This is a genomic window from Marinilabilia salmonicolor (genome assembly GCF_003003035.1).
Taxonomy (GTDB): domain Bacteria; phylum Bacteroidota; class Bacteroidia; order Bacteroidales; family Marinilabiliaceae; genus Marinilabilia; species Marinilabilia salmonicolor_A.
The window spans coordinates 173014-288356 of the sequence record NZ_PVTS01000005.1 but is presented as its reverse complement, the minus strand read 5'-3'; the positions used below and the strand labels follow the sequence as shown (position 1 = coordinate 288356).

Annotated in this window: 73 protein-coding genes (1 of these 73 running past the window's edge); 34 read left to right on the top strand and 39 right to left on the bottom strand. The window is 43.1% G+C overall.

Translation table 11 applies throughout. The annotated features are described in order from the left end of the window. Positions 1-3: 3 nt before the first annotated feature. The 3 genes from BY457_RS07290 to BY457_RS07280 form a co-directional block, all read right to left on the bottom strand. Entirely contained in the window at positions 4-396 is a 393-nt protein-coding gene (locus tag BY457_RS07290) for an ExbD/TolR family protein (protein ID WP_106152671.1), read from the bottom strand. Between the two features lie 57 nt (positions 397-453). Next, complete coding sequence (locus BY457_RS07285) at positions 454-1155, bottom strand: MotA/TolQ/ExbB proton channel family protein (protein ID WP_106152670.1); 702 nt, start codon at positions 1153-1155, stop codon at positions 454-456. A gap of 97 nt (positions 1156-1252) precedes the next feature. Next, a complete protein-coding gene (locus tag BY457_RS07280; RefSeq protein ID WP_106152669.1) occupies positions 1253-1510 on the bottom strand; it encodes a hypothetical protein in 258 nt (85 codons plus the stop codon). Between the two features lie 714 nt (positions 1511-2224). On the opposite strand from BY457_RS07280, the gene BY457_RS07275 reads away from it, so the two are divergent. Together BY457_RS07275 and BY457_RS07270 are read left to right on the top strand one after the other, a co-directional pair. Continuing rightward, the gene (locus BY457_RS07275) at positions 2225-2809 is read left to right on the top strand and encodes a Crp/Fnr family transcriptional regulator (RefSeq protein ID WP_181256414.1); all 585 of its coding nucleotides are present in this window, start codon (positions 2225-2227) and stop codon (positions 2807-2809) included. A gap of 69 nt (positions 2810-2878) precedes the next feature. Beyond that, the gene (locus BY457_RS07270; RefSeq protein ID WP_106152667.1) at positions 2879-6169 is read left to right on the top strand and encodes a glycoside hydrolase family 3 N-terminal domain-containing protein; all 3291 of its coding nucleotides are present in this window, start codon (positions 2879-2881) and stop codon (positions 6167-6169) included. Positions 6170-6309: 140 nt separating this feature from the next. Here the strand turns inward: BY457_RS07270 and BY457_RS07265 are convergent, their stop codons facing one another. The 7 genes from BY457_RS07265 to BY457_RS07235 form a co-directional block, all read right to left on the bottom strand. Next, positions 6310-7029: a pentapeptide repeat-containing protein gene (locus BY457_RS07265; protein WP_106152666.1), complete on the bottom strand. Its 720-nt coding sequence runs from the start codon at positions 7027-7029 to the stop codon at positions 6310-6312. Positions 7030-7145: 116 nt separating this feature from the next. Next, positions 7146-9503, bottom strand: coding sequence for an ABC transporter permease (locus BY457_RS07260; protein WP_106152665.1), 2358 nt, complete (start codon positions 9501-9503; stop codon positions 7146-7148). A gap of 164 nt (positions 9504-9667) precedes the next feature. Beyond that, on the bottom strand, positions 9668-12058 hold the full coding sequence (locus BY457_RS07255; protein WP_106152664.1) for an ABC transporter permease: 2391 nt from the start codon (positions 12056-12058) through the stop codon (positions 9668-9670). Positions 12059-12072: 14 nt separating this feature from the next. Next, the gene (locus BY457_RS07250) at positions 12073-14403 is read right to left on the bottom strand and encodes an ABC transporter permease (protein ID WP_106152663.1); all 2331 of its coding nucleotides are present in this window, start codon (positions 14401-14403) and stop codon (positions 12073-12075) included. Positions 14404-14485: 82 nt separating this feature from the next. Beyond that, positions 14486-15184: an ABC transporter ATP-binding protein gene (locus BY457_RS07245; protein ID WP_106152693.1), complete on the bottom strand. Its 699-nt coding sequence runs from the start codon at positions 15182-15184 to the stop codon at positions 14486-14488. Positions 15185-15357: 173 nt separating this feature from the next. Next, positions 15358-15717: a four helix bundle protein gene (locus BY457_RS07240; RefSeq protein ID WP_258176649.1), complete on the bottom strand. Its 360-nt coding sequence runs from the start codon at positions 15715-15717 to the stop codon at positions 15358-15360. A gap of 130 nt (positions 15718-15847) precedes the next feature. After that, the gene (locus BY457_RS07235; RefSeq protein WP_258176648.1) at positions 15848-17104 is read right to left on the bottom strand and encodes an efflux RND transporter periplasmic adaptor subunit; all 1257 of its coding nucleotides are present in this window, start codon (positions 17102-17104) and stop codon (positions 15848-15850) included. Between the two features lie 971 nt (positions 17105-18075). On the opposite strand from BY457_RS07235, the gene BY457_RS07230 reads away from it, so the two are divergent. The 3 genes from BY457_RS07230 to BY457_RS07220 all read left to right on the top strand — a co-directional run bounded on the left by BY457_RS07230 (position 18076) and on the right by BY457_RS07220 (position 22165). Then, positions 18076-19449 (top strand): sigma-54-dependent transcriptional regulator, encoded by a 1374-nt coding sequence (locus tag BY457_RS07230; protein WP_106152661.1) that lies wholly within the window; start codon positions 18076-18078, stop codon positions 19447-19449. Further along, positions 19446-20804, top strand: a complete 1359-nt coding sequence (locus tag BY457_RS07225) for a sensor histidine kinase (protein WP_106152660.1) — start codon at positions 19446-19448, stop codon at positions 20802-20804. Before BY457_RS07230 ends, BY457_RS07225 begins: the two co-directional genes overlap by 4 nt. A gap of 467 nt (positions 20805-21271) precedes the next feature. Then, positions 21272-22165 (top strand): lysophospholipid acyltransferase family protein, encoded by an 894-nt coding sequence (locus BY457_RS07220; RefSeq protein WP_106152659.1) that lies wholly within the window; start codon positions 21272-21274, stop codon positions 22163-22165. Positions 22166-22818: 653 nt separating this feature from the next. On the opposite strand, the gene BY457_RS07210 is transcribed toward BY457_RS07220, so the two are convergent. Next, complete coding sequence (locus BY457_RS07210) at positions 22819-24591, bottom strand: AMP-dependent synthetase/ligase (RefSeq protein ID WP_106152657.1); 1773 nt, start codon at positions 24589-24591, stop codon at positions 22819-22821. 489 nt (positions 24592-25080) lie between these two features. Here BY457_RS07210 and BY457_RS07200 point away from each other — a divergent pair, with 489 nt between their 5' ends. From BY457_RS07200 to BY457_RS07175, 5 genes are all read left to right on the top strand, one after another. Next, positions 25081-25839: a ThuA domain-containing protein gene (locus tag BY457_RS07200; RefSeq protein WP_258176647.1), complete on the top strand. Its 759-nt coding sequence runs from the start codon at positions 25081-25083 to the stop codon at positions 25837-25839. A 710-nt stretch (positions 25840-26549) separates the two neighbouring features. Next, positions 26550-28994: a TonB-dependent receptor gene (locus tag BY457_RS07190; protein WP_106152654.1), complete on the top strand. Its 2445-nt coding sequence runs from the start codon at positions 26550-26552 to the stop codon at positions 28992-28994. 18 nt (positions 28995-29012) lie between these two features. After that, a complete protein-coding gene (locus BY457_RS07185; RefSeq protein ID WP_106152653.1) occupies positions 29013-30065 on the top strand; it encodes a DUF4249 domain-containing protein in 1053 nt (350 codons plus the stop codon). Positions 30066-30109: 44 nt separating this feature from the next. After that, positions 30110-30778, top strand: a complete 669-nt coding sequence (locus tag BY457_RS07180) for an NAD(P)H-binding protein (protein WP_106152652.1) — start codon at positions 30110-30112, stop codon at positions 30776-30778. 674 nt (positions 30779-31452) lie between these two features. Continuing rightward, entirely contained in the window at positions 31453-33435 is a 1983-nt protein-coding gene (locus BY457_RS07175) for a sialate O-acetylesterase (protein WP_106152651.1), read from the top strand. A 3-nt stretch (positions 33436-33438) separates the two neighbouring features. Here BY457_RS07175 and BY457_RS07170 read toward each other — a convergent pair whose 3' ends face one another. The 3 genes from BY457_RS07170 to BY457_RS07160 all read right to left on the bottom strand — a co-directional run bounded on the left by BY457_RS07170 (position 33439) and on the right by BY457_RS07160 (position 37880). After that, positions 33439-34575 (bottom strand): TonB family protein, encoded by a 1137-nt coding sequence (locus tag BY457_RS07170; RefSeq protein WP_106152650.1) that lies wholly within the window; start codon positions 34573-34575, stop codon positions 33439-33441. A 127-nt stretch (positions 34576-34702) separates the two neighbouring features. Next, positions 34703-35785: a formylglycine-generating enzyme family protein gene (locus BY457_RS07165; RefSeq protein ID WP_106152649.1), complete on the bottom strand. Its 1083-nt coding sequence runs from the start codon at positions 35783-35785 to the stop codon at positions 34703-34705. A 397-nt stretch (positions 35786-36182) separates the two neighbouring features. Further along, a complete protein-coding gene (locus BY457_RS07160; protein WP_106152648.1) occupies positions 36183-37880 on the bottom strand; it encodes a carboxylesterase family protein in 1698 nt (565 codons plus the stop codon). Between the two features lie 241 nt (positions 37881-38121). On the opposite strand from BY457_RS07160, the gene BY457_RS07155 reads away from it, so the two are divergent. Next, the gene (locus BY457_RS07155; protein ID WP_106152647.1) at positions 38122-39009 is read left to right on the top strand and encodes an RluA family pseudouridine synthase; all 888 of its coding nucleotides are present in this window, start codon (positions 38122-38124) and stop codon (positions 39007-39009) included. A gap of 379 nt (positions 39010-39388) precedes the next feature. On the opposite strand, the gene BY457_RS07150 is transcribed toward BY457_RS07155, so the two are convergent. The 3 genes from BY457_RS07150 to tsaD form a co-directional block, all read right to left on the bottom strand. Further along, on the bottom strand, positions 39389-40300 hold the full coding sequence (locus BY457_RS07150; RefSeq protein ID WP_106152646.1) for a hypothetical protein: 912 nt from the start codon (positions 40298-40300) through the stop codon (positions 39389-39391). Next, a complete protein-coding gene (locus BY457_RS07145) occupies positions 40300-40605 on the bottom strand; it encodes a PqqD family protein (protein ID WP_106152645.1) in 306 nt (101 codons plus the stop codon). The genes BY457_RS07150 and BY457_RS07145 overlap by 1 nt, the downstream gene beginning before the upstream one ends. A 99-nt stretch (positions 40606-40704) precedes the next feature. Then, positions 40705-41724, bottom strand: a complete 1020-nt coding sequence (gene tsaD, locus BY457_RS07140; protein WP_106152644.1) for a tRNA (adenosine(37)-N6)-threonylcarbamoyltransferase complex transferase subunit TsaD — start codon at positions 41722-41724, stop codon at positions 40705-40707. Positions 41725-42210: 486 nt separating this feature from the next. Between tsaD and BY457_RS07130 the strand changes: the two genes are divergently transcribed. After that, positions 42211-42705, top strand: coding sequence for a GNAT family N-acetyltransferase (locus BY457_RS07130; RefSeq protein WP_106152642.1), 495 nt, complete (start codon positions 42211-42213; stop codon positions 42703-42705). A 24-nt stretch (positions 42706-42729) separates the two neighbouring features. Here BY457_RS07130 and BY457_RS07125 read toward each other — a convergent pair whose 3' ends face one another. From BY457_RS07125 to BY457_RS07085, 9 genes are all read right to left on the bottom strand, one after another. After that, the gene (locus BY457_RS07125) at positions 42730-44841 is read right to left on the bottom strand and encodes an amino acid permease (protein ID WP_106152641.1); all 2112 of its coding nucleotides are present in this window, start codon (positions 44839-44841) and stop codon (positions 42730-42732) included. A gap of 123 nt (positions 44842-44964) precedes the next feature. Beyond that, entirely contained in the window at positions 44965-45336 is a 372-nt protein-coding gene (locus tag BY457_RS07120; RefSeq protein WP_106152640.1) for a hypothetical protein, read from the bottom strand. Between the two features lie 337 nt (positions 45337-45673). After that, a complete protein-coding gene (locus BY457_RS07115) occupies positions 45674-46231 on the bottom strand; it encodes a 2-oxoacid:acceptor oxidoreductase family protein (protein ID WP_106152639.1) in 558 nt (185 codons plus the stop codon). Positions 46232-46345: 114 nt separating this feature from the next. Then, positions 46346-47113, bottom strand: coding sequence for a thiamine pyrophosphate-dependent enzyme (locus BY457_RS07110; protein ID WP_010662738.1), 768 nt, complete (start codon positions 47111-47113; stop codon positions 46346-46348). A 4-nt stretch (positions 47114-47117) separates the two neighbouring features. Further along, positions 47118-48200 (bottom strand): 3-methyl-2-oxobutanoate dehydrogenase subunit VorB, encoded by a 1083-nt coding sequence (locus tag BY457_RS07105; RefSeq protein ID WP_106152638.1) that lies wholly within the window; start codon positions 48198-48200, stop codon positions 47118-47120. A 41-nt stretch (positions 48201-48241) separates the two neighbouring features. Then, the gene (locus tag BY457_RS07100) at positions 48242-48475 is read right to left on the bottom strand and encodes a 4Fe-4S dicluster domain-containing protein (protein WP_010662740.1); all 234 of its coding nucleotides are present in this window, start codon (positions 48473-48475) and stop codon (positions 48242-48244) included. Between the two features lie 182 nt (positions 48476-48657). Continuing rightward, on the bottom strand, positions 48658-49980 hold the full coding sequence (locus tag BY457_RS07095; RefSeq protein WP_106152637.1) for an aminotransferase class I/II-fold pyridoxal phosphate-dependent enzyme: 1323 nt from the start codon (positions 49978-49980) through the stop codon (positions 48658-48660). Further along, the gene (locus BY457_RS07090; RefSeq protein WP_106152636.1) at positions 49977-51287 is read right to left on the bottom strand and encodes a phenylacetate--CoA ligase family protein; all 1311 of its coding nucleotides are present in this window, start codon (positions 51285-51287) and stop codon (positions 49977-49979) included. Before BY457_RS07090 ends, BY457_RS07095 begins: the two co-directional genes overlap by 4 nt. Before the next feature lie 7 nt (positions 51288-51294). Beyond that, positions 51295-51720, bottom strand: a complete 426-nt coding sequence (locus BY457_RS07085; protein WP_106152635.1) for an acetolactate synthase — start codon at positions 51718-51720, stop codon at positions 51295-51297. A 1255-nt stretch (positions 51721-52975) separates the two neighbouring features. On the opposite strand from BY457_RS07085, the gene BY457_RS07075 reads away from it, so the two are divergent. Next, complete coding sequence (locus BY457_RS07075) at positions 52976-57313, top strand: translocation/assembly module TamB domain-containing protein (protein ID WP_106152634.1); 4338 nt, start codon at positions 52976-52978, stop codon at positions 57311-57313. Between the two features lie 34 nt (positions 57314-57347). Here BY457_RS07075 and pgl read toward each other — a convergent pair whose 3' ends face one another. From pgl to hydE, 3 genes are all read right to left on the bottom strand, one after another. Continuing rightward, a complete protein-coding gene (gene pgl, locus BY457_RS07070; protein WP_106152633.1) occupies positions 57348-58049 on the bottom strand; it encodes a 6-phosphogluconolactonase in 702 nt (233 codons plus the stop codon). Between the two features lie 373 nt (positions 58050-58422). Next, positions 58423-59937: a glucose-6-phosphate dehydrogenase gene (zwf, locus tag BY457_RS07065; RefSeq protein ID WP_106152632.1), complete on the bottom strand. Its 1515-nt coding sequence runs from the start codon at positions 59935-59937 to the stop codon at positions 58423-58425. A 731-nt stretch (positions 59938-60668) separates the two neighbouring features. Next, positions 60669-61757 (bottom strand): [FeFe] hydrogenase H-cluster radical SAM maturase HydE, encoded by a 1089-nt coding sequence (hydE, locus tag BY457_RS07055; RefSeq protein WP_106152630.1) that lies wholly within the window; start codon positions 61755-61757, stop codon positions 60669-60671. A gap of 430 nt (positions 61758-62187) precedes the next feature. Between hydE and BY457_RS07050 the strand changes: the two genes are divergently transcribed. The 3 genes from BY457_RS07050 to BY457_RS19340 all read left to right on the top strand — a co-directional run bounded on the left by BY457_RS07050 (position 62188) and on the right by BY457_RS19340 (position 65454). Further along, positions 62188-64248, top strand: coding sequence for an acetate--CoA ligase family protein (locus BY457_RS07050; RefSeq protein ID WP_106152629.1), 2061 nt, complete (start codon positions 62188-62190; stop codon positions 64246-64248). Positions 64249-64735: 487 nt separating this feature from the next. After that, positions 64736-65056, top strand: a complete 321-nt coding sequence (locus BY457_RS07040) for a nucleotidyltransferase domain-containing protein (protein ID WP_106152627.1) — start codon at positions 64736-64738, stop codon at positions 65054-65056. 257 nt (positions 65057-65313) lie between these two features. Continuing rightward, positions 65314-65454: a hypothetical protein gene (locus BY457_RS19340; protein WP_374956695.1), complete on the top strand. Its 141-nt coding sequence runs from the start codon at positions 65314-65316 to the stop codon at positions 65452-65454. 30 nt (positions 65455-65484) lie between these two features. Here the strand turns inward: BY457_RS19340 and BY457_RS07030 are convergent, their stop codons facing one another. The 5 genes from BY457_RS07030 to BY457_RS07005 form a co-directional block, all read right to left on the bottom strand. Further along, positions 65485-65745: a type II toxin-antitoxin system PemK/MazF family toxin gene (locus tag BY457_RS07030; RefSeq protein WP_258176652.1), complete on the bottom strand. Its 261-nt coding sequence runs from the start codon at positions 65743-65745 to the stop codon at positions 65485-65487. A gap of 68 nt (positions 65746-65813) precedes the next feature. After that, complete coding sequence (locus BY457_RS07025) at positions 65814-66041, bottom strand: DUF2281 domain-containing protein (RefSeq protein WP_106152625.1); 228 nt, start codon at positions 66039-66041, stop codon at positions 65814-65816. A 1403-nt stretch (positions 66042-67444) separates the two neighbouring features. Then, positions 67445-78109: a glycine-rich domain-containing protein gene (locus BY457_RS07015; protein WP_106152623.1), complete on the bottom strand. Its 10665-nt coding sequence runs from the start codon at positions 78107-78109 to the stop codon at positions 67445-67447. A gap of 455 nt (positions 78110-78564) precedes the next feature. Beyond that, the gene (locus tag BY457_RS07010) at positions 78565-80892 is read right to left on the bottom strand and encodes a T9SS type A sorting domain-containing protein (RefSeq protein ID WP_106152622.1); all 2328 of its coding nucleotides are present in this window, start codon (positions 80890-80892) and stop codon (positions 78565-78567) included. A 697-nt stretch (positions 80893-81589) separates the two neighbouring features. Further along, a complete protein-coding gene (locus BY457_RS07005; protein ID WP_181256412.1) occupies positions 81590-87481 on the bottom strand; it encodes a T9SS type A sorting domain-containing protein in 5892 nt (1963 codons plus the stop codon). 1298 nt (positions 87482-88779) lie between these two features. On the opposite strand from BY457_RS07005, the gene BY457_RS07000 reads away from it, so the two are divergent. The 5 genes from BY457_RS07000 (at position 88780) to BY457_RS06985 (ending at position 92213) form a co-directional block, all read left to right on the top strand. Continuing rightward, complete coding sequence (locus tag BY457_RS07000; RefSeq protein ID WP_106152620.1) at positions 88780-89232, top strand: S24 family peptidase; 453 nt, start codon at positions 88780-88782, stop codon at positions 89230-89232. Positions 89233-89394: 162 nt separating this feature from the next. Further along, positions 89395-89628, top strand: a complete 234-nt coding sequence (locus tag BY457_RS06995) for a hypothetical protein (RefSeq protein WP_106152619.1) — start codon at positions 89395-89397, stop codon at positions 89626-89628. Beyond that, entirely contained in the window at positions 89612-89914 is a 303-nt protein-coding gene (locus tag BY457_RS06990) for a type II toxin-antitoxin system RelE/ParE family toxin (RefSeq protein WP_106152618.1), read from the top strand. The genes BY457_RS06995 and BY457_RS06990 overlap by 17 nt, the downstream gene beginning before the upstream one ends. A 441-nt stretch (positions 89915-90355) precedes the next feature. Continuing rightward, on the top strand, positions 90356-90574 hold the full coding sequence (locus tag BY457_RS19225) for a hypothetical protein (RefSeq protein WP_258176653.1): 219 nt from the start codon (positions 90356-90358) through the stop codon (positions 90572-90574). Beyond that, complete coding sequence (locus tag BY457_RS06985) at positions 90519-92213, top strand: ABC transporter ATP-binding protein (RefSeq protein WP_258176646.1); 1695 nt, start codon at positions 90519-90521, stop codon at positions 92211-92213. The genes BY457_RS19225 and BY457_RS06985 overlap by 56 nt, the downstream gene beginning before the upstream one ends. Before the next feature lie 72 nt (positions 92214-92285). On the opposite strand, the gene BY457_RS06980 is transcribed toward BY457_RS06985, so the two are convergent. The 4 genes from BY457_RS06980 to BY457_RS06960 form a co-directional block, all read right to left on the bottom strand. After that, on the bottom strand, positions 92286-93674 hold the full coding sequence (locus BY457_RS06980) for a hypothetical protein (protein ID WP_114437560.1): 1389 nt from the start codon (positions 93672-93674) through the stop codon (positions 92286-92288). A gap of 2 nt (positions 93675-93676) precedes the next feature. Then, a complete protein-coding gene (locus tag BY457_RS06975; RefSeq protein WP_106152615.1) occupies positions 93677-94240 on the bottom strand; it encodes an RNA polymerase sigma factor in 564 nt (187 codons plus the stop codon). 750 nt (positions 94241-94990) lie between these two features. Beyond that, positions 94991-95446, bottom strand: coding sequence for an SsrA-binding protein SmpB (smpB, locus tag BY457_RS06965; RefSeq protein ID WP_106152613.1), 456 nt, complete (start codon positions 95444-95446; stop codon positions 94991-94993). Positions 95447-95448: 2 nt separating this feature from the next. Further along, positions 95449-96036, bottom strand: coding sequence for a Yip1 family protein (locus BY457_RS06960; RefSeq protein WP_106152612.1), 588 nt, complete (start codon positions 96034-96036; stop codon positions 95449-95451). A gap of 250 nt (positions 96037-96286) precedes the next feature. On the opposite strand from BY457_RS06960, the gene miaA reads away from it, so the two are divergent. The 13 genes from miaA (at position 96287) to BY457_RS06895 (ending at position 114213) form a co-directional block, all read left to right on the top strand. Beyond that, positions 96287-97210 (top strand): tRNA (adenosine(37)-N6)-dimethylallyltransferase MiaA, encoded by a 924-nt coding sequence (miaA, locus tag BY457_RS06955; RefSeq protein ID WP_106152611.1) that lies wholly within the window; start codon positions 96287-96289, stop codon positions 97208-97210. 428 nt (positions 97211-97638) lie between these two features. Beyond that, the gene (locus tag BY457_RS06950) at positions 97639-99069 is read left to right on the top strand and encodes an adenylate/guanylate cyclase domain-containing protein (protein ID WP_106152610.1); all 1431 of its coding nucleotides are present in this window, start codon (positions 97639-97641) and stop codon (positions 99067-99069) included. An 81-nt stretch (positions 99070-99150) separates the two neighbouring features. Continuing rightward, on the top strand, positions 99151-100782 hold the full coding sequence (locus tag BY457_RS06945) for a dipeptidyl-peptidase 3 family protein (protein WP_106152609.1): 1632 nt from the start codon (positions 99151-99153) through the stop codon (positions 100780-100782). Between the two features lie 536 nt (positions 100783-101318). Then, the gene (locus BY457_RS06940) at positions 101319-102272 is read left to right on the top strand and encodes an NAD(P)H-dependent flavin oxidoreductase (protein WP_106152608.1); all 954 of its coding nucleotides are present in this window, start codon (positions 101319-101321) and stop codon (positions 102270-102272) included. Further along, the gene (locus BY457_RS06935; protein WP_106152607.1) at positions 102269-103507 is read left to right on the top strand and encodes a M16 family metallopeptidase; all 1239 of its coding nucleotides are present in this window, start codon (positions 102269-102271) and stop codon (positions 103505-103507) included. The genes BY457_RS06940 and BY457_RS06935 overlap by 4 nt, the downstream gene beginning before the upstream one ends. A gap of 143 nt (positions 103508-103650) precedes the next feature. Beyond that, positions 103651-104928: a M16 family metallopeptidase gene (locus tag BY457_RS06930; protein WP_106152606.1), complete on the top strand. Its 1278-nt coding sequence runs from the start codon at positions 103651-103653 to the stop codon at positions 104926-104928. An 84-nt stretch (positions 104929-105012) separates the two neighbouring features. Next, the gene (locus BY457_RS06925; protein WP_106152605.1) at positions 105013-107238 is read left to right on the top strand and encodes a RelA/SpoT family protein; all 2226 of its coding nucleotides are present in this window, start codon (positions 105013-105015) and stop codon (positions 107236-107238) included. Positions 107239-107453: 215 nt separating this feature from the next. Beyond that, positions 107454-107930 carry a Fur family transcriptional regulator gene (locus BY457_RS06920; protein WP_106152604.1) on the top strand — a complete coding sequence of 159 codons (477 nt, stop codon included), beginning with the start codon at positions 107454-107456 and terminating at the stop codon, positions 107928-107930. A gap of 138 nt (positions 107931-108068) precedes the next feature. Next, entirely contained in the window at positions 108069-109331 is a 1263-nt protein-coding gene (locus BY457_RS06915) for an adenylosuccinate synthase (RefSeq protein WP_106152603.1), read from the top strand. 337 nt (positions 109332-109668) lie between these two features. Then, positions 109669-110907 (top strand): imidazolonepropionase, encoded by a 1239-nt coding sequence (gene hutI, locus BY457_RS06910; protein WP_106152602.1) that lies wholly within the window; start codon positions 109669-109671, stop codon positions 110905-110907. Between the two features lie 61 nt (positions 110908-110968). Then, a complete protein-coding gene (ftcD, locus tag BY457_RS06905) occupies positions 110969-112663 on the top strand; it encodes a glutamate formimidoyltransferase (RefSeq protein WP_106152601.1) in 1695 nt (564 codons plus the stop codon). A gap of 92 nt (positions 112664-112755) precedes the next feature. Next, a complete protein-coding gene (locus BY457_RS06900; RefSeq protein ID WP_106152600.1) occupies positions 112756-113196 on the top strand; it encodes a threonyl-tRNA synthetase editing domain-containing protein in 441 nt (146 codons plus the stop codon). A gap of 120 nt (positions 113197-113316) precedes the next feature. Beyond that, a complete protein-coding gene (locus BY457_RS06895) occupies positions 113317-114213 on the top strand; it encodes a nucleotidyltransferase family protein (RefSeq protein WP_106152599.1) in 897 nt (298 codons plus the stop codon). 78 nt (positions 114214-114291) lie between these two features. On the opposite strand, the gene BY457_RS06890 is transcribed toward BY457_RS06895, so the two are convergent. Then, positions 114292-115343, bottom strand: the final stretch of a protein-coding gene (locus tag BY457_RS06890) for an efflux RND transporter permease subunit (RefSeq protein ID WP_106152598.1). Its footprint extends 2053 nt past the window's final position; 1052 of the gene's 3105 nt are visible here — the last part of the coding sequence; the start codon falls outside the window, past its right edge — the gene reads right to left on this strand; the stop codon is at positions 114292-114294.

Below are 115343 nucleotides of genomic sequence, written 5' to 3'. Positions count from 1 at the left end.
CTGCTATTTTGCCCGCGTAGCCAAAATCAGCTTATACTTATTGCGTTTGGCGATGTTCATCACCCTTACCACCTCTTTCATGGGCACATTTTCATCCACATGCAGAGAGATATAGGTCTCGGGATTCTGGCCCACTTTTTCTCTCAGCAAAGGTTCAATCTGACTGAAACTCACCCTCCGTTCTTCCACATAAAACTCAAGGTTTCGGGTAATGGAAACCGTCGTCAGGGGCTTGGCTGCTGTCTGATTTTTACTCTGTGGCAACAGCAATTTTAATGCCGTAGGGTGCACTAATGTGGAGGTGATCATAAAAAAGATCAGCAAAAGAAAGACCACATCGGTCATTGACGACATGCTAAAGGTTGCATTTATTTTACTTCTCGACTTTAAAGCCATGGTGTTTGTTTTCTTTCCATTAATCAATAAGGCCTATTGAGGCCTGTTCGTCCTTCACTACCGCACGGGCTCATTGAGCAAATCCATAAACTCCATGGTGCGGGCTTCCATTTTAAAAACCACCTTCTCCACTCTTGCTACCAGCCAGTTGTAGGCAAAATAAGCAATAATTCCAACGATCAGACCCGTAACAGTGGTCACCAGTGCAGTATAAATACCTCCGGCAAGCATATCCACTTCAATATTGCTTCCGGCATTGGACATTTCCCAGAACGATTTAATCATACCAATAACCGTACCGGTAAACCCGATCATAGGAGCACCGCCAGCCACAGTAGCCAACACAGGCAAACCTTTCTCAAGACGGCTCACCTCCAGATTGCCCACATTCTCGATAGCAATATTCACATCATTGAGTGGTCGTCCGATGCGGGTAATACCTTTGGCAATCATACGGGACACCGGGTTGTCGTTGGACTCACACAGGGCCAGTGCCGATTCAATCTTACCTTCATGAATGTAATCCTTGATGCGATTCATAAAGCTCTTATCCTCACGGGAAGCCCTTTTAATGGCAAGATAACGTTCAATAAAAATGTAAATGGCAATAAACGAGAGTAGGAAAAGCGGAATCATAATCCACCCTCCCTGCATTACCAATTCTATAAGGTCAATGGTTACTTTTTCTTCACCTTCGGCAAGTTCAGCCCCATCGGCAACAGCCTGACCTGCCGCCTGCATCATCATGAAAATATTCATATCCTTCAGTATCTTTGTTAATCTGTTTACACTATTTTGCAGGCCAAATTAGTGATTTTTTTGCCAACACTGAAAAACAAGTGTGAAGAGTTTTGTACTAAAACACCATTTCTTTCACTTCCACACCTTCAAGCTTCTTCATGGCATTAATCAGAAGCTGTGCCTTTTCATTATCCGGAATCAGCTGAAGAATAATAATTCCTCCCTGGGAACAATTGTTTCCGTTGGTATTATGTAAACCCAGTCTGGTTTTAATGGAACAGCCATAGCGGGTAAGGATTTCCTGAACCTGTTGGGCTTCGTCAAAACGGTCTTCCACATGAATTCCGATAATGTGTTCGTTGATTTTTGCCATGATGAGTGGTTTTTTAATTTGGACAATGATTCCTTTAATCCGTAATTCTAAATTTAACAATCCTCCTTTACATTGTCAAAAACTCTTTTCCTCCAAAAAATTACACGTAGTTACCAATATTATAAAAATTCGATATATTTCATTTTTCCATATCTAATCTACCTTATACATAAGACAGGCAAGGAATAAACAGGCTGAAAGCCTGATAGCAATAGCCTGAGGCAGCGCCCCAGGAAAATTGTAACAACTCCCCCCTCTCATTATTGGTCGCATCGCGACCAATAATGAGAGGGGGGGGGGGGGATGAGGGAAACCTCAAAACCCAGGGCGTTGCCCTGGGCTATTGCTTTCAGGCTGTTGGCCTGTTCAAGAATAGTTTTGAAAGGAAAAAAGTTGCTCCCAGGGGAATCCAGACCAATTAAAAACGCAATTAGTAACAATAAAATTAGTCCTTTTCCTTCTTGTATGCTTTCCCCAAATGAAGGCTCTGTTTTGCCCACCTATATTTGTCATAGGGCTTTGCCCCAGTCCATTGCTTAAAGATCTTTGGCCTTAAAAAAACGCAACACCATTATGTATTCCCCTAAAAGGGAAAAACCTCGCTCTGGGGAGAAGTAGATTATTCATAACTTCACGGTTACCTTCTTTTTCCGGGGTTTGTTTATTACTTTTGCTAAAAGGAGCATGGAAATGATTATCAACCAAAACGCACACATGTCCTTTTTAAATCAAGCAATAACCGACGTTACACCCCTTTCTCACGAAGCTTTCGCTGAACTTAAAGGAATGACCACCACCAGGAGCCTGAAGAAAAATGAGTTTATCCTGAGGCAGGATGCCATCTGTAAACACATCTACTTCGTAAAAACCGGCATGGTACGAATCTACTATCTCAAGGACGGGCGGGATGTCACCGAATGGTTTGCCTACGACCGGCAATTTTGCTTCTCCATCATGAGCTATTTCCATGAGAAACCCAGCAAACTTATAATTCAATGTCTTGAAGATTGTGAAATCACTTTTTTCCCAAAGGCAGGACTGGAGAAATCATCTGATGAAAACCTGGAAATCAGCCGTTTTTATCGATCATTATTGGCCGGCTCACTTATTGGATCCCAATTGAGAATGGAGTCCATACAATTTGAAACAGCTCTTCAGCGTTACCAGTCTTTAATGAATAATAATCCTGAAATTATACAACGCGCCCCGCTAAAGTATATCGCCTCATTTCTGGGCATTACCGTTGAAACATTAAGCCGTATTCGCCATCAACTTCATCAATTGACATTTATCAATTGAATCATTCCTCTTTTCTGATTCTTTTGTAAAAAACCTTTTGTATAAGTATCTTGAAAAAATCAGGTTATCATGAAAAAAATTTTTACTATCGCGGCAGTTTTGTTCCTGGCCGGAAACATGCTGGCCCAAAAAACCAAAGAAAACAATATCGATAAGATGATTGAAAAATTAACGCTGGAAGAAAAAATAAACATCGTTGTGGGTGTCGGCTTCAATATGCCGGGCATCACTCCCGAATCAGAAATGATTGAAGAAAAAGTTCCGGGAGCTGCAGGTCACTCTTTTGCCATTAACCGCATCAACCTGCCTACCACCGTATTGGCCGATGGCCCCGCAGGAGTACGCATCACTCCCGAGCGCCCTAACGACGACAAGACCTATTATGCTACAGCTTTCCCGATTGCTTCGTTGATGGCTTCCACCTGGGATACAGCGCTAATGCAGGAGGTTGGCCAGGCTTTCGGAAATGAATCCAAAGAGTACGGAGTGGATATCCTGCTGGCTCCTGCCCTGAACATTCATCGCCATCCGCTTACCGGAAGAAACTTTGAGTACTATTCCGAAGACCCGGTAGTTTCCGGAAAAATGGCTGCCGCATTTGTCAGAGGCGTTCAGAGTGAAGGCGTGGGAACCAGCATCAAGCATTTTGTGGCCAACAATCAGGAAACCAACCGGACAACCGTGAATGCCATCATCAGTGAAAGAGCATTGCGCGAAATTTACCTGAAAGGGTTTGAAATTGCAGTAAAGGAAGCACAACCATGGACTGTAATGTCGTCTTACAACAAGATTAACGGCGTATATGCGTCACAACGTCACGATTTGCTTACCTCCATTTTGCGGGGCGAATGGGGTTTTGAAGGATTTGTCATGACCGACTGGTTTGCCGGAGATGATGCCGTGGCACAGATGAAAGCCGGAAATGACCTGCTCATGCCGGGAATAGAAAAACAAAGAGAAGCCATCAAATCTGCCATCGAAGACGGATCGTTATCAATGGAAATCCTCGATCAAAATATTGGACGCATCCTTAATATTTACACACAAACCCTTTCGTACAAAGGATACAAACCAACCGGCAATCCAGATCTGGAAAATCATAAAGAACTTGCCAGAAAAGCGGCAGCCCAGGGAATAATTCTGCTTGACAATAAAGACAATACCCTGCCGTTGAACAAAAACAATAAAACAGCGCTTTTTGGTGTTGCATCTTATGAAACTCTTATCGGTGGTACAGGAAGCGGCGATGTGAATAATGCCAGCGAAGTTTCCCTTTTCGAAGGTTCTCAAAACAACGAAATGAATATTGACGAGAACCTGGCCAATACTTATCTGGAATACATTAAAATCGGTAAAGAAAATCTCCCTCCGAAAACGTTCTTTATGGCTCCCGACCAACAGGTAAGCGAAAAAGACTGGACACCGGAAGAGGTAAACCAAATTGCTGAAAGAACAGAACTTGCTGTTTATACTATCGGAAGAACATCCGGGGAGTTTCAGGACAGAAAAGTGGAGAACGACTTCCTGTTGAACGACAAAGAACTGAATACCATAAAATTACTTTCAAAAGCTTATCACTCCCGGGGAAAAAAGCTGGTGGTAATACTCAACATTGGAGGAGTCATTGAAACGGCTTCGTGGAAGGAGTTGGCGGATGCCATTTTACTGGCCTGGCAGCCCGGTCAGGAAGCCGGAAATGCCATAACAGATGTACTTACCGGCAAAGTGAATCCATCAGGAAAACTCACTATGACCTTTCCGGTAAACTACGAAGATCATAAATCCTCAGAGAATTTCCCGGGCAGAGAATTCGATCTTCCTCCGGTTGGTAACATCAGCTTTATGGAAGCAAAGCCTGCCGAAGTGAAATATGAAGAAGGTATTTTTGTGGGTTACCGGCATTTTGAAACCAACAAAGTTAAGACATCTTATCCATTTGGCTACGGACTTTCTTATACCACATTTGATTACAGCAAACTGAAAGTTAAAGAAAAATCAGGTGGATACGAGGTAAGTTGTACCATAAAAAACACCGGATCGACTCCCGGCAAAGAGGTGGTTCAGCTCTATATCTCTGCTCCTCAGGGAGATTTACAAAAACCGGTCAGAGAACTAAAAGCTTTCCATAAAACAGGATTGCTCCAGCCAGGTGAAAAAGAAACCATTACTTTCAGTTTATCCAAATATGATTTGGCATCCTATCACACCAAAAAATCTGCATGGATTGCTGAAACAGGGACTTACAAGATACAGATTGGTGCTTCAGTTGAAGAAATAAACCTGGAAGAATCAATTGCTTTAGAAAAACAGGTGGTGGTTTCGGATGTTGAAAACCAATTTGAGGAGGTAAAACTGAATTTGGAGGAGAAAGAAAAAGAATTTCAAAAAGCTAAAGCACCATTGCACGAAACAAAAGTCTATCGTGAAATTGAGTGGAGTAGTCCTGAAGGTTTCCCGCTAACAATGGATATTCACGTACCGCAAACAGGCAAAGAGAGCTATCCGGTGCTTGTAATTTACCACGGCGGAGGCTGGCTTGTAAACGACCAAAGCATCATGGAAGAGCCCTCTGCCTATATCTCAGGGCATGGAGAGTATATCGTCTGCAACGTGAATTACCGGTTGTTGGGTGACAACAACAACACAACCCGAATGGATGATATTATCGAGGATGTGTTTGGAGCGCTTTTGTGGATAAAGGAGAATATAGCTGATTACGGCGGAAACCCAAATAAAGTGGCTGTAACCGGAGACAGTGCCGGCGGACATCTCGCCTCGAGCATATTAAATATGGGGCGCAACCTGGGAACAGGCCAATTCAGTCCGGAAAACCTGAAATTCAACCCTACCTACATCCCTGAAGGATTAACCATAGAAGAGATCATCAAAAAAGACATGTTAAAGGTGCAGGCAGCCATCATCAGTTATGGGGCCTTCGACATCTATGAATCAGCAAAAAACGGCAATTTTGAATCGAAGGAAAATGCCTTTTGGTCTTTTGCCAATGCCGAAGCACGTGGACTTTTTGGGCCGGACTACTCTATTGAACAAAATCCTGAACTTTACAAGGCAGTCTCTCCGATATACAACATCCCTGAAGCCGGTGAATATAAATTACCTCCGCAACTATTCACTGTGGGGAGTGAAGATAATCTGACCACCCCAAAAACGGTGAAAGCTTATGTGAAAAAACTAAAAGCCGCGGACCAGCAGGCTGAATTATGGGTGTATGAAGGAAGACCACATGCTTTTCTCGATTCCGGGTCGAATGAATTTCTGGGAACCAGCTTTGAAAAAGATGCCATTCAAGCGATTAAAAAGATGATAGAGTTCCTGGATGGTGTGTTTTACAGCGAATAGTTATCAATAAGTTAACTAAACAAGAGAATATAAGGTTTTCGAACCATATCAGGCATATCAGAACATTTAAGTTTTAAAAAGTCAAAAGTGGGGGTTTCACTCGAAGTGAAGCCCTCACTTTTGTAATATCTCAATCCCATTCACTTACGTTTACTTAAAATGTGTGAATATTTCTGATCCACCTCCCCATCAAACTGAGCACCTTCAAAAATCACATCTCCTGAGTATTCCGTATATTTAAAATCTACCTCTTCGTAGAAATGGGCATTACTGAACATTGCTCCATCAGGAAATTTGGCATATTTAAAACTTGCCTCCTCTTCAAAAGCTGCTTCATGAAAGTTGACAAAACCGGAGAAGTCAGCATATTTAAAATTGGCTTCATCCTGAAACCGGCTTCCAATAAAACTTGTTTCTTTGCGGAACTTTGAATACTTAAAATTGGCTTCATGAGAGAAAATATTGTTATTAAACACCACCTCTTCCGGAAATAACGAGTACTTAAATGACGTCTCACCATTGAAAGTACAATCAATAAAAGTGACCGCCTTCCCGAAATCTGCCCGGTAGCACCTATCCCGGTGGTCTTCACAATAAAAAGCCAAAACATCGTCGGTAAAAGTGCAATTCACAAAAGCCAGTTCCACCTCCACATTGCTAAAAAATGAATCTTTGTTACCCCGTTCCTGCTGGCGGTTTTCCAGATTGGTTAAATCAAGTTCCCCCACCACTTTTACGCCTTTGAGATTTACGGCATCGCCCCGGTTAATCATACCTATAATCTCGTCTGCATCCATGGTTTCCTGTGCAGAAAGATTAAGGGTTAAGAATATTCCAAAAAGAAAAATCAGTGTCTTCATGATATTGAGTTTTGAGTATTGAATAGTAATGCGACGTTGTTACAACTTGAATTGTTACAGGTTCTGGAGAAGAAAAAATTCCTGTCAAAATACAACATAGCCATTGAGGTTGGCTATTATTCATACCTCAAGGCCTCCACGGGATTCCTGATTGCAGCCCGCCAGCAATTCCAGCTTACGGTAATAGCGGCCACTGCAAAAACTATCAGCCCGGTAGCAGCAAAAATCCACCAACTCACAGCCGTGTGATATGCAAAACTCTTCAACCACTCATGCATGCCCCACAAGGCAAATGGAATAGCCAGGAGAAACGACACAGCCACCCATTTCAGCAAACCTTTGTTCAGCAAAACAATCACCTCAGAAACCAGAGCTCCATTCACCTTCCGAATCCCTATTTCTTTGGTGCGGCGCCGTACCAAATAACTTGAGTAAGCAAAAAGTCCGGTAACAGCTATAAGCACGGCTATGATAGCAAACCAACCGGTTACGGACAACAACCGTTCTTCAGACTCATATTGGGACCTCAATTGCTCATCAAGAAAAACGGGTTCAAAAGCAGGTCCGGGATAGATTATGGAGAAAGTTTTATCAATGCCCTCCATGACTTCCAAAGCCCGACCTTCTTCGTATTTTACCAATAAAAAACGATAATGATGGTCTTTGGGACTTTGCACAAAAAAGGCAAAGTTACCAACCTCATCGTAAAGAGAATTATAGTGAAAATCATCCACGACCCCACTAACGAAAAAATCTATCTTCTCAGGAGAATCGTCTTCTGAACCAGGAAAGTTTCCCGCCACGATGTCTTCTTGAGCAAACGATTTTAGAAGTGCAATATAAAATGATTCATTAATAAAAATAGAAAACTCCTGATTTTCACTAAAAACCTCTTCAACTTTAATATCCAACGTATTTATAGCATCAGGATCAACCATTGCAAACTTGAAAGGATAGTTCTGATTGCCCAGTTCAAGATTCAGATCCTGAAGCCGAAAACCGGGATAATGCTGAGCCGTTGCTGCACTCTTAACACCAGGCAGTTTAAGTACTTCCTCTTTGAGCACATTTATTTTCTCGTTACGCGGCCCCGATACTCTTACCACAGCGATGTTTTCAGGATTGAAGCCAAGATCCTTCTCACGAATAAAATTTAGTTGTTTGTTCAACAATAATCCAAATGCAATCAGCCCGGCGACTATGGAAAACTGAAACAACAACAAAGGTACTGAGCTGTTCAATCTGCTCCCCGATAGTACTGACTTCTTAAACACATTTCTCAAATCGCTAAGTCCCGACACCAATACAATGCATGCAGACAAACCTATAACAACCAACCAAAAACCGGAATCACCAAAATCAATCGACCATCCGGTAAACAGACCACTTATTAATTCACGCAATAATTTTACAACCATCACTGCAAGAGTTCCTCCAATAAGAACAAGAAGAACGACTCTCCAAAGATGATACAACCAGATACGGGTACGGGAACTACCCATAATTTGCATAATGTGCGACTGTTTCAGATTGGTATCCCGGATAGTGACATCCATAACCAAAAAATTAAACAAGGCTGTCAGAAACAAAAGAACACCCACTATCAACAAAATATCCAAATGCGACTGCCTTACGCCCAATGAAATATCTCTGATAAGTCCCGGAGTGAAATGAACTTCACTGAGTGGCTGCAACTTAGACTCAAAAGCCTCAAGAGGTGGTCCATGAGCATCTCCAATGAAAGGTTCGAGAAGTGAATTAAATTTATCCGATAAAACAACAGGATCAGCATTTTCATAAAGTCTCAGATATACGTAAGCACCATAAACCTTCATCCCATCGATATGATTCAGAGTTTGTTCATAATGCCCATACTTCGATAAGATCATATCGTATTTCAGGTGAGAGTTCTCCTGATCCTTGCTGATGACACCTACCACCCGGCAACTTCTGTTCTGCGCCTGATCCTGCGCATTGTATTTCAGCTCCACCATTTTACCCAATGGATCAGTATCCCCAAACAAATTCGCGGCAGCCTGTTGGCTCAACAATACCGTATTGGGCTCTTCTAAAAAAGAAACATCACCGGATTTCAGTTCAATTCCAAAGAACTCCATAAAACGACGATCCCCATAAACCGGCTCTTTGATCCTTACCACACGGTCTCCATTCAGCAAATCAAATTGCTCATCGTTTTTATAGAAGGTGGTATAAGACTCAATTTCAGGTTGATCTTCCAACGCTTTGTCAAAAGCAGAAAAAGTAGAAGCCCAGAATGTTCCGTTGTTAATTCTGCTTATAATACGATAGACTTTATCGTAACCCACTACATCCCTATCATACGAATAATGATATCCTACAAAAGAAATAATCACCAAGGCCACTGCCAGGGCCACTGTCAAACCAATAAGATTGACCGTTACAAAGAACTTTTCTTTCAGCAAGTGTCGGATGGCTAGTTTTAAGTTTAACATGGCGCTCGTTTAGATGATGATTAAAAATTCATATAACTTTTAATTTCAATTTTTCAGAACCATCATACTACATATCAATGAAGGAATGAGTTATTGAGAAAATAATTACAGGGCTCACCATTTAACCCTTCCACCATTCACTCCACTCACTACCCTCTGCGTTTTTACTCATACCTCAAAGCCTCCACCGGATTCTTTATAGCCGCTTTATAGCTTTGCCACCACACCGACACAATTGTTACCAGCAAGGCAATAAGACCTGTAAGCAGAAAAATCCACCAACTAATGGTAATATGATAGGCAAACCCTTGCAACCAACCATTCATAGCCCACCAAGCCATGGGGACAGCCAATAAAAAGGCGACAATCTCATATCTGATAAAAAAACCGAATACCAGCTTAATGATATCGATAACCGTAGCTCCGTTCACTTTTCGAATGCCAATCTCTCTGGTACGTTGCTGTGCAAAAAAACTAACCAGACCAAACAACCCGAGGGAAGCTACAATTATGGTAAAAAGTGTAAAGGCCGCCAGAATCATACTCAGACGTTTCTCGTCGTTGTATTGCCTGTTAAAATTGTCACTACTAAAAAAGTAATCCATAGGATCGTTGGGGTAATGCCGATTCCAGAGATGCTCCAACCGGGATAGTAAATCATGCACATCACCACTTAACCGGAAGGAATAAAACCCAAATTCCCAGGGGTGTACATGAGTAAACACTATGGGATAAGCAGGCTTTTTTAATCCTTCATGGTGAAAATCATTAACAACTCCCTTGATAGTGTATAATTGGCCAGCCAATCTGACCTGTCTGTTCACCGCCTCTTCAGGAGAGTTATAATCCAACAAATGAATGATGCTCTCACTTACAATTACATTATTTGAATCGTTGCGAAAAGGTTGTTCAAAATTGCGGCCTGCCAACAAATTCAGCCCATAAGTATCAATAAACCCATCATCGATCTGACTTACGGCGACCTGGCTTTTCAAATCACTTTGTGCTTCTGGCCTGGAAAGGTCATTGCTACTGAATCGAACAGGTTGTCCCGGCACATTCCAACTTGCAGTTCCGCTGGTGATACCCGGTATTTGAACAGCCTCATCGCGGAACATGATAAAGTTCTCTCTGCGAAGGGGATCTCCATGCGTAGAAGCAGTCCCGTTGATAACAACAACCTGATCCAAATTAACTCCCAGTTCAGAATTTTGCATAAAATGTATTTGTCTGGAAACCGTAATCGAACTGATTACCAGAAAAACGGACATAAAAAACTGCAGCGCAACCAGCCATTGTGAACCACTGTTTTTCATGATTTTCCGTTGTTGCTGAAGTGCAGGGTTGACTTTTAACATGGGGATGGCACTGATAACAGCCGTAACGACAATACCAACCGCAATTAATCCTGTAATCGACAGAGTAATTGCACCATAGTCAATAACACTGTTTTTGAAAGGAACGCCCAGCATCCGATCAAAGACTCCACGGGTAATAAAAAAGAGTACTCCGCCCAAAGCAATAGCACCCAGGTTGATAATAACACTTTCGGTAAGGGCGATAACAAACAACTCTTTTTTCCCGGCTCCCAACTTTCTGAAAATTGCAAAAACGTTCAATCGCTTTCGCGACAAAGCGGTCGATAGATTTATATAGTTCATCCATACAACAATCAAAATGAGAGCCGCAATCAGCATCAAAGCATCTATGGTTATTTTTCGGGTACTCACTCCCAGTTCACCCCCACGTTTGGTGCTGTAATGAATATCAGAAAGCGACTGAAGTGTAAGCTTTCCTACCCGGTTTTGACGTGGCAGATGATTGAAATACTTTTCTACAATTGCATCAAGTGATGTTTCGATCTGTTTTGCGGGCACTCCCTCTTTTACCTTCAGGTAAGTCCACCAGTGGGCACCATCAAAACCTCCTCTTTCATCAAGCTCACCCATACTCACCCAGGTTCGTATCGGCATAAAGTAATCAAAGTGGATGTGAGAATTGGCAGGCAAATCCTCGAAAATTCCTGTAATCTCATGACGCATCCCCTGATTCACAAACAATACCTTACCGATGGGCTCTTCATTTCCAAATATTTCTTTTGCTTTTGATTCAGAAATCACACAGGTATTGGGACGATTGAGTATGGCCCTGCCCCGCATCATTTCCAATCCAAAAACATCTACAAAATCGCCCTCCACCCACAAATCGGGCTGATCACTGTAATATCTATCCTCATATCTGACCAACACCTGCTCTATATAACCAATTCCTGCATATTCCACCTCCGGAATATCCTCCTGAATAACTCTGAAAAGACCTCGTGGTGTTTTAGTGGAATGAAGGACCTCTTCGCCCGCCTGGGTAATATCGTAATTTACACGATAGATGCGCTCATGATCGGGCCAAAAGGTATCAAAACCCTTCTCATAACCAAGGTAAACGACTATATGTGAAAAGAATAACAACCCTACGGCAAGACCGAAAATATTCAGCAGTGCATGAAATCTATTCTTTCTTAAATGATTAATCGTAGATCGGATATTAATTAAATTCATAGACTAAAAATTTTCTACTCGTATCGCAATGCCTCCACCGGGTTGCGATTCGCTGCATTCACACTTTGAAATATCACAGTTACTATAGCAACAAAAAGAATAAGCAAACCTGCCAGCATAAATATCCAGATACTCACATCAATTCGATAAGCAAATCCCTGAAGCCACCTGTTCATTAAAACCCATGACAGAGGAATGGCGACCGCAAACCCGGCAAGTCCGGTTATCAGAAAAGGCTTAATCAAACGGCCAACAATACTTGTAACAGGCTCTCCCATACTCTTGCGGATACCAATTTCTTTAGTCCTCTGCTCGGCCATAAACATGATAACCCCAAGAAGTCCCAACACAAGTACTATGACAGAAAAAACGGAAAAGGTCCATACCAAAACTTTCAGGTTTCTTTCAGGTGCCAAAATGCTGTTCATCTCCTCATCAAAAAATCCATAGTCCATGGGAATGTCCGGTTCAATTTTTCTTCCAACATCGCGGATCTGACTTAATGTGTTCTGAATATCACCTCCCCCGGCTCTAATCACCAGATAATTAATGGACCATTCATCGCTGAGTGTTTTAAGCGCAAGCGGTTGAATTTCTTCAGAGAACGAGTTGAAGTGGATATTTTTCATTACCCCTAAGACCCGGAAGGTTGCCCCGTAAGCTTCCAGAGATTTTCCTTCAAAACTATCCCAGCCAATAAGATTGGCAAAGGCTTCATTGATTATCACTCCCTCCTGATCTGGTGTCCTGAAGAAAGTTCCTTCTTTCATTTCAACACCAATGGTTGCCATCATATCTTCATCCACGCGCCAATCAGTAACCAAAGGTTTAAATTCCGGATCTTTTCCTGCCCAGTTCCAGCCTTCCCCGTTGTTACCTATCCTAAACGGCAGATAGGACATTACAGCTGCTTCTTCAACATTTGTTATTCTCTTCACTTCTTTCTTAAAAACCTGATATCGGTCTTTGAGTTTTCCTTCCAATGGGATGTAAAAAACCTGCTCCTTATCAAACCCCAAATCCATCTTTTGCAGGTAGGCAGTTTGTCTCGATATAATTAGTGTTGAACTAAGCAACATTAGCGAAACGAGAAAAATGACAGTGATTAATACGTTTCGAAAAAGTCCTTTACTCCTGGCCGATTCTTTTCCAGATTGAAGTGTGCGTGCAGGAGAGAAAGATGTCAGGAAAAACGAGGGATAACTACCTGCTAAAAAAACAGTTGCAACATAAATCAATCCCAAAACCAGAAGTGGTTCCCATGAAAAAATAACAAACGGGTCGATGTTCTTTCCAATAAAACTATTAAATACCGGCAATGCAGCTGCAACAATGATTATGGCTATTAAAAAAGCAGCCAGACAGATGATTGCGATATCAGCATATATCATCCGGATAAGACTCTGACGTGTAGCGCCGAGCGTCTTTCTCAGGCCGGTTTCCTTAATCTGCTTAAGTGACCGGGCGGTATTCAGATTAATAAAGTTGAGCGTGGCAGCCAGTAGCACCATCAGAGCAATAAGCGAAAATATATGGATGTTTCGGATATGGTCTTTTTCATAAAGATAGTCATTCGCAAACTGATATGCTCTCAGGTAATTGGTTGACTCAGGCATCTCTTCCTGAATCCTGTTGGTTATGGAAGATGCCACTTTTTCGAAATCCTCCGGCTCTCTAAGAAGTCCAAAAGTAATAAAGCTGTTATTGTACCACGTATTCAGATAGTTTTCGCTGTTAAACAGGTTGGATAAGTTACTCATAGGCATGAGTGCAGAAAACTGAATGGATGAGTTCTCCGGAATGTCTTCAATAACCCCCACCACGATTAAATCGATGCTGTTGTTGTATTCGATCATCCTGCCCACAGGATTCTCACTCCCAAAAAACTTTTCAGCAGTACTACGGGTCAATACTACTTTGTTTTTAACACCATCTTCGCCGCGTCCACCTGTCACAAAAGGAAAAGACATAATATCAAACAAGGAGTAATCGGCAAATGCCACCTTCTCCATATACTTGGAATTTCCAAACTCCAGAAGGTATTCATTAAATGGAGGCCGGTAGCGGCTGATGGTCTTAATTTCCGGGTATTCGTCCCTGATTGCAGGTCCTACTGCCGGAGGACATCCATCGAAGGTTACTTTTTCCTGACCTCCTTCCAGAAAGGCATGAACCACAAAAATCCGATCAATTTTGTCATGAAAACGATCATAACTTACCTCATCGACAATCCAGAAAAAGATAAACATCACACATATCAGTCCCACGATAAGTCCGGAAATCCCCAAAAGAGATGCCGTTTTATTCTTCTTCAGTCGCCTGATTGTTAACAATATATTTTTCATCTTGGATCGTTTTTTAATAATTCATGAACTAATAAACTGATGAGTCATCTTTCGCCATGCCCTTTGCACCATGCTCCCGGCTCTAAAGCAACATCTCCCCCAACTCCTTTTTCACTTCTTCGGTAATAATCTGACCATCGAAGAGATTGACTACCCGGTGAGCAAACTCCGAATCGTGTAGTGAGTGGGTTACCATCACAATAGTAGTTCCTTCACGGTTGAGTTCTGTGAGCAGATTCATCACTTCCAGACCGTTTTTGGAGTCCAGGTTACCGGTGGGCTCATCGGCAAGAATCAATTTGGGGTTGGCAACCACGGCACGTGCTATGGCTACGCGCTGCTGCTGACCACCTGAAAGCTGTTGAGGAAAGTGCTTTTTGCGGTGGCCAATTTTCATGCGTTCCAGTACTTCTTCCACACGCTGCTTCCTTTCTTTGGCTTTCATCTTCAGATAAATGAGCGGTAACTCCACATTCTCGAACACATTGAGTTCGTCAATGAGATTAAAGCTCTGAAACACGAAGCCAATGTTTCCTTTTCGCATGCTGGTTCGCTGGCGCTCTTTCAGACCTCCCACTTCGCTGCCGTCGAAATAATACTCCCCTCCTGAAGGATTATCCAGCAATCCCAGTATGTTGAGCAAGGTAGATTTGCCACATCCCGACGGGCCCATAATGGCCAGGAATTCTCCTTTCTGAACATGCAGGTTTACATTGTTCAGCGCACTGGTCTCTATTTCTTCAGTGCGGAATACTTTGGATAGATTTCTTGTTTTTAGCATAATTAAAAATTTGCATGGAGCAAAGAACATGGGGCATGGGCAGACTCCCATGTTTTCACTTCCCTTTGTTTATTGCTCCTTATTTATTATTCAGGTGGTTTCATTTACAAGGCATAGAGCTTAGAGCTTGGTGCATAGGGCATTTTCAATGCTGGTTGACTTTAACTTTTTGCTCAACGTTTATTATTCATAGTTTCTAAAATCCTCTTTCTAAAACAGGATATCTTCCTGCTAAGGATATCCAATTCATTTAGCATTTTATTCAGACAATCATCATCAATATGTTTTCGTTGTTTGGCGACAAAAGCGAGATTGGCGGTTTCAAAAACAGATCTTCTGGCGATATTTAAAAAATTTGCAAAGTCCTTATCCGAAAAAGAACCGGATCCCTCTGCGATATTATTAGATATACTCAGGGATGCTGCTCTCAATTGTTCGGCAAACCGATAACTTCTTGCATTACCTATTTCTTCGGCTAAATCAAAGAACTTATCATTAAGAGCAATAGAGTCTTTCCATATCTCCAGATTCATAAACCTGAATTGTGACATAATAATTGGTTTGAGGTTAAACAATATGTACAAGTTTATGAATTTATCTCTATAATCACTGAATATTGCCCTTGGCTCTTCGCTCCATGCTCTCTGCTGCATGCACTCTGCTCTACCTCAGCTCCAACCGCTCATTCTCCCCAAAAATTTCATATCCCGAAGTGATGACCTGCTCCCCGGGCTCCAGCCCCTCAATCACTTCATAATAACGGGGATTTTGCTTTCCAATTTTAATATTGCGGCGCACGGCTTCCGTACCCGATTCGTTGAGCACAAACACCCACTGCCCGCCGGTACTTTGGAAAAATCCGCCTCTTGGAATCATGACCGCTTCGGTGGCTTGTCCCAGCTGAAGTTTCAAATGATAGGTCTGACCGGTACGGATATTTTCAGGTTTTGAACCATCAAAAACCAGATCAATCTCAAACTGTCCGTCACGAACTTCGGGATAAACCTTTTTCACATGCAGGTTATAATCCTGCCCATTGCGCTCAATGGAAGCCGGCAATTCCCTCCTTACCTTATCGATGTAATGCTCATCCACGTTCGCTTCCACCTTGTAGTCGGACAATACATGCACCATCCCGATGCGTTGCCCCTGAGAAACGGACTGGCCAATCTCGGCATCCAGCATTCCCAACTGACCGTCAACAGGGGATTTTACTTCCAAATTATCCAGTCTTTCGCGCACCAGCCCGAGCATCTGACGCATCTTCTGCAGATCTGTATCCAGCGTTTTCATATTGGTCATAAGCATGATAGAGTCATTCCGGGCTTTCAGATGGTTAATTTCCAGCAGGCCCTCTTCATATTCATAATCCTCTTTAGCCTGCAGAAACTCCTCACGAGGAATCAGCTTTTCTTCGTACAACATTTGTGATTGTTCATAATTCCTTTTTTTCCGCTGCAAACGAAAACGATTATCCAGCAGACTCTTTTTCGATTGGATCATCTCAGCCTCAAAGCTGATGCGGGTATTTCGCAGGTAATTCTCTTTTTCTGCCAATGATGCTTCACTGTTGAGAATGGTCTGGTAAAGCTGCCGGTTCTCCAGCTTTAAAATTACATCCCCTTTCTTCACCATAGCTCCTTCTTCGATTATCTTCTCAACCACCCTTCCTCCTTCAATGGCATCCAGATAGATGGTAGAAATAGGTTCCACCTGACCGATAATTGTGATGTAATCATTAAACATTCCTTTTTCTACTGTCCCAAAGGAGATTTTTTCTCTATCCACACGCATTACCGAACTGTGATCGGCCCATATAATCTGATACAACAAAAACAGAAAAACCATTGATCCCAAAACAATGTAGATATGCTTTTTTTTAATTCCTTTTTTCTTTTCCAGTACCCGATCCATTGACATATTTCTTCAATTAAGTATTACACAATAGTTAGCTGATGAGCTAATGTGTTGTTGAACTGATGAGCAAGTGCAGGTTTACCTATGCTATTTTCTCTAAGCACCATGCACCATACTCTCTGCTCCATGCTCTATACACCATGCTCCATGCTCTCTGCCCACAACCATTCCACAACCATACCAAAACAAACAACAACCTAACAAACAATAAGATAACTTCCTATCCCCCCTCGATGGTGTAAAAAAAACATACGTACACCTGTAAAATATTTTGACACAATTTTGCATTCAGTTAATTTACCCCATACATTTGATCTATCAGAATAGTTTTTAATTAAAAGGCAGAAGTTTGACAGGCTGAAGGCAGAAGAGATGAGTTTTAATCTGACACAGTGACTTTTTGGAAATTCTAATTTTGTAAGTTTGTTTTTAGCCTTATCATCCAAGGTCAAGCTCCAACAAACCCGACAACGCTATTAGAATATTCTTTTTAGCCTGTTATATATATATAAGACAAGTAAGATGCAAACAGCAAACAGGCTGAAAGCCTGATAGCAATAGCCCAGGGCAACGCCCTGGGTTTTGAAGTATCCCTCCACTCCCTCTCATTATTGGTCGCGACGCGACCAATAATGAGAGGGGGGAATTGTTACAATATCCCAGGGGCGTTGCCCCAGGCTATTGCTTAAAGACCTTCGGCCTTTTAAGAAACGCAACAACATTATGTATTCCCTCAAAAAGGGAAAAGCCCCGCTTTTGGGAGGACTGATTTATTCATAAATAATAGTCATGAGATGGTCAAATACCAATAAATGCAGGCAATCGCCAAGAAAATTGGAGTAGGGAATAAAAAAATTATTTTCAAGTCAATTTTATTGAGGACGTCTGCATTTAGCCGATAGTTAAACATCGCAATAGATCATTTGTGAAATAATCAGGTCAGGACAGATTGCAATTTCATTCAAAAAAATAATATGGCTAAAGGAAATATTCTGATCGTTGATGATAACAAAAGTGTGCTAACGGCTCTGGAATTTCTTCTTTCATCGGAGTTCGACAAAGTTGTGTGCATCTCTAACCCCAACCAGATCAACTCCGAATTGGGCAAAACCCCTTTTCAGCTGGTATTACTGGACATGAATTTTAAAACCGGAGTAAATACCGGCAATGAAGGGATTTATTGGCTCCACCAAATTAAGACCCAAAAACCAGATACATCAGTAGTAATGATTACTGCTTATGGCGATGTGGAACTGGCCGTAAATGCGCTAAAAGCAGGGGCAACAGATTTTGTTCTGAAACCCTGGGACAACACCAAACTGTTGGCGACAGTCAAAGCGGCCGTTCAACTCAGCCAGTCACGCGGAGAGGTCAACACCCTGAAACAAAGAGAAAAAGACCTGAAAAGCAGTTTCCAAAATAACCGAAAACACATCATCGGCACTTCCCCGCAATTGATGAAGGTACTCAACCTTGTACGCAAAGTGGCAAAGACCGATACCAATGTATTGGTTACCGGAGAGAACGGAACCGGCAAAGAACTGATTGCCCGCGAAATACACCATCTCTCCTCACGGAACGATGAAATACTTGTAAGTGTGGACATGGGAGCCATCAGCGAATCTCTTTTCGAAAGCGAATTGTTTGGACATATCAAAGGAGCCTTTACCGATGCTAAAGAAAACAGGGCCGGGAAATTCGAAATAGCCCATCGGGGAACCCTATTCCTTGATGAAATCGGCAATCTCCCCCTTCATCTTCAGTCAAAGCTTCTGGCTGTACTCCAAAACAGAGAAGTCACCCGCCTTGGCTCTAATCAGCCTGAACCTGTTGACATACGACTGGTTTGTGCCACCAACCGAAATCTGCCGGCATTGGTAAAAGAAGGACTTTTTAGAGAAGATCTCCTCTACCGCATCAACACCATACACATCGAACTCCCACCTTTGCGCGATCGAGGGGAAGATGTGCTGGTACTGGCAGAATTTTTCCTGAAAAAGTATGCCTCCAAATACAACAAATCACAACTAAAAATCAATAACCAGGCACAGGAAAAACTCTTAAAATACAACTGGCCGGGAAACATCCGGGAACTGGAACATGCCATTGAGAAAGCAGTAATTCTGAGTGATAGCAACATCCTGAAACCCGACGATTTTTTCCTGAGACCTGTTACCGGAACCAATACCGGAAGCCTTGATACCTCAATGAGTCTTGAAGAGATGGAAAAACAACTGATCTCAGCAGCCCTCGACAATCACCCCGGAAACATCACCGCTGCAGCCGCTCAACTGGGCATTACACGTCAGACATTGTACAATAAGATGAAAAAATTTAATCTGGAATGAGGATTTCATTTCTTACACGTTCGGTCATCCTGATACTCCTGATTGCTGTTTCAGCCATCACGGCGACATTAGGCTTTTTCTACCTCAACATCCAGGTCATCGGAATAGCAGCATCCCTGCTTTTTATTGTTTTTACCTGGAACTTGATTTCCTATCAAAACCGGTTCTTTAACAAAATCAGCTATTTTTTCGATGCCGTCCGAAATGAAGATTCTGCGCTTTCCTTCCCAAAAATACAACATGATCCTTTTCTTAACGAACTCAGCTCTAACCTGAACAGAATCAACGAACAACTAAAAGAAATCAAGACCGAAAACCGTCAACAGGAACAGTACTTCCAGACCCTGACAGACCATGTAGCAACAGGTATCCTTTCGTTTGATGATACAGGATTCATCTTCAATGCCAACAAAAACCTGAAGCAGATGCTTGGTCTGGAGCAACTGACCCACCTTCGCCAACTTCAAAAAGTGGACAGTCAGCTGGCACACGTTCTGATGAACCTGCTACCAGACAATCAGCGAATGCACACCATCAAGTCACCATCAGGGAAAAGCATTAATCTGCTACTGAAATCCACCTCTTTCAAAAACAAGGACCGGACACTAAGACTGATCTCTCTTCAGGATATCAATGACCAGCTCAGCGAAAAAGAAATGGAATCATGGATGAAACTCATCCGTGTACTCACCCATGAGATCATGAATTCCATTGCCCCGGTAACTTCTCTTTCCGAGAACCTTAAAAATCTATTCATCCGCAACGGGGAAGTAATCAGCCCTGAAATGGTATCGGAAACAACCATCGCAAAAACAGCCAAAGGACTTGAGGTAATTGAACAACAAGGCATAGGCCTCATCAACTTCGTAGAATCATACCGCAAACTTACCCGCCTCCCAAAACCGGAGCTGAAACCGGTGAATGTCAGAAATCTTATAGAAAACACCGTTCTTTTGAATAAATCACTTTGGCCTGACATTCAAATATCGTTACAAATAAATGATCCTGATTTACAAATTGCTGCAGACGAAAAGCTCTTTCCGCAGGTACTGATAAACCTGTTAAAAAACGCCACCGAAGCCCTGGATGAGCAGGCAAACGGAAACATACAGATTCAAACACGTCGTAATCAGGAGGGAAAAATCGAAATATGCATCAAAGACAACGGGCCCGGAATACCTCCGGAATTGCTGGAAGAGATATTTGTACCATTTTTTACTACCCGTGAATCCGGCAGTGGCATTGGCCTGAGTCTTTCCCGACAAATCATCCGTTTACACGGAGGAAAACTTACCGCCAACTCCCAACCGGGAAAAGAAACCGCTTTTTGTATTGAAGTTCGCCCGGCAGACTAATGCTTTAGGAAACTTTTCCGGCAACAATCCGTAAGTACGCCTTAACCGGAATTGTAATATAAAAATGGTGAACAAATCTTATAAGGACTTGCTAAAAAAACTAATAATAAAATATTACAGCATATAATTTCTTTTCAAGTGCTGTTTTTTTTTAAGCAATCCTTTAAAAAAGTTTGCACTTGCGATGTTAACACCCAACTGTTCAATAGAACGTTTTTATTCAGAAAGAGTTTTTCTGTATAAATGGCGCGGTGGCCCGTCCGTTTTCCGGGCCGGCGGCTAGCAGGAGTCCAAAATGGGCGAATTTAAAGGCCTTGCGCAATGGCCGGAAATTTTGGCCTTCGCGGGTGGATAGGTTAAAACAGACAATACTTTTTCGTCGTTTTTGGGCAATGCCAAAAAGGACAATAAAATATAAACTTAAAAAAGGGTACTGACTTTTTCAGCAGCTTCTAATTATATAACGTATGTTCCGGACAATTATCAGATATTCAGGAGCCTTCCTTTTCCTTTTGCTCTTAGGCTTCATCGCCATACTTCCTTTCCCAGTTCTCTACGGTATTTCCAACTTCTTTTCATGGTTATTAGGCAGCGTTTTCAAATACCGCAGGAAAATTATTGAAGACAATCTCATTAAATCAGATTTACCTCTGTCTGACGATGAAAGAGCGCAAACAATCAATGCTTATTACCGTAACTTATCCGACATAATTCTGGAGGGATTAAAAAGCTTTTCCATGTCGCGTAAAACTTTAATAAAGCGCCATAATGTGCTGAATCCGGAGGTGCTCAATCAGTTTTATGAACAAGGTAAAAGCGTTATTGTGGTTACAGGACATATAGGCAACTGGGAATGGGGAAGCCTGTCGGCCGGTATTTTTACCAACTACAACGTGGTGGCCTTTTACAGTCCCATGCGCAACAAACCCATCGACAAAATGATGCGGTGGTCACGCTCTCGTTTCGGCACCATTCTCTCGCCCACCAAAGGCACCACCAATACTTTTGCGGAAAACAAAAGCAAACCCACGCTTTACCTGATGGCTGCCGATCAGAGTCCCTCAAAAGTCACCTCTGCTCACTGGTTTAATTTTCTGGGACGAACAACCGGTTTCCTTCACGGGCCCGAGAAACATGCGCGTAACAACAACTACCCTGTGGTTTTTGCAGATATTGAGAGAATAAAAAGAGGATATTATGAACTAAAACTCTCTGTACTAACAGAGACGCCACAGAAAACCGAGCATGGTGAAATCACCAAACAGTATGCTACTGTTTTGGAGGACTACATCCGCAGGCATCCTGATAACTGGCTGTGGTCGCACAGACGGTGGAAGCGGAAACCACCGGAGGGATATTAATCAGAAAAGTCGTTGAAAGCTACAAACCAGAGGTTAGAAAAGTTGTTTTCTTTGCAAGCAAAGCGGAGGAACCAGGCAATAGCTTTTTAAATGCTTGCCTCCGGTAATGCCAGGTTTGTGCCTTACCTCCAATTTCCGTGTTATTTTTGGCAAAATATTTTCCAACGTTTTATTGAAAATGGCTGCGCCATCTATTGTTTTGGATCCACGAATTATTCAAATTAAACGAATTTAAAAGCTGTTTTACAGCTTTTTTAAAACGGCTTCGCCGTTTAATGTCGCACAAAGTGCGACTCAAATTCGTGTAATTCGTACAATTCGTGGACAAAAAATAATTGCGCAGCAATTCGCTAATTAGGATAATGCTTATTTGAAATAGTCCGTTAAAAAAAGCTTAAAGACAGAGACGCAAGGTTTTTATTATGAGTGAGACATGCTCTGTTCGCGAGGCTTTTCAATGGATTGACTACCAACTGTTTTTAGTTCCAAAACCTCGGAATAAAGAAGTATTAATTTGAATATTTTATTTGGTTCTGGCTTGTCCAGTTTAGGTAATAGATAACTAGGCATTAGATGATTCCATAACGGCTGAACTAATGACGGGAGATTGACAGCCCCCTCCTCCGCGATCACATAAACTGGGGCTTTGGTCATCACCGATACAGTCCATCAATCACCTCCCGGTACTTCTCCTCAATCTTCCGCCTTTTCAGCTTAAGCGTATTGGTCATCGTACCATTTTCCATAGTGAAAGGTTCCTCCAGCAAAGCCACTTTCTTCACTTTTTCGTAAGAAGCAAGATTTTGCTGAACTTCATGAATATGGTCTTCAAAAGCCTCCAAAACATGGGGATGAGAAAGTAAATCATTCTCTTCCTGAACCTCAATATTTTTTTCCACTGCCAGCTCCTTTAGCTTACTCAGTATCGGAACAATAAGAGCAGTCACATAAGGGCGGTTATCCCCCACTACCACAATCTGTTCTACCAGTTCCTGCTGCTGAAGCAGTGTTTCAATTTTCTGAGGCGAAACATATTTTCCTACGGAGGTTTTCATGAGATCCTTGATTCGATCAGTCATAATCAGGTCGCCGTTCTCATCCAGCATCCCTTCATCGCCTGTATGAAACCAGCCATCGGTCATCACCTCTGCAGTTTCCTGCTCTTTTTTGTAGTAGCCACTGAACACACTGGTTCCCCTTACCAATATTTCACTGTTGTCACCAATTTTGACCTCTACTCCCGGCATCACGGAACCACATGTCCCGAAAGAATAGACATCGTCCCGAAAACAGGAAACGGTAGCGGAAGTTTCAGTCAAACCGTAACCATAGGTCACAAACAACCCAAAAGCGTGAAAAAACTTAAGAATTTCGGTACTCAGAGCAGCTCCTGCACATGGCATAAATCTTATATTTCCACCAAAAACACCACGTATTTTTTTGAAAACCACCTTCTCAGCCAAAGCCAATTTCAACTTCAATGCAAGAGGCAGTCTGGCATTGCAACTTCTATACTTATTGGCCTCAAGTCCTGACGAAATCGCCCAGTTAAAAATCTTCCGTTTAACAGGGGACCACAGCAGCATCTCCTCCTGAATACCCTGATAAGTTTTGTCAAAGAAACGGGGAACAACACACATCATAGTAGGTTTCACCTGACGCAGGGCATTCACCACATCGCGAGGGTCATCAAGAAAAACATTGACCACTCTGCTAAAAAGCATAAAATGGGTCCATAATCGCTCGAAAACATGACTTAAAGGGAGAAAGCTCAGAGAAACATCTTCAGATGAGACTTCCAGACGCTCCTGATGTATTTTCCAGGTATTTACGAAATGAGCATGTTTCAGCATCACCCCCTTGGGCTCCCCTGTTGTACCTGATGAATAAATAATGGTAGCCAGATCATCAGAATGATAATCAGAGATATTATCTGATATACGAATATGAACATTTTCCTTTTGAGATAACTCAAGAAATGTAGAAAAGGAAAAAATCCTGTCATCCACTGTATTACAATCATCAAATACCACGATTCGCTCCAGCATGTTGCCTTCATCCAAAAGGCATTTCAGCATTTCCTTTTGTTCACAGGTGCCAACAAACAGTATCCTAATCTCTGTCTCGTTCAGAATATAGCGAATCTGATCCATGGACGAGGTAGCATACAACGGTACTGTAACTCCCCGATTGGCCATAATGCCCAAATCGGTCAAAAGCCATTCCGCCCTGTTCTGACTGATAATTCCCATATTTTCACCTGCTCTGCTCCCCAGTATATGAAGCCCGGACAATACCTGCTCCACCTTTTCACCCAGCTGGTTCCAACTCCACGATTTTTTTGTTTTTTCTCTGAAACGAATAATCTCTTCATCCCCAAACTCCTCAATTCGATTGAGAAGCATCCTGATCACATGGTTCTCCATAAGTATGTAAATACCGCTAATTTAAGTCCTCCTACAACCTGATTTGCATCCCTTAAATGCCAGCACCTTTATCCCGGAACCACTTTCTCTAAGGACAGATCAGATTACAATTCATTTTTTAAACGAAGAAAACTCTTTTGGGTTACATAGGTTCCCGAGGCTAAGTAGAGTATAAAGCAACCATTTTTGTAAAAAAGCCCTGTGGTCCGGCAAAATCTATTGTTTTGAAAGAAGATTGCTTCGCTCTGCTCGCAATGACTCTTCCTTTAAGGTTTAGGAGAGTTGGCAGGGGTTGATTTTCGGCTCTGCCGAAAATCAACCCCTGCCAACTCTCAACATCCTGCAAAGGCCCGTCATTGCGAACGTAGTGAAGCAATCTCAATTTATTACCCAGATACCAATGAAAAAAAATCATTATCTTTCAAAAAACAAATGATTCCCTGAATCACCCAAGACTCTTCCCTTTCCATCCGAAAAAATTTTAAAACCATGAAACAAACATTATATCTCATACTTTTCTTATTTATGATAGCAACAACTCAATCACAAAATCAAACTCCTGATCTTAAAATTCTGGCTTTCTCCAAAACCGCCGGATACCGACACGGAGCAATTCCACAAAGTCTGATAGCTTTAGGCCAACTGGCAGAACAAAACAACTGGAAAATAATTGCAACAGAAGAAGGAGAAATCTTTACTCCCGAAAACTTATCATCCTTCGATCTGGTGATATTTGTGCATACCACCAAAGACATTTTAGAAGCAGACCAACAGGAAGCATTAAAAGATTATGTGGAAAACGGAGGCGGACTGTTGGCCCTGCATACCGGAGCAGACACCGAATATGATTGGCCGTGGTATGTTGAAGCCATCGGAGCCTCTTTTGTCGGACACCCACCATCACAGCAAGGTAAACTTATCATTGAAGACCGCTCCCATCCTGCCACAGCACATTTCCCCGATTCCACCTGGGTAGTCACCGATGAATGGTACAGTTTCGACCGCAATCCGCGGGAAGACGTACATGTGCTCATTTCTATTGATGAAGATTCTTACGAAGTGGACGACAACCGATGGTTCGAAGGAGCCCAACAACGAATTGGGGATCATCCGCTGGTATGGTACAGATTGGTTGGCAAAGGGAAAGTATTTCAGACCGCCCTTGGCCATGAACCGGAGCTATACCACAATCCTTTGTTTTTACAACACCTGAAAGGAGCTATTCTGTGGACGGCAACGGAGGAATAGTCTCATACATGCTGCAGACCTTGCAAGTCCTCGTCATCGCGAGTGCCTACCTCAATGAAATTTTGGACCATAATACGAATATAACAATTGTTGCGTCCCCGCAGGGAGCAAATTTGAATCCGAGATCCATGCCAGTCAATAAGAGGCTGTCTCAAAAGTCCAAATTCGATGTCATTCTGAATGCCTACCCAAAAAAAAGTTTGGGGAATAATGTGTAAATGACAGAATTGGCTCGTCCCTGAAAGGGGCCAATTTGAATAACCCCGGGTCGATAACCCGGGGTAAGGCTGAACGATTGGAATCAGGTCCCCGAATGGGGGCCAACAATTACAACCTTGACTTCCGATTGTTGAAAAAATCTGTCATTGACAGCTTGTCGAAGAATCTTTTCATTTGAAAGACAGACATTTCGACTTTGCTCAACATGACAAACCTTTGGAGTATTACGCTTTTGAGACAACCTCGTTAAGCTTAACATGAAAGAGGTTCCCGAATGGGAGCAACCATCAATCCATTAACCCATTGATGTAATGAGTTTTACAAAATTACATTTTTGGAAACGCGGTAAAAAGATCTCAAGCTTTTAGCCTTTCAGAAATTAATTTTTTCACTTTTATTATCATTCACTATATAACATAATCCAGGTTTTGGCATTATATTTGGATCGAAATTCTCAAGTTTAATTCACTAACATAAACCCTAACCAGGAGATGAGAACCCTACTTCTTAGTCTGTTGTTCGCAACAGCTTTGACTGCCGGCACTTACGGACAGTCAGTTACTATTAGTGGTACTATTACCGATGCCGATACCGGAGAACCACTATTATCTGCCAATATCTACAACGCAGAAACCCTGAAAGGAACCACCAGCAATGTTTACGGTTTTTACAGCCTCACACAACCCGGTGGATCTGTCCCATTTACCGTTTCCTTTACGGGATATAAAACTTTCCGGACAGAACTCAACCTTAGCAAAGACACCACTCTTAATGTAGAACTGCAACCAGTTATTGAGCTGGAGGAGGTGGTTGTTTCAGCTCAGTCCCCCCTTCAGAATATCAAAAGCAGTGAGATGAGTACCATTCATCTTAGTCCTTCGAAAACAGAGATGGTTCCTGCCCTGCTCGGTGAAACCGATATCATCAAAACCCTGCAGCTTATGCCGGGAACACAGGCCGGAACAGAGGGAACCAGCGGCTTTTATGTCAGAGGTGGTAGTCCCGACCAAAACCTGATATTGCTGGATGGGGTACCGGTTTACAATGTCAATCACCTGTTTGGCTTCATGTCAGTTTTTAATTCCGACGCCATCAGAAACGTCACGCTAACAAAGGGAGGTTTCCCGGCCCGCTACGGAGGGAGACTCTCGTCCGTCCTCGACATCAGAATGAAAGAAGGGAACAACAAAGAATTTAAGGGAGAAGCCTCCATTGGACTGATATCCTCAAAGCTAACACTGGAAGGACCTATTGTGAAGGACAAAACATCCTTTATGGTTTCCGGAAGACGTTCGTACATAGACATTCTGTCGTATCCAATTCAAATGAAAGTCAACAGTGAGTCGGACGATGAAAATTACTGGCTTGGTTATTTCCTGCAGGATTTTAACGCAAAAGTAAACCACATATTCAATGACAAACACCGCATCTACCTCAGTCTCTACACCGGAAAGGACAAGTTTTTCATGAATGACAAATATGAATACAAAGAAGAGGATGTATGGGATCAGGGATATGAAACATTCACATACAAAAACAAAGATAAAGCCGGCCTTCAATGGGGCAACACCACCGGGGCTTTGCGCTGGAACTACATCATCAACAACCGGCTGTTTGCCAACTTCACGGGAACCATCAGCAATTACAAGTTCAGTATTTTTGAAGATTACGAGGAGGAACAGATTTCCAATCAAACCAACGAGAAAGAACGCTCCGACTTTTACTATGAATACTACAGTCAGATAAAGGATTACAGTATAAAAGCAGACTTTGACTTCTTTCCATCGCCAGCCCACCACATACGCTTTGGCGCTCAAAACACACTGCATTACTTCTCTCCCGGTGTAACAGTAAATCAGGAAAGTTACCTAAATAGCGAGGCTGTTACAGACACCACCTATGGCAATAAAAATCTGGAATCCAACGAATTTTTACTCTACGCGGAAGATGACATCACCGTCAATGACATTCTGAAGTTTAACATTGGTCTTCATTACTCCGCTTTCAACGTTCAGGGACAAACGTATCAATCCCTTGAACCCCGGTTATCAGCAAGAGTGATGCTTACCGACCGAATGTCCGTGAAAGCCTCCTATTCACAAATGCAACAGTACCTCCATCTGTTGGCCAACTCATCCATGGGACTACCAACCGATTTGTGGGTTCCGGCCACAAAAAAGATAAAACCTCAGGATTCATGGCAGGGTGCGCTCGGATTATCATATTCGCCTCATCCTGATTATGAGATTTCCCTGGAAGGTTACTATAAAAAGATGAACGGCCTCATCGATTATAAAGAAGGAGCCAGTTTCTTTGAACTGAACCAGGGCAACTGGGAAGACCTGGTGACCAGCGGCACCGGAAAAAGCTATGGGGTGGAATTACTGACACAGAAACACGGAGGTACGCTCTCCGGATGGGTAGGCTACACCCTCTCGTGGGCCAACCGCCAATTTGAGGATATCAGTTTCGGCAAAGAGTTTCCGTTTAAATATGATGCACGGCATAACCTGTCAGTGGTTTCAACAATTCGCTTCTCAGAAAAAACAGATATGGGGGTAACCTGGGTTTATCGAACAGGATATCCGCTGACCATTGAAGATGAAAGTTACAGGTCAGTATTTGGTTTTTTTCGCGAGGATAATACTCAGCATTATTATTCCGACTATGCAGAAATCGACCACTTCGAAAACAGAAACAATTACCGGATGCCCGATTATCATCGATTAGATATTGGAATCAATTTCCATAAAAAGAAAAAGCGCGTAGATCGAACATGGAGTTTTGGCCTCTACAACGCCTATGGGCGCAACAATCCATTTATGATCTACCGCGATCAGGAGTGGGACGAAACCAAACAGCAGGAGGTAACCCGACTCAAACAATTAAGCATTTTCAACATCATTCCCTATGTACGCTGGAGTATAAAGTTTTAACCCTAAAGACCACACCCAATGAACAAAATATTTAATTTTTCAGCAATAATTCTCAGCCTGGCAGCAGTAATTCTGGGCTGTGAAAAGTATGTAAACGACTTTGAATTTGATAAAAAAAGTCCCCGACTTGTCGTCAATGCAATTTTGCATCCCGACAGTATCATCAAAGTCAATATTACCAGCAGCAAAACATATAATCCGCAGCGCGAAATCACTTATGTCAACGAGGCGGAAGTTCTGATTTATGAAGATGACAATCCGCTTCCTTCTCCCGAATCCATTGGGAATGGTTATTACATCATTGAAAACGAACACCCCACCCCCGGAATCACCTATAAAATCGAGGTAAGGGCCGACGGATTTGAAACAGCAAAAGCGACAACAAAATTGCCAATGCCTGTTGACTTTTCGGTAACCAACAGGGGGATAATCAACAAACCGGTTGAAGACTGCCCCACTTGTCCACCTGAAAAAAATGCACATTACACTCTGGATCTTAATTTGGACAACCACACCCAATGGTTCGGAATATCCGTAAGTTTTGGAGCTCCGGTATTGGATTACCTCAACGCAACAATGGATTGCATTGAAGTTATCAGCACCCATGACGACGGCTCTGAATTTATTTATGACAGTTGTTTTCAGATCTATGACACACTGGGCATTGAGCAGGAAAATCTTAATTTTCACTCCAACAACAGAACCATTAAGTTCATTAAAGACTGGGGCGATTATGTTATCGATGATTATGACTATGACAACTATGCCGACAGAGCCTATTGTTCCACAGAAAATGAGAGCAGTTCCACACTGCAATTCAACATGGATATTTCGCGAAATTACAGACTTGAAGAAAATCAGAACAGAGAAGTTGAGTTTGTAGTAAACAGCTATGACGAATCCCTCTTCCGGTTTATGTATTCTCTGGCTCAGCAGGAGGCCGTTGACGGAGATCCCTTTGCAGAAAAAATACAAATTTATTCCAATGTTGAAAACGGTCTTGGTATTTTTGGTTCCATGACTCCGTCTTCAGTTACGGAAGAGCTGGATCCGGATTTTTTAAGGCAATAACAGCAAACAATTAATCAGCCCTCCTGTTTTATTTAAAAAAACACATGGCACAAAAAACCGCAACCATTATAGGAGCGACCGGACTCATAGGCAGTCACCTTTTGCAACAACTCCAGGTATCGGATGCTTTCAACACGATAAAAGTAATCGGTCGCCGTACTGCAGGTTACAAAAACCCCAAAACAGAAGAGCTGATTATCGATTTTGAAGATAAAGCAGCTTTCAAAGAAGCGATCAGGGGGAGCCATGTGGTTTTCTGTGCGGTAGGAACAACCAACAAAAAGGTCAGCGGCAACAAAACTGCCTACCGCAAAGTGGACTTCGACATCCCTGTCAATGCCGCCCGCTTTGCTGCAGAGACAGGATGTAATACCTTCGCCGTAGTCTCGGCTGTAGGGGCCGACAGCAACAGTAAGAACTTCTACACCCGACTAAAAGGGGAGATGGAAGATGCCATTCAGCAACAAAACATCCCCACACTGCTGATTTTCCGTCCTTCATTGCTGCTGGGCAAAAGAAACGAAACCAGAATTGGAGAATCCCTCGGAAAATGGATTATGAAACCCCTCTCATTTCTGATTCCTGCCCGTATGAAACCAATTGAAGCAGAAGATGTAGCAAAAGCAATGGTACATGCAACCAACTCGGATTTAATAGGAGTACATTTTTTTCATTATCCGGAGATTAAAAACTATGCAAAACTTCAGACATAACATAAACCCCATAAACCTGATAATTATCGAATAAAAAACAACTCAGATTACTAACAATATTCCGTAAAATAAAGTATAACCGCAGAGACGCAATGGCACAAAGGTCTTGTTACGAGAGATTTACGCATCGCACCACGCATGACACAAACAACTAACTACCAGACACTTGTAAAAGCTTAGCGAAGTATTGTAAAGAAAAACTCTCAGAAACTGTTTAAATTTTACACAGGGAGACACAGAGGTCGATACGCAACGTTTGAGAATCCGCAGATGGCGCAGATGGCCGCGGATGAATTTTTAGTGAAAAATGTAAAATTGGGCTGAAGGCCCAACTAAATACAGCCCGGGGCATCGTCCCGGGAAAAGAATCGGGTTAGGATTTTACGCCCTGCAAGGGCCGATAAATAAGAGGAGGGTATGGGGTCGTAAGGTTGAAGAAATTGTAGATTTAAACGATAAAGCCCCTGTGGGGCGGCACTATTGTATGAAGACTTACTAAAATAAAATCATTGAGACCGATTCAGATAATACTCTTCAATTTATCACTGAATAAAACATTATTCTCCCGTTAGATCACAAGAATTTTCTTCATTTCCCTTATCTTTGCCCCACCACAGACCACTTATTGATCTCCCCTGAGCAAACTTTTACATTAATTTTAAGCTCAAACAGAGATGATAACACATCAGCATCCCCTTTTCCTGAAAAGTCAAACTACATGGATTTTCAGGCTCACAGTTATAGCTGCATTATTCCTGATAGCTACAACTACTTTTGCACAGGTTTCACTCCCGAAAGTATTCAGCGATCATATGGTTTTGCAACGAAATACGCTCATCCCTGTTTGGGGAAAAGGCAAACCGGGAACACAAGTCACCGTTATGCTCGCAGGAAATAAAGCCTCGGCATTTGCAGGAAAGGACGAAAGGTGGATGATTCGCCTTCCTCAACTAAAAGCCGGCGGCCCTTACCGCCTTGAAATTTTTGAAAGTAACAATAGCAAACCTGTTATCAAATTCGAGGACGTACTGATTGGTGATGTATATCTGGCATCAGGACAATCGAATATGGAGTTGCAGGTACAACAAGCCATGAATGCTGATGAAGAAATATCAAATGCTCAATTTCCTAACATCAGACTCTTTAAGGTGGAACACAACAAAACCATCACTCCACAGGAAGAAATCAAAGGCGGGCAATGGCAACGGTGCGATTCAACAAGTATCAAGGATTTTTCTGCGATAGGATACTATTTTGCCAGAGAACTTCACAAGGAGCTTGGCATACCTATCGGAATACTTCAGTCAACCTGGGGCGGCACGCCTGTGGAAGCATGGACCAGCCGTGAAATTCTGCTTTCATCACACATCTCCCGAACCAAAGTTCTTAGCAATGACACCATCACTCCTCAACATTTTGTGAAAGACAGTCTGGACCTCATCCGGTTCTGGGAAATTGTTTACAACCCACAAAACCAAAGCGATCAGATCTACCCTGATCCTGATTTTGATGATTCTCAATGGACTGAGATACAAATGCCCCAAACTCTGAAAAACATGAGCATCCCAGATTATGAAGGGATGGTTTGGCTACGCAAAGAAGTGAATATTCCAAAAGATATGAAGGGACGTGATCTGACCCTCAACCTGGGACATCCGGAATTGAATTACACGCTCTACTTTAACGGTAAAGAAATCTGCAAAACCATCTGGAATGCAGAACCCGAACATATCTACTCCATCCCGGACTCAATTATAAAGGCCGGACCCAACAACCTGACGTTACGCATGGCTTTTCTTTGGGGTGGTGGCGGATTCAATCCTCCTGCCAAAGAGATGTACATTTCTGATGGAGAGAAAAAAATCAGCGTCACAGGTACCTGGAAATATCAAAAAGACCTGGAACCCGAAATACCTTTCATCAACAACTACCATCAATACCACTCATTCCTTTACAACGCTATGATTGCCCCTGTCGTTCCTTATGGCATTAATGGTTTTATCTGGTATCAGGGCGAAAACAATGTGGACAACGCTTATAATTACCGGAAACTTTTCCCCCTGCTTATTAATGACTGGCGCATCCGGTGGCAACAGGGATATCTGCCTTTTATGTACGTTCAACTGGCCAATTATATGAAACGGGATTCTGTACCCATGGAAAGCAACTGGGCATTACTTAGAGAATCTCAAACAGAAACTTTAAAACTCCCTAACACCGGGATGGCCTGCATTATTGACATTGGTGATGCCAACAATATTCACCCCCTCAACAAACAGGAGGTTGGCAGGCGACTTTCCCTAATTGCAAAAAAAATGATCTATCAGGAAAAAATTCAGGCGTCAGGGCCCATATTTAAAAACTTTGAGGTGGAAAACAATCAAATTAAAATATGGTTTTCAGAGGTGGGTCCAGGGTTATCAGTACAAAATGGAGAGGTACTAAAAGGTTTTTCCATTGCAGGAAAAGACAAGAAGTTCCATTGGGCAAAAGCCTCCATAAAGGGAAATCAAGTCGTTGTCACTGCTAAAGAAGTTCCGGAACCGGTAGCCGTCCGTTATGGCTGGGCCAATAACCCTGAATGCAACCTGATCAATAAAGAAGGTTTGCCCGCTGTTCCTTTCCGAACTGATAACTGGAACGCTGCTGAAAAGTAATCCCTATTTCACAAAAACCAAAGGAAGATAGACTGTTGATTTTTCAGGCCTCCCGCTTCCCGATTTGGCAGGAATCCATGCAGGCATTTTCTTTACAATTTTTAAAGCCATATCGTTCAGTAAAGGTGTCAAGCCTTTTTGCACCTTTGCTTTTCTAACTTTTCCTGACGGTTTGACCACAAAGCTGACCATAACCACCCCCTGCTGGGAGACGGTATCCGGTAAATTTACCCGTGACCGTAAAAATGAATCCAAAGCCGATTTTCCATTAGGAAACGATGCACGTGCCTTGAAACCATAGGAGCCGGAATCGAAAGGTTCGTCAACTGAGACCTCGTCCATTAGGAGTTGCTCATCATTCAAGCGTTGTCTAAAATTCCCCTTGCAATAATTCCGGACATGGACAGTTTTCAAATCCCCCATCTGAAAAACACGCTTCTCATCCCACAGATGGTTTCTGTCGTAAATGTACTCTTCACGAAGCACAGGCCCCTTTGATCCTGCAGATACAACACGTTCAGCAGGTAACAAACTGTTTTGATAACGAAGAATCGTATTGCTCATGGTAAATCCCCTGGCCTGCTTAAGAATTATTCTTTCCGGTAATTTGTTCTCCGAATAATAAAAAACCTGAAAAAAAGAGAGCTTCCCTGCATAATCAAACTGGCGCGTTTTAAAAAGAAGTCCCTCTTTATCGTAAATATAAACAGTTCTTCCATCAATCGAACCATCATCAGCCAACTCAACCCGTTCAGTCAGTTTACCTGTAACATCATAATAAAACACTTCACGCCACAACAACTTTCCTTTAGCATTGAAATGGCTTCGCTGCGTCAACCGATCTGATTCGTCAAAAGCATTTACAGAACATTTCTCAGGGTTCCGGAATTGATTGAACTCAATCGACTTAGTGATTCGCCCCCGGGCATCAATGAATACAACAATAAAATGATTTGCCTCTCCCTTTTTTTTACTTGCTTCTCCGGAATACTGATACTCAATAAATCCCGAGACTCCTGTACGCTCTACTCCCTTGATCTTTCCATCCGGCAAAAAGTCCGGAAATTTGTCCAATAATTGTGCATTCAGGTTTGCGAGAAAAAAAAGAAAAAGGAAGCAAAAGGTAAAAAATGGTTTCATGGCAAAAATTATGGGTTTTCCTTGATGATTCCAATTTACAGAAAATCAATCCGGAAAATCCACTCTTTTTACACCAACAGTTCTTCTGCTTTGGCTAAAAACAAAGAATGACTTTATGAATACCCCCTTACAAATCCTTCACACATCTGAATCCCAGATGCATCATTCCACTGTCCGGAGTGGACTTCATTCTGGCGGAAGCTCTGTAGCCTGCGCAATAGGAGTCATTACATAAAAAAGAACCGCCCCGGATGCTTTTTTTCGGAACTCCCGGGTCAGCGGGGTCTGAAGAAACCAATGGTCCCTTTGGATTATCAGCAATTCCCTTTCGGGCCAGAGCATCATAATATTTTGCATGATACCAGTCTGAAGTCCATTCCCACACATTTCCAGCCATATCATACAAGCCATAGCCATTGGGCGAAAACGAACCAACCGGTGAAGCAGATAAAAATCCGTCATCTCCGTTATTGGAATAAGGGAATGTCCCCTGCCAGAAATTTGCTTTCTCAGCAGATACCAACTCATTCCCCCAGGGATAAACAAAAGTGTTATGACCTCCCCGCGCAGCGTATTCCCATTCGGCTTCCGTTGGCAGACGCTTTCCGGCCCATTTTACATAAGCCTGAGCGTCATACCACGAAACATGAACCACAGGATAATCGTCCTTTCCCTCAATGGAACTACCGGGCCCCTGTGGATGCTTCCAGTCAGCTCCCGGAACCCAACCCCACCAACTTTGATGATTATTCAATGACACTCTCGTATCCGGAGAATGGAAAACAAGAGATGCAGGTACCAATACAGAATCCGGGGGTTTTGGTGTCCCCGGTGGAAGTTGTTTCTTCAATTCTTCCCATTCAGGAGCCTGTTCTGCCGTTGTCACATAACCTGTTGACGCAACAAATTCACTAAATTGAGCATTGGTTACGGGATGTTTGTCCATCAAAAAACTATCAATTTTCACTTTATGAACAGGAAATTCATCCAACTTTGAGAATTGTTTTTCCCGGGCGCCCATATCAAAAACCCCTCCGGGAATCAGAACCATCTCTTCTCTATTAGAAGAATCTCTAATTCCCCCATCATCGCTCTGCTCATTGACCTGTCCGGAAAACCTGTCTTCAGCAGTTTGCTTCCCCGGTTTGGAAGTACAGGAAAACAACAATAAAAACATAACAGGCAGAAAGAAAAAAGAAGCTTTTCTCATCACAGATGTAGTTTATTTCAAATCGTAAAAAAACATAACACCCGGCAATCCGAATTAGTTGAACAATTAACCTGCTTTTTACATAAAACAACATAGCCGGCCGTACGGAAACAGGCTGAAAGCCTGAGAGCAATAGCCCAGGGCAGCGCCCTGGGTTTTGAGGTATCCCTCATGTCTCCTCTCTCTCATTATTGGTCGCGTCGCGACCAATAATGAGAGAGAGGGGGTGGGTGTTTCAATTTTCCTGGGGCGTTGCCCCAGGCTATTGCTTAAAGACCTTCGGCCTTAAAAACACAACATTATTATATATTCCTTTAAAAGGAAAAAACCTCGCTTTTGGGAGGACTGCTTTATGCATGAATATTCACCTTTGCAAAAATCTTTTCAAAATCTGTTTTTATCGTTCTTCCACCAAAACTCCGTAAGATTCCAACTCATCTTTATCTTCCGGTGTCAACTCCCAGTTTTCATCAAAAACGCCTTCCACCAGCACCTTATGATTGCTCTTTTCGAACAGTATAAAATCCTTCATTCCCTTTAACGCCTGGGCACCTTTAGCTCCGCCAAAGCGGCTTCCGGTTTTCGGCATCTCCCCCTCCTCTTCTGCAATAAATGTCCAGAAGGGCAATCCCGAACTTACAACCACCAGGTTGCCATTGTGCGGGAAACAATAAGCAAGCCCCAGACTGTCTGACGAACTATCCAGATGCATTGGCAACTCATCTTCCAAATCAGCAATTACACTATTGGTTTTTCGAGTTCCGAATAAAACCAAATTGGAATTGAGCAAATCGTCACGCGTTATCTGCCGATCAGCAATCACCCGGGGATTCACAGTACTGTTCTGCTCAAAATACCCGCCAAATGAAACAGAGAAGTCAGCAGCCTGTTTGGCTGTTTCTTTTCGCTCAGTTACTTCTTCCATCCCTGATGCTCCTTCGGTACCATATACATAAACATGACGATCGGTCACCACTTCATACATGGGACCCTCAAGACCTTTTTTCTTGGCAACCACCGGAGCATGGTAACGCCCGGTCTGCCACTCTCCATCTTTTTTGGTAAAGGAGTGATTGTACTTCGGCAAACTGGAAATGGATTGCCCATCAATTTTCACAGAGAGTTTTTCGGATGCTTCAAACTGTGGGTGCCCCTTCAGTTGAAGAGAAAAAGCCTCAAGATTATCCGTTTTTATACTGACCACATTTTTCGCGGTAAACTGAGCATCAATTCGGGCAAGCATCCCGGGTGTAAGCTTATCCATATTCACCCAGTAAGCCCCCGGTCGTTTATACCAACGAGTAGCATAGCGAACCCTTGCAGGAAACGGATTTCGCTCAATCCCATCAAACCAGTTAAAAAGCCGGCCACCGGCATACGCATTGGCCCACGAATCATGCTGAACACCCGGATATTCATGATATTCAACCATTGTTCCCATATTCTGCAACTCGTCCACAATTTGTCTGGTTCCCTCTGGTCTCACCACCGGATCGGCACCGCCCTGATGAATGGCAACAGGAATGTTCAGTCCATTCTCAGTGAGGTCAAAATACTCCTGAGGTGGAGCCGGACAAACAGGAGCAATGGCGGCAAACAAGTCGGGATAGGCCATCCCGATAAAAAGAGTTCCACCCCCACCCATGGACAATCCTGTCAGATAAATACGGTTGCGATCGATGTTGAAATCCTGTCGGCACTTTTCGATGATTTGCAATACATCATCTTCAGGAATCCCCACATATCCCATGGTTCCACGGGCATAAGGAGCCACAACAATGTATTCCACATCTTCCCATTCGGGAAAGTACCGCGATGCTTCAGCATCATTTTCTCCCGGAAGATTTGTTTTACCAAATACACGCTTCAACGCCAGCCGGTGATTCGACATGGCGCCGTGCAACATCACCACCAGTGGATATTCTTTCTTTGCATCAAAGTTATCAGGAAGATACAGCGCATAAGGTTGCTCCGAATCGTCAATCTCGGAGTAAAATGTTTCAACCTGCGGACCCGGCTGGTAATACTGGGCAGATAAGAAAAGTGTTGTTCCCAACACCATTAGCAGAAAAAGGAATGGTTTTTTAAAATTCATTTTGTTTTAATTTTAGTTGTGTGTGATAACATGACTGTCTGTCTCCCAAAAATAACGAAAGTATTTCATCCGTATAAAAATTGTTTAAATTATTGGTCGGATGGAACTCGCATGCAGGAATTTATACATATTCTCTTGTGGCAATCGTTGCCATGCTCGTTTCATTAAAAAGGAGTGTTATCCAGTATTTTCAGGCATTCCCTTTCTTTTTCGTAAATTTGAGTTTTAATAAAACAGACTAATGCAAAGCGAGAAACATATTGTTACCTCAGATACCAGGTCCATTCGATTAAGCGATTACGGCCCCGGAATTTTCCCCGGTCTCTCCACCAAATCAGCCTTCAAAAAAGCCATCAAAAAGGGAGAAATCATGGTGGACAAACAGCCGGGAACCACAGGACACATCGTGAAGCCGGGAGAGGTAATTACCTGGAATACTCCGGATGACAAACCCGTCAAAATTTATCACATTGACCTCGAAGTAGTGTATGAAGATGAAACGCTGGGTGTGGTAAATAAACCGGCGGGTGTGGTCGTTAGCGGAAATCAATTCAGGACACTTGAAAATGCACTTCCCCTGCACCTAGAACCATCTTCACATACGGATGCACTGGCTTCTCCAAAAGCCATCCACCGGCTCGACGCCCCCACCAGTGGTCTCATCATTATTGCCAAAACTGCCGCAGCCCGTGTGAAACTCTCCCGTCTGATGGAGCAAAAAGAGATTCATAAAACCTACCAGGCTTTGGTTATTGGAGAAACACAAGAATCATGGAGTTCGGAAACACCGGTGGATGAAAAACCGTCAACCACCCTTTTCAGAAAAATCAGGACAGTTCCTTCGCTGCGAAGTGAGACACTTACCATGGTCGAAGCGAAGCCATTAACTGGTCGGACACATCAAATCAGAAAACATCTTTCGGAAGCCGGAACCCCCATTCTCGGTGATAAAATGTATGGCAAAGAAGGGTTAATCCTGAAAGGCAAAGGATTGTTTCTTTGTGCAACGCAAGTGGCATTTCCCCACCCCTTTTCCGGTGAACCAATAAGTATTAAAATTGATCCTCCTCATAAATTTGAGCAGTTCATGCAGGGAGAAAAACGAAGATGGGAGAAGTACAGGATGTGAGTTTTGGGTTATGAGTTTTGTCGGGTTAATAGTCGTCAGGAGACGACGGGATACAAGCACCTCGTGCGGAAGCGAAGGGGCAGAGGGGAAAGAGGAAACGAAGGAGGAAGAATCATTGCTACCTGGTCAGGAAAAGGTGTCACCCCTGCCGGGGCTTTTCTCTTGCATTTCAATTCCATTGCTACCAAACTGTCGCCCCGCCGGGGCTGGTCCACCATAAAAAGGAAAAATCAAACAATAATTAGTACCACCTATAAATTGAAAAAAACACAATCATGCCAGAAATCCAGCTTCAGAGAAAAGTCCCCCTCAACTCTCATCCCTCATCCCTTCTGCCTTCCAAACCTCCTTCTATTCTCTACTAACTACTGGCTATTCACTAATCCCTTAACCCTTTTATTTCCCTCACAATATCATTAGAAAGTTTAAACCCACAGTCATAAATGGGGACCTGAGAGGCAATATCCAGGATGCGATCGAGATGACGGCCGGTCATCTCTTTATCGTAAAAATGCTGAATACCGTTGGCCATAAAGCGCATGGCAGCATTGATCCCGGCAAGTTTGGTTACTTCATTGTCCGGCGACTGCCGGATAAGAAATATTTCATTTAGCGGGGCCATCAAAGGTTTCTGTGCATAATAAGGCATCGGAGTATTGAACATATACCACCTGTCACCAATCTTTCGCAACCACAACCGGTCGTCATTAATAACGGTGGCCCCTTCGCTTTTCCAGATACCCGCCATGGTACTTTTTCCGGTCCCCGAGACAGCCGTGAAGAGTCGCCCTTTCACGTTCTCCAGCACCCCGGATGCATGAACCAGGACATCATCCTGATAATGGGCCAGCACCACCATCAATACAGAGCCAAAAGGTTGAAAGAGCGGATCAATGGAAATTTCCTGAACGCCATCCCCGGGCACAAGTGCGGCTGAAATCGTATTTTGGGAAAAATCAATAACACCAAATACCTCCTCTAATTGTAAATCGTCATCGAAATCAATATGAATCCCCACCTGATGATCCTTTCGCAAAATTGTCCATGTATAGGGAATTTCAGCGCCGGGAAAGGATTCACCGGAAAGGGCTCTGGAAAATCCGGAAGTATCAACCGATTCTGTTGTTGAATAGGAAACATGAAATAATTGATTTCCTTCTGTTAGTGAATCATTAAACAAAGAACTTCCCAGAGGCACCAGTTTTACATCAGCTGAAGTACAGGAGAAATCCAGCTTCAAACCCGGTAGAAATATTACAATTCCTTCAGTATTTTTTGATTCTTCTCTCATCAGGGTTGAATAATCTCAATTACATTTTTTTGAGTAGCTTCAGCTATAAACGCTTCTACATCTTCTATCAGGGTGGACTCATCAACATCATAAAGGTCCAACATCTGACGAATCAATTCTTCTTTAGTCTGGGGTGTTTCAAGAAGCCTCAAAATATCTGCACCAACTTCATTAAGTGTAAGCACACTGGTCATATCTGCCACCTTATCGGTAAGCGGCACCATAACCATCTCATTGCCCATCTGTCGGGTTACAAAATCAGCTCCGTTTACCCGATACCGTATTTCTTGTTGCTCCTCACTCATTGGGTTCCGTTTTGTGATAAAAAAGTTACGTAGAATCAACACACTCTCTCACTCTTAACCTTAGCATTAACCTCAATCTTAGTCTCATCCTCAACCTTTTCAAATCCCCATCCTGGCATACGGGGCCACCTCCTGCCCCACAAACTCCTGCTTTCGAAATTTAAAAAGTCCGGTAATGGCAATCATAGCAGCATTGTCGGTGGTATATGAAAACTCAGGAATATAGATGTTCCAGCCATACTTCTCACGGCCATCCACAAAAGCCTGACGCAATCCTGAATTGGCAGAAACTCCTCCTGCAAGCGCTATTTCTTTAATCCCTGTCTTTTTGGACGCCGCAATAAGCTTATCCATCAGAATATCCACTATGGTTTTCTGAAGGGAAGCGCACAGGTCATTTTTGTTATTTTCAATAAAGTCGGGCTCTTTCTTAATGTGATCCTTTAAAAAATAGAGGAAAGAGGTCTTCAAGCCGCTAAAGCTGTAATCAAAATCAGCAATACGGGGTTTGGAAAACTGAAAGGCATCCGGATTGCCATCTTTGGAAAACTGATCTATCAGTGGCCCCCCGGGATAGGGAAGCCCCATCACCTTGGCACACTTATCAAAGGCCTCTCCGGCAGCATCATCTATGGTCTGACCGATAATTTCCATCTCCAGGTGGTCTTTCACCAGAACTATCTGACTGTTTCCTCCGGAAACGAGCAAACACAGAAAGGGAAATTCCGGCACCTCATGTTTGCTGTCCGACTCCTGAATAAAATGAGCGAGCACATGTGCCTGCAAATGGTTAACCTCGATCAAGGGGATCTTCCGGGCCAGTGCAAACCCTTTTGCAAAACTGGTACCCACCAATAACGATCCCATCAGTCCGGGCCCCCTGGTAAAAGCGACTGCAGATATTTCCTCCGGAGTCACTTTGGCATCCTTCATAGCCTTATGCACCACCGGAATGATATTCTGCTGATGCGCCCTGGATGCCAGTTCGGGGACAACACCACCATACTCCTCATGCACCTTCTGTCCGGCTATAACATTCGAAAGAATGGTATCGCCTTTTATGATTGCTGCGGAGGTATCATCGCAGGAAGATTCAATACCTAGTATGATGGGATTCATGATGTCCTTGATTTTTTTGTTTGGGGCGATAAAGATAATGAAAATAAGCCGGTGGAAAGAATGGTGACGATTTGCATTGACCGGAATAAACCTCCCCGTCAAAAAAGCTCCCGTTGAATTCGGGTAGATTGAAAAAGTGAACAAAAAAATTGACACAAAAAATAACCATTCACATTACAAATTCATTATCTTTAAACTGTTTTAACCATGAATTATTGCAATGAGGACTTCAAAAATCAAGAAATAATCACTGGCATGCGATTTAAAAAGAAACCGCACTACAAAAATATTATACCCGGAATAATAATTGTTTTGCTGGCATTGTGTTCAGCCCACCTAACCGACATCTCCTTTTTATGGTCAGGTTGTTTTATGGGTTTTGGAACAGTGCTCTTTTTAAACGGGTTTCTGGAAAGCAAAAAAGAATCCAAAAGAGTAGGTCTTTTTAACAAAAGAATTAACCACAAATAGACAACGATATCAACTATGGAAATTAAATTCGAGAAAGCCACCCTCAATGACCTGGTGGCCATAAAAGAGATATACGACTATTATATTACTGAGACTACTGCTACCTTTCATACTCATCCGGTGAGTTTTGAGGAACTCAGAGAAATAATCCCTTTCCATAACAAGAAATATCCTTCTTTCATTGTAAAAGCCGATGGAAAAACAGCCGGATACTGCTATCTGTGCCAGTTTAAAAAGCGTCAGGCATATGACAGAACAGCTGAGGCAACAGTTTATCTGAAGCCGGAATATTGCGGTCAGGGCATTGGTTTTCAAACAGTGAATTTTTTGGAAAAAGAAGCCCTAAAACGTGACATAAAAGTTTTACTGGGCACCATTACCGGAACCAATGAAAACAGCATCCGCCTCTTTGCCAAGTGCGGATTCGAAAAATGCGCCCACTTCAGGCAGGTTGGACAAAAGTTCAACGAGTTACTGGATGTGGTGATCTATGAGAAAATTCTGGAATAATTTATGAGTCCGGGCTAACCTGGATTATTGTTTCAGATACTTATCGAACAGTTGCGCTATTGACTTTGGTTCTCCTATCAAAGTCAATGCATCATGTTCTTCCAGTACCGTATCTCCATGCGGAGCAAATGTTTCCGAATCACGTTCTATCAAAGCAACAAGCACATCAGGCGGAAGAGATATCTCTTTTAGCTTTTTTCCCACCAGTTCAAACTGAGCGGACTGAGGCAACAACCTCACGGTAAAGAAACGCTCGTTGTGCAACAAATATTCCTTAATTTTTCTATGACTCTTATGATCGAACATCTCTTCCACAAATTCTTCCCGTTCGATAATGTCCACAAGCCTCGAAAGCATCCTCAGTTGCTGACGTGAGTCACTGGGCGGATTAACCAGGAAAAAGAATATGCGGATATAATCCTCCGAAGAGATTCCTCCTTTGCCAACAGGCTTCCGAATTCCTCTGCTCGACAAAACAATATGCAGAGAGGGATGATCAACCCCTTCACTTTTGGCATATAAGATAGAGACTTCCGGAATAATCAGTGCCGGCTCTATGGCGGAGGTGGTCATAAACTCATTGATCAATGTCTCTTTGCTGGCGTGCATCTCGGTAGAGAACACCTCTGCCACATGTGCTACCAAATCATCAAATTCCACATCTTTCTCCAAAGAAGTAATTCTGGCTCTCGTGATGGTCTCATCAAAGGGATCCCCCTGCCGGAGTCCTTTCTCCTTTAGGATGGTCATAAACTCATTTTCCAGCTCGGAATACTGATACTTACCCAGTAGTGCAAACCAGTGAAAAATAGCCCCCTCACGTTTAACCTTTTCACGGGCGTAATAATAGTACCATAAAAAAGATAAAAGTGTTACAATACCACTGAAGATAACTGCCATCCACCCCATATAAACAATCAACACCAGGGACACAAAAATGCCTGCAATCTGCATCCCCGGGTACCAGGGCGATTTATATCCGGGATCGTATGATTCTATGTTGCTCTTTCGGAATACAATTACAGAAAAATTGATCAGCATAAAAATAAAAAGCTGAAAAGCACTGGCAAGTTTGGCAATGCCCTCTTCCGATACCACAAGTATGAGAAAAAGCACCAACCCCGAAGTGAACAATATGGAAAGTATCGGAGTACCGGATTTTCCAACCCTGGCAAACCGGGGAGGGAAAAGTTTATCTCTGGCCATGGCAAAGGGGTATCGCGATGACGAGAGCAACCCGGCATTTCCGGTGGAGGCAAAGGCAGCCATGGCCGCCCCGACCATCAGGTAAGCACCTGTCTGACCAGGCATCCATTTAAAAAGCTGTTTGGCCGCAGTTGCCGCCGGTGCCAACTCATTGGCAAAATCTTTCGGATCAATCAGGGCAACCATCACAAACACACCCAGGAAATAAATGACGCTGGTAATAACCAGTGACAACAACATACCCAATGGAATATTCCGTTCAGGGTTTTTGATCTCCTCAGCCACACTGGCCACTTTGGTCAATCCAAGATATGAAACGAAGACAAAACCGGCAGTGGTAATTATCCCTTCGATGCCATTGGTGAAAAACGGAGTGAAATGTTCATTTGCCGACGGTCCTTCGATCCTCTCGGTAAAGAATACAGTATATAACCCTTCAAAAACAAAGCCTCCCAAAACCACCAGGAGGAAAATAATGAAGAAGTTCTGAAGGCCGGATGTTTTTTTGGCTCCAATAAGATTGAGCCCTGTAAAGACCATCGTGGCCGCCACCGCCACCAACTGAACCGGAACATCCCAGAAAATGGCCGCATATGCCCCGATACCAATAATCGCAAAAGCAGTCTTAAAAACCAACGAAAGATAAGTTCCCAGTCCCCCGATGGTTCCCATTAGCGGTCCAAGACTCCGATCCAGGAAGAAATAGGCCCCTCCGGCTCGGGGCAGTGCTGTAGCAATCTCGGCCATGCTAAACATGGCGGGTAAAATAAGCAAACCCGAGACCAGGTAGGCAACAAATACAGAAGGTCCGGTATATTGCGAAGCAAGGCCGGGCAAAAGAAAAAAACCGGAACTAAACATAGCACCGGTGCTGATGGCAAAAACATCAAACAATCCCAACTCTTTTGTCAGCTTCTTTTTCCCTTCCATATAAATTGTTTATTCAGTTAAACCGCTGAAAGAACGTTATTGTTCTCCGTTCAAATGAAAAATATATTTGGTTCATCACAATAATTAAATGAACGGGATTCGTCCGATTAACACAAATCCGCATTATACACTCAACTCTTTTATTAAATCTGAAATCTTGGCAATCACATTATTCGACAGCTTTTCCATCCTTTGTCTTAGTCCCAAATGCTCATCGAAGTATTGATGGTCCGCAGTAATCGGAAAATCCTTATTGTAGTATTGAAGCTCCTGTTCCTGAGTTTTAATACGGCCCATCATCTTTTTTATCTGATCTTCCCACTCGTCCAGAATCATCTCTTCCACAGCATTAAGCTCTTTTTTGCCCTGCCCGCCGGCTATTTCATTGTTGCGATCTCTGATGATTTTCAAATCACGAAGAAACCACTCCAGGTGATTCTTCCACATTTTATACTCAAAATCGAGATCGATAAGATGTATTTTTCCTTCCTTCATAACGTTTGTTTTACCTGATTAATTCATGAATCATTGTGATGAGATGGTCAAACAGATAGAAATATGGACAACCGCAGATGAAATTGATGAGGGAAATAGTAAACTATTTTCAAATCTATTTTATCGAGGACGTTCATATTTCGCAGGTGGTTGATCATCGTATTAAATTATTTATGAATTAATCAGTTTTAGTGGATAGCGCTGTTTCAAGATACTATTTTTTTCAAAAAAAAACACGAAAAACACGGTCTCTCCAACCCAACACTTAAAAAATCAGTGTAAAGTTGTAATTACCGCACTTTTCGTGTCTTTGAAAAATCTTATCAGGCTAAAAATCTCAGGCCTTAACCAGAGTTACTTCCTTAACAATTTCTCCGCCTCGTTGAATGGCTTTTTCATTCATCGGAATCAGATGATGATGGCGTTCGGGAAGTGATTTCTTCAATCCTTTAAGAACGTTCTCCATCTCAACCACAGGCTTAACCTTAAGGAAAGCTCCCAAAACAATCATATTAAAAGTTTTGGCTGATTTCAACTGAGCAGCCTCTTCAGCAGCTTCAATTTTATAGATATTGATGTCATCTCTTTCCGGATGACGGGTAATTCCATTGGGATCGTACAACAACAGACCACCAGGTTTCACCAGTGGTTCAAACTTATCCATTGATTGCTGATTCAGGATGATGGCAGTATCGAAAGCATGCAAAATCGGCGAACTGATGCGGTTATCGCTCAAAACAACCGTAACATTGGCTGTTCCGCCCCGCATTTCAGGTCCGTAAGAAGGCATCCATGTTACCTCCTGCCCCTGCATCACGCCTGAATAGGCAAGGATTTTTCCCATAGACAAAACGCCCTGGCCACCAAATCCTGCTATTATTATTTCTTCCTTCATAACAAACTGTTTTTTATGAATCTCCACAACCATCCGTCAATCAAACACCTCAGACAAGTCGCGGAGAACCACAAATGTTCTGTTAAACATTGTGTCGGTTAATTATCCCGTCTCTTAAACGTCTTTAATATCACCAAGTGGATAAAACGGGAACATATTCTCTTCCATCCAGTTGTTGGAATCCACAGGATTCATCTTCCAGCCTGAGTTGCAGGTGGAAACCACTTCAACAAATGAAGTTCCGGTCTTGTCCTTTTGTTTCTCAAAAGCTTTCCGGATGGCCTTTTTTGTCCGTCTTACAGCAGCAGCAGTATGCACTGCCTGCCGGGTAACAAAGTTGGTTCCGGGAAGCTGAGCAACAATCTCGGTGATTTTGAGAGGATTACCATCCGTTTTGGGGTCACGCCCAAACGGACAGGTGGAAGCTTTCATTCCTTCCAGAGTGGTCGGAGCCATCTGACCACCGGTCATCCCGTAGATACCGTTATTGATAAATATCATTACCATATTCTCACCACGGTTACAGGCGTGAATGGTTTCAGCCGTACCAATGGCTGCAAGGTCTCCATCTCCCTGGTAGGTCACCACATAACGATCGGGACGCAACCTTGAGATGGCTGTTCCCAAAGCGGGTGCCCGCCCGTGGGCAGCCTCCTGCCAGTCGATGGCCAGGTAGTTGTAGATAAACACGGAGCAACCCACCGGAGCAACTCCAATGGTTTTGTCCTGAATACCCATCTCCTCAATGACTTCAGCCAGAAGTTTATGAACAACACCATGGCTACAGCCCGGACAATAGTGCATTACTTTATCGGTCAGAACACTGCTTTTTTTATGAACGATGTTCTCCGCTACTTTGATATCTTCAGTTATTTCAGCCATTGTCTTATCCTCCAATCAGTTTTTGTTCCAGAGCCTCGGCAACCTCATCGGGCGAATGAACAACTCCGCCGTAACGTCCAAAGTGCTCTACTTTTACTTTTCCTTCTACTGCCAGCCTTACATCTTCCACCATTTGTCCGCTACTCATCTCCACAGACAAAATACCTTTCATCTTTGCACCCAGTCGCTGAATCTCCTTTGTGGGGAATGGATAAAGTGTTATGGGACGCAAAAGCCCAACTTTGATACCCTTTTCCCGGAGTATTTCGATGGCTGCAGCAGAAATACGGGCGCTGCTTCCATAGGCAACAATCAGATAATCTGCGTCATCCACATCTGTTGTTTCAAAACGCACCTCTTTTTCCTCCAGTTCACGGTATTTTACCTGAAGTCGGTGATTAAACTTCTCGTGAGCCTCAGAATCGAGCTCAACAGAAGTAATAATATTGTAATCGCGCGATTCGGGTTTTCCGGTGGTAGCCCAGGGATGCATTTGTGCAACCTCTTCATCGGTCCAGCGTTTTTGCTGAGGTTTCAGCTCCACTTTTTCCATCATCTGACCAATCATTCCGTCAGACAAAATCATCGCAGGATTGCGGTATTTGAATGCCAGGTCAAAACCAAGTTCCACAAAATCTGCCATTTCCTGAACTGATGCCGGTGCCAGCACTATAAGCTTGTAGTCACCATGACCACCTCCTTTGACCGATTGGAAATAATCGGACTGAGAAGGCTGTATGGTGCCCAGTCCCGGTCCTCCGCGTACAACGTTGACCACCAGACAGGGAAGTTCTGCACCGGCCATGTATGATAATCCTTCCTGCATGAGACTGATACCCGGACTGGAAGAAGAGGTCATCACCCTTTTTCCGCAACCTGCCCCCCCATACAACATATTAATTGAGGCAGTTTCACTTTCAGCCTGGAGAACGACCATTCCGGTGGAATTCCATGGTTGCAATTCCATCAATTTCTCCATCACCTCCGATTGCGGGGTAATGGGATATCCGAAATACCCATCGGCTCCACAGCGAATTGCTGCCTCGGCAATGGCTTCATTGCCTTTCATTAACCTTAGTTCACTCATTTGCTTAATATTTCTTTGATTCTGACCGGATTGTTAACAAATCAGGCCATTTCAACTTTTTTACGATAAACTGTAATACAACTATCCGGACAAACCAACGCACAATTGGTACACCCGTTGCAAGCATCCGGATTTGCCATATATGCATAATTATACCCCTTCCCGTTCACCTCGTCTGCCAGGGCGATTACATCTGTCGGGCAGGCTTCGACGCAAAGCGAACAACCTTTACAGGTCTCGATGTCCACCTCTATTGCTCCAATCATTTTTGCCATAACAAAATTTGTTTTTCTTAAAACTATATTACGAATTTAGAGAAAAATTGTAATTAAGCTTCATGATTCTCGTCATTATTTCCTATAAACAAAGCGAATATAATGCATTACAATTTGTAAGTTTATCGAAAATCAGAGAGTTAAGATTCTTGTTTATATACATTCTATATTGCCTGCCCCACCTATGTCCGGACAGATGAAAACTGTTGCAAACGTTTGGCAAGATCTCCCAATCTTTCTTTAGAGGTATGTGACACGCAAATACGCAGTCCCTCCTTACGCGAACTTCCTGTTGTATCGAGCGTTATAGCGCTTATCCCATAGCGAAGCAACTCTCCTAAAAGCTCCTCCCCCGTCATGCCGGGATAACTGATGGTAAAATAGAAACCATCGGCCACATCCTGCTCCTCATCTTTATCGTAAACCAATTGAAAACCATTGTCCAGGAAGTGCTTTTTCATTATCGCAGCCCGCTCGCCATATTCCTTCACATAACTGCGAAAATCAAAATCACCATCATTGACAGCCTTCAATAGTGCAGCAAAACCAAGTTGCGGAGAATGAGCAGTTCCGGCAGTGGTACAGTAAAGTGCATCCTGCAGAATGGCTGTACCAAAACGATCCGAATTAAAGACTTTTCCAAGATGAGGAAAAGTTTTTCCAAACAAAGCATCTGAAATCAACAAGCCGCCGATCCGCTGTCCGGCATAACTAAATATCTTTGAGCTGGAAAAAAGCAATACATAATTATCTGTGTATCGGGCAACAGTGGGCTGATGCGGTGGCTTACCCGGAACACCGTAATTGTGGCGAAAATCCATACCAAAATAAGCCAGATCCTCCATCACAATCACATCATACTCATTAGCCAGATCCCCAATGATCTTCAATTCCCTTTCGGTAAAACAGATCCAGGCCGGATTGTTGGGATTGGAATAAAGAAAAGTACTGATATTCCCCTTTTTAAGGTAGCTTTCCAGTTTCTCACGAAGCTTTTCTCCCCTGTAATTATAGATATCAAAACTCTCATATTTCATCCCCTGAACGACAATCTGCCGCTTATGAACCGGAAACCCCGGGTCGATAAACAAAGTGGTGTCTTTCTGCGGATCCCGCTTATTGGCCACCATAAAAGTCACAAACGACGATTGCATAGAACCTACGGTAGGAATACAGGATGCGGCATGTATCCCGACATCCAGAAAGAGCCGGGCAAAACGGGAAAGTTCCTTTTTTAATTCCGGCCGGCCTTCAATGGGCGGATAGACCGATGTTACCCCCTCTTCCATAGCCGCAATTTCAGCAAGCACCCCAACCTGAGGTGTTTTAAGTCCCGGCACGCCCATCTCTGTTCTGATGTAGGACTCTCCGCTTATCTCCTGCAAGCGGTTCACCAGTTGCACAATCTGCCTGATGGTACAATAAGCAAGACTTTCAATGCCCAGTTCCTGACGCAATTCCTGCATTGTCTCTTCAGAAACCGGAAAAGGAGTGTTTTGTGTCATTTCAGTGTTCTTTTATCAATTACTCGTTTGGCTTTTCCTTCACTGCGTTCTATGGTTTTTGGCTCCACCAGCTTCACATTCACACTCAAACCAATGGTACTCTCAATCTGGTGTTTAATCTTTTTACCAAGATTCTGAAGTTCACTGATTTTATCCTGATAGAAGCGATCTTCCACTTCCACATGAAGTTCCAGTGTATCCAGATTGTTTATCCTGTCAACCACCAGTAAATAGTGAGGTGTGGTTTCGTCCATTTCCAACAGCACACTTTCAATCTGTGAGGGAAAAAGATTCACTCCCCGAATAATAAGCATATCGTCGCTTCTGCCGGTGCATTTCTCCATTCTCACAAGGGTTCTGCCGCATTTGCAAGTCTCATAATGCAAGCGTGTAAGGTCACGGGTGCGGTAACGAATAATGGGCAATCCCTCTTTGGTTACGGTCGTAAAAACCAGTTCACCCAACTCACCTTCCTGAAGCGGCTCCAGTGTTTCGGGATCAATAATTTCAGGAATAAAGTGATCCTCATTGATGTGCAAACCATTCTGATATTCACAATCGAAAGATACTCCGGGTCCGATAATTTCACTTAACCCATAGATATCAAAAGCTTTAATTTTCAACTTTTTTTCTATCTCCTTTCGCATATTATCCGTCCAGGGCTCGGCACCAAAAATCCCCACCCGCAACTTCAGATCTTCCCGTCTGATATCACTTTCATCAATAGCCTCTGCCAGATACGATGCATAAGAAGGGGTGCAAGCCAGCACCGTAGATCCGAAATCATTCATCAACTGAAGTTGTTTTCTGGTATTCCCTCCGGAAATAGGAATAACCGATGCGCCCACCTTTTCACCTCCGTAATGAAGCCCCAATCCACCGGTAAACAACCCGTAACCATAAGCAATCTGGATAAAATCCTTATTGCTTACACCGGCTGCAGTAAGTGTACGCGCCATTACCTCAGACCAAACGGCAATATCACGTCGTGAATACCCAACAACTGTGGGGCGACCGGTAGTTCCGGAGCTGGCATGCAGGCGAATAATTTCGCTCATGGGCAGCGCAAACAGACCAAAAGGGTAATTGTCGCGTAAATCCTGCTTGGTTGTAAAAGGAAGTTTTTGCAAATCATCCAGCGACTGAATATGTTCAGGACCTATTCCCTGTTCCTGCATCTTAGCTCTATAATAGGGCACATTATAATAGACCCGCTCCACCACTTCTCTTAAACGCTCACTCTGAACGGCTTTCATCTGCTCTCTCGGCATGGTTTCAAAATGCCGGTTCCATATCGATATTTTCATAAGAATCTTAAAATTTATAGAGGTCACTTGCCGATATCAACTCCATTTCATGTTTCTGAAATTCTTCCACAGCTTTTTGAGCATCATCAGGACGCAAAACAATAAATGATTTGTCGCCGGGAGAAAACCCGTACAGATATTCAATTCCGATATTGGCATCAGCCAAAATCTTCAGAGCTTTGGAAAGTGCTCCGGGAGAGTTGGGAGCTGCAAATGAAATGACCTCACTCACATTCACTGAGAACAGATTATTTTTAAGGATTTCCCTTGCCCCGGCAGGGTCAGAAGGGATCAACCGAAGAATACCGAATTCGGAAGTGTCAGCCATGCTGCAGGCAGATACATTAATATTAGCTTTTCCGAGTATTTCAAATACTTCATGCAATCTCCCTGAGCGATTTTCCAGAAAAACCGACAGTTGTTCAATGATCATAATTTTGTTTTTTTAGGCCTGATTCTTTCATAGTTGCCCATCTCGGTGGAATCAAAAAGATACCGAAATAAGAGATTTTTTACTTTTGCACTCCCAATTCAACAACCAACTGTTTTGGCACCACGGAAAGCATTGACAGCGAACATTAAATCTCCGAACCACCCAAATACTTCGGTTTTACTTTCCGGATTGCAGAACAGTTACCGGACAAAATTGAAATGACCAGGTAGGTTAAAAATGTTGGGGAAATTACAAATTTTTAACAACTTTTATTGAACAAAAGAGGTTTTTCTTTATCCTGGTTTATAAGTTAGTCTATCTATGATACATGAGCTCGCGTCATAAAATGGTCAAGAAATATGGGTACTCGAAAAAATAATTTTGGAGGAAACGAGTACCGCATGTTCGGGTCGTGTTCCATGCTGGCTTCATCAGTATATAATTAAACTATGTTATTGGTATGATGGAACTCGCATGCAAGAATTTTTACATATTCTCCCGGGGCAATCGTTGCCATGCTCGTTTCATTTCTTATTGTTCTTTTTGGCATCGCCCAAAAAGGAACAAAAAAAGTCTAGTCCGTTTAAACCTATCCGCCCGCGTCAGGCTTAATTTCCGCCATTGCGCAAGGCCTTGAAACGAGAGCATAGCTGTGATTTCTCAACCCAGCATAAAGGCTTTCTATTGGAAATATTTGCGAGTTCAATACGACCTTAAAAAGAAATATTTATCCGTATTAATGTCGCCCATTAAGCCTTCCCGCCAACCGCCGGTCCGGAAAACGGACAGGCCACCGCGCCTTTCAAATAGTAACAGTCATTCACTATAATAACATTCCTTTGAACAGTGATATGTTGACAATTCACCTTTGCTGGTGCAGGCTTTTTAAAGGATTTGCCTAAAAATCCTTGCAAAGGAAATAAAGACACAAGCTTTAAATAACTAATTACTAATTTTTTAAGTCCATTTCAGCCAATCCTAAAATAGATTAACATTTCCCGGGATACAGGCAATTCTAAACTTAATCATATCTTCACAGGATCCATTTTTTTTCAAATCTATCTTCCTTTTTATTAGAAAACTTTATGTGTTTGCACTATTTTTGTATATATAACACAGAATTCAAGAATCCTGCCCCAAACCATTCAAAAAACATCAATATTAAAGCCCGAAAGACATCAAAAGTTACAACAAAATAATTTACATCATTCTCCTTGTAATCATCGGATTACCCATTCTCGGCTCCCTCATATTCATGTTGCCCGGAGTGCAAACCCGTGTTGTAACAAGTGTGACCAACCGCCTTAGTCACGATTTGAATACAGAAATCTCCATCGGACGGATCCAGGCTCTCCCGTTTTCAGGCATCCGTCTGAATGATTTTTTGATTCGCGACCTTCACAACGACACCCTGATGTTTGCCCCGCACGTTCATTCTGAGATTGATTACTTTTCCTTTTTTAAAAAACACATCTTCCTTGGACGGGTCAAAATCACCTCTCCCATCCTCAATCTCAAGCAGGAAGGCGACGCCATGAACTTCACCTTTTTACTCGACTCACTGAAAAAAAATCGCCCGGATACCATTACCTGGCACTATTCAGTTCGCGGTGTGGACATAGAAGATGGAAAAGTTTCCCTGGCCAACAACATCTTTAAGAATGAATCCTTTAAAGTGGACAAACTCACCTTTTCCGAATTAAACCTCAGTGCCACAAGAACTTCAACGGTGAATGACTCACTCAATTTTGATCTTGAAAATCTGAGCCTCACAGAACAAAACGGACTAAAAATTACAGGAGCAGGTGCTGAAGGAAAAATTCGGGAAGACCGAATAAGCATAAAGGATTTCTTTCTGACCACGGACAGGTCAGACCTGAGCATCAAAGAGCTGGAGTTTACACGAAACCCATCGGAAACAGGCCCTTCGGCAGAGCAACGTTTTCACACCAAACTGGATAAGCTGCTCATCTCACCAAAAGAAATTGCCCTTTATCTCAATGGGATCCCGGTTACCAATCATCCATTGATACTCTCCGGGGATATTTCCGGATCACTACGCAACATCAAAGGCAGAAACATCCAGGTCTCAGCCGGGCGACGCACACGACTTAAAACATCATTTGACCTGACAGACCTGAGCGATTTTCGGGAAACCTTTATTTTCATGAAGATTGATCAACTTCAGACCACTTCAGAAGACATACTCCGTTTCACCCGGAAAACGGACAATCCACCTGCAGTCCTTGAGAATCTGGGTATGATTCATTATTCAGGCAATCTGACGGGTTTCTTCAGCGATATGGTGGCCTTTGGAACATTTGATACGGAATTTGGCTCCCTGAGCACCGATATCGGAGTCAAGTTCAATACGGAAGATGGCATTTCCTTTAGTGGAGCGCTCTCAACCAACAATCTCCGGGCAGGAACGGCGCTCGGCAATAAAAACAACCCCGGAAACCTGAATATGGACTTGGAGATCAACGGTTTCTGGAAAAACAAGAAAAGTTATTTTGCCTACCTGATGGGCGACATCAACTCTCTTGAATGGAACAAATACATCTATCAGGATATCAACATCAACGGACTGTTTACCTACCAGCGATTCGACGGATCAGTAGAGATGCAGGACCCCAACGGATTCTTCCGTTTTGATGGAGAAATTGATGCATCCGGAGAGATTCCGGCATTCCTTTTTAATGCCGAGTTGAAAAATGTAATGCCCGACAGGCTCAAACTGGTCCCTTCCATGAAAGATGCCGTAGTGACCCTCTCCGCTGCTGCAAACTTTCGGGGCGATAACATTGACAACCTGGCTGGAAAGATTAACATTACAGAAGGTCTGATTTACACTCCCGAAACATCGCTTTCGCTGGATTCATTTTCTCTTCATGCCTTCCGTGAAGACACCATCAAAAAAATTGAACTTCAGTCAGACTTTATAGACGGCAAAATTTCCGGCCTTTACAACTTCTCGAGGTTCCGCCAGTCATTTCTTGATATGGCTTCTCATTTTGTTCCTTCACTTACCAACCGGGAACCGGGAAGGGATTTACCGAAAAACATTTTTGATTTTGAATTTAACCTAAACGGCTTCGACAGGGCGGCAGCCATCATCCTACCCGGGCTAAATGCCGCGGCCTCAGGCACCTTAAAAGGAAATGTTGATTCCGAAAATAAAATCCTAAACATAGATGCCGGTTTTGAAAAGATCGGATACAAGGGTATCTCTGCATCAGACATTGAACTGCATGCCAACAGTCACAACAGCAAAGAGATGGAGGTTATCCTGAGAACCTCAAGAATTGAAAGAGACAACACGGTAGCGCTGTACAACTTTTCTGTTCACAACAAAGCTTCCCGGGATACGCTGGATGTGAATATTTTCTGGAACAACTGGGACAAAGTAACCAACAGCGGCGCCATCTACACAAGCACTTCATTCAGAAGAGATAAAAACAAAAAATTTTATTCCGACATCCGTCTGGCTCCCTCAACCATCATTTTGCAGGATTCGGTGTGGAATATCAGTGAAGCCCGGGCGATGCTTACCCCAGCCTCCATGAGCATTCAGGGATTGGAGATCACCCATGGCAGCCAGCGGTTAGGTCTCAACGGGTTTTTGCACAAAAAATCGATGGACGGAATGCGCCTGGAGATGGACAATATTGATCTGGCCCAGTTCATAGGCGAATCAAGCACTTTTAAGCATCGGTTTGGTGGAACGGCTGATGGCAGCATTGAACTCAAAAACTTTTACCGGACACCACTCTGGACTGCCAATTTCTCCATTGATCAGTTTAGTTTCAACAACGACACCATCGGCTTTTTTACACTTGGTTCCAGGTGGGATGCCGATAAAAGTGAACTGGAGGTGAACACTTCCGTGCTGAAAGACGACCACAGACCATTGGTGGGATCAGGATACATCAACCCCACAGAAAACAAGATGGACATTGATTTGCAACTGGACCATCTTGAAATAAATTTTCTCAGCACCTTCATAGGCAATATTCTTCAGGATCTGGACGGGACTGCATCAGGCAACCTCTATCTTGCAGGACAACTCACAAAGCCAATGCTTTCGGGAAAAATCAATGTGGATGAGGGCACATTTAATGTGGATCTGCTGCAGACAAGCTATGAGATCAAGGACTCAGTATGGTTTTACCCCAACGAAATCAGGTTTCGGGACCTGACTGTAAAAGACAGACATGGCAAAGAGGGAAATTTCAGAGGATCCATTTATCACGAAAGCTTTTCCAACATGGTTTACAACCTGCAAATGGATGTAAATGATATGTTGGTACTGGACACCAGACTTAAAGACAACCCCTACTATTACGGAACGGTTTATGCCGATGGTCAGATGATGGTTACCGGAACCACACAGAATGTTGAACTGACCATTGAAGGTGAAACACTGGAAAACACGCGGTTTTTCATACCCATGGCCAATAAAGAGGAAGCGGTACAGAGTAAGTTTATACAATTCACGGGCGATCAGGAAACCGAAGAACAAATAACCATCAATACCGCCATTGACGAATATAAAGTGGATCTTACCGGCTTGTCCCTGAATATGGAAATCAATGTTACCCCTCAGGCACGCATCGAAATAATTTTCGATTCCACCCTGGGTGACCTGCTGAGTGCTTCCGGAGACGGAAACATCCAGATTCAGATCGACAGACAGGGGAACATCAGCTTTTTCGGAGATTACATCATCGACAGGGGAGAATATCTTTTTTCTCTGCAAAATCTGGTCAACAAAAAATTTGATATCAACAAAGGAGGTATCGTCTCCTGGCAGGGAGATCCTTACGATGCAAGAATCGATCTCACTGCAGTTTACAAAGTTAAAGCTTCACTCTCAGACCTGATAGGTCCCATGGCAGGCAATTCGGGGAGTGAAGAATCCGGAGATCTTCAGCGACGCATCCCCATCAACTGTAACCTCATGCTCAACGGTCCTCTGGAAAAACCCGGAATCAGATTCGGATTAGAAGCACCAACCCTCACTGAGAGCCGGGAAAGCTATATTCTTGACTTTATTTCGACGGAAGATGAGATGAACAGGCAGGTACTCTCCCTGCTGGTTTTGAACAGATTCTACACCCCCGAATACATGCGTATGGGAAGTGATCCCGGACTGCAGACTAACAATGCAGCATTAGTTACCACCACTGAAATGTTGTCCAATCAGCTTAGCCGATGGCTCTCCAACATCAGTAATGATGTGGATATAGGTGTCAGTTACCGCCCCGAAGACAATATCTCAAGTGAAGAGATTGAGGTTGCATTATCCACGCAGATGTTTAACAATCGCGTAAGCATCAACGGCAATGTGGGCTATGGAAAATATCAGACCAACACCAGTAAAATGGTGGGTGATTTCGACATGGATGTAAAACTCAATCCCAGCGGCACCATCAGGGCAAAGGCTTACACGCGATCCAACGATGACATCATCTACGAAACATCGCCCACTACGCAGGGAATCGGACTCACATTCAAAGAGGAGTTTGACAAATTTACGGACCTGTTGCTCAAATACTGGAAAGCTCTTACCGGGAAAAACAATGATCAATGATCATTGGTAATTGATCATTGATCATTGGCCACTGTCAACTCCCTACAGCCTCCTGATCCAACAGCCAGAGACTTTTATCCCGATTGACCCGTGCCGCAGGATATTTCATGTAATCATCTTTCTCATTAAGGATTTCGTCCACTTTCTCTGCTTTATTCTTTCCGGTGACCAGAAAAATAACTTCACGGGCATTGTTGATGACCTTTCCGGTAAGTGTAACTCTTTTCCGTCCAGATGTTGGATGGGTACCTAACTCGCAAAGTTCTGACGAATCCCACAATTCTATTTCGTGGGGAAATATTGAAGCAGTATGACCATCATCACCCATTCCCAACAAAACAATATCAAAAAAGGGCAATCCATCTTTTTTGGGCAATTCTTTGTCAATAACCTCCCGATAATCCCTGAGGGCCTCTTCGGGGGCCAATTCTCCCTTTATCCTGAAAATATTGGTTTCAGGGACGGGCAACAGAGAAAAGAGATGCTGATGCGTCATATTAAAGTTACTTTCCGCATCATCAGGGGGGACACATCGTTCATCGCCCCAGAAAAACCGTAGCTTTTCCCAGTTAACAGAATTGCTGTATTCCTGCGACAAAACATCAAAAATGGTCTCCGGAGTACTGCCTCCCGAGAGTGCTATGTTGATCTGCTCATTCTCCTGTGTCAGCGTGGAAAGATAATCGCCGAAGAAACGAGCCAATTGTTGTTTTGAGTAAAAAATTTTTGTTTCCATGATTTGTTATCATTAGTTTCCAAAACATTTCACAATAGGGATTTCATCCCTTAAACCCTGAATTACTTTTTTGTCTTGATACAAAAAAGTAATCAAAAAAATTATTACATGATTATTGCTCCGCTCGACAATATTCAAGCAAGCTTGATATTGTTCTCACTAAACGCAATAAGTCAAGACTTAGCCAGCTTACGCTCTAAAAACTACGGTTCTTTTATCGAAATCGTCAAAACTCATCTCGTTTGCTGTGCGCACGAGATTCAAACAGAGACGATTTTACGATAAAACAACCTTGTTTTTAGGCTTACCTGCCAAGGTCAGTCCCAGCCATGTCATTTAGTTTCAAAACTCAACACCCGGAACTCAAAACTCACTACAGCTCACAGTAAAGCCCGTCTGATAAATTCTTACACGGATATCTCCAGGTCATATTTCCTTCGATCAGATCATCGCTCACATCGGGTCCCCATGTCCCACCGGGATAACCATGTACTTTGATGCAGGGGTTTTCTTTCCAGGCCTTTAAAATGGGATCAATAAACTTCCAGGCTGCCTCCACGGCATCGCCGCGGGAATAAAGAGTAGGATCACCCAGCATACAATCCAGCAACAAACGCTCGTAGGCAGAAGGCAAATAAGTATCACCCAGCTCTGAGTAATGGAAATCCATATTCACATCCTGCACCCTGAAACCGGCCCCCGGCACTTTCATGCCAAATTTCATCAACAAACCTTCATCTGGTTGTATCCTGATAACCATCTGATTTTGTTGTCGAAGAATCTCTTTATCCTCAGAAAACAGGTGATGCGGAGTGGGCTGAAAATGAATCACAATCTCAGTCACACGTGTTGGTAACATCTTGCCGGTTCGAATATAAAACGGGACACCTGCCCAACGCCAGTTGTCGATAAAGAACTTCATGGCCACAAAAGTCTCCGTGCGCGATTTGGGATCTACACCCTCCTCCTGACGATAGCCTTTTACATCTTCCCCCCGAACTTTTGATTCCGTATATTGACCACGAATCACAAAGTCCTCCACTTTATCTTTCGGAATGGGCCTCAGTGACTGCAACACTTTCACAATTTCATTACGAATGCTTTCCGCATTAACCAAAGTAGGTGGTTCCATCGCTACCAGACTGGTCAGCAGCAACAAATGATTCTGAACCATGTCACGCATGGCACCTGAATCATCATAATAGCCACCGCGTCCGCCAACACCAATATCCTCGGAGGACGTGACCTCCACATGATGGATGAAGTTTCGGTTCCACAACGGCTCAAATATCCCGTTGGAAAAACGGGTGACCAAAAGATTTTGAACGGTCTCTTTTCCCAGATAGTGATCAATCCGGTAAATTTGTTCTTCATGGAAGTACTTCAACAGATCACAGTTCAATTGCTGAGCACTCTCCAGATCATACCCGAAAGGCTTCTCCACAATCAGACGGCGAAAACCGGAATCGCTTTTGTTCAGTCCCTGCTCTGCCAAAAACTTAGGTACCAGGGGATACATACTAGGTGGTGTGGCCAGATAAAATATAAAGTTACCTTCCGAACCAACTTCCTTATCTAACTCTTCCAGCCGGTTACGGAATCCTTCGTATTCGCTTCCTTCTTTTGTATTGAAAGAGTAATAATAGAGTTGATCCAGAAAATCATTGTGTTCCCGCTCCTTCTTGGAGGCAAACTCTTTTACCCCGTCACTCATTTTATCTCTGAACTGCTCATCGGACAACTCTGTGCGGCCCAATCCCAGCACAGCAAAATTTTCGGGCAACAGTTCCTGATGGTAAAGATCGGCCAAGGCCGGTATTAATTTTCGTTTGGTCAAATCGCCTGAAGCTCCGAATATGACCAGTATGTGGTTTTGTGGTTTTCTCATTATTTTATTTAGTTTTCCTGATGGAATTAGATTTTTAATTATTTAATATTGCTTCTCCCAGCCACCGACTATGCAAAACTCCGGGAATCACTGGTAAATACCTCAAAGAACCTGAGGAACAATGCATCTATACCAGACCGGATATGGCCCCGGAGGGGGCTAACTTGAATAACCCCGGGTGGACAACCCTGGGTAGCCAAGGTAAATAAAATAAACCTGGTCCCCGAAGGGGGCCAACTATTAGTTGTCCGAGATTTTATTTTTTCACATAAATCTGCCATTAGTAACTCAGTGAAGCAATTTCTGTTTGTTTTATCCGCACAGAAGTGAGTTTACGTTCACCCTGGCTGCTTTACTCGCCCAAAAACAGAGTTGGCCCCCATTCGGGGACCGGCCCTTTCGCGCCGACTGCCCCGAGTTGCACTCGGGGTTACTCAAATTGGCCCCTCTCAGGGACCTGCCAATACAATTATTAACACATTGCTTTCCATACTCCCTTGGATCAGGCATCTGTATTATTCAGTTCATCCACCGGAGACGAAAATTCAATCACTTACCCTGATTAATTCATGAATTTTTGTGATGAGATGGTCAAACAGCAAGAAATATGGACAACCGCAGATGAAATTGATGAAGGAAATAGTGAACTATTTTCAAATCAATTTTATCGAGGACGTTCATACTTCGCAGTTGGTTGATCATCGTAATAAATTATTTATGAATTATTCAGGTTAACTCTTCGTCCTCCGGAAAAAATGTTCCGAATCCCCCCATTGATCATATCCGGGAACCCTTCCAATCATTTCGAGCCGAATAGAGAGGCAGTTGCTGCAATCATCAGCTCCTTCATCGGTGCAGGGTTTGTTTTGATACAACAAATAATTGCGCCGCTGGTTCGATGGAGTAATATTTGGCATAATAACATTGGCTCCTGCCTGCATGGCCTTTTCCCTGCCCACGGGATCAATTGTCTGCATCGCTGTAGTTGCAGCAATATTGATGTCCGGCATCATCAACCGCAAGAGCGCCACCATATTAAGAGATGTCAGAAAACGCTCCTGAAGAGGCCACAGCTGATTTTTTTTCACATACAACGGGGTTTCCTCATGTTCAATATAAGGTCCCATTCCCACCATATCGATGTCAAAATTTTTCATAAAAAGGAGATCAGCCGCCAGATGTTTCAACGTTTGGCCAGGCACTCCAATCATTACACCTGTACCGGTTTGATAGCCGGCTTTTTGTAAATCCCTCAGACATTGCAGCCTCTTTTTAAAATCATGCTTCTCATCGTTCGGATGTAACTGATGATAAAGGCTTTCATCAGAAGTTTCAATTCTTAAGAGATAACGATGGGCCCCACTTTCAAACCAACGCCGATAGGTCTCCGCTGACTGCTCCCCCAACGAAAGTGTGATTCCCAATTCTCCGTTGGTTTCAGACTTAATTTTCTTCAGCAACTGATCGATTCGCTCCACAAATGCAGGGTCGTCACGTTCTCCGGACTGCAAAACCAATGAACCATACTTGTGCTCATGAGCAAAACGGGCTGCCTCCAGAATGGCGTCATCCGACAGGTCATAACGCTCGGTGTTACGATTGCTCTTACGGATACCACAATAATAACAATCTTTGGTACAGACATTGGAAAACTCCACCAATCCGCGGTAATAAACTTCATTGCCACGTTTGTTGAGAAGTGTCTCTCCCCCCATGCCCAACAACTCCTTTTGTTCTTCTCCCCTCAAGGCCAGGAGTTTCTCAAGATTTTCCGCCGTCCAGTCAGCAGTTGATATTATATTTCGAATCGTACTTTTCAATGAGGATTGTTTTAACTTTTATTTCCTCGAAAATAATAAGAAAAAAGGAGAAATGTTGTATCCGGGCTATTTGTAAATCTTAAAACTCTCATAACATTAGAGAGTTGCCCCCATTCGGGAACTCGATTCATTTGCACCAGCTGCCCCGAGTTGCACTCGGGATTACTCAAATTGGCCCCTTTCAGGGACTGCTTTCAAATACCCGAAAGTCGCCACGCTAAAACGCCAATTGGTCGCCGCCCGCAAATACCCTACGCTGACTCAATCGGGTTTACACTCCCTCAAAGCGGTCCTCTTCCTAAGAGCCAAGAGCTAACAGCTACTTTGCCCCATGCCCCTTGCTCCATGCTCTTTGCCAAATTTCCCTGACAAAACTCAAAGAAAATCTGTTCAGGAAAACTTAACTTTGAAATATAAAACAGAGACAACCATGATGAATGAGAGCCTGCTGAATCCCCAAAGCATTGTTGTTGTTGGCGGATCGGACGACATTAGCAAACCGGGAGGTAAACTACTGAAAAATATCTTAGATGGCGGTTTTCAGGGAGAATTATCGGTCATCAATCCTAAAAAGGAGACGGTACAGGGCATTCGATGCTTTAAAACCGTGGCTGACCTTCCTGAAAAGATTGATCTGGCCATTTTGGCCATCGCTGCACAACATTGTGTGCCTGCGGTGAAGGAACTGGCAAAAACCAAAAGCACCCGGGCTTTTATCGTCATATCAGCAGGGTTTAGTGAAGACGGTCCGGAAGGAGCTCAACTTGAAGAAGAACTTAAAAAAGCAGTTGAAGATGTTGACGGGGCACTCATAGGGCCCAACTGCATCGGAATGCTCACTCCCACCTATAGCGGAATTTTCACCAGTCCCGTGCCTAAACTGGATCCAAAGGGATGCGATTTTGTCTCCGGATCAGGATCCACTGCCGTATTCATTCTGGAATCAGCCCTGCCAAAAGGATTGACTTTCTCATCGCTTGTTACAGTTGGCAACAGTGCCCAGACAGGAATTGAAGAGGTGCTGGAATACTGGGATGAGTCATACATTCCCGGCAAAAGTTCCAATATCAAACTGATCTACGTCGAAAACATCAAAAATCCGGACAAGCTGCTAAAGCATGCCTCTTCTCTCATTCGCAAAGGATGCCGCATTGCAGCCATTAAATCTGGAATTACCGATGCCGGACAACGAGCCACCGCCTCGCATACGGGGGCTTTGGCCAGCTCAGATTCTGCTGTTGAGGCACTTTTCAGGAAAGCAGGGATTGTGCGCTGCTTTGGTCGGGAAGAGCTCACTACGGTTGCCTCCGTTTTTAATTACCCAAAACTGGAAGGTAAAAATCTGGCTATCATTACCCATGCCGGAGGCGCAGGGGTGATGCTTACCGATGCGCTCTCGGGCGGAGGCCTGAACATTCCCGCCATTGAAGGCAAAGCTCATGATGACATTCTGAATATCCTGAATCCCGGCTCATCAGCCTCCAACCCCATTGACATACTGGCCACCGGCACCGCCGAACAACTGGGACAGGTCATTGAATATTGTGACACACAAATGGACAATATTCACGGGATGATTGTGATTTTTGGCAGCACCGGACTCTCACGGGTATTTGATGCCTACGAGATGATAGACCAAAAGATGAAGCAGTGCCGAAAGCCGGTATTCCCCATTCTTCCCTCTATCAGCAGTGCCCGTGAAGAGGTGGAATTTTTCCTTTCGCACGGTCACATCAACTTCCCCGACGAAGTAGTGCTGGCCAGAGCCCTAACAAGCATCAACCAGACACCCGCTCCGGCGGAGGAAGAGATTTTCACAGAAGGAATTGATATTCAAGCCATCCGAACCGTCATAAAACATGCCCCTGAAGGCTTCCTGGATCCCGCCACCAACAACGAACTACTGGAAGCAGCGGGTATCCCCATTGTGGAAGAAGGAATCGCTACTTCCAAAAAAGAGCTGACCGCTCTGGCCCAAAGACTTGGCTTTCCCCTGGCACTTAAAGTCATCGGGCCTGTGCATAAATCAGACGTGGGCGGCGTTACCCTCAACATCAAATCAGAAACACACCTCCTCTCCGAATACCGCCGGATGCGCAAAATCAAAGGGGTGAAATCCGTGCTTGTTCAAAAGATGCAAACCGGCACCGAACTTTTCATCGGCGCCAAGTATGAACCCACTTTTGGCCACGTAATCCTCTGTGGCCTGGGCGGCATATTCGTTGAATCCCTGGGCGATACCTCCTACGGTCTGGCGCCCCTTACTTTTGAGGAAGCCCGTTCCATGGTTCGTAGCCTCAAAGCCTATCCGGTAATCAAAGGAGCACGCGGTAAAGAGGGCATCAATGAGGACAAATATGTGGAAATCATCGTTCGCCTCTCCACACTACTTCGGTATGCCACCGAAATCAAAGAGATCGACCTGAATCCGCTGATCGGGAATAAAGATGAAATAATAGCGGTGGACGGGAGAATACGGGTTGAGAAATAGGTCTGGCCCCCTAAATCCCCCAAGGGGGACTTTGGGAAGTGTGTAGGGGATGTGGGAGTTGAGGTTTGGTAGAATGAAAGAGGCTAAGGCTGAGAGAATGCTCGTAAAATGGGATATTCCACTATATGATAAGCTTTTCTCCCCCTCGTTTCCGCACGAGGGGAACTTAGACCGTCGTCTCCCTACGATAAAGCAAAAACAAAAAATCTTCACAAAGACCTATTCTTTTCTTCTTTAAACAACCCGACATGCGCTTTTCTCGTCGGAGACGAGTGACCCCCCCTTGTTCGGAAACAAGGGGTAGGTACGATTTTATGATACCAAGGTGGCAAAACCGAGCGATAAATCTGCACTAAAGGGGCCAACCAAAGTCTGAAAATATCGTTATATTTGTTAGAAATTACAAATCCGCACGGATGAGGATATTAACAAAAGTTACATCTCCTTTTCAGACTATTCTTGTAAATTGAAAACAAAATAGAAATCAATGATTAACAATCAGCAAATATTAACTCAATTAAAAAAGCACCTTCAGAAAAGTTACGGGGATTCTATAAGAGATGTGGTATTATTTGGATCCAGGGTAAAGGGTAATTCAAATGAATATTCTGATTATGATATTCTCATTATTTTAAATACAGACTACACAGGTAAAGACGAAAACAAAATTCTCGACTTGTGTTACGATATTGATTTAAAATATAATATTTTACTGGATGTTCATTTGTTGTCAATTAAAGAACTCAATTCCGGACGCGGAAAGCAACCAATTTATACCAAAGCCTTAAATACAGGATTATACGCATGAATAAAAACAGTGACGAAATAGATAACCTGATACGCCATCGAATTCAAGAAGCAGAAGAAACAATTGAAGATGTAAAACTTCTGATTGACAACGCAAGATTGCGAGCAGCCGTCAACAGGATTTATTACGGAATGTTTTATTAATTATTAGCACTTGGATTGGTTTATGAGTTTGAAACCTCTAAACATGCTCAACTAATTGGCTGGTTCAATAAGAATTTTATCCATCCTGAAAAAATTGAGCCGGAATATGGAAAAATGATTAATAAAGCATTTAATCGTCGCACCAAAGGTGATTACGATGTATATGTAGATTTTGATAAAGATGTGGTTTCGGAAATGTTTGACGAGATGAAGTCATTTATTGCCAGGATAAAAAAACATCTTGAAATAAGCTGAGATAAACAGAAATAATTGGGTGAACAGGGCTCATGCTCCCCAATCTTGTAATTGAAAAATCCTTATCAGATTTTTGTCAAGTTTAGAAAAATTCTCTTCATCAAGACATCCCAACAATCCTATGATTAAATTTTTATCTATGGTTGCAATTTTATTTAATCTTACCAAAGAGGTCTTTTTTAATCCATTTGCAAATGATGGATCAATGGATATATCATATTCTGATTGCCATTTTAACTGAGTGGTAATAAAACATATAGTCACATCGTCCTCTGAATCAATCAAGACTATTGCAGGTCTTTTTTACTGCCGGACAAATCAGTAAAAGGAAAAAGGAATTAATATCACATCTCCTTTCTTCATTTGTATCTTTCTTTTAAATCATTCACATCGTACAAATCCTCTTCGTCTTTTAAAAAATCAAACGCTTTTGAATCGGATGTCAACTTTTGAATGTTCTCTGACATAATCCTATCATCAATCTTACTCAATAAAAATTCAGCAAAGTCATTAATTTCCTGAATTTTTGTATCAGGTAATTGTCTGATTTTATTTACTGTATTGTCTATTAACACCTGCCTGTTCATATATCTAAAATTTACAGAGTTGGTAACACAAATATACAAAATCATTATCAGCAAATCATTAATTAGGGCCTGCTGAAAAGGTCAGCAGGCCAATTTTTGATTTCTTTATCAATTTTCTTTTTGGCATTGCCCCAAAAAGGAAACAAAAAAGTCTAGTCCGTTTAAACCTATCCGCCCGCATCAGGCTTAATTTCCGGCTGACACGCAAGGCCTTGAAGTCGCCCATTAAGCCTTCTCGCCAACCGCCGGCCCGGAAAACGAACGGGCCTCCCCGCCTTTTAAACAGTAAAACTCATTCAAAGATAAAACATGCTCTTTACCAGTAAGTTGTTGATAATTTACCTTCTCAAGTTCAGACTTATTTAATAATTTACTTGAAAAACTCTCAACCAACACATAACTCAACACCCAACTCAAAACACGATATAACCCGAAACCAACGCTCAACGCAGAACCCGCAACTCAAACACGGAACACTGAACCCAAAACCCTAATATCCCCCAGCCGCACTACCCCCTAACCCCCTGAAGGGGGAACCGCCAACCCACAAAACCTAAAACCCAGAACCTAAAACCCCGAACCCTCCTCCCCCCCCACACAGCGCAACTCAAAGTCCCCCTTGGGGGGATTTAGGGGGCTACTCTCTCCTTTCATCAAAGAAATTCCCCTATTTATCCAATCCTGTAGGCTGTTTCCTCATTTTTTGCAATCTTTGCGCATTGAAAATTAGTATAAAGGGAGAAGGGGAAACAGGTCTTATGCGTGATAGATAAATACCACCCCGCGAAACCTTTAGCACCCACAACCCGTAAGGAGAGAGATATATTACTATAAATTACACCAAACAGCGATTTGACCTGAATGAAAATCGGGAATAACATACATACTACAAGTAATAAAAAGGCCTACCGGAAACCGGTGTTGGAGGTGGTGGAGATTGATCGGGTGGTTCTGCTACAGGATCCATCACCTGGAGACCCTGGCCCGCCGGGAGGACCTGGAGGAGAAAACTATGAAACGACGAATGCCTCAAACTTCCCAAGCACAGAGCTCCCAACGCAACCCGACTACCCAAAGGAGAATCCTTTTGGTGGAGGATCTCCCACGTATCAGAGGTAATAATTCTCTCAAAAACGACATCCACAAATTAAAAAAGAAGCTTAATAATCTTCAAAGGCTGAGACTCCTGAAAAGGGAATTTCAGCCTTTTTATTTATTTTAACCTTGAGAAATAACGTGCTATAAGCCTAAAAAAGAAGCCCCGTTCCGACATTTCAGAACAGGGCTTCTTAACTTCACAGGGTTAATTGTGATATTACAGCCCCCTAAATCCCCCCAAGGGGGACTTTGTGAGAACCTTTCTTTCTAATATTGATTAAAGTTAATAGCGTAAGATGTCCTGTTTATCTTACCACTTTTCCTGTTTTCATGGTTCCTCCGGCATTAACACGAACCACATAAACACCGCTATTATCAGGCAAATCAACTTCGGTGCTGGATCCAATTGTTCGCATGCGACTAATCAAACGACCATTCACATCCAACACTTCAATAAGAGCACCTGAAGGCTGCAGCAAGTCCGAACTAATTCTCACAAGTGCATATTCAGTCCTTCCAATAATCGAAATATCTCCAGGCACATACTCATTAGAATTGTTAAGATTGGTTGGTATTTCCTGAGTTTTCTCCAGGTGGAGCACAAACCTGTTATGCTCATGCCCCTGATGAACAGGAACAAACACATATTCCGGATTTTCCTTCATATTCACCCACGCTCCTGTTTCCTTATCCTCCAGAAATACATCATAATTGGCTTGAAAGCGGGACAAATTAACCGAAATCTGTGTCTCCTCAATAATACGGGTTCTAACGCTTACAGGCAAAGAATATGCAGCCTCAGTCAACAAGGATTTCCCGTTAATACTATAAGCATTTCCTCCAATGCGGGTATAGATTTCAGGAATATTTTTGGAATCATTAAACCGCTTTTCAGAATCCTCTCTCCCCTTTTCATCCATGAAATTACCCGAAAAATAGATGACTGTTCCATCCAGGGCTTTTGAATTACTAATTTGCAGACGTATGATATTAACTTTCTGCGATTCATCAGTCCCTGCACTCTTCAATCCAACACTATTATCCTTAACCCTTGTTTCCGGTGAAACCGTCAATGTAGAATTTTCTTTTTCAGCCTTAATCCAAACAGTCTGATAAGGCGGAATATAACTTACATTTTCTGCAGTTTGACCAAACGCTTCGGGAGGCAAAGCATACACTCCCGGATCATCATCACCACCGTTGTTGTAAGTTTGCCAGGTACGCTCTCCACCAAAAGTCACCCGGTTCCACATGGTATTACCAAAATCACTTCTTCCCCAACCAGCAGGATCTTCCCAGTCTATAGCCGTTGGATATGGATTGGCAAACAAATGATGGTCAATTTCTGCAAAAGTTCTTGAAAACTCACCAACATTAATCTCTCCTTCATAATCCAATACTTTATTCTGATAATACCAGGTACTAACACCTTCCATCTCGGTTAAGTCAATATCTCCAACTACTCTCAACCACTGGTTTCGTCCATTCTTGTAGCGAAGAACAAATACCCAATCAATCGAATTCGGGTCATTATTCAAATCCCCAAACCATGAAGCTTTTGCTTTTCCATCAACTTCAGAACGCAAAGGAGAACCGATATACCAGTAATAGTTCTTTGGCATATTCATAACTACATTCCCGATTCCTGCTTTAGTTGGTGATTCCGGCAAATACAAAGCAGCCAATGCATCTGCGTCACTTTCAAGGGTTATCTTTCCATCATTTACCACATCTCCTGTAACTTCAAGCATCACCCCGGGCTTCACAACAAGGTTGGCATTCTCCTCAATGGTAAGCCAGGTAAGATCCATATCGGCGGTAACCTCCGGCGCATGAACACTATTACCGGAAATAGTAATATCACCTGTCGAAGGAACAACATTCGCGCACCAGTTGGCAACATTGTTCCAGTCGGCATCCTCTGTTCCCATCCACAAACCATCAGTGGCAACAACAGAAACTGTTATATCATTCGAAGTCGTGCTGCAACCATCTGCTGAAGTGGCAACCACATTCACAACGTCTGCATCCATAAGATTAACGGGTTCAAATGTTTCAGAAGCTCCATTTTGCCCGGAGACTCCGTTAACAAAGAATTCATAGCTCAAACCGGTTATTGTTTTGGCAGGAATGGCTGTAAATACGGGACTATTGTTCACACACAGGGAACCTTCAATATTTGACTCCAATGTGACGCCGGATATGGCTTCATTTACTGTAATTGCAATTTCTCTCGGATCACTCTCTCCGCAATTATTTTCAGCTGTAACGGAAAGAGTGCCACTTGTAGCTGAAATACCAAAGGAAAGCGAAACAGAATTTCCGGTGCCATTTATGGTTACATCCTCACCGGAATAACTCCAGTTATAATTCGATATGGTTACATCCAACGGAACGGTGAAAACCACATTGTTCGCTCCCTGACAAACTTCAGTGTCGTACTCGGAAAACTCACCGGGTTGATCTGCCAGAACCGGGAAAGTAATGGTAACCTCATCAGCTGAAATACACTCACCATTGCTAATTGACCATCGAAGCGTATAAGCAGAACCGTTTGTTCCTGAAAAATTACTGGTTGGTGAAGTAGGTGCATCAAAACTTCCTCCGTCACCTGAAACAATAGTCCATAAACCAACGCCTACATCGGCAGTATTTCCTTCTAATTCAACTGAAGAACCACCGCAATTTGACTGATTAGCACCAGCATCAGCTGTTGTTGGTGAAGCATAAACCGTGACGATCTCTTCATCAACCACACCTGTTCCGGTTCCATTATTATAGGTAAAACCTGTCAACTGGTACTCACCTGCCTGAGGCGTGGGAAGCGTGAAAGGCACTGAAGTAACTGTTACAGGTGTTTGCTCAACACCATCAATGGTATAAACCAACTCGTAATTAAATGGAATGGGTGTCGATGATGTAAAAGTAACAGGGATACCAGCTTCGGTTCCACACAATACACCGGCAGGTGTCAGTTTTGCTTTTGCTTTCACTGCATTTTGCGTAGCTGTGGTAAAGTCCTTTTGTCCTTCGGCAGAAATGGTGATCCGGTCATCGGTAACAACAGTACCGTAATTATTATCACCACTTGCTGAGGATTCAATATCAATCCATTCACCCACGTTATCATCATAGTTGGCAACCAACAAGTCAATAAGTCCGTTCATGGTCATCAGGGGAGTAACATCACTTGAACCATCCCAGTTGATGCCAATTCGGGATTTACTTCCATCCGGTGCACTGACTCTCCAATATTCTTTGGAATTCACATAAGTCACCGGATCGCTATACTGCGCATAAGTACTGTTAGGGGTAAAATACTCCACGGACCAGTCGATGGTTCCCCCCTGAGTTGCTGCAACTGTGAGCTTATTACCAAGTACCCCATCTTTTCCTACCGGGAAAGTAAATGATCCTCCCTGTAGAATTCGCTTAACCAGCGGGCCGTTCACGAAAGAACCGGAATGACCACCAGCAGGCGTTACACTATTGTAAGAGGTATTCGTAATGGTAAGAGATTTAGTCTCCGAGGTATTTATGATCCCGTCCGTCAACATCAACGTACCAGTAACTTCCGTTGCACCTTGAATGGACAGACCACTGGCATTATCAATCTCCAGATTATTGAAAGCATTGACTCCGCTAAAACCTCCGTTAGTCCCCCCTAGCATTTGCTCTGCATCACCGGCAAAACTAACGGTTGCATTAGCACCTGACCCGGCGATAAAGCGACCACTGTTATATCGCTCCATGGTTCCCTCAATAATTAGAGTTTCATTGTTCACACTATTATCAAGGGTAGCTCCATCAATCACCAGACTATTACAAATGCTTAATGTCTTAGCAGGCAAAAATCTACTTCCACTTCCTGAAACTTTTAAATTTGATATGGAAGTAAACAAATCAGCTACAATATTATAGTCACCATTTCCACCAAATTCAAGCGTAGAATTGTTGCCACAACCAAGGAAATCATCGTATTTACCGGCAGGCATTAATGCGTCTTCTACATATAAAGTACCTTCTCCGTCGATTTTTCCGAGATTATGCCCATAAGTTATTTGATCTACTTTGAGTTTATCATTAATGGTCGTTTTATAGGAGAATCGATAATTTTCATCGATTGTTACTTCGCTGTCTATAATAACGACAGCACCCTGTGGACCTTCATCCGAACAAGCCGGTGCATCGCCTACCGGCTGCCAGATAGCCGGATTGGACCAACTACCATTTGAGATCGATCTGTAAACCGGCACATCGTTAGGAATATCATCATCAACGCCGGCCATATATTCACCACTAATATTGGTAGCGCTTCCAATGTTAATGTGAATGATATTCTCATCTTCAACAACCTCATCTGCTGAATACTTAAACCAGTTGTAATCAACGGGATTAAGCCTTGCTGCAATATAATTTGCTTCATCGCTTACGACCTGCAATACATCATCATCGCTATAATAAAAATCTACATCGCCCTGAAAACCATCCAGTCCTGAATGCTCAACTTCCCAATAACAATCAAGAACACGATATGGATCTTTAGATGATGGATGTTTTGCATTAATAGCATTGACTCTGATAGCCCCGGCCTGGTTATTGCCGGTAAATTTCACTTGCACCGGTGTATATTTATCACCAATACCCATCGGATAAGTAAACTCAGTTCCGGCACTGTTTGCAGAGAAATACTTTTTCATTCCCTGGTTGCTAAAAACGCCGTCTGAAGAAATCATTTTACCGGAACCAAAATCATCTCCCAAAATATATGCATCCGAATTAAGGGTAAAGAGATACTGATTAATGTTCAAAACACCGTTGGTCAGAACGAAGTCATTCTTCAGAGTTACATCGTTAAGCAATCGGGCACCATGCCCATCGTTGAGTTCCAAACGACCATAAGCCCCTGTTCCGGAAATCTGATGCTCCTCTTCTCCTCCTGAAAGCACAACACCACCGGATACTGCACCATTAATATAAGTAGCATTGTTGATAAGATCACCATTTACCGTTACAGTAAAGTCATCAACCAATAACTGTCCTGAAGCCAGCTCCAGATTATCCCGAACTGTAACATCACGAATAAGAGAAACTGATGTAACAGGATTAATTTTCAGGTCATAGAAATCAGTTGCCGTTGATCCTTCAATGGTTTGTTCTCCACCATTGAAAGTAGTAAGGTTTTCATAATGATTATAGGTACCATTATTGATAAAGTCGCCATTAACGGTCAGGTTGATATTATTTTCATTATTGGCATCAAAAATGCTGTTTTCATTGTCAATATTAAGATTACCGTTCAGTGTTAGCGGACTCACCAGCAATTTAACCGTAGCATTATAGCCGGAATGACCTGTTATAGTAAGATTATTCAAAGGCACATTGGCATCTAATTGGTACTGTTCATCATTACCACTCTCTTCATTATCAAAAACAATATCTCCGTCTGTTACATTGGAAGATTCGGGACGCAGGTAAAGGTCTCCATAGCTGTTTCCGCCTCCACCACGAACAATGGTTAGCGTACCTCCCGACATATTAAATTCACTGCCCTGATTGAGGACTTCCAGTTTGGCATTGGTAGCGTTGGCATTGCGGCCATTTATAACTACCTCACCACCACTCTGTGAATAGCTGAGGATCCCACTTGTAGTAGCAGGATTGCGACGAACCTGGCCGTTCACCACCAGTTGACCGCCCTGAACCTCGATGGCAGAAGCGCCACCACCGGCATACTCAATGTCGTTATTATTATCGGGACTGTATGGTGCACCTACGAAAACATCCCCATTTACAATAGTGAGTTTACCATTCAGGAATAAGTCGTTGTTGTTGGTATTGTCATTCCCCATAAGCACACGAGCTCCGTTGGAGTTATCATAATCAACGAGCAATCCGGCCGTTGAAGGAATGGTAAACGAACTTTGGGTGGTAATAGTGAAATCCTGATTGGTATTGTCTCTTTTAAACTCCAGGGTTCCGTTTTGTAAGGTAAGCCAGTTGTCGTCAGGTGTTTCCAGATTACCGGTAATATCGATGGTGAGTTTGGTTTCCTGGGAATTGCCTTTATTAATGGTCACTTCATCAAAACGTGTATCGGGTGTACCTGATGTATTGGTAATTTTTGCATCATTATCACCAAAGAAAGTAACCGGAATATCGGTGAAATCGCAACCAGCGTATTCATCAACTCCATTTCCAAATGAAGCATTATTAATTAAACTTCCTCCAATACTGATGCTTTGGTTGTTGGCTCGACTATAAACCTGAATTCCTGCACCGTAGCTAACAACTAAATTCCCTTCTACTACAATATCCTGAGCTAAATCCCTGTTCCCATAATAAATCAATGCTCCCCCCACAATATTAAAATCGCCTTTAATCGTAATCGTCTTAGCTCTTCTTTGCGTGGGAGCTGTAGGATAATTCGAATCCCAGGTAGGCAAAAACCATGACTCGGAGTTCTGCCCCTTAGTGGTTAAATCTCCATAAATGGTAAGATCGGTGTTCCCGAAAATAATATTAGAACCCCCAACCGGAGAGATGATGAGATTACCATAGCTGGTTACATCATTGGCCAACCAATAAGTGGTTCCTGCCTCTGGGTTGGTCGTATATAACTCTGTAGTTCCCATTTCGGTATTAAACTCAGAGAAATCTCCATTTGGAAATTCAAAGGTACTACCTGAATTTTCCGATGGCCTTACTCTTAGGAGTCCATTGCCATTTGGATGCGAACGAACAATGCTGAATGTACTACCGGGATTGTATCCAACATCCAGGACAGATCCCTCTTCAATCTGTAAACTGGCACAATTCTGAACATCCCTATCAGGTGAAGTCGCATTTGACTCCAATGTCACTTCATGCCCGTTTCCTATCACCACTATATCACCTGCACCGGGAGCCTGAGACGGTCTGTCATCTTTGGCATGCCCACTTAATGACCAGGTGTGATTGTTGTTCCACTTACCATTTTGTCGACTGTAAAATATTTCTGATTCGCCAAAAGGATTGGTGGGTGTGTTATCCCCCGCCGTATAGTCACCCTCTATGAAATCCACATTAGTCAAAAAGCTTCCCCCAATGATATTATTATCTTCATCCACATCAATTGCATCTCCTGTTGACCAACTAAATGAATCGGATAAATAACGAGCAGGAACATATTCATCTTCATTAACGCTACCCTGACTTGCCACATAGGAGTCGTGGTATAAATATTCATGAGTTACAGTTGCTCCTCCCAAATTAAGGCCATTGGATTTAACCCGCCAGTGATAGGCCAATGACCTGTCTTCCTCTGTAGAATTAGGGTGTTCAGCATCAACAGGCACGACTGAAATGCTTCCATACGAGGCAGGAACACCATTAAGGGTAATTGTAGCCGGAGTATAATAATCTACTCCAACGGGAAAAACAAATTCTCCGGGAGCTGCGCAGTTTTTAGTTATCCCCTTATCACCTGATTGACCGGTTATTTGCACAAACCGATTGTCACCTGAATTGACAAAAGTCGCATCAGGGCCCAGCTCTAGGTTATTCGAACCGATATTAAAAAGTTTATCTCGCAAAAACGTAATGGTACCATTCACTCGGATGTCGGAATTCAACACAATTGGTGCAAGAGAACCATTATTGTTGTTTAGATGCAGATTGCCCAGCACTCCTCCTCCTTCAATTGTTTGTACGTTTGCTCCATTGAGTTCAATGTGTCCTTCACCCGCATGAATTCCTCCACAGGCAAGATTACCCTGAACATATACAACTTTGCCACCATCGTCAAAAATACCATTTTGTAATCGCATATCTCCGGCAACATTCAAGCTGGTGACAGCTCCGTCCAAGTCAATAATACCGCTGGATTTGTTAATTGAAAAAACATTCAATCCACCCGAACCATTATCTACTATTCCATCAATTGTAAACGTCTGGTCATCTTTGCCATTAAATAAGGTGGTATTGGAACCGGAATTGTACGAACCATCTGCTGCAACCGTAAAATCCCCACCAACTGTAACATCCATATCATTGGCATCGAACTCTCCATTGGTTAAACTCAGGTTTTTGAGTACCGTAAGCGGAAAATTATTGCCCAACACCACGTCGGAACCTCCACCTGAGCGGTTGACTACAAAATTCCCCAATGGCGCATTTGTTCTGACAATTAAGTCATTATTGCCATCCATCGGGAGAATCTCAAATGCACCGCCCGTTACATTTATGTTATTGGCACCTGCAAAAATATCAACGGCATACCCGTTGTTACCGCAAGCATCGAAGATCTGTACTTTACCACCGGCCATCATAAATACGTTGGACGCATCGTTGATGTTGAAAGTTCCCATACTCCCGTCAAGCCCACCTGTTTCTCGGTCGGTGTCAATAGTTGCCAAACCTTCAGCTCTCAAATCTACCGGCGAGTTATATTGGTTCGGTTGCCGCTGAAACCGTCCGCGTAAAGCCACAACTCCACCTGTTTGCTGATAAGAGGCTAACCCGTTATTACCACCCGCAGCCCTAATTTGCTTAGCATCTAAATAACCACCACCAATTTCCAACTGACCTGAAGCCACATCCCAGGTAATGATACCGCCCGATTCACGGGTAGAGAAATAGCCATCGTTTATGCTTAGTTTACCGTAAACAGAGAAAGATTGAGTTCCGCCGGAAGCACGAACACCGGCTTCATCATCACTGCCCAAAGAAGTCCCATATGCAGCATTAATTTCCTGATACGAATCGGCGGTAGTCAATACTATTACTTCTGGCCCTTTCAGTTCAAGTGCTGCATTAGCAGGAATGTAAAAATCACCATTGGGGGAACCACCTGTACTGGCTTCTGTTAAAGTTGGAATAACTGCCAACCCATCAAGCACCATGGTTCCGGTGCGCAACCACAGGGCTTTTCGCAAGTTGGGATTGGCACCGCCACCTTCACCACCTAAATCATTCCGGCCAAACAACCGGAAGTTGCTATAGGCAGTCGATTGAACAGTGAGTTTGTAAGTCTGGTCACTTCCTTTGTCCAACACCAGGTTATAGAAGTCGGTTTGTCCATTAGCGTACAACACATTATCGGAAGCCCCCTTAAAATAGACAGTCGCAATTCCGTTATTGGGAAAACTGTTGAAGTCGGGTGCATCCTGGTTGGTAAAACGCACGGTACCGTTATTGGTGAAATCACCTTTCACAACAACGATATGGGAATTGTTATTGTAATAGTCAATAAAGGGAGCCGTCCCTCCATTGGTGTCATTTGTCACAGTATTTCCTTCACCTACAGAAATAAAACCATTTTCCTCAACAATAACATCTCCATTAATTTCGAGAGAAAGTCTGTTGGTTGCACTGTTATTGTTTATCCTGTAAATCCCGGATTTAACATGTAAATCGCCATTGAGGATAATGTTGTTTCTTTGAGTTGCCCTTGCCCCGGAAGTATTAATCAACAGATTATTGTAAACACTTTGACTTTGAGGCAGCTGAAAATTAGACGCATTATAATACTCGGTTGTACCGCCATTGACTTCCACAAAAGTGTTTATATCACTCACCGACGGGAAATAGGCAGAGGCGATTTTGAGGGTTCCCTGACCTTTCAAAGAAAAAAGCCCCGATGCAAATTGGTTACCTGAAAGATCTAATACACCACCTTCATTAATGGCAACTCTCAGATTATCAACATCAATATCATTGGATAAACTAACTTTACGCCCAGAAAGGATATAAACCTCATCGTAACTTTCGGGAACACTGTTGCCCACCTGGGTTGTTCCACTGGGGTCGTGTGTCCAAATGGTGGGTTCGTTCCAGTCGCCCGAACGGTAGGAGTAGTATTTGTTAACATCGGGAACGATGGATATTTCTTCAGAAACAATTGCTGTGCTATGGTCAGTATCGCCAAACCAAAAATTCCCTTCATTTACCACATCGAAAGTAAGGTTATTGGCGCCCATTGTTGCTGGCGCTGTAATCTCCAAATTATAAGTCCTTTCAGCGCCCGGGGCCAGATCATTGGCGTCAACACGTACCATGTAGTCAGGCTCCTCATTCCACTTAACACCTATATTGATATCGGGATTGCTGTCTGTCCAGGTTGCCTGACCGGTATTTTTTACTGTAACAGAAACTGTACGGGTTTCTCCGATACCCCAGACCGGGTCGCCTATATTCGCTGAGCTAAACTCGGAACGGTAGGGAGGTGTATAAGTTATACGAATAAAACCACTTGCACCTAAGCCTCCATCATTATTCCCAAACCATCCTCTTTTTGCACCACTTCCTCCACCACCATATTGCAATCCATCACCACCATCAGAATTATTTGTCACACCATCTGCTCCAGCACCTCCATGCTCTTCTTTTTCAGCACCGCCTGTTTGACCAGATGCAGAGTTCCCGTTTCCAGTACTACCAGCAGCGCCACCGCCACCGCCTGAATAATACGTTGGCCTCCAACCTCCGGTATCTCCAGCTTTTCCACCATTTCCACCTGAATAAACAACATCACCAATGGAATTTGCAACAGAACCACCAGCACCTCCATTTTCATTGTTAACAGGAACACTTTTCCCTCCGTCAGCAACTACCATATTCACTGCAAATGAAGAATTCCCTCCATTTGTTCCAGAATTCCCTCCTTCTCCAACAACAATATCGTAGGAGACTTCAGGCTCCACAGTTAAATCACTTTTGGCATAAGCACCACCGCCACCGCCACCGGCTTCTCCTCTACTGGTTCTGTTACCACCTCCACCGCCGGCGCCCCAGGCTTCAACCGTAATTTCTGTTACACCCGCGGGTACAACAAAAGTACCATTTGATGTGTAGGTTTCGGTTATATCCTGGGCTTTAGCACCAAAGGTGAAAGCCAGCAACAAAAGCATTAAGGCGATAATTCGCAAAAAGAAATTATTAACTTCTTTCTTTTTTAAACCAACAAAAAATGCGGGGTAAAGCTGTATCATAACTTTATTATCTAAATAATCAGAATTCTGTTTTTACTTATTTTAGCAGGCAAAATTAGGGCACATCTGGACTTTTATACCCAACATAAATCAACCAAGTTGGAACTATTACACTAACCTGTTCAAAACATTGACTAATGACATTAAATCATAGATTTTCATTGGTGTCCGGTTAATAAATTGAGATTGCTTCACTACGTTCGCAATGACGGATCTTTGCAGGGTGTTGAGGGGTGGTAGATCAAAAAAAAAAGAATTTTTATCGAAACCAGCCTTCCTAACTAAAAAGCCCCGTTCCAAAAATATGGAACAGGGCTTTATCTTCACAGGGTAATGAAGTGATACTGATTGGAGCCCCCTAAATCCCCCCCAAGGGGGACTTCTGGGAATACACATGGTTAATTTACAAGTTCTCTTTACACATTTGGCCCATGCCTTAAGAACAGGAATAATATCTATCTGGCAACCTTTTCAGTTTTAATGGTACCGCCGGCAATAACACGAACCACATAAACACCATGGACAACAGGCAGTGAAACTTCAGTTTCTGAACTTATGGTATTAACAGTATTCAGCAAACGTCCACTCATGTCCAGCACTTCAATGGTTGCTGGTTCAATGCGAAGCAACTCAGAACTAATGCGTACCAATACATCTTCCTTTTGTCCCAAAATAGATATCTGCTCATCAGTTTGGGTTTCCTCCTCGATGGATGTTGCTACCGACTGCACTTTTGAAAGGTGCAACACAAAGCGGTCATGATCATCTCCCATCTGACGGGGAGTATAAGAATACACAGCAACATCTCCCATATTTGTATAGGAGCCTGTTTCTCTATCTTCCAGAACGACCTCATAATTATTAGTGAACTCCTCAAGGTCAATCGAAAGTTTTACTTCTCCTTCAGTTCGGTTGCGAACGCTGAAAGGGATCGAATAATTGGAAGCTGAAAGCGATGGAAGACTATTAATGGCAAGTGGCTTATCATCTACTCTTGTATATAATTCAGGAAAAGCCTTTGAGTCATTGAACCTCTTATCTCCATCAAAACTATCATAGCCACTTGCCCCATTATTATTAAAGAATATCACCGTTCCGTCATCTATTTTATCATTGGCAGCCTTTATTCTTAAAACATTCATTTCGGAATGATTCTGCGAACTGGCATTCTTAAGAGGTAAAGATCCTTTGGCTTTCACTTTTGAATTTTCGGAAACAGTAAAGGTTGCATTACTTTTTTCTGCTTTAATCCAGACTGTCTGATATGGAGCAATAAAACTTTCATTTTCTTTTGAATACCCCAACACTTCAGGATCAATGGCAGAAAAGAAAGTATTGTAAGTTTGCCAGGTTCTGTATGTTTTTCCATCAAAGCCCTTGCGGGTAACCCGAAACCACATAGTTTGCGAGAATTCCGTTCCGTCACGATTCTCTTCTTCCAGCACATCCCAATCGATAGAAGTTGCATAAGGGTTTCCTAGCAAATAATAGTCAGGCTGACCATAAGTCGCAGAGATATCTCCTGCATTCAATTCTCCTGTATAATCTAGCTGCTTTTCTTCATCATAGTACCAGGTACTCACACCCTCAAGGGGATTTAAAGCAATATCTCCAACAACCCTTAACCACTTATTCTTACCATTACTTTCTCTGAGAACAAAAACCCAGTCTTTCGCTTTTGTGTCATTATTAAGACTGCCAAACCAGTCTGCCCTTGCGTTAGCCAATGGCGTACTCAGATACCAATAGTTATTCTCAGGAACTTTAAGTTTCACATTGGCCTCTCCTACTTTGGTTGCATTTTCAGGGAGCATTAAAGAAGCCAGTTGATCTGCTTCTGACTCTAAAACAAACTGACCGTTATTAGATACATCTTCTGTAACCTCAAGCGAAGCACCGGGATTTATTACCAACTTAGCACCCTCTGCAATCGTAAGATTTGAAAGTGTAATATCACTATTAATTTGAGGAACATTTCCTGATATTTCAATTTTCACTGAAGAATCAAACTTTGGCAGTTTATTTCCTTTCCAGTTATCCGGATTAGACCAATCAGCATTTTCTGAACCAATCCATGAGATTACCGGATTTAACATTCCAATACTTTCAATAAGATCTTTAAGATCGCCATCTTCACCGCTATTCAAGAGATCATCCATATCCCCGTAAGAATTGTCATTTTCTAAAATACTTCCTTCAGGATAAGAAATTTCGGCATCGGGATTGATAATGTATAAATCATCAGGTTTGGCTTTGAGCCCTCCTCCTGAATGCGAGAAGTCTCCACCAACAATAAGGTTACCTTTATTCTGTACATGGGTATTAGAAGAGGTTGAAAAGTCACCTTTCACGATGATATCTCCATTTGATTTCAGGTTACTTCCGGTAGATGAAAGATTACCATGTACAATTAAAATACCCCCTTTATCAACCTGAATTCCGGCAGAACCTTCCAGATTACCAAAAATCTCAACATACCCGTCTTTGGTAACTGTCAGTCCGCTCCAATTATTATTGTAATAGTTTTCTGTAACAATAAAAGTTCCGTTGACGACAACATCTACCGGATTGAGTTCTCCGTTTCTTGTTATACTGCCATTGATGGTCATTCTTTTATCCACAATACCATCAGCAGAGGGTGCGTTACCCTTTTTCCATACATCAGTTTGCTCAAAATCACCATCAGCATTACGCTCAGTTTCGTAATCGCCACCTGGTTTGGCATTGATGTTCAAAGCTCCAACAAAAATTAACCCAATTAATGTGTAGTAAAAACGTTTCATAATATCACTAAATTTAACCCTGTTCAAAAATTTCACCTCGTTATTGAGGTTTCTGTGTAGTTATACAGGGATCATTAGTGTTTGTTGAGAAGCTTTGACGAACTGCTGTGACACTCTTGATGAATGGAAATCTTTTTTGGATAAAAGTAAAGAGAACTTTTAATAACTTAAAGTTGTGGGATTAAGAAAAGTGGATCATCATAATAGTGTATACCTAAAAAAGTTTATCACATAATTCATGAAAATAAAAATGGCTTAAGCCATTTCTTTTTCTTTTGTCCACGAATTTTACGAATTAAACGAATTTTGTCACACCTTTGGTGCAACTAAAAACGGCAACACCATATAATAAAAGCTTTAACAGGTTTTAAATTTGTGGACTAAAAAATAATTGCAAAGCAATTATACTTAGAAATTTTTCAAGTAAATCCTTACTTAAATAATCTGTTAGGTACGCATTCTTATAATAAGATAAATAAGCAGAAGAAGCCGTAAAATTAGAGTTTAGGTTTCACCCTTTTGTTTTTGACAAAGAAATCACAAATCCTAAAAAAGCCCCGCTTCCAACGTTTTGGAGCGGGGCTTCTTAACTTCACAGGGTTAATTGTGATGAGGTGGCCCCCTAAATCCCCCCAAGGGGAACTTTTCCGGAAGCTTTTATTGTATTGATCAATTTAACAACATCAAAATGTCGTGATTACCTAACAACCTTTTGGGTCTTAACAGTACCTCCGGCATTTACACGAACCACATAAACGCCATTCTCTGAAGGCAACGCTATTTCCGTTTCTGTATCTCGGGTATTCTTATTGGTAATCTGCCGGCCGTTAACATCCAATACATGAATGACTGCTTCTGAAGATTGAAGCAATTCAGGACTGATCCTTACCGCAGCATAGTCCTTTTTCCCAATTATTTGAATATTTGATGCATCGTCAACGGACTCTTCAATATCAGTAGGAACTTTTTGAACTTTGGATAAATGCAATACAAACCGGTCATGATCATCCCCCATGATACGAGGATTATAAGCATACTCGCTCACATCTCTCATATTAATCCATGAGCTTAACTCTTTATCTTCAAGCACCACATCATAAGCATCTGTAAATTCCCTTACATCAACAGACAACTTAACTTCTCCTTCTATCCGGTTACGAACACTTAATGGAATGGAATAAGCGGTTCCTGAGAGCTGTGGCAAACTGTTAATTGCAAGAGGAGTGCTATTTAGCATGGTATATAACTCCGGAATCGCTTTTGAATCATTAAACCGTTTATCACTATCAAAACTATCTCTACCTGAATCTCCAGCATTGTTAAAGAAAATTACCGCTCCATCTACTGTTTTATCGTTTACCGCCTTAATTCTTAATACATCCATTTCTGAATTATTAGAGGATCCTGCACTCTTTAACGGTAATGCTCCGGTATGCTTTACTTTGGAATTCTCCGATACAGTAAAAGTAGCATTGCTTACATCCGCCTTAATCCAAACAGTTTGATAAGGGGCAATATAACTTTCGTTCTCTATTGAATAGCCGAGTTCCTCTGGATCTATTGCTGAAAAAAATGTATTATAGGTCTGCCAAGTTCTGTAAGTCTCTCCATCAAATCCTGTTCGACTAACCCTAAACCACATTGTTTGTGCGAAGTCCAAACCATCACGGTTCTCAGCCTCTAAAACATCCCAGTCAATTGAAGTTGCATAGGGGTTACCAAGCAGGTAATAATCCGGTTGCCCATAAGTAAAAGATATATCTCCCTGGTTTAAAGTACCAGAATAATCCAATTGTTTATCCTGATTGTAATACCACGTACTTACTCCTTCAAGTGGATTCAATGGAATATCTCCAACAACTCTCAACCATTTATTCTTTCCTCCGCTTTCTCGCAGTACAAACACCCAGTCCTCTGCGTTTGGATCACTATTCAAATTTCCAAACCATTCGGCTCTGGCATTTGCTAGCGGTGTACTTAAGTACCAGTAATGATTCTTCGGAACCTCCAGCTTCACATTAGCATCCCCAACCTTGGTAGCATTTGAAGGCAACATTAATGACGAGAGATTGTCGGCTGTTGATTCTAATACAAACTGGCCGTTGTTGGTTACATCGTTGGCGATGGTAAAGGCAACACCCGGTTTTACAGTGATATTTGAACCACTCTCAAGAATAAGTTCGTTAATGGTTTTGTCCTCTTTTATCACCGGGAAGAAATTACCATCCACAGGATTTCCTGGAATATATACTTTATCGGTCGGAACCTGTTCACTGCTCCAGTTGGCTGTCACGTCCCACTCGGGGGTGTAGCCGGTCCATTGATTGTCTGTTGCAATTACTGTGTAATCTTCAATTTCGCCATCTGTACCATTCAAAAACTCAACCCTTAAATGGTAGGTTCCTGTTGCAACATCAGTGGGGATAGAAACAAATCCCTGAGCAACCTGATCTTGTTTCCAACTAAAATCCTTTATCATCTCTGAAACTTCAAAAGAACCATCCTTGTCAAAGTCAACATAAACTTTTAGGTTAGCTCCACCAGAAACGTACACATACATTTCATAGGACATTCCTTTGGTCATACGGGCCTCTTGATCCAGAAACAAACCATAACCTCCGGCTGATCTTTCGTATGTATAATTCTCAATACCAGCCAGTTTCACGGCGCCAATGTGTTGCAAACCTCCCAAAGAAACTCCGTTATCCTCAGAAACAGTTATATCCTGTGAGGTTACCGATGCCAAAACACCCGAAGTAGCCTCTAAAACATAAGTTCCTACAGTTCCAAAAACAATATCAGTGAATGTAGTCACTCCGGCAACTGATGTCCCAGGAAAAGTACCGCTAACCCCTGCAGGAGTTGACGTCAACGAAACATCAGAAATATAATCATTGTCAATATTCCCATTGGCATCGGTAGCGAGCACAACCGGTTGTGTAGATAAAACAGTACCTTCAACTGCATTGACCGATGGATGCTGACTCCATCGAAGTTCTGTTGCATCAATTGTTACTGTACTGGTATTGCTCTCTGCCTTATTGGTACTTGAGGCATCAAATGAAGAACCATTGTAAGCGACTATATCACTTCCGAATAACTGAAAATCCAGCACCCCGTTATCCACAGATGTATCCAGAGATTCCCGAAGCCATATTTTCAATTTAAAGTTTTCGGTTCCATCGTCTGCCACACTAATCATATTTTCCTGATCGAAGAAAATGCCTTGTGTCTGAATTGAACCATAGGCAATTAGTGCATCAGAAGCATCATACAAAGCTGCTCCTCCTATTACTTCACGCCAGTTGGTCAGCAAATTCTCAGTGCCCGGGGTAATGGTCATCTGATGAATGTCTGTTGGTTTTGCATCTCCTGAACTAGCATCTTTTATATCAAAAGTAAATACCTCAACAGCTTCAGCCTCGGTTTCTTTTAGTGAACTTAGTGAAGCAACTCCACCGGCTCCATTTGAAACAGTTGAGGTATTGTCGTAGGAGCCTGTAATGGACACATTATCGATTAAGAAACCGGGAGATATGGTAGCTGGGTTATTATTCACACCCTCTATTGTGGCAACAAATTCTAAGGTAACATCAATATTTCCATCAACGGCAGTAGGTGAAATAGCTTCAGGTGTCATAGTCGTGGTCCATGATGAGTTGGTACTTGCAAGTGAAGAATAATTCCATTCTGAAGCCGAATTGTTATCTATAACATTTACAGTGATACTACTTTCTGTACTACTACCTTTATAAAACAAATAGTCAAATTGCAAAAAAGTACCATTTGAAAACGCAGGGCCGATAATATTTTTACTCAACGTCAAAGTCGGAAGAGGATCGTTCTTCCCAACAATAACCTGAGAAAATTGAGCATTTGCACCTCCATTATCCGAAATAAAAGCAACATTAGAAGTATTGCCATTATCATTAACAGGTTTACCTACAAACCAAACATTAGCCCCAGCAGAACCCTTATTCCAACCTGTCAAATCTCCTTCAAAGTCCTCAAAGAAACTAACATTATCCGGGACAGTAACAGTAGTATTACCAACAACACCCATAGAATAAGTCAGTCCATTTTTCTGGAAGACCTTATACTCATAGGTCTGCCCGGGCATTACGTTTTCGTCATTATGACTTACACCTGTTCCGACATAAACCACTTTTCCCCCTCCATCAAGAATGTCTCCCACAAAATAGGTATCTCCACTTGTTAATTCTCCAAGAGGTTCATTATTGATTCCGGAAACTATGACAACTTCCAAATTTTCAGCTGCATTAGTCCAGGAAATATTATTTTTCAGTCCTCCATTATTTTCTACTAAAACATCAGCGACAGGGCTTAGTGTTCCGGTTATACTGACGTTGTCAACAACAAAACTTAACGTTGAGAAGTTTGAATCATCATACAAGTTAAATCTTAATAATGACGAAGCACCAAATAGTGTTGAAGTACTAAAATCCCCTGATGCACTATTCCATGTAGATTGATCCACAAATCCAGAAAAAGTCAATTCCTCTGACACTCCACCATTCTCAAGAAATACTTTTGCATTATTGATATCGTAATTATCTGGAGCAGAATTCATACGTCCTCCTATCAAATAATCAAAACTAACCGATATATCTGTAAAACCTGCGAGATTTACAGGAAGTTCTAATATTGTTGGAGCATTACTACCACTATTTACAGACCAATCAGTGGTAAAACCTCCGTTATTGGAAACATAAGCAGAATAATTTCCATCTTTGGCCTTTGCTTGTCCGGCGTACCAATCGTTATTTCTAAAAGGCTCCGTATTCCAGTCAAAACCTTCTTCAAAACCATCAAAAAATGGTAAACTGCCCGGCAATACTGTGGAAGCTGATAACGCAGTACTGTAAGTATTCGCTGTAGAAACTGACCAGATTTTATAATTGGCCCTGCTTTCGCCTTCTATATCATGGCTAAAGGTTGTTGCTGCACCTTTGTATATTACTTCTCCTCCGCCAGGTAGGATATCTCCTTCGGCATAAACTGCATTTTCATCTGGCGAACCTAATGTTCCGGAGGGAGAATAAGCGATAAGGACATCCTGGCTTTCAGAATTTTTTTCCCATGACAAATCAATCTGACTCACATTTATTACTGTGGCAGAAAAGGATGCAGGTCGCTCTACCGACTTACCTGTGATCATTACCTCATCCACACAGAATGAAGGTTCGTGAACCCCGGTGTAGGATGGATCGTTTTTCCAATAAAACTCAAGAGTAATATCATGGCTGAGCTCAGAAGTGATATCAATGACTTCCTCTTTCCATTTGGTTTGCCCCGACAACCCTCCAGCTGTCATTCGTGTACCATTAATATAGACATCACCATAATCGTATCCGGCTTTTCCTCCGGCTTTCCAGAAAAAGCTCAGTTCTGCACTTTTGTATTTATTTTTATCAAGGTCAGCCGCAGAAATATTTACCAGAATAGACTCCTCAAAAGAATCTCCTGTATTTTCGGCATAAACGGGTATAGCAGGCGTTGCACCTTTTTGAACAATATGTGCTGATTGACTACCCCGATAAGAAGTTTCAGTTCCATTGGGCAACCAAAAATCTCCGTTGTCAATATTCAATGACTCTATTGTCCAATTATATTTTGTACTCGTCCATGTGGCCTGATCCGGTGTTCCCTGTGTAATATCTGTTATTAAATTTGTCCCTTCAAAATCCTCATAAAAAACAGTAGATGCTCCAATCGTAGTACCATTAGCCGTTTGTCCAGCCAGGGCATATTCATGAGTGATGGGATCGTAACTCCAAATCTTATAGTAGCGAGTCTGGAACTCATCCAGTCCCGACTCAGTAAAAGAAATACCGGTTCCACTCATCAAAACGATGCCTGTATTACTCCCGGCAGGATCAGTTACTGCATAACTGATACCGGTTTGAGGGACGAAATCAATTTCTCCGGCAGCACCTACAATCAGGTACTCTAAATTATTTTCGGGCTCAGTCCATGAAAGTGAAATTGAACCATTGGTAATTTCTGAAACTTTAAAGTTTTCCACTTCAGCCAAGTCAGAACCAATTACCTCAATGTTATTAATTGTCCAACTACCTCCAAGCTCATTGGTTCGTAAAAATGCGACATGGACAATTTGTCCACTCCACGGAGTCAAATCCACCCGTTGAGGTGTTTCGATAGTTTGCAAGGAAGTCCACTGTTCAACAGTTACAAAATCGGAAACATCAGGAACTGTAACTCCATCACCCTGAGCAATCATAACGGCAAAAGCAGATCCACTTCGAGCACCTCTGACATCAGAATACTCCAGAAAATTACTAACATCCTTTAATTGAAGTGCAGGAGAAATGGCCCAATCTTCCGAGACCCGTTCGCCTGATTGTCCATCTCCATTGCCGACACCAATCGACAAACCATCCCCTGAGAGACTCCACAAAAGCTTGGAAGCATTTTTCTTATCGTAAGCGCGTTGAATCCAGCCCCCATCATCAGCCTTGGCATATGGCAAATCAATCTGTCCAAGCGCCTCAAATCCAACACTCGACCCTATCAACAGCCCTATCAATACTATGTAAAACTTCTTCATATCACTCATTTTTTTAACCCTGTCAAAAAGTAAATCATTCCCATTTCGGGAATCGCTTAGCAATATATACACGCGCAAGAGGATTTGGTTAAATACCTTTGAGCAATGAACGCAGAATATTGATGAATAATCAAAATATGCGGATAAAAGTACACATAACATTTATATACTTTTTTGTACAAAAAACAACCAAAACCAACTGTAATACTGACAATTAGACACATAAGTGAATCTCACAAAAAGGGAGGAGGAGTCAGAAGAGCATGAGGATGGGTAGGGATTAGATTGAGGCTAAGATTAAGGCTGAGGTTGAAACGAACTTAACAGACAGAACACACCTTAGGAGTCTAATAACTATTCAAAGAAGCTCACAACCCATCAAATAAACCACTCAAATCACTGAAATAAATTTATTAAAATAATTCATTCAACCATTTTTCGAGTCTTATTCGGGGCTTCTGCGACTCTTCTTCGGCTTTTCTCCGACTCTATAGAGTGTAACAGCAGTCGAAAAACACTCGAAGCAGGGACGAACGAGGTACGACGGAGGATCGGAGAAGCCTCAAAGAGGTATCGAAGAGGCATTAATTTCAGCATAAGAAAAAAACAGTATTCGAAAAAGCCTTGGGTTTTTAATTTCGTTCTTCGGAGGTACTTCTAAACAACATGAGTTTATTACCCACGCTTTAGCCGGGTCATATCGGTAACCGGGAAATAGTCTTCTGCAGCCGGCTATTCCGGAATTTTGTGCTGCATAAGAGTCCCCCCGCTGAAGCAGGGGGCTATTCTCATAGCCAAGCAACAGCTTTTTTGAAAAACGGCGAAGCCGTTAATGTCGTACTTCAAGCGCAACCAAAATTCGTAAAATTCGTGGACAAAAAAGTAATTGCGAAGCAATTAGCTTATCCAGCTAATTCTCATTTGATTTTCTTTTATTTATTTGGTTCTGGCTATGCCAGGTTAGGGTTAAGGAGATATTTTGCCCCGAGTTCACCAATGCATTCGACACTTTCATCGTCGATATGCTATATTTTGCGAAAGCTATAACCATAAGCCGGCTTCAGGCTATGTTTCTCTCAAATTTGAAAGAATTACCTGAACCTCAACCTTAGTCTTAACCTCTTTGATCCTACCAAGCTTTAGCGTAGTAGGAAACCTCTTTGATCCTACCAAGCTTTAATTCCCACATCCCCAAAACACTTCCCAAAGTCCCCCTTGGGGGATTTAGGGGGCTTTCTTTCCCCTTTGGGGGATTTAGGGCGCCGTATTTTTCCCTATCTTAGCACCAAACCACCATCATGACTACAAACATCAAACAGTACCGCCAGTGGATCGACCAGTTGCTCGATGAAGGCCGAACCGTGCAGGTGCCGGTTTACGGCATGAGCATGTTCCCAATACTGATGCCGCGCGACACGGTGCAAATCAAACGCATCGCCTTTGAGGATATGAAGCCAGGTCATGTTTTGGTTTTTGAGCAAAACGGGCAATGGGTGGCTCACAGACTGGTGAAAAAAACAACGAAGAATCAAACACTCATCACCCGTGGCGACGGCCTCCCATACAATGATGCACCGGTGGATGCAGACAGAGCCAAAGGTATCATTACCAAAGTCATCAAGACCCGGTCGCCGTTTGCCTGGAGCATAAACACAAAGATTGACCGTTTTCTGGTGTGGACAGGGCCGGTGACGGGAAGACTATTCTGGTTCGCAGGGAGAGTTGTGAGTTGGGGATTGCAGATTAGATAGAGACGCACGATCGTGCGTCTAACAATCCCAATTTCCCATTTTTCGGGATTGAAAACCATACAAGGTCTAATTTTGGACATCGTTCCCGAATTCATAAGAAACAATACAAACATTTGCTGCTTCCCAGGTAATCTAATTATCTTTGTGAAAAACAAAACACTTATGGATATTCAGGATGAAAAAAAGAATCTAATTGAATGGATTTTAAAAGTAGAAGATCCATCAGTTCTCTATAAGATAAAACAGCTTAAAGAGGATTCTTTAAACCAAAATAAAACCACATTACCCCCCAATCAGGGAGAAAGAGACTCCATAAGGAGAGGTTTAGAGGATTTTGATAATAACAACACACATTCCCATCAAAAGGCTCGTGATATTTATGCAAAATATCTATAAACTCATCTGGGCAAATGAAGCCTTACTGAGCCTAAAAGAAATCATTGAATATCTGGAAGCAAATTGGACGCAAACAGAAATAAAAAAATTTGCCAGATTACTCGACAAACATTTGAACTTACTCCTAAAAAATCCATTTCTATACCCAAAAGACCCGGCGCTGCATAATTTAAGAAAAGCTGTTATCTCAAAACAAGTTTCTATCTTCTACCGCATCACATCAACCGAAATTCATATCATTTCTTTATTTGATAATCGACAAAACCCACAGAAGATGAGGAAATAAGTTGCGGAGCAACTCCACATCAACAACATTTCATTGCTCATTGATAATTGATTATTGAACATTGAAAATTTGTTTTATATTTGAAAACAATAGTATCCTAAACATTTTCCCAAAAGGGATTTCATCCCTTAAACCCTGAATTACTTTTTTTTGTTTTGACACAAAAAAAGTAATCATAAAAAATTATTACATGATTATTGCTCCGCTCGACAATATTCAAGCAAGCTTGATATTGTTCTCACTAAACGCAATAAGTCAAGACTTAGCCAGCTTTCGCTCTAAAAACTACGATTCTTTCATCGTAATCGTCAAAACTCATCTCGCTTGCTGCGCGCACGAGGTTCAAACAGAGACGATTTTACGATAAAACAACCTTGTTTTTAGGCTTACCTGCCAAGGTCAGCACCCTACAAGCCCGCCAGTTCTGTTAAATTAATTATTTTGGACAGGGAAAGTTTGAAAAAACTCAAACAACCCATGGCGCCAATGCGTCTTCATCTTAAAATCAACCACCATCAAAAACTACCGTCAAATAATCACCATACTCCGCTACATCTGGAGAAGCTCTCCCGGATGGACGCTTCTCAACGGACTGCTATTGCTTGTGCGGGGTGTCTTACCGCTGCTACTGCTTTACCTGGTAAAACTGCTGGTGGATGAGATACAAGTGGTTGCCACCAATCCGGGAGGTGAGGATGCCCTTAATCACTTGATCGCTTTATTGATCATTGCTGCGGTGGTTTTCCTAACCAATGCTTTGACTGCCTCTTTGGGTGCGCTGGTACGTGAACGACAGTCGTTTGTCATCTCCGACTACTTCGACAACCTCATCCACAACAAAACCACACGCATCGATTACGGATTTTTTGAACATCCCAAATATCAGAATGTATTTTTCAGAGCGCTGAATGAAGCCTCTTTTCGTCCGTCACGGATATTTTACGGCATCATCGGATTGCTGCAAAACCTCATCACACTCACTGTAATGGGCGGTATCTTACTGATGGTTCATTGGTCGGTTTCCATTGTTTTGCTGGTGGTAACTCTGCCAGTTACTTTTATCCGGTTGCGCTATGCACGGTCACTTTTCAATTTTAAACGCGAAAATACAGATCGGGAAAGAAAAGTCAACTACTACAACCGACTGCTGACTTCCCGAGAATACGCAAAAGAATTAAGAACCTTTGATCTGGGGCCGCTTTTCAGGAAACGGTACCACGAACAAAAAAACGACTGGCGACAAAACCAGTACCGGATGCTGAAAAGCAAAACCATTCGGGAAGTAGCTGTTCAGGTACTGGCAGCCATTGCCGTTTTTTCGGTTTATGGCCTTATCGCCTACCGGGCATTTCAGGGTCAACTCTCCATCGGCGATGTGGTGCTTTATTTTATGGCTTTGCAGCGGGGCTATGCTTACCTTCAGGAATTCCTGGGACGCATATCGGGATTGTATGAGGATTCGCTCTTCCTGAACAACCTGTTTGAATTCCTGCACCTGAGAGAATCCCGTCCCCCGCTGAGAGAAGAGGAACGCTACCCCTTCCCTGCCCGTATGAAAGAAGGCATCCGATTTCACAATGTAGGGTTTCATTACCCCGTAAACGACCGGTGGGTCGTGCGCAATGCATCTTTTTCGGTCAATGCCGGCGAAACAGTAGCCTTAGTAGGCATCAACGGTGCCGGCAAAACCACTTTGGTGAAATTACTCTGCGGTCTTTACAAACCGGTTGAAGGAGAGATCCGGATTGACGGAATCCCCATCGATCATATAAAGTGGAAGGAACGGGTCGATAACATCAGTGTGATCTATCAGGATTTCATGCTTTACAACGTAACGGCTCGTGAAAACATCTGGTTTGGAAATGTAAGACGGGAATCCTCAGATGATAAAATCACTGATGCGGCTCGCCAGGCAGGCATTCACGAAATCATTGATGATTTTGCTGATGGTTACGAAACCACGCTGGGAACCCTCTTTGAAAACAGCGAACAATTAAGTCCCGGACAATGGCAACGGCTGGCTCTCGCACGTTCATTTTTCAACCAGTCGCAAATTGTTTTGCTGGATGAACCTACCAGCGCCCTGGATGCTTTTTCGGAAGCCAAACTGCTGAAATACATCAAGACCATCACCGAAAACCGAACGGCTGTCATCATCAGTCACCGACTCTCCACCATCAAAATGGCCGACCGGATCATTGTACTCGATGGACATCAGATCGTGGAAGAGGGCCATTATGAGGAGTTGTTGCAAAAAGAAGGGACGTTTTACAGTATGGTGGAATCGCTGAAGCAATGATTAATTATCAATGATCAATGATTAAGGGATTAATGAGTAGTGATACTACCTGATAATCAGTTCATCAGCTCACTACCACTCATAAAACAACCCCGTAAAGACCCCGAAGGAGTAGGGTCGGAATTTCCCGGGCGAATCTTCACTGATATCCGACAAGAAATAATTGAACCGTGGCTCCATCCGGACACCCAGTCCCCTGTACAGAAGCACCGACACCGCAACTCCTGCATGCGTACTAAAGCTTAAGTCGGCAACCCCACCTGTTTGTCCAACATTCTGTCGCTGCCCACCCATTTCCAGATAGGCAGCATTATCCACCAGCCAGTTGGCTCCCACACCACCAGCCAATGACAATAAGACCGGCCCCTGTTGCAACAACTGATAGCGCAAGGTAAAAGGCACCTGCAGGTAACTGATATTTTGCTCCAACACTGAAGATTCATTGGTATAAGATAATTCCGATTTCATCTCCACGATTGCATTGGAGGCATTTTGAAATTCTCTGACGTCTGAATTCATCGCCGGCGAAACATCACGCTCAATAACGCCCAGTGAATTGTTGAGTTTAACCTCCTGCAAAGTCACACTGTTCTCGGCTGAAAAATCTGCCATGCCATACATGGTTCTCCCCTCTGTTTGCGGTGTTACCTCCTGCCCCAGCATAGCATATTTCACCCCGGTCTCAATTTGCCAGCGCGCATTCATTTTTACCGCCACATTGAACCCGCCACCGGAAGTCATGAGGCCTGATTCATTCATGCCTGAGACAGCAGACCCGGATACATCCCGATAAACATAGGTGGGAGAATACTCACCACTCAGAACAACACCTCCTGAAGATTTCTCAGGCAAATCCCGGGGTGGCAAGCTTAACCCAAAATACTCCGGAACATTGCTATCGGATAATTTCACTAATTCGCCCGGAGCCACAGAGGATTCGGAAAGTCTTACATGTGTATTGGAACGAATTTTTTGCAATGGACTCCTTTGCTGATCTTCATCTACGGATGATAAATCTTCAGCAGCCATCACCGGCTCTGACAATGATGCCATCAGATGCGGAGCATCAACAGTCTCGTCAGAATCTTCTATTTTTGCTTCAGTTTCACCTGACACTTCCTGTAATTCATGTCTCTCCGATCCTGATGACGCCACCACAACCTCTTCTGCACTTTCGGGATCTTCGGGCTTTTCCATCAACGGTTGCAACTCTTTATTTTCTGATGCATTTGATTTACCGGTCAGGTGGGCGGTCTCACGCACCTCTTCCCCGGGCATCATCAAAAACAATCCGACCAGCAATAATACAGAAGCAGCCATTCCCCAACGCCAGAATAAGGGTACAACTCTTTTTTTCTTCTGACTTAAACGTGCATCAATATTTGCCCACACCTGATCTGATGGCTGCACCTCAAGCCGGTTGAGTTCTTTAAACAATTTATCTGTATGTTCTTCGGACATCATCATATTTTGGCAGCCTCCATTTTCTTTGCATTTCTTAACCTCTCCTGAAGCCACTTCCGTGCTCTCGACAAATTAGACTTACTGGTACCTACAGAAATACCTAATTCCTCAGCAATCTGTTCATGTGTTCGTTCTTCCAGTACATAGAGGTTAAAAACCATCCGGTACCGCTCGGGCAACTGCTGGATAAGCCCCAGTAATTCACCAAGCGAGGGAACCTGGTCTTCTATGCCCTCTCCCGGCACCTCACCGTCTCCATCAGGAAAATTATCCGTAAGTTCTGTCTCAATTTTTCTTTTTCGGAAAGATTCAATAATCATATTCACAATTACTCTTCGCATCCAGCCTTCAAAAGAGCCTTTGAAACGGAACTTTTCGATATTGTCAAACACCCTGATAAAACCATCCTGTAAAAAATCCTCCGCAGTTTCACGATTGGAAGCATAACGCATACACACACCCAGCATTTTGGGTGCAAAAAGCTCATAAAGTGCCTTTTGAGCACTCCTTTCACCTTTCTGGCACGCTACAACTATTTCGTATATATCGTTCGCTCCGGACACACAAATTACTTTCTGATTTTCCCTGTAATTCTGAATTATAACAATTATCTGCGGATTATCAGATAAATGTAAAATATTGGTAAACTGTTTACAAATTTAATGCAATCAAACTATTACAGGAAAGAGCGTGCGCTCAATTCTTCTCTTTTTGATTCTTAGATGAAATAAATATGGAAAGGTTGCGTGAGGAGAAAAATGGATTAGGGTGAAAAATCGTTTCGGATGAGGAATTAACCGGGGCTTACGAAGAGAAGCTTTCGCCCCTTCTGGGCTCTATCCAACTCCACCACTCAAGCCCATAGGGCGTTGCCCCATGCTGGTACTTATGCCCCTTCAGGCCGGATATCAAACCCCGTTACAAAATTATTTTTCATCGCAGGTTAAGATTCGTGAAGTCAAAAATTGTATTTCCCTTTTGGTTGTTAAACCTTTTGAGAAATCAAAAACATGAACATTTTGAAACCATATTTCAACAGACCAACGGTCTGATAGCAATAGCCTGGGGCAACGCCCCAGGGCTAATAAAAGTAATCAAAACGGAGCCCTGCAGGGGCGAAAGAATACAAGCAAGAAAAAATCTAATTCGATTATTACTTATTGAGTTTTTAATTGGTCTGAATTCTCCCGGGAGCAACGTTTTCCCTCTCAAAACCATCCCAAACAGGCCAACGGCCTGGGAGCAACAGCATAGGGCAACGCCCTATGTTAACACAAACGGACAAAACGGAGCCCTGAAGGGGCGAAAGCCCTCTAAAAACTCTTCTTTACCCGATCCAATTCACGTTTAGAATCTTTAGCCTTCAGGGTTTCACGTTTATCGTGCTGCTTTTTACCTTTGGCCAGCCCAATTTCCAATTTGGCAAACCCCCGGTCATTGATAAACATCCGCAAAGGAATGATGGTAAGTCCGGACTCTTTGGTTTTTCGTTCCAGCTTATACAACTCCTTTTTATTCAGAAGAAGTTTACGCTCACGCGTTGGCATATGGTTATTGAAAGTGCCGTAGAAATATTCTGAAATATTGATTCCTTTGACCCACAATTCACCACGCACAAAATAACAGTAGGAATCAACCACTCCCGCACGTCCGGCACGGATGGATTTTATCTCGGTTCCGGATAACTGAATACCGGCAACATATTTCTCGATGATTTCGTAATCAAAATATGCTCTTTTATTTTTGATATTTATTCGGGTTGCCGACATATTCAAACAGTTATCAGATAAAACAATACAATTCTAAGCAGATAGGGAACTATTACAAGGGCCACAAATACAAAAAGTGCAAACCCCAGTTGTCTCTCCGGAGGAGGACCTGCCGGCCCCCGAACTCCGATGTAGCATAAATACAGGCTGTAAAAAACAAATATATGCACAAAAAAGAATTCCGGTATCAACACTGAAATCAGGGAGACCAGGTATAACGGAGCAGAGCTGTAGATGGTTAGCTTAGCTGCCAATTCGCGGGATGTAACCATCCGAAAATACTTCATCATCCGGTAAACCAGAAACCAGGAAAGAAAAGTACCTCCAAAAAGAGCGGAAAATATCATTATCGCCTTCTTGAGCGCAAATTCAAAAATAAAAGCCTGCTGATTAATCATGTGAGACAGGAAAGTCCCCAATGCAACCAACCCTATCAAAGGAAGGGCAAAATTCCCCAGGATATCATTGAATGTGGTACTCTCCCTGTGAATTTTCTGCCACTCAGCGACCGGACTCACCACCAACCCCTTAATTCTCGCTCCCAGGTTACGATACATCTGAACGGTATTCACCGGTTGTTTTGATTCCATTAGAAATATTTATTGGTACAACTCTGCAAAATTAAAAAAATAAAATTCCATAACACAATGCTCTAATTGGGCAACCAACCAACCCAATGGTTTAAACCAATACATACATATCTGATTATGTACCAATTAGCCACTCACAGCCAAAGGAACTTATTTTACCTGTTTTGTCGAACTTCCGAGACTTCGACGGTTATGGGTGCTCGTCACAACAATTTGAATCTTCTTCCTCCTTTTTTGCTAATTTTACCGCATGGAAAAACCCAATGCATATGATTTGGTCGTCATCACCGGCCCGACCGCCAGCGGAAAAACCAGGCTGGCTTCGCTGTTGGCCTGCGAACTGAATGGAGAGATCATCAGTGCCGACAGCAGACAGGTCTATCGTAAAATGGACCTGGGAACAGGCAAAGATTATGACGACTACCGGGTCAACGACACAACCATCCCCGCGCATCTCATCGATATTCGTGAACCGGGATATAAATACAATGTATATGAATATCAAAACGATTTCTTCCGTGTTTTTGAAGAGATCAAAGAGCGAAACCATTTCCCTGTAATGTGCGGTGGTACCGGCTTATACATACAAGCTGTTTTGGATCGTTACAAGATGGTACATGTCCCTCCCAATCATGAACTCCGGGAGCAACTGAAAGACAAAAGCCTGCAGGAACTTTCAAACATTCTGGCTTCTTTTAAGAAACTCCACAACACAACCGATACCGATACCGTAAAAAGGGCCATCCGGAGTATTGAAATTGAGAGTTATTATCAAAATCATCCGGAAATAGAGGTTGAATTGCCCAAAATCAACCCTTTGCTCATAGGGGTAAATATTGACCGGGACCTGAGGCGTGAAAAAATCACCAAAAGGTTGAAAGATCGTCTGGAGCAGGGAATGATCGAAGAAGTGGAACAGCTCATCAAAGAGGGAACCAGTCCCGAAGATCTGATCTATTACGGGTTAGAATATAAATTTGTCACCCGGTATGTAACCGGTCGGATTTCCAAAAAAGAGATGTTTGAAAGTCTGAACATTGCCATTCACCAATTTGCCAAGCGTCAAATGACATGGTTTCGCGGAATGGAGCGTAAAGGCCACAAAATTCACTGGGTTGATGCAAAAAATGACATCCGTGAAAATGTAAAATCCATTTTAACGTTATTAGCCTGATCAATGAATCAATCCGCGTAGCATCCAATCAACTGTATGCTACACATATATCAGAAAAATACTGCCATTCATCAAACATCAAAACACCTTTCACCCCTCCTCCCGTACACCTCACACAACAACTGCTTAACCCACCCCACCTTAGATCCGGCCTGATGATTTAAAAAATCTGCATTCCAGTGCAACTTTTTTGGTCCCACAACTGTACTATTTAGAGTCCGTCTATAAAGTCGGGAAAAATGGTAATTGGAGCTGTGTCGGTTCAGAAAGTTGCGTTTGCAAAGCCTGCCCCGATTTTTTTCGGGGGCTTGACATTCCCAAAAATGCGGAGTTTACTTGGGTAAATGAGTACTTTTCGGAAATGGCGTAACGAAGCAAACGTGACTTTATGGAAAGGCACTATTTAGAACAAACAACAATTAACCTGCATGGACAACATCAGTGAATATATCAACCGGATTACGCACCTGGCCAATCGTAACAAGGAGTTGAATGCCCAGCTTCAAAACCTTGTAGGTCGGTATTCTCAGATCCAACAACAAAATGAGAAGTTTAATCAACTACTCACGCGTTTCAACGAAACAGGTGAATCCCCTTCACGTGACATGCTGCTCCGAAAACAGGAGAAAAAAGTGGAACATTTGCGTACTGTTTCTCTTTTATACATCTCGGTAGGAGGTTTTGAGAACCTGCCCCAAATGCAGGATCAATCCGGCCTCATTGACATACTTGACGAAATCTACATATCCATCGATAAGGTTGCAGAAGAATTTAATATCTCCAAAATTAAAAGCTTTGGTGACAACATTCTCTTTGCCGCAGGATTAAATAATGAATACCGGACCAACCCCATCAACATCACTTTAGCTGCCAATAAGATGCAGGCTGCCGTACGCGAATTATCCCGGGAAACCGACAAAGCGCCATTCTGGAAGGTTAAGATGGGAATTCACACCGGCCCGGTGCTCGCTCTCGACGCACAAAAGCAACACAATCCCTCGTCCATCAGCGGGGACAATATTAATGTTACCTGCCGACTGGGAGAAGCATGTCCTCCGGGAAAGATTAACATGTCAGAAATGACCTACGAACTGGTAAAGGAGTTTTTTGACATCACCCATCTGGGCTCAATGCCCGTAAAATATAAGGGCGCCCTGAATATGTTTCTGGTAAACGGGTTGAATGAGAATCTGCGTGCAGAAAGTAATCCTTTCGAAGCCAATGCCTCTTTTTACACCAAATACGGCGACATCCAGTTCATGGACATTCAGGAAAAGATTTTAGATCTCCTGGAGAAAAACCTACCCTCAAACCTTTTCTACCACAATGTAAAACACACGGTTGATGTAGTTACCGAGGTAGAATTAATCGGATGGGCAGAGGGACTTCAAGAGGAAGAGATACTCCTCCTCAAGGTGGCAGCCCTGTTCCACGATGCCGGTCACATCATGGATTACAAACACCATGAACATCAGGGAACGCTGCTGGCAAAACAAATTCTTCCACGATACAACTTCTCCCCCGGGAGAATCAATACCATTTGTCGGTTGATAATGGCCACCAAGCTGCCGCCCAACCCTCAGGATAAAATGGAAGAAGTAATGTGTGATTCAGATCTGGATTATCTGGGGCGTACTGACTTTATCCCGGTTTCCAACACGCTTTACCGGGAGCTGAGGGAACGCGAGATGATTGGCTCATGGCAGGAATGGAACGAAATGCAATTAAAATTCATCAAGAATCACCAGTATTTCACAAAAACGGCCCAAAACCTGAGAGAGGTAAACAAACAACAACAGATAGAACGACTGAAACACCTCATCAATAACGAAACTGCGCACATCAATATTGAAAAATGAACGGCCTGCTTACCGGCATTTTCATTCCCAAAATATGCTTACCTTTGAGGCGCATTACATAATCCTCAAAAAACGAAGCAAATGAAACGGTATATCCCCGTTCTTCTGGTTATCGCACTTCTTGGTGCATGCCAAAACAACAGGTATGAAGCGGCCATCCCCAACGTTGCCGAAAAGGTTAATGCCTACGAAACCTTCCATCTCACCACCGATCTGAGTATTCTGTCCGACAACCAAAAAGAGATGTTGCCCCTGCTTTTTAAGGCTGCCGACATCATGGACAATCTGTTTTGGAAACAAGCCTGGGGAGACAAAGAAAGCTTTCTCAGCAACATCGATGACCCTGACTTGCGTCGATATGCAGAAATCAACTACGGACCATGGGACCGGCTGAACAACCATGAGCCTTTCATTAAAGGGGTTGGCCCCAAACCGCTGGGTTCAAAGTTATATCCCGAAGATATGACCATGGAGGAGTTTAACCAACTCCCGAATCACGATAAAGCCAACCAATACACCCTTATTGAACGAAATGACAAAGGAAAGCTGACCGTGATTCCCTACCACAAAAAATGGAATGAGGAACTTACCCTGGCAGCCGATTATCTTCGTCAGGCTGCTACTCTCGCCGATAATGAAGCATTCAGAAAATACCTGAACGAAAGAGCCGATGCACTCTTATCGGGCGATTACTACAAAAGTGATATGTGCTGGATGGACATGAAAGATAACCTCATTGATTTCGTGGTTGGCCCCATAGAAACTTATGAAGACCGTCTTTTAGGCACAAAGACAGCTTTTGAAGCCTACATCCTGATTAAAGACACTGCCTGGTCGGCACGCCTTGAGCGTTTTGCGGTTCTGTTGCCTCAACTTCAGGCAAATCTACCGGTGAATGCTGAATACAAGACCGAAACACCCGGCAGTGATTCGGATCTGAACGTATATGATGCCATCTATTATGCAGGCGATTGCAATGCTGCCAGCAAAACCATTGCCATCAACCTGCCCAACGATCCGGATGTGCAAATGAAAAAAGGAAGCCGCAAACTGCAACTTAAGAACAGTATGCAGGCCAAATTTGAAAAGATCCTTGTTCCCATCAGCGACATTGTCATACACCCTTCTCAAAGACAATACATTGATTTCGATGCCTTCTTCGAAAACACCATGTTTCATGAAGTGGCCCACGGACTGGGAATCAAAGAGACCATCAACGGCAAAGGAACCGTAAGAGAAGCTCTGAAAAAAACAGCCTCGGCCATCGAAGAGAGTAAGGCCGACATACTCGGACTTTATATTGTCACACAACTGGCAGAAAGCGGAGAACTAAAAGAAAAGGACCTGATGACCAACTATGTAACTTTTATGGCAGGTATTTTTCGCTCTGTCCGTTTCGGTGCCGGCAGTGCCCACGGTAAAGCAAATATGATTCGCTTCAATTATTTTCTGGAGCACGGCGCCTTTTCAAAAGAGCCTGAATCTGGAACTTACCGAATTGATTTTGAGAAAATGAAACAGGCCATGAATCAACTTTCTGAAGAAATTCTGGTTCTTCAGGGAAACGGAGATTATAACAAAGCGCTGACCATGATTGAATCCATGGGCCAAACCGGACCTGACCTGCAGAAAGATCTGGACAAAATTAACAATGCCGGAATTCCCGTGGACATCGTTTTTGAACAAGGCCCCGGGGTTGTTGGTTTGGAGTAAGACAAGAGAATAGGAGGTAGTGAATAGTGAATAGAAAAATTCATTCTGTCCAAAATAAATATTTTAAACGTGTTGACTGGCTGAATGGGAACTGACCTTGGCAGGTAAACCTAAAAACAAGGTTGTTTTATCGCATAATCGTCTCTGTTTAAATCTCGTGCACGAAGCAAACGAGATAAGTTTTGACGATTACGATAAAAGAACCATAGTTTTTAGAGTGAAAGCTGCCTCAGTCTTGAAATATTGCGATAAGTGAGAGCAGTAGTCAAGCTTGCTTGGATAATACCGAACGCAGCAATATTCATGTTAATAAGTTCTTTGCCTACTTTCTTGTATCAAGACAAGAATTGGAGCGCAGCGGAAATCACGAACGCCAAAAGGTATTATATCGTGAACTAAAGTAGGTCAGGGTTTAAGGGATGAAATCCCTTTTGATAAAAGGTTTAGGACTATATTAAATAGGCAGTAGATGCCGAAAAAAACAAAACCTGTTGGCACACAAGTCAACAGGTTTTTTGTAAAGAAAAACAGATAAAATGGATAATACTTTCTCAAACAACCGTATAACCGATTTATTCAGAATTAAAAACCCGGTTATTCAGGGTGGAATGGTGTGGTGCAGTGGATGGAAACTGGCCTCTGCAGTTAGCAACAATGGCGGATTGGGACTTCTGGGGGCCGGAAGTATGTACCCTCAGGTACTTAGAGAACACATACAGAAGATGCACAAAGCCACCCAAAAGCCGTGGGGCGTTAATGTGCCGCTACTCTATCCCGACATCGAGGAACTCATGCAGGTCATCGTGGACGAAGGAGTTAAAATTGTCTTTACCTCCGCCGGCAGTCCGGCCAAATGGACTCCATATCTGAAAGAACACGGCATTATAGTGGCCCATGTAATCGCCAACTCACGCCTTGCAAAAAAATGCGAAGATGCCGGAGTGGATGCCATCGTAGCAGAAGGTTTTGAAGCCGGAGGGCATGAAGGTCGCGAGGAGACCACTACCATGAACCTGATACCGCTGGTTCGGAAGGTGACCTCACTCCCGTTGATTGCTGCCGGAGGCATTGGAAGCGGGCAGCAAATACTGGCAGCCATGGCTCTTGGTGCCGATGGGGTACAAATCGGGTCTCTGTTTGCATTGTCGGAAGAGTCCTCTGCTCACAAAGCCTTTAAAGAAACCGCCGTAAATGCAAAAGAGGGAGATACCATGCTAACACTAAAACAGCTGGCTCCGGTAAGGCTTCTGAAAAACCACTTCTTTAAACTGGTGGAAGAAGCACAGCAGAGAGGAGCTTCTCCCGAAGAGCTAAAAGAACTGCTGGGACGCGGACGGGCTAAGAAAGGAATCTTTGAAGGGAACCTGGACGAAGGAGAATTGGAAATTGGCCAGGTTGCAGCTCTTGTTGAAGACGTAAAGCCGGTAAGCCAAATCATGAAATCACTGCTTGAAGAGTTTCAGGAAACAAAGAAAAACATCTGTAGATGATAGAATATTTTAAATATACACTTTCCAACGGTTTACGAGTTGTGGTACATACCGACAAAACCACACCTATGGTGGCAGTCAACCTGTTGTACGACGTGGGAGCCAGAGATGAAGCTCCCGACAAAACCGGTTTTGCCCACCTTTTTGAACATCTGATGTTTGGAGGGACACGCAACATACCATCGTACGACACCCCGGTACAAAACGTGGGAGGGGAAAACAACGCCTGGACCAGCAACGATTTTACCAACTATTACGTTACCCTTCCCGCAACCAATCTGGAAACGGCCTTCTGGCTGGAAGCCGACCGGATGAATGAACTCGATTTCTCAGAAAAAAGTCTGGAAGTACAACGTAAAGTTGTCATCGAAGAGTTCAAGCAAAGGTATCTGAATCAACCTTATGGAGATATTCCGCTATTAATCAGAGACCTGGCATACAAAGTACATCCCTACAAATGGCCAACCATCGGAAAAGACATAAAACACATTGAACAGGCCACCCTGGAGGATGTTAAAGAGTTTTTTTACAGACATTACGCACCCAACAATGCGGTATTGTCGGTATCGGGAAATGTTCAGCCCCAGGAGGCATTCCGACTGGCCGAGAAATGGTTTGGTTCGCTGAAACCCCGACAGATTCAGGAAAGAAAACTCCCTCTGGAACCTGTTCAGACAGAAGCCAGACACCTCACCGTAGAAAGAGATGTACCCGCCCCCATGATTCATATGGTATTTCACAATGGGAGTAGAACTGATCAGGATTTCTACGCAAACGATTTGCTATCAGATATTCTTTCAAACGGCCCATCGGCACGCTTATTCCAGTCACTGATTAAAGAACAACGCCTCTTCTCGGATGTGAATGCCTACATTGCAGGCGACCGGGACCCCGGATTGTTTACCGTTACCGGACGCCTGATGCCTGAGGTCTCCATGGAAAATGCCGAAAATGCCATTTTACGTGAACTAAACATTCTGGCCAATGAAGGTCCCGGTAATTATGAATTACAAAAAGTAAAAAACAAAATTGAATCGAACCTGGTGTTCGGTGAAATCCATTACCTCAATAAAGCCATGAACCTGGCACAATTTGAGCTGCTGGGTGATGCTGAGGAGATTAACAGAGAACCAGAGCATTATCGGGCGGTAACCGTCGGGGATGTTAAAACTGTTGCCCAAAAGGTGTTTGCTCCGGAAAACTGCTCGACACTCTATTATTTACCAAAGAAGTAAGAATGCAAGAGGCAACCTCTCTTCAAAAGGACTAAGGTTAAGGATAAGATCAAGAGATCCGGAGTATTAAAAAATGAGCTGGCTCACCTCTTAACCTTAACCTCAGCCTAAAAATATCAATCACTTAAAGAACAACATTCCATATGGCATCAATCACAACCAGTGCCCCTGAATTTAGAGACATCGAGAGAATTGATTTTCTGCCTGTTGAGCAGCATCAACTTAACAACCGGGTGCCTGTTTCCATTCTCAGAGCCGGAAGCCAGGAAGTCACCAAAATAGACATCGAGTTCCCCGCCGGAGCCATCCAGGCAGGTATTCCACTGATTGCTTCCACTACTGCCAACCTGATGCAGGAAGGAACTTTAACCAAGTCGTCTGTGGAAATTTCTGAGAAGATTGATTTTCTGGGAGCTTTTCTCAACTCACAGACCTTTCATCACAATACGGTCTTTACATTCCTATGTTTAACCCGCCATCTTCCGCAAATGCTGGAAATTGTGCATGAAATCATTACCCGTCCATCATTCCCGGAACATGAATATGATCTGTATCTTCAAAAAAAATATGAAGAGTTTGTTTTTGAGGGTGAGAAGGTAAAAACCATTGCCTCACGGGCATTTAGTGAAACCATATTTGGAGCAGACCACCCCTACGGAAAGCAGTTGAAAAAAGAGCATTTCAACACCATCAGTCTCTCCCAACTCAGGGAGTTTCATGCAAATCACTATCGTCCGGAGATGGCCCGAATTTTTGTTGCAGGACAGCCGGGAGATCAGCTCATTCCCTTACTGAATCAATATTTCGGGCAAACACCCAAAAAGCACATCGACTCAGAACCGCAGGTTCCTGAAGTAACCCCGCCAGCCAACAAAACATTACATATCAACAAGCAGGGAGCCATGCAAACAGCCATTCGCATCGGACGACCTCTTTTCAACAATCATCATCCCGATTTCATACCGCTTCAGATTCTCAATACCCTGCTGGGCGGTTATTTTGGATCACGCCTGATGACCTCAGTCCGGGAAGAAAAAGGTCTTACCTATGGCATTGGCTCTTTCATCATGCCTCTGAAGCAAAGCGGCATCTGGGGCATCAGCAGCGAAGTGGCAGGCGAAAGCCGGGAAAAAGCCATCGAAGCCATCTTTGAAGAGTTCCGTATTCTTCAAACACAATTGGTTCCCGAGGATGAGCTCAATATGGTAAAACGCTATATGATGGGAGAACTCCTCCGCAATTTTGACGGGCCCTTTTCCACCGCTGACATCTACCGTACGCTCCAGGAATACGAAATGGACTTCAGCTTTTATGAAAAGATGATTTCGATTATTCGAAATATTTCATCTGCTCAGATAAAAGATTTGGCAAACCAATACCTGAACCCTGAAGATTTTTGGACAGTCACGGCAGGCGTTTAATTTTTTCGGATAAAAATACCTCTCATTCAAATACTATTTTACCATTATATTCATTATTTTAGGCCCGACAGGTAAACCTCCGATATGAGTGAACAACCAAAAATATCAGAAGAACAAGAGATTAAGCAACAGTTCAACGAGCTGCTGGAATTGTGCCCCCGCTGCCAGAATGCTGAATCAAAACGGCTTATCCAGAAAGCGTTTGAACTGGCCAGCGAAGCCCACAGGGGAGTAAGGCGCAAGTCCGGGGAATTGTACATTCTCCATCCACTGGCCGTAGCTCGTATTGTTGCTGATGAAATTGGTCTGGGCGCCAAAGGGGTGGCTGCTGCGCTGCTGCACGATGTGGTTGAAGATACCGATTACACACTCGAAGATATTGAAGGAATTTTTGGTAAAAAAGTTGCCGACATTGTAGATGGCCTGACCAAACTGGAAGGGGTTTTTGACCAGACACAGTCAAAGCAGGCGGAGAACTTCCGCAAATTGCTTCTCACCATGGTCGAGGACATCAGGGTCATCCTGATCAAGCTTGCGGACAGGCTGCACAATATGCGCACACTGGATTCCATGCCAGAGCACAAACGCCTGAAAATAGCCGGTGAAACGCTCTACATGTATGCTCCCCTCGCCCATCGGTTGGGCCTTTACACCATAAAATCGGAACTGGAAGATCTGGCTTTCAAATATGAACATCCGAAGATATTCGAAGAGATTTCAGCAAAACTGGAAGATTACAAAGATAAAACCCAACACCTGATCACCCGATTCTCGCTCCCCATCATCGAGCGACTGTCGAGAGAAGGATATGATTTTGACCTGAAAGGACGCCCCAAATCAATCTATTCCATCTGGCGAAAAATGCAACGCAAACAAATTCCGTTCGAGGAGATTTATGATTTGCTGGCCATCAGGATTGTTTTTACCCCCAAAGAGGGTATCCCGGAAAAAGCCCAGTGCTGGACCATATATTCGTTGATTACAGATATCTACAAACCAAAACCAGACCGTCTGCGCGATTGGGTAAGCACTCCGAAAGCCAACGGATATGAGGCCCTTCATGCAACACTGATGGGGCCTGAAGGCAACTGGATAGAAATTCAGATTCGCACTGACCGAATGGATGAAATTGCCGAAAGAGGGTTTGCAGCACATTGGAAATACAAAGGAGCCAATGAAAAGGAATCTGAATTAGACAACTGGTTACAACGCATCCGTGAGGTGCTCGACAATCCGGACTCTGATTCGCTTGAATTCCTGGATGATTTTAAGCTGAACCTCTTTACCCAGGAGATTATGTTGTTCACCCCAAAAGGGGATGTAAAAGTGATGCCCAAAGGAGCCACAGCTCTCGACCTGGCCTTCGAGATCCACACCGAACTGGGATACAAGTGTATAGGTGCTAAAGTTAATTACAAGCTGGTTCCAATCAGTTATGAACTGAAAAGTGGTGACCAGGTGGAGATTCTCACTTCTGAGAAACAAAAACCCAAGTACGACTGGATAAATTTTGTGACTACCGCAAAAGCGAAAACCCGAATTAAAGACGCGTTTAAGAAAGAAAGAAAAGGCATTATCCACAGAGGAGAGCAGAAACTGGAAGAGGCACTGAATGAGAAAAAGCTAACCACCAATGCCAAAATCCTGAAAAAGCTTCAGACCTATTACAACCTCCCAAGTAAAGAAGAACTCTATTTTAAAATAGGAAAAGAGGTCATCAACCTCGAAAACCTGAATAAAATACTCAGCGATAAAACAGCCAATAAATGGATCCGTTACTGGCGCCTTTCGTTCGGAAAAAACAACGAAAGATCCGGAAAGAAAAACATTGGCAAAGAGAGTAAAAAAACGCAGATGGTGGTCTCGGACGATATGGAAACCGAGGAATACATCATTGCTCCTTGCTGTAATCCGATCCCGGGTGACGACGTGGTGGGATACCTCGATCAGGACGATAAACTGATTCTGCACAGCCGTAAGTGCCCGGTAGCCATCCGCCTGATGTCGAGCCAGGGAAATCGCATCGTATCCGCCGAATGGGAGTCACATAAAATTTTATCATTTCTGGCTGTCATCAACCTGTCAGGCATCGATCAGATTGGCATTGTCAGCAAAATAACCAAGGTCATTTCGGAAGATCAGACCGTCAATATGCGGTCTATACATGTGGAGAGTCACGACGGCATTTTTGAAGGCACCATCTATATCTACATCCACAACACAGAAGACCTCAACAATCTTATTTTCAACCTTATGAAAATAAAGGGTTTGCACAACGTCACCCGTCAGGAAAGAATTCACGGAAGTTAGGGTCATGAACCATAATTTTTCGAACTATAATTTTTTATCATTGCTGTCCGGTTAAAAATTGAGATTGCTTCACTACGTTCGCAATGACTGAACTATGAAGGATAATCCCCTACCACCCCGCCTCGTTAATTCAATTTGGTTTTATTCTAAATAAAATTTTTATCTTTGCAAAACAAAGGGTCAAATTGTTACATTTTAATTAACAGGAACATGCTATGAGCAGGCCATCCAACAAAGAAACGGTCAAACAAATATTCACAGAGTATCTGCAAAAAAACGGTCACCGGAAAACTCCGGAACGTTATGCCATCCTGGATGAAATATATTCTCGTGAAGGGCATTTCGACATTGAGTCGTTATACATCTTCATGAAAAACAAAAATTACCGGGTAAGCAGGGCCACATTGTACAATACAATTGACCTTTTACTGGATTGCAAGTTGGTAATTAAACACCAGTTTGGAAAAAACATTGCTCAGTTCGAAAAAGCATTTGAATCTAAGCAACACGACCACCTGATCTGTACCAACTGTGGAAAAGTAACGGAATTTTGTGATCCAAGCATTCAAATAGTCCTGGACAACGCATCCAATAATCTGGAATTCACTGTTGCACATCATTCTCTTTATGTTTACGGCACATGCAAGGAGTGTAAGGAGAAGCTGGAAAAGAATCAAAACAAAAATTCCTGACAATTTAAGGTTTTACGATTTTTAATGTTTACTTTTACGCATCGGAATGTCAACCTAACAGGTAGGCCTTCCGATTTTTATTGCACAAAAGTCTGGCAACCCGGACCATAATTCAAACTATCACAAACACTTGGAATAATGAAGGTTGATGTTCTATTAGGATTACAATGGGGCGACGAAGGGAAAGGAAAAGTCGTGGACGTTCTGACCCCGAAATATGATGTAATAACCCGATTTCAGGGTGGCCCAAATGCAGGGCACACGCTTGAGTTCGACAACAAGAAGTTTGTTCTTCACAACATCCCGTCGGGAATTTTCCAGGGTGACAAAATCAACGTCATTGGAAACGGCGTGGTGCTGGATCCAATCATTTTTAAGCAAGAAATTGACGAGCTTAAAGCCCAAGGCATCGACCTGACCAATTCGCTTTTCATTTCCAAAAAGGCGCACCTGATTCTGCCGACACACCGAATTCTGGATGCTGCCTCTGAAGCTTCAAAAGGAAAAACAAAAATTGGTTCAACCCTGAAAGGGATTGGCCCCACCTATATGGACAAAACCGGACGTAACGGCATTCGCGTAGGCGACATCCTGTCCGGCTTTGATGAGAAATATGCTGCTTTAAAAGAAAAGCATGAGCAACTGATTAAGATGTATGGTTTCGAATACAATCTTTCTGAATATGAAAAAGGTCTGCAGGAAGGCATTGAAGCCCTCAAAGAGTTTACGCTCATTGACAGTGAGCATGAACTGAACCGATACATCAAAGGCGGTCAGTCGATTTTGGCCGAAGGAGCGCAGGGAACCCTACTGGATATTGACTTTGGCTCATATCCTTTTGTTACCTCCTCCAACACTGTTTGTGCAGGTGCCTGTATCGGAATGGGAATATCTCCCCGGAATATCGGAGAAGTTTACGGCATCTTTAAAGCCTACTGCACACGAGTGGGATCAGGGCCCTTCCCTACCGAACTATTTGATGAGGATGGTGACAAGATGCGAAAAGAGGGCAACGAATTCGGCAGTACCACAGGGAGACCGCGTCGTTGCGGATGGCTTGACCTGGTAGCGCTTAAGTACAGCGTTATGATTAACGGGGTTACCAAATTGATTATGATGAAAAGCGACGTGCTGGGATGCTTTGAAACAATTAAAATTGCCACTGCCTACAAAATTGGGGATACTGTCACAGAAGAATTCCCATTTGAGCTTCCTGAAAGTCTGGAACCTGTGTATAAAGAACTCCCCGGGTGGAATTGTGACCTCACAGGTCTGAAGTCGGAAGAGGAATTTCCCCAGCAACTGAAAGACTACATCCAGTACCTGGAAGATGAACTGGAAGTTCCCATCACAATTGTTTCGGTAGGCCCCGACAGAGAACAGACAATTGTCAGAGAATAGGAATAAAATAATTTATAGGGAATAGCCAGTAGTGAATAGTTGGGGTTTTGACTTGAGGTCAACCTCTTCTAAACTACAAAAAAGCAGCCTTCTCAATGTATTGAGAGAGCTGCTTTTTTTGATTCATTGCCTTAGTAGTGCGGTCTATAAAGTCGGGAAAGCTTGTAAAAAGTCATGTGTCTGATCAGAAAGTGCCAATTGCAAGGCTTGCGAAGCAGCAAGTGGTACTTTATGGACAGACTCTGGTAACAAAAAGCATGAGGAAACTCAGCATCAGGATTCAACCTTTAAAGAATCAATTTTTGTATCTTTAAATGCAGTCTAAAAAACTATTCTGATGAACACACTACTTATAAAAAACATCAAACAGCTGGTTTCAGCAAACAATACTCCTCCCCAAAAAGTATCCGGTAAATCCATGCAGGATCTTCCGGTCATCGAAAATGGCTGGCTCCTGATTAAAAACGGGATTATCAGTGACTTCGGACCTATGAATGAGCTCCCGCAATCCCAGACAGGAGAAGTCCTTGATGCATCAGATCGCCTTGTTTTACCCGCATGGTGCGATTCACACACACATCTGGTTTTCCCGCAATCGCGCGAAATAGAATACACTGATAAAATTAAAGGTCTCAGTTACGAAGAAATAGCCAAACGGGGGGGCGGAATTCTTAATTCTGCAAAAAAAATGCAGAAAGCAGGTGAAGACCAACTTTTTGAAGATGCCATGCTTCGACTTCAGGAGATTGTACGTTGGGGAACCGGTGCCGTAGAGATTAAAAGCGGTTACGGACTTACCACAGAAACCGAATTGAAAATGCTCAGAGTCATCAAACGGCTGAAAAAGGAAAGTCCGGTAACCATCCGCTCCACATTTCTGGGGGCCCATGCCGTGCCTGCTGAATTCAAAGAAACGCCCGACAAATATGTAGATCTGGTCATCAATGAGATGTTACCGGCAGTAGCAGCTGAACAGTTAGCCGACTTTGTGGATGTATTCTGCGATCGTGGATTTTTCTCCGTCAATCAAACCGACAGAATACTGGAAGCAGCAGCCAAATATGGACTGCAGCCAAAAATTCATGCCAACGAACTCGATTTTTCGGGTGGCATCCAGACCGGCATCAAATACAAAGCCCTATCTGTTGACCACCTTGAATATACAGGAGAAGAAGAAATAAAAGCTCTGCTTAATTCAGACACCATGCCGGTTATTCTTCCGGGTGCAGCCTTCTTCCTCAATCTGAAATATGCCCCGGCAAGAGAAATCATTGATGCAGGACTGCCTCTCACCCTGGCGACAGATTTCAATCCGGGCTCTTCCCCTTCCGGAAATATGCAGTTAATCATATCCATGGCAAGCATTCTGTATAAAATGTTACCCCGCGAGGCCCTTAATGCAGTCACCATCAACGGTGCCTATGCCATGGGACTGCAAAATGAATTGGGAACCATCACCAAAGGAAAAAAAGCCAACCTCATCATTACCAAACCAATCCCCGGCATAGAATATATCCCTTATGCCTATGGTGAAAACAAAGTGGAAAAAACCATCCTTAACGGAAAGATTCAATAATCCGACAAGACAATAAAAAATTATTACCGAGAATTACAGCTTTGACTAAAAACCAAAAACCATGCAACAACTTCTAGAATGCGTCCCCAATTTTTCGGAAGGACGCGATATGGCCATCATCAAACAGATAACCGATGAAATACAGGCAGTAAAAGGGATTCAACTGGTGGATGTGGACCCCGGAAAAGCAACCAACCGGACAGTTGTTACCTTTGTCGGGGAGCCCAAACCGGTAACGGAAGCTGCTTTTCGGGCCATTAAAAAAGCTTCACAGCTTATCGATATGCGCCACCATAAAGGTGCCCACCCCCGTTTTGGAGCCACCGATGTTTGTCCCCTGGTTCCTGTGTCAGGTATCTCCATGGAGGAAACGGCTAAACTTGCAAACGAACTGGCCCGACGGGTTGGGGAAGAATTGGAAATCCCTGTCTATTGCTACGAAGCAGCTGCCAATGAGAAAAAAAGAAAAAACCTGGCCAACTGCCGTGAAGGCGAATACGAAGCTTTGGAAAAAAGACTCACAACCGCCGAATGGAAACCCGATTACGGTCCGGCCACGTGGAATCACAACACAGCAAAAACCGGAGCTACAGCCATTGGAGCCAGAAATTTCCTGATTGCCTACAATGTCAACCTCAACACCACATCGGTGAGGAGAGCCAACTCAGTAGCCTTTGACATTCGGGAAAGAGGGCGTGTTAAAAGAGAGGGTGATCCCATTACAGGGAAAATAGTGACTGATGAAAAAGGAAATAAAGTTTGGGAACCCGGACTGCTTAAATCAGTCAAAGGAATTGGCTGGTTTATTGAAGAATACGGAATCGCTCAAATCTCCATGAACCTCACAGATATTACGGTAACGCCTCTTCATAAAGCCTTTGATGCAACCTGTGAGCAAGCTGCTGCCAGGGGCTTGAGAGTAACCGGTTCGGAGCTTGTGGGCGTAGTACCATTGGAGGCCATGCTGGAGGCAGGAAGATACTTCCTGAAAAAACAGCGTCGTTCCACAGGTCTGCCGGAGGAGGAACTCATCAGAATTGCCGTTAAATCAATGGGGCTGGATGAATTATATCCGTTCGAACCTGACAAAAAAATCATAGAATACATACTGAAAGATAAAAGCAACAAAAAACTTACCGACCGGACACTAAAATCATTTGCCGACGAAACAGCATCAGAATCTCCGGCACCCGGAGGAGGCTCCATTGCTGCATACACCGGGGCTCTGGGAGCCGCACTGGGGACAATGGTGGCCAACCTCTCTGCACACAAACGGGGCTGGGACCACCGTTGGGAAGCGTTTTCCACCGCTGCAGAAAAGGGAATGAAAATCCAACAAAAACTACTATTGTTGGTAGATGAAGATACACAGGCATTCAACAAAATCATGGACGCCTTTTCTCTTCCCAAAAGCAATGAAGAAGAGAAGTCTGCCAGAACCGAAGCCATTCAGAAAGCCACTGAATACGCTACCCGGGTTCCACTAAAAGTTATGAAAACAGCCTTCGAAAGTTTCTCCCTGCTCAAAGACATGGCAGAAAACGGCAACCCTAACTCGGTTAGCGACGCAGGAGTGGGCGCATTGTGCGCCCGGGCAGCGGTACGCGGCGCCATGCTCAATGTACTTATCAATGCAGGAGGACTATCCGACAAAACACTGGCAGGAGAACTGATCAACAAAGGCAAAGCTATTGAAGAACAAGCCCTGCTGGAAGAAAAAATCATAATGAAGATTGTAAACGATAAAATAAAATGAAACGAGCATGGCAAGGGAACCACAATAGAATATTTATAAGGTTCTTACATGCGAGTTCCATCAGACCAATAACTTAGATAAATTATTTACGAATGAAAGTTCTCGTATTCTACACCAAACGATTTGCATACAAAACAGCGGAGCAGAACCTGACCGATGAAGAGCTGAAGGTCTTTTATCCCGACACCGCTGCTATCAAACACCAGGACGAACATAAAGATTGTATTACAGCTTTCATCCAGGTAGAAGCAGAGGATGAAGAACGCGACCTGAAGAGCAGAGAGAAAAAACTGGCCAACCACCTCAAGTGGGTGGCCAGAAAGAACAACACCAACGACATTCTGCTCCACTCATTTGCCCATTTGTCAGCATCCAAAGCGTCGCTACAGTTTACTTCCCGGCTGTTTGATGCCACCAAAAAACGACTGAACAACGGAGACTATACCGCAAGTCAGACGCCATTCGGTTTTTTTCTGGATCTGGACATGGAAGCACCCGGGTTTTCCATGGCACGGGTGTGGGGCGATCTTTAGAAGGGTTGAGGTGTGAGTACTGGATTTGGGGTTGAGTTTACAGATCCAAATTCAATTACCGGAAATACTCCTCAGGATTTTTGCTATTTTTGCAGCTCACCATTTAAACAAATAGCAGTTATGAAGCCAACATTATTGATTCTGGCAGCAGGAATGGGCAGTCGCTATGGCGGCCTGAAACAAATGGACGAACTTGGCCCCAATGGGGAATCCATCATCGACTACTCTGTCTTTGATGCCATACGTGCCGGTTTTGGGAAAGTGGTTTTTGTGATCCGTCCCTCTTTTGCAGATGCTTTTAAGGAACGTTTTGAAAGTCGCCTGAAAGGAAAAATTGAGACCGAATACGTTTTTCAGGAACTGGAAAATATTCCTGCAGAATTCTCCATTCCCGAGGGACGAGAAAAACCCTGGGGAACAGGTCATGCTATGCTGATGGCTAAAGAGGTAATCAATGAACCATTTGCCATCATCAACGCCGATGACTTCTATGGACATGAGGCATACAAAAGTGCAGTGGACTTCATCAACAATAATCCGAAAGAAAATGAGTATGCCATGATTGGTTATGCACTTAAAAATACTCTTTCGGAACATGGAACTGTTTCAAGAGGGGTTTGCGAAACTGACAGCAAAGGATATCTGCAGGAAGTTACAGAACGCACAAAAATAGGCTGGGAAGACGGTAAAGTATTCTTTTACGAAGGTGATAGTAAAACGGAATTGACCGGCAACGAGCCTGTTTCCATGAACTTTTGGATCTTCAAACCCACCTTCTTCAGTGAACTGGAGAAAGGGTTCAACAGGTTTCTGGCAGAAAAAGGTCAGGAGATGAAATCGGAATACTATTTCAACGTGAGAGCCGATGAATTAATCAAAGCCGGTGAAGCCTCCACCAAAGTAATTGACACCGATGCCAAATGGTTTGGCGTCACTTATCAGGAGGATAAACCTATTGTACAGGAAAGCCTCAACAAACTTATTGAGAAGGGTGAATACCCCGCAAAACTTTGGTAGATTCTTTCAACCAGATTATACAAAAGGGTTGTTTTTCTGAAATATGAAAAACAACCCTTTTTTATACGGAAACAAAACTCAACCTTTACTCCACCTTAACCGCTTAACATCCTCCAGCACCATAAAAAGACAGGGAACAATAATCAGGATAATGGAAGTGGCAAACAGAATTCCAAATCCCAGCGAAATGGCCATTGGAATGAGGTGATAGGCCTGCTTGGAGGTTTCCAGAATAATGGGTGTCAGTCCACCAAAAGTGGTAAAAGTGGTAAGAATGATGGGGCGAAAACGACGAACCCCTGCTTCGTGAATAGCATCAAAGGCACTGCCCCCTGACCGTTTACGATTGGCATAATCGACCATTATCAGAGAGTCGTTCACCACCACCCCCGAGAGTGCAATAATTCCCATAAGACTGACCAGCGACAGGTCATGCCCCAGAAGAATATGTCCGATGACAGCTCCCACAATTCCAAAAGGGATGGCAAACATGACGATCAGCGGTTGAACGTAATTGTTAAATGCTACCGCCAGCAAGGCATAGATTATCAGCATAGCCATAGAGAAACCACCCCACAACACCTGAGTAGATTCACGCATATCGGCCTGACTTCCTTCAAAGCTCCAGGTAATTCCGGGATAATCGGCACGCAAACGGGGAAGCACCTCCGCATTGAGTGATTTCATCACCTGCGAAACCGCGCTTTTGGGTTCCACATCCATTCCCACAGAAACAACCCGTCTTCCATCCCTTCGGTTGATGCTGGTAAATGCTTCTCCCTCTTCCAGACTGACTACATCCAGCAACGGAACTTCAACTCCTTCAGGGGTACGAATAAGAAAATCTTCCAAATGATGAATATCCGCCCTTTGATGATAAGGGAGCTTCACACGCATCTCCACCTCATTGGTTCCTCTCAACTGTCGCATGGCCAGAGATCCATAAAAAGCAGCACGAATCTGGCGACCAACTTCAGTAGGTGTCAATCCCAGTCGTCTTCCTTCCGGCAACAATTTAAAATCGAATTGCATTTTACCGGCATTGTAGTTATCATTCACATCACGCGTTACTTCAAAGGCTTCTGCCTCTTCAAGAAATGCCATACTGGCCTTTTCCAATACCTCAATGC

Bases quoted from the DNA above. Each gene is read 5' to 3' on its own strand.
- BY457_RS07290 (WP_106152671.1), bottom strand. From the start codon at position 396: ATGGCTTTAAAGTCGAGAAGTAAAATAAATGCAACCTTTAGCATGTCG.
- BY457_RS07285 (WP_106152670.1), bottom strand. From the start codon at position 1,155: ATGAATATTTTCATGATGATGCAGGCGGCAGGTCAGGCTGTTGCCGAT.
- BY457_RS07280 (WP_106152669.1), bottom strand. From the start codon at position 1,510: ATGGCAAAAATCAACGAACACATTATCGGAATTCATGTGGAAGACCGT.
- BY457_RS07275 (WP_181256414.1), top strand. From the start codon at position 2,225: ATGTCCTTTTTAAATCAAGCAATAACCGACGTTACACCCCTTTCTCAC.
- BY457_RS07270 (WP_106152667.1), top strand. From the start codon at position 2,879: ATGAAAAAAATTTTTACTATCGCGGCAGTTTTGTTCCTGGCCGGAAAC.
- BY457_RS07265 (WP_106152666.1), bottom strand. From the start codon at position 7,029: ATGAAGACACTGATTTTTCTTTTTGGAATATTCTTAACCCTTAATCTT.
- BY457_RS07260 (WP_106152665.1), bottom strand. From the start codon at position 9,503: ATGTTAAACTTAAAACTAGCCATCCGACACTTGCTGAAAGAAAAGTTC.
- BY457_RS07255 (WP_106152664.1), bottom strand. From the start codon at position 12,058: ATGAATTTAATTAATATCCGATCTACGATTAATCATTTAAGAAAGAAT.
- BY457_RS07250 (WP_106152663.1), bottom strand. From the start codon at position 14,403: ATGAAAAATATATTGTTAACAATCAGGCGACTGAAGAAGAATAAAACG.
- BY457_RS07245 (WP_106152693.1), bottom strand. From the start codon at position 15,184: ATGCTAAAAACAAGAAATCTATCCAAAGTATTCCGCACTGAAGAAATA.
- BY457_RS07240 (WP_258176649.1), bottom strand. From the start codon at position 15,717: ATGAATCTGGAGATATGGAAAGACTCTATTGCTCTTAATGATAAGTTC.
- BY457_RS07235 (WP_258176648.1), bottom strand. From the start codon at position 17,104: ATGTCAATGGATCGGGTACTGGAAAAGAAAAAAGGAATTAAAAAAAAG.
- BY457_RS07230 (WP_106152661.1), top strand. From the start codon at position 18,076: ATGGCTAAAGGAAATATTCTGATCGTTGATGATAACAAAAGTGTGCTA.
- BY457_RS07225 (WP_106152660.1), top strand. From the start codon at position 19,446: ATGAGGATTTCATTTCTTACACGTTCGGTCATCCTGATACTCCTGATT.
- BY457_RS07220 (WP_106152659.1), top strand. From the start codon at position 21,272: ATGTTCCGGACAATTATCAGATATTCAGGAGCCTTCCTTTTCCTTTTG.
- BY457_RS07210 (WP_106152657.1), bottom strand. From the start codon at position 24,591: ATGGAGAACCATGTGATCAGGATGCTTCTCAATCGAATTGAGGAGTTT.
- BY457_RS07200 (WP_258176647.1), top strand. From the start codon at position 25,081: ATGAAACAAACATTATATCTCATACTTTTCTTATTTATGATAGCAACA.
- BY457_RS07190 (WP_106152654.1), top strand. From the start codon at position 26,550: ATGAGAACCCTACTTCTTAGTCTGTTGTTCGCAACAGCTTTGACTGCC.
- BY457_RS07185 (WP_106152653.1), top strand. From the start codon at position 29,013: ATGAACAAAATATTTAATTTTTCAGCAATAATTCTCAGCCTGGCAGCA.
- BY457_RS07180 (WP_106152652.1), top strand. From the start codon at position 30,110: ATGGCACAAAAAACCGCAACCATTATAGGAGCGACCGGACTCATAGGC.
- BY457_RS07175 (WP_106152651.1), top strand. From the start codon at position 31,453: ATGATAACACATCAGCATCCCCTTTTCCTGAAAAGTCAAACTACATGG.
- BY457_RS07170 (WP_106152650.1), bottom strand. From the start codon at position 34,575: ATGAAACCATTTTTTACCTTTTGCTTCCTTTTTCTTTTTTTTCTCGCA.
- BY457_RS07165 (WP_106152649.1), bottom strand. From the start codon at position 35,785: ATGAGAAAAGCTTCTTTTTTCTTTCTGCCTGTTATGTTTTTATTGTTG.
- BY457_RS07160 (WP_106152648.1), bottom strand. From the start codon at position 37,880: ATGAATTTTAAAAAACCATTCCTTTTTCTGCTAATGGTGTTGGGAACA.
- BY457_RS07155 (WP_106152647.1), top strand. From the start codon at position 38,122: ATGCAAAGCGAGAAACATATTGTTACCTCAGATACCAGGTCCATTCGA.
- BY457_RS07150 (WP_106152646.1), bottom strand. From the start codon at position 40,300: ATGAGAGAAGAATCAAAAAATACTGAAGGAATTGTAATATTTCTACCG.
- BY457_RS07145 (WP_106152645.1), bottom strand. From the start codon at position 40,605: ATGAGTGAGGAGCAACAAGAAATACGGTATCGGGTAAACGGAGCTGAT.
- tsaD (WP_106152644.1), bottom strand. From the start codon at position 41,724: ATGAATCCCATCATACTAGGTATTGAATCTTCCTGCGATGATACCTCC.
- BY457_RS07130 (WP_106152642.1), top strand. From the start codon at position 42,211: ATGGAAATTAAATTCGAGAAAGCCACCCTCAATGACCTGGTGGCCATA.
- BY457_RS07125 (WP_106152641.1), bottom strand. From the start codon at position 44,841: ATGGAAGGGAAAAAGAAGCTGACAAAAGAGTTGGGATTGTTTGATGTT.
- BY457_RS07120 (WP_106152640.1), bottom strand. From the start codon at position 45,336: ATGAAGGAAGGAAAAATACATCTTATCGATCTCGATTTTGAGTATAAA.
- BY457_RS07115 (WP_106152639.1), bottom strand. From the start codon at position 46,231: ATGAAGGAAGAAATAATAATAGCAGGATTTGGTGGCCAGGGCGTTTTG.
- BY457_RS07110 (WP_010662738.1), bottom strand. From the start codon at position 47,113: ATGGCTGAAATAACTGAAGATATCAAAGTAGCGGAGAACATCGTTCAT.
- BY457_RS07105 (WP_106152638.1), bottom strand. From the start codon at position 48,200: ATGAGTGAACTAAGGTTAATGAAAGGCAATGAAGCCATTGCCGAGGCA.
- BY457_RS07100 (WP_010662740.1), bottom strand. From the start codon at position 48,475: ATGGCAAAAATGATTGGAGCAATAGAGGTGGACATCGAGACCTGTAAA.
- BY457_RS07095 (WP_106152637.1), bottom strand. From the start codon at position 49,980: ATGACACAAAACACTCCTTTTCCGGTTTCTGAAGAGACAATGCAGGAA.
- BY457_RS07090 (WP_106152636.1), bottom strand. From the start codon at position 51,287: ATGAAAATATCGATATGGAACCGGCATTTTGAAACCATGCCGAGAGAG.
- BY457_RS07085 (WP_106152635.1), bottom strand. From the start codon at position 51,720: ATGATCATTGAACAACTGTCGGTTTTTCTGGAAAATCGCTCAGGGAGA.
- BY457_RS07075 (WP_106152634.1), top strand. From the start codon at position 52,976: ATGTTGCCCGGAGTGCAAACCCGTGTTGTAACAAGTGTGACCAACCGC.
- pgl (WP_106152633.1), bottom strand. From the start codon at position 58,049: ATGGAAACAAAAATTTTTTACTCAAAACAACAATTGGCTCGTTTCTTC.
- zwf (WP_106152632.1), bottom strand. From the start codon at position 59,937: ATGAGAAAACCACAAAACCACATACTGGTCATATTCGGAGCTTCAGGC.
- BY457_RS07050 (WP_106152629.1), top strand. From the start codon at position 62,188: ATGATGAATGAGAGCCTGCTGAATCCCCAAAGCATTGTTGTTGTTGGC.
- BY457_RS07040 (WP_106152627.1), top strand. From the start codon at position 64,736: ATGATTAACAATCAGCAAATATTAACTCAATTAAAAAAGCACCTTCAG.
- BY457_RS19340 (WP_374956695.1), top strand. From the start codon at position 65,314: ATGATTAATAAAGCATTTAATCGTCGCACCAAAGGTGATTACGATGTA.
- BY457_RS07025 (WP_106152625.1), bottom strand. From the start codon at position 66,041: ATGAACAGGCAGGTGTTAATAGACAATACAGTAAATAAAATCAGACAA.
- BY457_RS07015 (WP_106152623.1), bottom strand. From the start codon at position 78,109: ATGATACAGCTTTACCCCGCATTTTTTGTTGGTTTAAAAAAGAAAGAA.
- BY457_RS07010 (WP_106152622.1), bottom strand. From the start codon at position 80,892: ATGAAACGTTTTTACTACACATTAATTGGGTTAATTTTTGTTGGAGCT.
- BY457_RS07005 (WP_181256412.1), bottom strand. From the start codon at position 87,481: ATGAAGAAGTTTTACATAGTATTGATAGGGCTGTTGATAGGGTCGAGT.
- BY457_RS07000 (WP_106152620.1), top strand. From the start codon at position 88,780: ATGACTACAAACATCAAACAGTACCGCCAGTGGATCGACCAGTTGCTC.
- BY457_RS06995 (WP_106152619.1), top strand. From the start codon at position 89,395: ATGGATATTCAGGATGAAAAAAAGAATCTAATTGAATGGATTTTAAAA.
- BY457_RS06990 (WP_106152618.1), top strand. From the start codon at position 89,612: ATGCAAAATATCTATAAACTCATCTGGGCAAATGAAGCCTTACTGAGC.
- BY457_RS06980 (WP_114437560.1), bottom strand. From the start codon at position 93,674: ATGTCCGAAGAACATACAGATAAATTGTTTAAAGAACTCAACCGGCTT.
- smpB (WP_106152613.1), bottom strand. From the start codon at position 95,446: ATGTCGGCAACCCGAATAAATATCAAAAATAAAAGAGCATATTTTGAT.
- BY457_RS06960 (WP_106152612.1), bottom strand. From the start codon at position 96,036: ATGGAATCAAAACAACCGGTGAATACCGTTCAGATGTATCGTAACCTG.
- miaA (WP_106152611.1), top strand. From the start codon at position 96,287: ATGGAAAAACCCAATGCATATGATTTGGTCGTCATCACCGGCCCGACC.
- BY457_RS06950 (WP_106152610.1), top strand. From the start codon at position 97,639: ATGGACAACATCAGTGAATATATCAACCGGATTACGCACCTGGCCAAT.
- BY457_RS06945 (WP_106152609.1), top strand. From the start codon at position 99,151: ATGAAACGGTATATCCCCGTTCTTCTGGTTATCGCACTTCTTGGTGCA.
- BY457_RS06940 (WP_106152608.1), top strand. From the start codon at position 101,319: ATGGATAATACTTTCTCAAACAACCGTATAACCGATTTATTCAGAATT.
- BY457_RS06935 (WP_106152607.1), top strand. From the start codon at position 102,269: ATGATAGAATATTTTAAATATACACTTTCCAACGGTTTACGAGTTGTG.
- BY457_RS06930 (WP_106152606.1), top strand. From the start codon at position 103,651: ATGGCATCAATCACAACCAGTGCCCCTGAATTTAGAGACATCGAGAGA.
- BY457_RS06925 (WP_106152605.1), top strand. From the start codon at position 105,013: ATGAGTGAACAACCAAAAATATCAGAAGAACAAGAGATTAAGCAACAG.
- BY457_RS06920 (WP_106152604.1), top strand. From the start codon at position 107,454: ATGAGCAGGCCATCCAACAAAGAAACGGTCAAACAAATATTCACAGAG.
- BY457_RS06915 (WP_106152603.1), top strand. From the start codon at position 108,069: ATGAAGGTTGATGTTCTATTAGGATTACAATGGGGCGACGAAGGGAAA.
- hutI (WP_106152602.1), top strand. From the start codon at position 109,669: ATGAACACACTACTTATAAAAAACATCAAACAGCTGGTTTCAGCAAAC.
- ftcD (WP_106152601.1), top strand. From the start codon at position 110,969: ATGCAACAACTTCTAGAATGCGTCCCCAATTTTTCGGAAGGACGCGAT.
- BY457_RS06900 (WP_106152600.1), top strand. From the start codon at position 112,756: ATGAAAGTTCTCGTATTCTACACCAAACGATTTGCATACAAAACAGCG.
- BY457_RS06895 (WP_106152599.1), top strand. From the start codon at position 113,317: ATGAAGCCAACATTATTGATTCTGGCAGCAGGAATGGGCAGTCGCTAT.